Raw genomic sequence first — 115,343 nt, forward strand, 5'->3', positions numbered from 1 at the left:
TCCGGCTCATATGTGTTATAAAGCACTTACACCAAACTTATTAGCGGCTTATCTGTGCTTAGAACATTTAAACATTCATTACTACCTTTAATCAAATACTCGCTTAACGTCGTATCTTTTGACAAGAAACCGTCACGATCACTTTCTTGCGCTAACCAACCAGAGTCATGTATTTGTAAAAGCCAATTACTAGTTATTTGATTGCTTGCCCAAAACTCTAATAAATCACCTTCATCGAGACACCTAAAACCAATTGGCTGATGAAAACATACTTCAATCCGCAAATTAGAGTCAGCCACAACTACTACTTTAAAATAGTCTAAATCGTAATTGACTGATTCAATATAGGTTTGATTACCACTATAACTTGTGAACTCAATAATTGAGGCTTTCATCAAAACTTCCGTGCTTTATAACGCCTAATTAACAGGCAAAAAATAGTTGGCTAAAATAAGTGAACGTAGTGAACAAAAAGCCAACTGTTTTTTGTCCTTGTTTAATTACTTGTTAGCACGTTCTATTTTAAATGTTCCCTCAGCAAAAGTATTACTTAACGATAAGCGATTCGATATTGCTTGGACTTTGTATTTATACTCGAAATCTTTATTTAACAATGAACTAGCGTCTACCCACGGGAAGCTAATATAATAATAACCATCCTTCGACTTTTCGGCAGCCATAGGGAGTGAATGAAATACACCCAAGGGATCTTTACTAACTGCTATAAAATAAAAGCCATACGACGAAAATATAGCTTTATTGTACTTACTATCTTCATGGTCAAGCTTAAAAGTAATAATGCCAGCATCACCGCACGGACTACTTTCGGTACCTCTAGATACATTAACTAGTTTTATTTTTAAATTATCAAGGTCTGCAAAATAATTTTTTTGTGGATTAGGCCAAAAAGTCTCACCTAAAGTTGTTGGTTCACAAGCTTTAGAACCTGCACTGAAAACAATCAAAAGAAATAATAATACAAGTTTCAAATTTACCACCTTGAGTGCTAACGCCCCACTAAGAGGCAAAAAATAGTTGGTTAAAATAAGCGACGCAGGAGCAAAACCAACTGTTTTTTGTCCTACTTGAGTGGCTTGTTAGGTGAAGTTTATTTGTAACCACAAACCTTCAAAACAACTACTGAAATTCAATATACCATTCGCCACTTTATAAACACAACTGCTAGATTTTGAGCCACAGCACCCAACAATTAAATAGCTAATTCGCGAGGGCGTTTTGTTTTAAGGTTTTGCCCGAAGACTATATTAGCGTAAGTGACGTAGTCTTTGGCGAAACACTCTGAATACACGTTTATAAAAGAAAACTCAAAAGTGGAATTGGCAAATGCTTTAAACAATAAAAATAAAAGTGGCGATTCCACCTAACAGCTTAATAGACCGATTTATTCCGTGTTTAAACACGGACTTTTTCCGTCTATCATGATTTATAATAAATCTAGAATACCTTTATTAGCTAATAACATCAAAGGCTTTGACCACTTCTTTGTTTTTTACCTTGCGCGAAAGACGGATTTTTTCCGTCTATCAAAGACATATTTATAAAAACAACTACACTGTATATATAAACAGCTGAATTTAATGGGTCTTTATTATGTATAAATCAGTTTTCTTAAATAATATTTATGAAGTTATGCTGACTCGTAGGTACGCAAAACGAACTATTGAAGCATATATATATTGGATCAAGAGGTATATAATTTATAATGATAAACAGCATCCATCAGACATGGGAAACCGAGAAGTTGAGTTTTTCCTATCATATTTATCAAATACCGAAAACGTTGCCCCAGGAACTCAGAGCATAGCCTTAAATGCATTAGCTTTTTTATATAAAGAATTATTAAAAAAACCTCTATCTTTGAAACTCAATTTTAAAAAATCAGCACGTCAGCCTAAATTACCAATTGTATTAACAAAACCTGAAACGGCACTATTGCTACAATCAATCGCATCTCCTTATTGGCTAATTGCAAATTTATTATATGGTAGTGGTTTAAGATTAATGGAAGCCGTGAGATTACGTATCCAAGATATTGATCTTGATTACATGTCTGTATTAGTTTGGCAGGGAAAAGGCGGTAAAAATCGAAGAGTAACTTTAGCTGAAGAAATTGTTGGGCCCATTAAACTACAAATTGATGTTTGTAAGCAATATTTTGAATTAGATAAAAACAATCCTGATTATCAAGGTGTTTGGTTACCTTTTGCTCTCAGTAAAAAGTACCCGATGGCAGAAAAAGAGTTTGGCTGGCATTATCTTTTCCCTTCATCTCGATTAAGTACTGATCCCTATAACAATGTTATTCGTCGACATCATATTGACGAAACAGCATTACAAAAATCAGTCAAAAAAGCAGCAAAATCAGCTAATATTGATAAGAATGTCACCTGTCACACTTTACGACATTCATTTGCAACGCATTTATTACAACGAGGCGCTGATATTCGCACTGTGCAAGAGCAACTGGGGCATACAGATATCCGCACTACTCAAATTTATACCCATGTAATACAAGCGGGTGCCAATGGTGTCCGCAGCCCATTATCTGATTTATAGCAGGAGCTATTTATGGGAATAAGACCAAGAGTTCATTTTCTTGATAAGGATAACATCCTTAAAAAAATACCCTATAGTAAATTTGATCGACTATTAAATGGTGATAAAAAAATATGTTACCCTCAATTTGCTTTGCAACGAGTAAAATGCGCAGTGTCATATATAGAAATGCAAAACCGCCAACCAATCAACATTGTTCATTGTGATTATATGATAATCCCTTTCAATAATTCTGGTAACTTAGATATTAATGAATATCAGCATGGTAAAATGTTAATGTTTCAAGCTACAGGGATATTACTGAGTTTAGATAATATAGTGAAATTGCAAGACGTTAAAGCGCAAAGGGAATTCAACAATGCGTTCACTTGGCAAGCAAGTCAAGAGCAAATAAAAGCGATTGTAGATCAAATTTTTTACTCATAAAAAACAAAAAACCGAGCCTAAGCTCGGTTTTCATTAAACTAATTTGTTTTAAAACAAAACTTAGTCTTTGTAAGTATCCACTGCAGGACAAGAACAAATTAGGTTACGGTCGCCGTATACGTCATCGATACGGTTAACTGTTGGCCAGAATTTATTAGCAGCCGCTGCTGGTACTGGAAATACTGCTTCAGCGATTGAGTATGGACGCTCCCATGTATCTGTAATGTCAGCAAGTGTATGTGGTGCATTGTGTAATGGGTTGTTATCTGCTGCCCACTCACCTGAACCTACTTTAGTCACTTCGTTACGGATAGATACCATAGCTTCAATGAAACGGTCTAGTTCAACTTTAGACTCTGATTCAGTTGGCTCAATCATGAAAGTACCCGCTACTGGGAAAGACATAGTTGGCGCGTGGAAACCGTAATCCATTAAACGTTTAGCCATATCAACTTCTGTTACACCTGTTTCAGCTTTGATTGGGCGTAAATCGATAATACATTCGTGAGCAACACGTCCGTTAGCACCAGAATATAAAATTGGGTAATGTTGACCAAGTTTATGCGCTAGGTAGTTAGCGTTAGTGATTGCATATTTAGTTGAATCAGTTACGCCTTTTTTACCTAATAAAGCAACGTATAGGTAAGAGATACATAAAATACCTGCGCTACCGTAAGGTGCTGCTGAAACTGCGCCATTACCAGCTGTTTCTTCATTTACATTAATTAATGCATGATCTGGTAAGAAAGGTGCAAGGTGTGCTTTAACACCGATTGGACCCATACCTGGACCACCGCCACCGTGTGGGATAGCAAAAGTTTTATGTAAGTTAAGGTGAGAAACGTCAGCACCAATGTGACCTGGTGATGTTAAGCCAACCTGTGCATTCATGTTTGCGCCATCAAGGTAAACTTGACCGCCATTGTCATGAACGATGTTACAGATTTCTGCAATTGTTGTTTCATATACACCGTGCGTAGACGGGTAAGTGATCATGATACACGATAAGTTATCAGCCATTTCAGTTGCTTTGGCACGTAAATCGTCCATATCAACGTTACCTTGCTTATCACAATCTACTACTACTACTTTCATACCAACCATTTGCGCTGACGCTGGGTTAGTACCGTGTGCAGAAGATGGGATCAAACAAATGTTACGATGTGAATCACCGCGGCTCTCATGGTATTTATGAATCGCGATAAGACCAGCGTATTCACCTTGTGCACCTGAGTTTGGCTGCATTGAGATATTATCGTAACCTGTTAGTTCTACTAACCAGTCACCTAATTCGTCGATCATTTTTTTGTAACCAACAGCTTGGTCTACTGGTGCAAACGGGTGCATGTTTGCAAATTCAGGCCAAGATACTGGGATCATTTGCGCTGTTGCATTCAATTTCATCGTACAAGAACCTAATGAAATCATTGAATGGTTTAGTGCTAAATCTTTGTTTTCTAGCTTTTTGATGTAGCGTAACATTTCTGTTTCGCTGTGGTACGAGTTAAATACTGGGTGCGTTAAGAACTCAGAACTACGTACTAATTCAGCTGGGATAGATGTGCTACCGTTTGCAACAATTTGTGCGTCAAGTGCCGCTACGTCTAAGCCATGACCTTCACCTAATAAGATATTAAATAAAGTATTGATGTCGTCACGTGTTGTTGTTTCATCTAATGAAATTGCAACTCGACCATCTACGTCTGTACGAAGGTTAGCGTTGTTTGCTAATGCACGTGCTACTACTTCGTCTTTGTTAGACACTGCGAAAGTTAGCGTATCGAAGAAAGTATTGTTTACTGGTGCTAAACCTTTAGACGCAGTACCTGCAGCTAATATATCAGCTAAACGGTGAATACGGTTAGCAATTACTTTTAGGCCATCTGGACCGTGGTAAACTGCGTAAAATGCAGCCATATTTGCTAATAATACCTGAGCTGTACAGATATTTGAGTTCGCTTTTTCACGACGGATATGTTGCTCACGTGTTTGCATTGCCATACGAAGTGCTGCGTTACCGCGAGTATCTTTAGATACACCAATAATACGACCTGGTAATGAACGCTTATGCTTATCACTTGTAGTGAAAAAAGCAGCATGAGGACCACCGTAACCCATTGGCACACCAAAACGCTGAGTTGAACCAATTACAGCATCGGCACCCAGTTCACCTGGTGATTTTAACATTACTAAGCTCATGATATCGGCAGCTACTGCAACAACACCTTTTTTAGCTTGTAAGTCTTTAATTAAACCAGCGATATCTGTGATTTCACCTGTTGCACCTGGGTACTGTAATAAAGCACCAAATACGTCGTGATTTACAGCATCTGCAGCTGGTGCAATAACAACGTCAAAACCGAACATGTCAGCACGTTGTTTTACTAAATCGATAGTTTGTGGATATACGTCATCAGCGATGAAGAATAAGTTTGATTTTTTATTTTTAGATACGCGCTTAGCTAAAGCCATTGCTTCTGCTGCTGCTGTACCTTCATCTAATAATGATGCTGATGCTAAATCTAGACCAGTTAAATCAATACACATTTGTTGATAGTTTAATAATGACTCTAAACGACCTTGTGCGATTTCTGGTTGGTATGGCGTGTACGCTGTGTACCAGCCTGGATTTTCTAACACGTTACGTAAAATTACGTTAGGTGTTAGCGTACCAAAGTAGCCTAAACCAATATAAGTGTCGTTAACTTTGTTTAAGTTAGCAACGGCTTTTAAATCTGCTAATGCTTGTACTTCAGATTTGCTTTCTTCAATTGCAGGAAGATCAGCTAAACGAATATCCGCAGGTACGATTTCATTGATTAATGCGTCAACCGATTCAGCACCCATGTCGTTTAACATTGCTTGTGTTTGTGCTGCGTCAGGGCCGATATGGCGGCGAATAAAGTCTTGCTTTTGCTCTAACTGCTCAAGAGAGTTGGCGTTTGACATTAGTCCAGATTCCTATGATACAAATAAAATAATTCATACTAGTTAAAAAGTAATATTTAAAACTAGCTAATAAATGGTTTAATTTAAGTTTTTTAAATAAACCATTTTAAAGTTTAAATACCAATTATATTAAGGGGTTAACACTTTTCGCTTGTGTATATTAATATAATGGGTATGTGTTTTTACTGCAAAACAACAAAAACATAAAAGCCTCTATAAATAGAGGCTTTTTATCAACGATAGAGGTTAGTCTTCGTCGATTGTATTTTGGTAACCTTCAGCGTCTAGAAGATTAGCAAGCTCTGACTCGTCAGATGCTTTAACACGGAATAACCAACCGTCACCGTATGCGTCAGAGTTTACTTGCTCTGGTGCATCTTCAAGTTCTTCGTTGATTGCAACAACTTCACCTGAAATTGGTGCATAAATGTCAGAAGCCGCTTTTACAGACTCAGCTACTGCACAATCTTCACCAGCGTCAACTTCGTCACCAACATCTGGTAAATCAACAAATACCATGTCGCCAAGAAGTTCTTGTGCGTGCTCACTGATACCTACAGTGTAAGTACCGTCGCCTTCGTTACGAACCCATTCGTGAGACGTTGCATATTTTAATTCGCTAGGGATATTGCTCATTTTTATGTTCCTTAGTTCTTTATTTAGGCTATTAGCCCATAATTCATTAAATTATTGATTTGCCGTTACGTACAAAGCTAGGCTTAACTACTTTAACATCAACTAATTTTTTACGCATTTCTACTTGTGCAGTTTCGCCAACTGTTTTTGGTACACGTGCAAGTGCAACGCTAAAACCTAAAGTTGGAGAGAAAGTACCAGATGTGATAACGCCTTCGCCGCCATCAACAACTACTTTACTACCTGCGCGTAAAACGCCTTTAGCTTCTAATACTAAACCAACAAGTTTATCGACACCTTCAGCTTTTTGTTTAACAAGTGCTTCACGGCCAATGAAGTTACGATCTTCTGGTTCCCAAGCAATTGTCCAACCCATATTAGCAGCAAGTGGTGATACAGTTTCATCCATATCTAAACCGTAAAGGTTCATACCTGCTTCTAAACGTAACGTATCACGTGCGCCTAAACCAGCTGGTGCAACGCCCGCGTCTAAAAGTTTCTGCCATAAATCAGCTGCGTCATCGTTATGAACAACAATTTCGTAGCCTGCTTCACCAGTGTAACCCGTTGTAGCGATAAATAATTCGCCAGCTTGAACACCAAAGAATGGCTTCATGCCTTCAACAGCTGCAACTTGTTCTGCATTTAAGATAGTAGCAGTTTTTGCTTTAGCATTAGGACCTTGCACTGCAATCATGGCAAATTCTGGACGTTCTGCAACTTCAACAGCAAAATCTTTTGCAACTTCACCGATCCATGCTAAATCTTTAACACGTGTTGCTGAGTTTACAACTAAACGATATTCAGTTTCTGAGAAGAAATAAATAATAAGGTCATCAATTACGCCGCCGTCATGGTTAAGCATACCTGTGTATAGTGCTTTACCAGGTACAGTTAACTTAGCAACATCGTTTGCTACTAATGTACGAAGGAATGATTGTGCGTCAGCGCCTTTAACATCAACAATTGTCATATGAGATACGTCGAACATACCTGCATCTTGACGAACAGCATGATGCTCTTCAATTTGAGAGCCATAGTTGATTGGCATTTCCCAACCGTGGAAATCAACCATTTTTGCGTTTGATTCTAAATGTTTTGCGTGTAGAACTGTTTTACTTGTCATAATATTCCTGCACTTTATTTAATATCCGGGTAATAAAAACCAAACGGACTGTGGCCTCTTAACGAGGGGAATAACATGGGCCGCGATTATACATAAGATATGCATAAGGGGCACATTTATTTAACTATTTATGAAACCTAATTTTGTAAATTCTTGCTGCCAATTGGCTAATTCTGTTGGGCTTGCTAATAATTCGTAACTATTTCGTTCATTTGCATGTACAGCAGTTACAAATACTCGGCCACTTTGTGCACCAAAACGTTGTTGAGAGTCAGATAAACGTATGCCAGGTGTAAATTTAAATTGCTCAACTAACATATCAAATGCATCATCTCCGCTCACAAGCATAACCGCTAAATCGGAACGATTAATAATATCGATATCGTACATATCTTCAAAAGGCGATAACCACGCATTGAACAATGCAGGTTGTGTTGTATTTACGATAATGCGGTAAGCTGACTCTGAAAAGTAATACACATCAAGTTGTACTTCAAAATCTGTATTTTTTGGTCTTAGGGTACTTTGTATACCCATGCCTGGTGCTGTTAATTTAACAACATCAGAATCTAAAATATGACGTAAGAAAGGCAAAGCTGCACTACCACCAATATCCAACACTTGTTTTTGTGGATGAAAGGTGAAGTTATTCGCATTTTCAATTTGAGTATCAGAATCTAATACGTGATTCGCAAACATCGTTGTATTTAAGATCATTACAGTGCCTTTAATGCTATTTTAGAATATTTAAAAATTATATTGCTGCTTTAATGCAACAACAAATTGTAATTTTAAATATATTGATAAATAATACTTATATTATTCGGTCGATAAATAGAAAATACTAATGAAGAATATCCCAACAGATGCTTTACGTGCATTAGTTACTGTTGTTGAAGTAGGTGGTTTTGCCAAAGCAGGTGAATTATTATGTTTATCTCAACCAGCTGTGAGTTTGCAAATAAAACGCCTTGAAGATTTACTTGGAAAAAAACTGTTTAAAAAACAAGGACAAAGACAAGTATTAAATCATCAAGGTGAGATGCTACTGCCGCTTGCTAAGCAAGTACTGCAAATGAATGATGCTATTTTACAAAAATTCAGCTCTGAATTACTAACAGGTAAAGTACGTTTAGGTATTCCAAGTGAATTTGCTGCCAGTATTTTACCTTCTATTATTGGTGAATTTGTTTCCTTATATCCCGACGTCTCTTTGGAAATAAAATCCGAATTAAGCAAACAATTGATGCATATTAGTAACCGAGAGCAATTTGATTTAGTGCTAACCTGTAACGAACAGCTAGATCATTCTGATAATCCAATCTTTATGGAAGATGAATTAGTGTGGGTGGGTGATTTAAATGTATCATCAGACGATGTTATTTCATTAGTTGTTGCCCCAGAAGGCTGTTTATATCGTAAACGTGCAATCAATGCGCTAGATAATGCAGGCATAAAATGGCGTATTGTTTATACCAATGCCGATTTAGCCGGTTTAACAGCTGCATTAAAAGGTAATTTAGGCATAACAATTTTAACCAAACAAACCGTGCCTGCAGAATTAAATCATTCAAGAAGCACTAGTGTGTTGCCTGCTTTAGGAAAAATAGGTATTAGTTTAATAAAAAGAAATCAGCACGAAGATCAAGCCGTTGATAAATTAGCAGAGTTCATTACGTTGAGATTGAAATAAAATTATATAATCACGCGCAAATTTCAATTTAATTTGCGCGGATAAATCCCCGCCTACACGCATAATTCACCGTCAAATTACAAATATATGCAATTCCAACATGGATAATCACCAATATTTTTAACTAGTCCAGCTCGTAATGGATTAGCGACTATATATCGAGCTTGTTTTATCAAATCTCGTTCATCACGAATGCAATGTTCAAAATAATCTTCTTGCCAAATATTATTAATATGATTTTTATGTTTTTTAATCTCTCTTGCGCTGCGACCTTTTAAATATTGCACCGTTTTACATAAAGGTAATTCATTTTGTAATTGAAATAACCAATGAATATGATCTGGCATTAAAACAAAACAGATGGTTTTAGACAACAGTTCTTTATCTAATTGTTCAATATTTTTTATTATGATTTGGGCGATATCAATTGAATTGAAAATTGGTTTTCGTTGATTTGATACAGTTGTGACACAGTAATAATGAAAAGGAGTTGATGTGCGATATTTTCTTAAATTTTGTGATTTATTCATAACCTATCCTTGGTTTTTATAATTAAGGATAGGTTTTATTTTTATAATATCTAATTTTTGTGCGGGTTATCGGTAATTACTGATACATTACTCTGTCCCTATAGCTTGCGCGGATGAATCCCCGCCTACAACATAACTCTAAATTCTGATTTAAACCTACGCAGATAAATCCCCGTATAATAAAGTAACATCAAGTCTAAATAAAAACACAACGTAGACGGGACTTCAGTCGCGTTTTTATTAACACGTAAATACGCTTAAACCCTGCGCGGAGAATCCCCGCCTACAGAGATTTACTTGCCCAACGCACTTTTACCAAATATTTGTTTTAATGGCCCTAGGTTATCAACTAGATTTAATCCAATACCACGGATCAGTTTTTTAACTGGGTTTTGCCCTTCAAACAACTCTTTTAGTCCTTGCATCATGGCGATATGTACTTGTGCATCTGATTTACGGGCACGTTCGTACTCTCGTAATACTTTATGAGGAGCAAATTCAGGCTTTTGAGCTCTTACACTGATAACTTCATCTTGTGAGTCCTCACTTAATAAATCTATCATCAATGCCGCATCTTTTAAGCCCAAATTCATACCTAAGCCCGCTAAAGGGTGAATGGTATGTGCTGCATCACCCATTAATACAATACGGTTATCTAACCACTTTTTACTATAACGCATGGTTAAAGGAAACGCTGCTCGCTCACTGACTATTTCGCATAATCCACATTGACCATCAAAATGTGCCATCAAGGTTTTATTAAACTCTTCATCACTTAATGCTTGTAGCTGTTTTGCATGCTCAGGTGAAGTAGACCACACTATTGAATGGGTGTTTTTTTCTGCTAATGGTAAAAAAGCTAATGGGCCATCAGGCAAAAATACTTGTCTTGCAACATTATCGTGGGGTAACTGAGTTTTAATCGTCGCTACGATTGCATGATGATCGTAATCCCAAAAAGTAATTGGCATTTTAAATGTTTGACGAATATTTGAATTAGCGCCATCACAGGCCACCAGCAATTTAGCAATGATTGGTTGACCATTTTCTAATGTTAAAAATACATCATTATCAGATTGATGTATTTCCTTATAGCGGGTATTAAACATCAAAGTCGCGCTAGCTTGATTATTTAACTGAGCAATAAGAGATTGGCGGATGACATCATTCTCTACAATATGACCTAAATGTTCAGTATCAAAATCTGCAGCTGTAAATGAAATTCTGCCAAAAGAGTCTTGATCTCTGACATCCATTTTTTGATAACTTTGAGCCCGGGTGGTTATAATATCTTGCCATACTTCTAGTTTTTCAAATAAAGCTTGGCTCGCTAAACTCAGCGCACTGACTCTTAAACCAAACTCTTCGCCCACTTCGATTTCACCTGATGCAGAATCTAATACAACGACTTCAACCCCTGATTTAGCTAAACCTAAAGCCAGAGTTAATCCAATACAACCTGCGCCGACAATGCATACTTTTGTTTGCATCATGATACTTTTTCCTCAACATTATCTGATGGTAAGCGAACTTTTACTTTACCCATAAGTTGTTTTGCTAATGGTTGTTTTAAATCTGAGCATAAATCCATAATAACAAGCCCGATACTGCGAGTAAGTGCTAGCATACGAGACGGATTTGAAAATAAACGCACTAAACCGTCAGTTAACATTAATACCTTATCTAAATCTTTTTTGCGCTCTAACTCAAATGCACGTAGTACTTCAAAACAGCCTATATCTTGATTATTTTTATGAGCTTGCTCTATTTTAGTAACCAAAGTTTGTATATCACGTAAGCCTAAATTAAAGCCCTGTCCAGCTATTGGATGCACCAAATGTGCAGCGTTGCCTATTACAGCAACACGATGCTGCACTATGCGTTCTGCACGTCCTAATGCTAATGAATAACATGCTCTCATACCCACTTGGCTAAACCTACCAGCACTAAAACCAAAAGCTGTTTGCAATTGAGATATAAACTCTCTTTCAGTTAGTTCTAATGCGTTTTGCGCTTTTTCAGGACTCTGACACCAGACTAATGAATAACGATTTTGGCTCATAGGCAATAGAGCCATTGGACCAAATTGTGTAAATCGCTCAAAAGCCTGATTATTATGCCCACCAGCCACTTCAATATTAGCAATCAATGCTGATTGCTCATAAGCTTGTTTTTTAAAGTCTATATGTAATAAATCACGACTCACCGATTGCCCGCCATCAGCCACGACAACCAATGCAGATGACAATTTGATGCCAGACTTAAGCTCTATCAATGCTAAGTCTTGTGTAAAGCGATGTGCCATAACCTGATCAGGACAAAATACGGTAATATTTTCGGCCTCATCAAGCAGCTTATGTAATGCATGACCAAAAGGTTTAACTTCAGCCACATAACCTAACGCATCAAGTTGATATTCTTTTGCAGTAATTGTGGCTTTACCAAAATGGCCTTTATCAGTTACGTGAACTGTTTTAATAGCTTCACAATAACTGAAACTTTCATGAAATAAATTAAACTTTTTGAGATATTGTGCTGATTGCTCAGCAATTGCGATGCTGCGGTCATCAAAACTTGGCTGATTTTTTTGTGTGGCCTCAAAAGCTTCAACAACTGCGATATTAAGTTGCGGGCATGATTTGGCTAAACACAAAGCCTGTGTTGCGCCAACTAAACCACCGCCTACAATCACAACATCAAAATGATGTGTGTTTTTTGATAAGTATTGCACTGTTACTCCTGCCACTAAGCCATTAAACTTTCGATTTCGGCGATAGTTTTAGGTAAAGACTGGGTTAAATTTTCATGACCATCATGGGTTATCAAAATATTGTCTTCAATACGCACACCTATGCCTTTGAATTGCGCTGGTGCTTTAGCGTCTTGCGCAACATAAATGCCAGGCTCAACGGTTAATACCATGCCTGGCTCAAAAACACGTTCTTTTTCGTCTTGTTTATAATCGCCAACATCATGCACATCTAATCCTAACCAGTGCCCTAAACCATGCATATAAAATGCTTTATAAGCTTCATTTTTAATAAGCTCATCAAGCTCACCTTCAAGTAAACCTAAATCTATCATGCCCTGAGTCAGCACTTCAGTTGCAGCAACAGATGCTTGTTTTAAGGTAAAGCCAGGCTTGTAAAATGACATAGCAGCAATTTGTGCGTCTAATACCAGTTGATAAAGCTGTTTTTGTGGCGCACTAAACTTACCATTTACTGGGAAAGTACGTGTAATATCGGCTGCATAGCCTTCAAGTTCACAACCTGAATCAATTAAAACTAAATCGCCATCAACTAATGTGCCTGAATTTTCTGTGTAATGTAAAATATTGGCATTATCACCAGAACCAACAATCGTACCGTATGCCGGATAGCGTGCACCATTCATTGCGTAGTGGTGATGAAGTTCTGCTTCTAATTGAAATTCAAACGCACCTGATTTTGAAAATTGCATTGCTCTTATATGTGCTTGCACACTTATCACAGCAGCTTTACGCATTAATTCAACTTCGTTTTCTGATTTAAATAAACGCATTTCGTGTACTAAATTACGTATATCTTTAATCACTGCAGGGGCTTTATAACCTTTTTTAGGACCCCCTCTTAAGGTATTAAGCAACTGCCAAATTTTTTCATCAAATTCAGTATAGGTACCTTGTCCGTAATAAAGCGTTGAGTGACCATTCACTAAAGTCAGTAACGTATCTTTTAGCTCAGATAATGGGAATGTTTGATCGAATAAAAAATCTGATTGCGCACGCTCAGGACCTACGCGTCTGCCACACCAAATTTCAGCGATTTTATCTTTATTACGACAAAATAATGTTGATTGATTTTTGGCACTTGGAGATAACACTAAAACAGCTTCAGGCTCTAAAAAACCAGTTAAATATAAAAAATCACTGTCTTGACGAAATGGGAATTCAGTATCTCTGCTACGTGTTAATTCAACGCCAGCAGGAATAATAGCGATTGAATTGGCATCCATTTTTTGTAATAAGTTATCTCGACGATTTTTAAATTCTGTTATGTTCATTGTTATTCCAAAAGTCTAGTGTGCTACAGGCAAAAATTTCCCAAAATAAAAAGACCACTAAGTGGTCTTAATAAAGAGTCTAAGCAGTAATATTAATGCAATGTTTTACTTTGAGGTGCCGCACTTTGTTGTTTTTTACCCAATTCTGCAAAACATAATAATGTTGAGATGCGCGCATATTCTATGATTTCGTATAAAGCTTGTGCATCATCTTCAGTTTCATCAAAGTGTGTATCTAATTTACTGATCTCAGTAAAGTCAGTGATCACTTCTTTTACATCTGGTGATAATTTACCGTAATTTTTTTGTTTTAAACCAAAACCTAATAAAAAACCAGATACCCAAGCAACTAACGCATTAGCTTGATCCGCTTGAGATTCATCTTCATGTGGTAAATATAATTCAAAAGACAAGTCATCTTTATCTAAGTTTGATGTTACTAATTTATAAAAGTCGGCAAAAAACGATTTTAAATTACTATTAAAGCTCTGCCCTTCGTTAAATACATCGCTTAATATTTGTAAGTATTCATCGCTTTGAATATCTAAACCACATGCTAATAAACCGCTAATTACGCCATGTACTTCTGACGGCATAATATGAATTTCATTTTGCTCTAATACTTGTTGGGCTTCTTGATAATCTTGAATTTGACTCATGACGGATTTTAAACCTGAATTTGTGCTCTGAATATGTATTAATGCTACCACTGGGCAAAGTGCAAAACCACTAAATTGCAGTAGCTTGAATAAATAAACAACCATTTGTTTATATTAGTAGCATTCAGATCAATTTTTTGAAAAAAAATGTAGAGGTTTGCTGCGACTCATATATACTTAACTTGTTCCCTGTGGTGTAGGTGTACGAGTTACGTCCCTGAGCCGATAAACTTTTTACCAGGAATTCAGTTAACCTTCTATTGAGCAAGCTTGGCATGTACCGAGAAGCCTACGGAAGGCATCTGAGCTCCGACCTGAGCCATTGGGTTCAGGACCAATACTTGAAACCGCGTCTTGGGGAACACCTTATTTTTACTGCCATTTAATCTCAATCTAATCGACTAAATTAATTCCTAAAGCATCTAATAATCTAACCGCTTCGTGTCTGCTGAAACTCGCTTTCTCAACTTTATTTCGATTAATATTAATATCGTAATTAATCGCCCCTGAAAATTTAGCTTTTGTTAAATTAGTATTTGAAAATAAGCTGTTACTTAAATCAGTATCTTTGAAATTTGCTTTAGTAAAGTCTGCTTCTCGAAAATCAACATCATGTGCTCTACATGCTTTTATTACTATCTCCGCTTGATTCAAACCATAAAATGAACTTGAGTTGATCATGCACTGATTAAACTTTAATGATGTTCCAAGTGCTAAATCACGCCAATATGCTTTAGTCCAATCAACACCCAGCATTTTACACTCATTAAAAACCACATCTGAGAACTTACTATTATTTACTGATAATGAATTGAGGTTACATTTATCGAAGTTGCAATCAATAAATTCACAGCTTTTAAAAATCGCACCACTAAAATCACACGATACAAACTCACAGGAATCAAAAACGTTACCTGTTAATAATAATTCACTACAAGATTCATTATTAAAATTTTGATTGTATAACTCTTTTTCTTTTAAGAATAATTGAGACATTTATTTTTCTTTTTGATTAAAAATAACATTATGGGGACATTGTATTTAGTTAAATTTAAATTGCACTGATTTTAAGTTTTTTTTATAACAAATCTAAAACTAAAAAAGCCTAGCTAAAAGCTAGGCTTGGGGTGTCTATAATCCAGGGAAGAACTAAGACTAGAAATTGTTAAACATAAACTTAGAAAGTTTGAGTGAAACCAACAGTGAATACACGTTCACGAATATCATAAAGTGAAGGTACTGGGCTACGTGGATCACTTTCTGCTCTAGGCGGAGTTTCTTCTAATAGGTTTAAAATACCTAAAGAAACTTTACTGTTCCAAGGTGTGTAATATGTGTATGAAAGGTTATGACTTAAATAGCTATCTAATGTATCAGTAACCTCAACACTTGTAACACCATCTACAACAGTCTCAGCTGTATCTTCCATTGCAGAAAGGTAAGTTGATGATAAAGCAACATTATGTGAATCTAATGTCCAACCTAATTGCAGAGTTACACGATCTTCAGGTCTAAATAATGCACCTAACTCTTCTTGACCTAATACAATATCTCCATTTTCATCAATGAAACTTGTTTTAAATTTCATCATATGAGTCCAGTTTAAATCTACACTGAAGTCACCTGAAGAAGTTTCAATATTACCGCGAATAGTTACATCAGTACCTGCTGTTTCACGTGTACCTGAATTTGTTCTTGGACTAATGATTTCATCTATATTATTCGCACCACCTTGATAAGAAATTGATACTCCAGGTAGTTGACTTGAAATGTCTGCATCAGGACCTTCTGTTTCCCAAAGGTTAATTTGCATTATTTGAATCAATTCTTCATCAATTGTTGAAACGCGTTGATCAACATCTAATGTCCAATAATCAACTGTTGTTGACCAACCATCAGCAAATTCCCATACAAAACCTATATTTGTATTTTCCGATTCTTCTGGTTGTAAATCTTCATTACCGCCTGAAGTACCCCAATAGCTATCTTTGTAATCACAATCTTCGATTGAAATACCTTCTTGATAACAAGCAATATAGTTAGTTTCGTCTTCTAAGTGACCGCGAGATTTTAAACCATATAAATCTGTTAATAGTGGTGCTTGGAAACCTGTACCTATAGATGCTCTTAATAATAACGTATCTACTGGACGGTAACTCATTTTTAATGCAGGGTTAAATGTACTACCAAAATCACTAAAGTTATCGTAACGTGCAGCTAAGTTAACCTCTAAATCATCTATTACAGGGATAACAAGTTCAAAGAATGCAGACTCAACGGTACGAGAACCTTCACCACCGCTACCGCCATTACCACCGCCAACATTATCGGCTTCAGCTTGTGCATCTATGTATGAATAATAAGTATCACGAGTATGAGATGCACCTACATAGCTTGACATAGTACCTGCTGGTAGTTCCATAACATCAAATGAAATACCACCAGTGATACCTAACTGTTCTGTGAAACGACGTTTATCAAAGTTAGCACGAACTGATCCAGGTGGTACTGAATCTGGGTCACGCGGATCCCAACCAGACCAATTACCATCAGCATCTTCAGAACCGATAGCCGCTGTTAATGCTGGTGTACTTGTGTAGTTTGTTCCCCAAGTAAATGCATCATAACGCGCATAACTTGTATTTAAATCCCAAACTGCATCACCTATGCTGCCTTCTAAACCAATTACAAAATCGAATGTGCTATCACTATGCTCAGCTGTACGATCGCCTAATGTATTCATTCGGTAACCAAACCAGCCACCCTCATCAATAGCAGTTAAAGTAAGATCAGTACCATCTTCTGTTGTGATTGAACGCTCAGGTAATGCCTGATCCGTAGGGAACCAAGCTGGAACACCAGCAGAGATATCTAATGTAATTGAATTCATCCATAAACCACGTGCATATAACTGAATATCATCCGTTAATTCATATGTCAGATTTGCCATTAATGAGTCACGACGATAATCAGGAGTAAGCTGAGCTGAATCAGTATAATCATAACCACATACAACACTGTCAGTACCGAAAGGCCCCATTATTGTGCCAGACCCTTGACCTGTATTGTATACATCACAGTTATTTTGCGTGTTTAGCGCTTGACTAGCCCAACCATTGCTCGCTTGCTCTACTGTACGGCCTGTACCACTGACACCGTGCCAGTTACCTCTATCGCTTGGATCTAGACCTTCTTCTTGTAATTGTGCTTTTGCATAATCAAAATCAGACATAAAGATCGCATCTTTTTCATAATGCTCCCAAGAAAATACCATGCTACCTTTATCACTAGAAAGACCACCAGTAAAAGTAAAGTTTTGCGAGTCTGCGCCTTTTACCGTATCAGGGAATTCACTTTTAGCACCAAATTCAATGCCATCAAATTCTTTTTTAAGCACAATATTAATTACACCTGCTACCGCATCAGAACCATAAACTGATGAAGCACCATCTGTTAATACATCAATACGCTCAATTGCCGCATTTGGGATCAAGTTTAAGTTAGATGTACCACCAGCGATTGGTGATTTAGACATTCTTACGCCATCAATTAGTATCAGGGTTTGACGAGGATCAGCACCTTTAAGTGCCATAGTTGCTGTTGCAGCCCAACCATTATTAGATTCGCCACCAAAAGATCCAAACGGATTAAGTGATGAATTACGTAGTACATCAGCTACAGTTGAATAACCAGTGCTTTCCATTGTTGCAGCTGAAAAAGATACGATTGGAGATGCGCTTTCTAACTGAGTACGCTTAATACGCGAACCCGTTATCGAAATACGCTCTACTTCTTCAACTGACTCCTCAACTGCAGCTGTTGAAGTAGCAGAAAAAGAAAGCAGGGAACCCATGCTTAATGCTACTAATGATCTTTTATATTTGTCTAATCCTGAACGATTCATGTTAACTCTCTTGTTTTATTTATTGCACTTTCTCGCTTAAAAGATAGCGCAGTTATTTCCCGGGAGTATTTATACAACAATATATTGTATACTTTCTACAAAAATTAACATTAAGTTACAACCTGTGAACGTTTTAGTTTCAAAAAGCAGTAATTTAAATTGGTAATTAACTGAAATAAAACAAAAAATAAACATTGTATACTTTATATAATCTAAAATTATAAGCTATAATTATAAGTAATTAAAAGTAGGTACAAGCTAAAATCATTGACTTAATGGGATATTAATAGGTTTAGGTTATTATAAATAAAACATAAAAAAGCCAGGGTAACTTTAAATTAACCTGGCTTTATTGTGATTTATAAATTGTATTAAGAGGTTGTTAATTCACCATGTGAATGAAATGCATTTTTTACTTTTTCTACCAACATATAATTAACAGGTATTAAAATTAAAGTGATAAAAGTCGCAAATAAAATACCAAAACCAAGTGATACAGCCATAGGTATTAAAAATTGCGCTTGGGTCGACTCTTCAAATAATAGCGGCATTAAACCAATAAATGTTGTTAAGCTAGTTAGCATCACAGGTCTAAACCTTGCTGCACCGGCTGTCATAACTGCTTCCATTAATTTATCTGCATGTTCGCCCATTTGCCCACGCTTTTTATTGATAAAATCAACTAACACTAAAGAGTCATTCACTACCACGCCAACCAGTGCCAACATGCCCAGTAAACTCATTATGGTTAGCTCCATGCCCATAATCCAATGGCCCATCACAGCACCTATCATGCCAAATGGGATCACACTCATTACTATTAATGGCTGTAAATATGATTTAAATGGGATAGCTAATAAACCGTAAATAATAAAGAATACAAATAATAAAGCCCAGCCTAATGAGCCAAATGACTCCCTTTGCTCTTTAGCTTCACCTTCCAATGAATGGTTAACACCTGGGTATTGTATTATTAACTCATCTAAATACTCTTTAAGATCAGCTTGTAATATCGTCATATTGGTATTTGTTTTCTCAACATCAGCGGTTACATTCACGGTTCTATATCTATCAATACGATTAATAGATGCAGGGCTTTGACCAGGAATTAAGGTTGCTATATGCGATAAAGGCACATTACCACCGCTAGCCGTCGTGATCAGGATATTTTCTAAATCTGATACTGATGCTCGCTCATTTAATGGTAAACGTACCATTACACGCACATCATCTCTACCGCGTTGAATGCGCTGTACTTCAGCACCAAAAAATGCACTTCTAACTTGGCGAGATACTTCTACTCGCGTAAACCCTAACGCACGACCTTGATCTGTTAATTCAATTTGAAGCTCTTCTTTACCATTAGATAAGCTATCTGCAATCTCAAAAACCGTAGGATAAGTTGCTAATCGGGTTTTAACTTTATCAGCTACTTCCTTCAGTGTTTCTAATGACGTTGCTGTTAACTGCACATCAATTGGATCTGAAGAGCGACCAAGCTCAGCTCTAAATGTCAGGCTTTCAGCCCCTGGTACTGTGCCAATTAATTTGCGCCACTCCCTTACAAGCTCCTTAGAGGTGATTGTGGATTCTCTTTGCTCTGGCGGAATAATTTCGAAACGGACTCCTCCTGAGTGAGATACCCCACCTCTACCCCCAGTTGTCGCTAATATATTTAAAATTATGCTTTGACCTGTTTCGGAGTCTCTATATTTTTCTTGTAAGTCATGGGCTTTATCAGCCATTTTAATCACAAATTTATTTGTCACCTCAAAAGGTGTACCTGTAGGCAATGTTAAATTAACTCTTACAGTTTCACTTGGAATACGCGGGAAGAAAATAAACTTAGTCCAACCACTTGTGATTAAAGTGACTATGATAATAAATACACCAACAAATAAACTTAATGTGGCTAACTTATGCTTTAAAGCTGTAATTAATAATGGTTGGTAATATTTTAAAATTGCACGTTCAAAACCATCAGCAAATTTATGTTGAAAACGCTCAAATCTACCTGGTTCAGATTTTTCGTGACGTAATTTAATATTTTTTAAATGCGAAGGAAGAACAAATTTAGATTCAATCAATGAGAAAATTAATACAGGTATAACAACAACCGGAATTTGTGCAAATAAGGCACCTCTATTACCTTCAATAAATGCTAATGGTAAAAAAGCGGCAACCGTTGTTAAAATACCAAATGTCACTGGCGTGGCAACTTCTTGTGTGCCTTTGATGGCGGCGTATTCGCCTGACTCTGCTTTTTCTAAATGGGTGTAAATATTCTCACCTGTAACAATGGCATCATCTACCACTATACCGAGCACCAAAATAAAACCAAATAGACTCATAATATTAAGTGTTATGCCAAAAAATGGCATTGCGATAAATGCGCCCATAAATGAAACTGGAATACCCACACATACCCAAATCGCAATTGCAGGTCGTAAAAATAAGGTCAAAAGAATTAAGACTAAAAAGCCACCTTGTAACGCACTGGTTGTTAAAGTAGAAATACGATTTTTTACTATTTGAGAATCATCATCCCAATAACTCAGCTCGTAACCTAAAGGTAGATTTTCTTGGCGTTGATCAATATAGCTTTTTACTTTTTGGGCAACATCTATGGCACTTTGCTGGCCAATACGATAAACATCAATGAAAGCGGCTTGATTACCATTAAAACGTGTTCTTACCGGTGTTTCTTCAAAATCATCTCTAATTATTGCAATATCATTTAAAGTTAAAATAGAACCATCGGTATGTGTTTTTATTGCTATAGCGGCATATTCATCTTTACGGTAAGCTTGCCCTTTTGAGCGAATAAGTACATCTCCTCCTTGGGTTTTTATATTTCCCGCAGAAATATCAGCGCTTGAATTAGAAATGGCAGAAGAAACTTGACTAATACTCAAGCCATATTGATTTAACTTATCTTGAGATATCTCAATTGCCACTTCATAGTCTCTCACTCCACTGAGTTCTAATTGTGTAATACCTGGAATTCGTAATAAATCATCACGTACTTGCTCTGCAAATTCTCTAATTTCTTTTTCACCATACTGGCCAGAAACAGTTACTGACAGTACTTCACGTTTTCTCTCTGCTAAGGCTACAACAGGCTTTTCTGCATCAACAGGAAATGTATTAATCGCATCAATTCGACTTTTTATATCAGCCAACATCTCTCTTGGATCATAACCAGATTCAACTTCGATTGTTACCGAGGCAGAGCCTTCTGAAGAACGACTTGAGATTTTTTCTATGCCTTCTAGATCTTGTACTGCTTCTTCGATACGAATGGCGATTCCTTGCTCTACATCTTCCGGCGTGGAACCTCGCAGTGATACTTTTACACTAATTTTATCTGTTTCAATAGATGGAAATACTTCTAAGGGTATTTGTGTAATTAAGCTAAATAATCCAGTAAATATAATCGTGATCATTAGCAGGTTTGCTGCTACATGATTTCGGGCGAACCAAGCTATCATGATTCACCTCTTTTATCTTTACGTGCTAATTGTCTTTGTTTGTGTCCTGCGACTCTTACTGGTGTTCCTGAACTCACTTGCCCTAAAGGTGTGATCACAAGATTATCTTTAAAGTTTAAGCCTGATGATATAATCGCATCTTGGCTATTTTGCCAGCTGATAGTGATATCTTTACGTTTAAGTACCCCTTGTTCAACAATATAAACATAGCTGCCTTGATAAATCGCACTGTTAGGAATAACAATGGCATTTTTAACTTCTTTACCTTGGATGCTCGCTGTTAAGTATTGCCCAATTTTAATCGGTGATTTTTGATTATGGCTGACATCAAAAGGGTTTTTAATGTGCGCAACAATATAAAGCTGTTGTGAATCGGTATCTATGGCACTTTCAGTTCTCACAACCGTACCTTGCCATGTTTGCAAACCTACAAGCTCTGAAGTAAGAGACACTGATGTGCCATCTATTTTTTTATTACTATTACGAAATTCCTCAGGAAAAACCATTAGCCCAAGATCTTTATTTTTAATAGGCAAACGAATTTCTACAACATCCGTTGCATAAATATCAGCTAACTGAGTATTAGCAGATACAACCTGACCTAAATCCACGTACTTCTTTAATATGCGGCCAGCGTAAGGCGCGACAATTTGACTTCTTTCTAATGCTAAATCTGTTTTTTCTAATTGTGCTTGGGCTGATAACACTTGTGCTTTTGCAGCTTCAAGTTGTGGCTGCCTTAAAACTAAAGCAGAAGGTTTATTACCATTACCTAATCTTTTCCAATCAACTAATGCTTGCTCTACTCTAGCTTGCTCTTCCAATAGTGCTTGTTTTGCTGACATTAAACTTGCTTGCGCTATTTTTTGCTCAGCTAAATAATCTCGATCATCTAAAGTGACTAATGCATCCCCTTTTTCAAAAAAGCCACCTTCTCTAAACTGATCTTGTACTTGTTTGATTTGCCCCGATACTTGAGACACTAATACACTTTGAATTTGTGGTTTTACTGTACCAAAACTTTCAATCATAACGGGATATGTTTGCGGTTTTAACCTTTGAACCTCAACTGTCATTTGAGGTGCTTGTGATGCTTTTCCTCTTTGACTACTTGGAGGATTACTTTTAATAAAAGCAACCGAAATAGCCGTTAGGGTTAAAATAGTAACTGGGATAAGTATTTTTTGTATTTTATTCATAAATTATTTAGCCATTTCATTTTGTTCTACAGTGGAAAAGTCACCACCTAACGCAATATGCAATTGAATTCGATTTCTGATTAATTGATTTTTTATTTGTATCACTGTGCTTTGCGCATCAAAAGAGCGACTTTGAGCATCAAGAACTGTAGTGTAATCAACTAAACCACTTTGGTAGTTTTCAAATGATAGCCTTTGTGCCGCAATGGCATTTTCTTGTGCCGCTAACATCATTTGATACCTTTGTTTTAGGCTACTTTCTTGAGTGACTGCGTTCTCAACATCTAAAAAAGCATGATGTAAAGTTTCTAAATAACCTTGCTCTTTTTGCTTGAGTAATAAACGCGCTTTTTCTTCATTTGCTTCTAGCTTGCCAGCATTAAATAGTGGCATGGCTAAATTACCTAACAATGACCAGCCTAGTGCTGATGCAGAAACAACATCAGATAAATCTGAACCACTGTTACCTATTGATGCTGTTAGATTGATTGCAGGAAACCTTTGCTTATGCGCATATGCTAATGATGCGTCAGTTGCTAAAAGTTGATACCAAGAGGCTATCAGCTGAGGTTTACGTGTAATAAGCTCTGATGGTAAGCCTGTTGGAATATCTGAGTTTAATAAAGGCAAACTTGCATCAATAGCTAATGCTCCTTTTGGATAATCTCCTAAAAGTAATTCAAGAGAACGAATAGCCTCTATTTTTGTTGCTTTTTGTTCAGCAGTACGTGAAAGCTCACTATTGACTTCGTTACGCGATAAATACACATCTAATGCGCTATTTAGCCCTTGTTGATAACCTGATTCGATGATGTCCAAGTTCTGCTGAGTATTATCAGCGCGTTGTTGATATAACAGAGTTAATTGATTAGATTCAATCACTTTAAACCAAGCTATCACCACATCTGCAACTAATTGTTGCCTAGCTTGCTCATAATTAGCTTGTTCAGATAAATAGTCTAAATTTGCTTGCTTATTTAAATCAGATAACTTGCCCCATAAATCAATTTCATACTTAATATTCAAATCAACAGAAGCACTATTTGTATAATCACTTGGTGATGTATTTTTTCTACGACTACTTGAAACAGCTAAATCTAAAGATGGCCAAAGAGCGCTACCAGAAATAATAAGCTCTTGCTTTTTCATTTGAAGTGAATAGGCCTGTTGTTTTAAGGCGAAATTATTACTTAAAGCGACTGAAACTAATGTTTGGATTTGCTCATTGCTAATTTGACTCAACCATCCACTATTAACATCTTGTACTTGGGTATTATTTTGCCAAGTTTGCGGGACATTTGATTGACGTAATGACTCATCAAGTTCATAGGTTGTGGTGTTACACGCACTTAATAAAATACAACTTAGAAATACACTTAATGGTTTAAGGCGCTGCCTCATATACTAAAACCTATTTAAATTTTTCAACACTTTATTGTAAACCTAGTCAATAAAATATCTAAAGCAACTTTACATAAGCTTACATTGATGCGGATCAACTGAAAAAAATGCAATTTTTGTATGATCTAATTACATTAATTAAAAGTAATTACATTATTTATGAAAGCTATTTTTATTTTATCCATTGTAATATTAATCACAGGCTGTAATGGACACCCGGCTGCTGGAGAATGGTCATCAAACACAAAATCTGAGTTCACTAAAATCATTATAAATTTTGATGGCAAAGCTGAGATTTATGAAAAATCACAAAAAGTGGCTAAATATCATTGTTTTTGGGCAGCTTATGATGAAAACGGTATTAATTTAGATTGCGGGACTAAAAGTGAAAAGCAAAAAGAGTTTACTTTTGAAATGACATCAAGCTCAGCAGAATTAAAAGTAGGTCAAACCCTTGTCTCTACTTTTATTAAAGTGGCAATATGAAAAAAAACACTCAAATGGATAGCTTACTATTAAATTCAATAGAGCAAGCGGGTATGGCTGTTTGTATTAAGGATGAAAATAAAACAGTATTAAAACAAAATAACACATGTATTAGCTTATGTGGTCAACTTGAAAACAAGGTTTGCAATGATCATTGCATGGCAATTTATAATACCGATGATAGCCAACAATGGAATCAATGGGGTAACCGCTCATACCCAAACAGCTATTTACATGACGACTATTTTGATGTCACTTTACTTTGTAGCGATCAACACATCACAACAATTTTACAACCTCTAAAACAAAAACATGCCGAAGCAATAACCTACTATAGCACTATGGGTTTAAGTAAACGTGAAATACAAGTGATTTCAAAAGCCATAGCCAACTTAAGTAATGAAGAAATATGTAATCAATTAAATATTTCAAAGCCAACGCTACGCAGCCACTTAAACAACATCTATCGAAAAGTAGATGAAGCAGGCGGGAGTTTAAAGTATATACCATCAAAACGAAGTCACCGTTAAACCAAATCCCTTAAAATAGAAAAATGTTACGCCTCTAAATTTCAGACAAAAAAAAAGCCCTTAAGGGAAGGACTTTTTCGGAGCAAATGTTGTAGCAACAACATATTAAACTTTTAACTTAATTTAACTTTAAGCCATTTGTAGCGTGAGCCTTTCGCTTTTATCAAATCAGCTTATAAACATATAATAGCTAAAAATCAGCACATTAAAAATCATCCCCTAGGGTTGAAATTAGAGGTTATTTGATTTTTTAAAAATAGGTAATACTTGAGAATAAAGCTTTTCTGATTCAATTGTAAATCCCTGACTACCATTATTTTTTAATTCTTTAACTAAAGCGTCTGATGAAATCCAGGTATACATATAAAAAGGAGTGTGATCGTTATTAGACCTCATTGCTTTCAATAATTTTAACCCAGCCAGAGAATTATTATTTCGCCCCATATCAGAGATAACAACTTGATAGTTATAAAGTGATAGCAGCTTTAAGGCTTCTGCCGTTGAGGTAGTGGTATATACTCCGATATTATTGCTTTCAAAAATTTTTTTTCATTAATATTATTTTCAGGATGATCATCAACCCATAAAATACGCCCTTGTGCCTGTTTAGGTTCGCTGTAAAGAATCTGATTTACTTGTTCTGATTGCTCATCGACACCCCGAAGCTGGATCATCGTTAAATGTATAATCGAGAAACATAATACAGCAACAAAAAAATAAATTGGATACTGCCATTTTTTTGCTAACTTAACTTCTTTATTGATGGTATTTGAAAACTCAACAGTTTCATTTTTAAGTCTATTGAGTTGTTTTGATAATGAATCATCTAATTTATAGCCTTTACCATGAACAGTTTCAATTAACGGACCTTTATAACCTGCTAATGCAAATATATTTCGGGTTTGAGTAATAAGCTCAGACAAACACCAACTCGTAATTTCTTTATTCTCATAAATGACTTGGATCAACAAATGCTTAGAGCAAACATCTGGGGAGGATTCAATTAATAGTTTAAAAAGCAAAAAAGTACTTTCATCAATTTGAACTAAATTGTTATTGATTTTTAATTGAGTGTTTTCGAAGTCTATCGAAAAACCCTTAAAGCAATATTCCAAAAATATTAAATATATCCCTATTCCATCCAGCGAAAGAATATGGCAAGTATCAATCAAAAAAAATGAAAATTTTCTTTTAGGGATATTTATTAAGTAAACATTCTAATTAAGAAAAATAAAGAATTGTTAATTGATAATAAAAAGGTGAGTTAGAAACTAAAAGACCAAGCATATGCTTGGTTTTTTATTATTCATAAAGAATAAATGGTGCCTCGACGCGGAATCGAACCACGGACACGAGGATTTTCAATCCTCTGCTCTACCGACTGAGCTATCGAGGCACATTAACTGTGCTTGCCTAAAGGCAATAATAAATTGTTCAGACTAACCGTATCGAACGGATAACCTGTATGAGTTACTGATTACAGTTTCTCATTTTGATCTTTACTAATAAATGGTGCCGACTAACCGAGTCGAACGGTTGACCTACTGATTACAAGTCAGTTGCTCTACCAGCTGAGCTAAGTCGGCACACTAAAATCGTACTAAATTCGTTTAATGTTTAAATAAAACGAAAAAATGGTGCCTCGACGCGGAATCGAACCACGGACACGAGGATTTTCAATCCTCTGCTCTACCGACTGAGCTATCGAGGCACATTAACTGTGCTAGCTAAACATAAGAGTTATATTTAACTTTTTAAAGAATGGTGCCGACTAACCGAGTCGAACGGTTGACCTACTGATTACAAGTCAGTTGCTCTACCAGCTGAGCTAAGTCGGCACACTAAAAATGTCTAACGTTTAAATAAAACGAAAAAATAAATGGTGCCTCGACGCGGAATCGAACCACGGACACGAGGATTTTCAATCCTCTGCTCTACCGACTGAGCTATCGAGGCACATTAAACTGTGCTAATTAAACGTAATAATACATTTAACTTTAATATAAATGGTGCCGACTAACCGAGTCGAACGGTTGACCTACTGATTACAAGTCAGTTGCTCTACCAGCTGAGCTAAGTCGGCACACTAAAACTGTCTAACGTTTAAATAAAACGAAAAAATAAATGGTGCCTCGACGCGGAATCGAACCACGGACACGAGGATTTTCAATCCTCTGCTCTACCGACTGAGCTATCGAGGCAAAAACTATAAAGTTTTCACTTTTTGAGTTTTCGTAAAATACCAAAACTCTAAATAAATGGTGCCGACTAACCGAGTCGAACGGTTGACCTACTGATTACAAGTCAGTTGCTCTACCAGCTGAGCTAAGTCGGCACACTAAATCACAACTACTTTTTACTAAAAGTATAAAAATGGTGCCTCGACGCGGAATCGAACCACGGACACGAGGATTTTCAATCCTCTGCTCTACCGACTGAGCTATCGAGGCAGTACCTGACAAACTTTGCAGCCGTCTTGGTGTGCGGCGTATTAAACTGGTTTTAGGTGTTTAAGTCAACTTTTTTTTTACTCTATTTTTTGTTTGCATAGTTTTCAATCAAGGTTCTGATTTTAAGCTCAATAAGACATCAATTTGATAAAAAATCATACAGTTTTCTTAATCTCGTTTTTAATCTAATGAAATGCTACTATTAACAATCTAATAAACAAACTTACTTTATTCATTAAAAAGGAATGCCTCCGATATGAATGCAGATACATTTTCAGCAAAAAAAATGATGCATCTTATATATTTTATTCTTTTATTTCTTTTTGTTCTTTCTTCTACATATACAACATATTTAATTCCTAAAGAAAATAATCATTTTTCTGAAGTTCATTTAAAAGGTATTGCCAATAAAATCGATAACCCACTTGCTGATGCGCTCACTCGCTTTGGTTATAACACTGCTATTCAAATTTTATTTTCAGCTAACGCGATTAATCCTAAGCTTGATTTCTATTTATACAAAAAAACAAAAACAGATTCTCTTCAGTTAATTAGTAAAACTTCTGAAGTTAATGTTGAAGGTATTTTAAAAAATCAGACAATTGAAAAAAATCATCAGATGTATTTACATCACATTATAAAGAAAAATGACGCTGTCATAGGTAGCTTGGTTATAGTGCAAAAGGTGAATAAAAAAATAGATAGTACGCTTTTTTATATCATGCTTGCTGCGAGTATTTTATTTGCTTTTATTCTATTATTTATATTTCCTAAATATTTAAGTAAAAAAATAAAAAACAGTACGCAGCAACTTGAAAATGAAATTAGTTTAATCACTCAAAAGCAAGACTTTAAACTTTCAGTATCTACAAATATTGGTTTAGGTTTAAAACAAATTTCAATTTTAATTAATCAGCTACTTAATAAAGTACGTACTCAAGAAGAGTCTCATGCTCAAATTGAACTTGATTTACAAGCTTTACATTCAAACCTTGAAATTCAAGTTGCATCACGAACTGAGGAGTTAGAAAAGGCCATTAAGTCAGCTGAGCTTTCAAATGAATCTAAATCAACTTTTTTAGCGACTATGAGCCACGAGATCCGTACACCTATGAATGGTGTAATAGGAACCATTGATTTATTACGTCATACCGACTTAACGGGCGCACAACATAGATTGAGCAGCATCATCCGTGATTCAGCATTTTCATTATTAGGGATCTTAGACGATATTCTTGATTTTTCTAAAATTGAAGCGGGTAAATTAAAGATAGAAAATAAAAGTTTTTCGATTATTAAAATAACTGAAGAAGTAGCCAAAGTGCTTTCATCTGTTGCTCATAAAAACAACCTAGAATTAGACCTTTATATTGACCCTAATATCCCAGACTCGGTAACAGGCGATATCGTTAGAGTGCGCCAAGTGATTTATAATTTATGCAGCAATGCCATTAAATTTACAAAATCAACCGATACACAACAAGGCTTAATTTGCATTCAAGTTTCTTTAGTCAATAAAAGCGATGATCACCATACAGTAGAGTTTAAAATTTCTGATAATGGTAAAGGCATGAATAAAATGCAACTCGCCAAAATATTCTTACCATTTAATCAAGCTGAAACAAGCATTACCCGTGAATATGGCGGCACCGGATTAGGTTTATCTATCTGTAAAAGCCTCATTGAATTGATGTACGGTGACATAAAAGTAAACAGCGACTTAGGCTTTGGTAGTGAGTTTATCGTTACCTTGCCATTTTCAATAGATGAAACCAGTGTTGTAAAAGATAAAGGCCGACTTAAAGGCAAAAAAATTGTACTTTTTAGCCAAAACAATAAACAAAGTGAATATATCAATAACTATTTGAAATTCTTAAATGCTGAAGTTATTTATTTAGATGATTTAAAAAATGAGCTACCTTGGCATAAAACAAAAAATTTAATTTGGCTGTTAGATGGTATTAACGCTATGCCAACAGTTAATCAAGCACTTAGAAGGCTAAGTGGCTCTTTAGAGGAAAACAATCAACAAGTGATTGTTTTAAGTAAACTCAGTGAAGCTAAACTTTCATTTAAAAATATATTTTACCTTAATGCTGCACCGCTATGTAAAGAGAGCTTTTTTAATTCATTATTTATTGCCGCTGGATTGCATCAAGCAAAAAATATCAAAATGGCAAAATCTCTCAATCAATACCCTTCTATAGAGCAGGCACGAAAAAACAACCAACTCATTTTATTGGTTGAAGATAATATGATGAACCAACAGGTGATATGCGACCAGCTACATTTACTTGGCTATGGCGTTGAAATTGCCTCTGATGGTGAAGAAGGCTTGAAAATGTGGCAATCTGGTAATTACTCTTTGGTATTGACTGATTTACACATGCCAAAAATGTCAGGTTACGATTTAGCTAAAAAAATTAGAGAGCTTGGGCCAAGTAGAACCGATATGAAAAAAGAGAGCATTATTATTGCAATTACAGCAAATGCACTCAAAGGCGAGCGAGATAAATGTTTATCTCAAGGTATGAATGATTACATAACTAAACCTGTCGAACTTAATTTATTAGAAACAACATTAAATAAATGGCTGCCTATAACGCCTGCAAAAACAATATCTCCAACATTAAATGAGCAAGCTTTAGCTGATTATATTGGACCAGATACAACTCAACATGCTTATTTTTTAAATATGTTTCTAGAACACGGCTCAAAGCTAATGACTGATTTAAAGCTTGCTATCACACTTGAAGATCAGGAGAGCATCATGGACAACGCACACCAATTAAGATCTACAGCTAAAAGTATCGGTGCCTATATTCTATCTGAAACAGCTGAAAAATTAGAAGATATTGTAGATAATAAATCATGTGATGCCCATACAATAGAGCATATATTTGATCAACTTGAGCAACACTATTTTGAAGTTAAAGAGTTTATAAATCAAAGGTTAAACTAATTGAAATTCAGTTTTAATATTAGAAAAGGTGAACTGAGTTCACCTTTTCTAATATTTAATACTTGTCTTAATCAATCACTAAAACACTCTAAATGAGAATCCTCTACCGCCTCTACCCTTGCGACGAGAACGCATTCTACCGTGTAACTCTTTACGCTTTGATTCTAACCACTCTTCACGTGTAATCGTATCAGGATCTTTACGAACTTCTTCACGAGAGCGATATTCACAAAATTCCACAAAGGCTTCCATATCATCTTTTAGTTCAGCAACAACTAACTCAATCATAATTGCGTCATCTAAAAAGCCTAATACGGGAATATGGTCAGGAATTAAATCTTCTGGCTCACTAAAGTAAGCAAGTGCACTAATTACATCTTTGCGTTCTTCAGCTGGAATTTTCCATTCTGTATCTTCGATCATTGCAACTAATGTTTCTAGCTGCTTTAATCTAGATGACACAAACTCCGGTACATCTGTTTTTATTTCACTCGATAAAGCACGAACATTATTTAAGATATCTTTTTCATCTAAATTACCTACCCCAGACTGAGCTTTACGCATAACATCGCGAAAATATTCTAAATCACTGTCTTGAAGGTTAAATGTAATGTCTACAGACATAAATACAACTCCTTAAAATCCATCTTTATTATTTCTAAGTAAATAAACTAAGCAGTATAAAAACACCATTTTAGTTTTGTTTTATTAAAGCTTTTTTAACATGAGTAATCAATCATTAATTTTTTAGTGATAAACTATTATGATTAATTTAGAGTAGTAAAGAAATAATAGCTGAAAATATGAAACATCTGCTAACTGTTTTAAGCTTTTATAACACAAATATATTTGTATACTTGTATAGAAACTAAACTTTAACCGCGGAGTGTCTTTTTGAAAATAGTATTTTTATTGTTTACGCTTATCTTTATTACTAACGCCTCTGCAGGTGAGCTAATTGATAAAACAATTTCAGTTAAATCATTGGAACATCTATTAATAAATAATCTAAGAGGTGACGTTGAAGTTATAGGTTGGAATAAAGAAGAGATCAAAATTCAAGGTGAATTAGATGACTCTGCGTTAGGGCTAAAAATTAAAGATAAAGGCCATAAGCTTTATATCAAAGTAAAAATGAAAGGCGACTCACATTTAGGTGATGGTAGTGATTTAAAAATATTTATGCCTAGTAAAACATCTGTGTGGTTTAAAGGTGTAGATACCTCTTTTTCATTTAACAATTTAAAATCGGGGATTGAAGGTCGCACTATAAACGGCGATTTAATTATCCAAGAAGCACAACAAAAGGTGAATGTTTCAACGGTAAGTGGTGATATCAGCATTAAAGACTCAAATGGTGTGTTAAGTATTGAGTCTGTTACCGGCACAGTTAATTTCTCAGGCGAATACTCTAAAGCCTATGCTAAGTCAATGTCTGGTGAGATTTTCGCAAAGATTGATAATATAGAAATATTAAAAACCGAGAATGTATCTGGAAAAACATTTATTGAAGGAAAGCTACAAGAAGATGCTTATATTAAATTAACCAGTGTTAGTGGGGATATCAAATACAAAACCGTAGGTGAACTCAATGCCGCTTGTAAGCTCGAAAGTCAGTTTGGTGGTAAAATAAAAAATAAAATTACAAAAGATTTACCTGAAAAATCAATGATGCAACAACAAAAGCTTAATTTTGTGTCTGGTGATGGCTCAGGAAAGTTAATAATCAATACAGTCACAGGCTCTGTAGCAATAGAAGAATAGTCGTTAATAATATTTATGGAAAGTCATTATTATAAAGGGAGAATAAGTGAAAAGTTTCTCTGAACAGCTTAAACAAAGACAAGTATTTAAAGTTGCAACTATATATGCAGTATCAGCTTGGCCATTGATCCAAATAGCCGATTTAAGCATGCCTGCTTTAGGCCTGCCTGATTCATTTATGACCCTTTTACTTGGCATATTTATTTTAGGTTTCCCTGTTAGCTTAGTATTCGCTTGGTTATTTAACTTTACTGACCATGGCATTGTTTGGGCATATAAAGATAGCCAAGAAGAAAGCAGTCCAAAAACAAATATACAAACAACAATGGCTGTTGTTGGCTCATTATTAATTGTTTTTATCATTACTGTAAGCTCACAACTTTACTTTGAAAAAGATTTAGATGATGTTGAGTTTAGCCCTCAAACTTTATCGAGTATAGATAACACCACTACCCCATTAATAACGAAAGAAACCATTGCTATCTTGCCTTTTATTGCATTTAGCAATGATCCTAATGACGAATACTTTGCAGATGGCATGGTTGAAGAGTTATTAAATCTATTAGCAAAAATCCCCAAATTACAAGTGACAGCACGTACATCTTCATTTGCATATAAGGGCGTATCTAACAAAACGATTACTGAAATAGGTAAAGAGTTAGGTGTTGATACTATTTTAGAAGGCAGTATTAGAAAAAGTGATACAACCAACCAAATCCGCGTTACCGCACAACTTATAAAGGTTGCTACGGGTGAGCATCTTTGGTCTCAAACCTATGATCGTGAATATAAGAATATTTTTCAGATACAAGATGAAATAGCCACTTCTGTTGTTGATAAGATGACTCAAACTTTGCTTGGTACAAAAAAACAAACTCAGTTCCTTGCGGAAACAACTAATGTTGAAGCTATGATTGCAAATGGTAAAGGTCAAAGTGAACTTAGTCATAGAACGGCAGTATCTATTACAAAAGCACTCGAGCATTTTACTTTAGCAACGACACTAGATGATAAGTACGCTAGAGCCTTTGTTGGCATTGCTGACGCAAATCTACTACTTGCTTTATATGGGAATTTATCTAGAGAAACTGCAAACGAAAATGCAGAAATAGCAATAAATAAGGCTTTAGCAATTAATAACCAACTAGGCGCGGCATATGCTTCTCAAGGCTTATTACTTTCAAGAATAGACGAGAAAAAAGCTGAGGAATCATTTAAAAAAGCACTTGAACTTAATGAAAACTATGCCATGGCGCATATGTGGTATGGATCATTACTAAAATGGCAGGGTAAAAAGCAGTCTGCACATCAGCACTTTGAAAAGTCCTTAGAGCTAGATCCTAAATCATCAGTGTCAGCTTTTAACGTTGCATGGGGGTTTTATGAAGCAGGTGAAGAAAATAAAGCGATGAGTTTATTTTCACAAATCATTGCTAATGATCCCTATTACCCAGGCGCATATAACTTAGTGGGTCATATTCTATCTGATAGAGGACGTTTAGATGAATCAATAAAGATGTTCAGCCGCGCACTAGAAGTTGACCCTAACAATAAAGAAGCACTAAAAGGCCTTATCACAGCTTCAATTGATATTGGCAGCTTAAACTCGACGAATAAATGGTTAAAATACGCAAAAGCGAACACCAATATACTTAACCAAGGTGATATCGATTTTTTAACTGTAAGATTATTGGCAAGTCAAGGGAAAAAGAAAGAAGCGCTAGCATTATTAGGTAATGTAAAATTAAGCCACAAAAAAATGGGTAAAGGTGAATATCTCAAAGGTGAAAAAGCATATTATGAACAAGATTATGTATCTACAATTAAAGCACTTACAGTGCTTCATCAACAAGATAATAAAACCGATTTTTATAGTAGGGATAATGGCCAAGGAGTTGCACATTTAGCCTATGCTTATAAATCAATTGGCGATGAAAGCAAAGCAAATGAAGTAATCTCAGAGTTTGAGTCTTTTTTACAAAACGATATTACTAAAAAAACTAATAATCCTTCATATTTTTATAATATGGCATTACTAAAAGCACTACAGAATAAAACAAATGAATCATTTTATTACCTTCAAGGGGCGATTGATGTTGGCTGGGTGACGGTATGGCGTGCTGAACTTGAACCTATCTTGTCTCAATTGCAGCTAGACTCTCAGTTTTCTCTTATGATGGGTGGCGTAAGAGCAAGATTAGCCACTATGCGCTCTAAGATGGCTGTAGAAGATGAGTTCTCTGCTATTGAATTTGATGAATTTTAGCTATAAAAAATAAACCCCATATCAAGAGGGGTTTATTTTAAGATTACTTTGGTCACACCGTTACTTTTTTTCTTGCGGTTTATAACCTTCAATTTCAACTTCTTTGTTTTCAAATAAAAAGCCTGTCATTTGCTCTTCTAAAAACAAACGGTGTTCATTGTCCATCATATTTAAGTGCTTTTCATTAATTAGCATAGTTTGTTTATGTTGCCACTGCTGCCAAGCTTCTTTTGAAATATTGTTAAAAATCTTTTCCCCAAGTTCACCAGGGTAAAGTTGAAAAGAAAGACCTTCAGCATCTTTTTGTAATTTTTGACAAAATACGGTACGTGACATTGTATAAACTCTCTTGGAAGTTCGAAATATATTACTATTTTAATGTTTCAACTAAAATAATTCTATTAATTTTTTAGTTGGTGCAGCTAAACCTACTTCAGATTTAGATTTTAAATCATACCAAATTATTTGATTATCATTTATCACATCAGGGTGAGCGTTAAGCTCAATCACAACTGGGTTAATGGTTAACTTAAAGTGCGTAAATATATGTACAAATGAATCTAAGTATTTTGCTTCATATTTTATACCTTGCTGAGCAAGATAAGTTTGCAACATGCTTTCATCATCAAATTGCAAAAAAGCATGTAACCCCCCCCAAATGCCTTCACTTGGTCTTTTTTCTAATAAAAGCTGATCTTTTACTTTAAGAATAAGCATATGGCAATGACGTTTAGGTACTACTTTTTTCGGTCTTGGGTTTGGATATTGTTTTACTACATCGTTTTTAAGCGCTAAACATTTGCTATTCAATGGACAAGGTTCACAATCAAACTTTGCACGAGAACACAGGCTTGAGCCTAAATCCATCATAGCTTGATTAAATTCTGTCACATTATTTTTTGGTGTTAGCTTTTCGCTATATTGCCATAACCTTTGTTCAACCGCTTTATTGCCATACCAGCCATCTAACATAAAAAAACGTGCCAATACGCGTTTTACGTTACCATCTAAAATGGCATGATGTTGTTGCAATGATAATGATAAAATTGCCCCTGCAGTAGATTTTCCAATACCAGGTAAAGCGATAACCTCATCTATATCTGTTGGAAACTGCCCTTTATATTGCTCATGAATTATTTTTGCCGATTTTTGCAAGTTCCTTGCTCTAGCGTAATATCCCAATCCAGTCCATAAATGCAGTACTTCATCTTCTGTTGCATTTGCTAATGATGCAACATCTGGAAACCTTGCCATAAAGCGTTCAAAGTAAGGTATTACTGTGATCACTTGTGTTTGTTGTAGCATGATCTCAGAAACCCACACTTTATAAGGCGATTTATTGATCTGCCAAGGTAATGTTTTTCTACCGTGTAAAGCATACCAATCTACAACTTGAGACGAAAACCACTTACTTTTTGTCGATGTTAATTCCAACTTAACCAAACCCCATGCAAAAATATGCCCGTCAGTCTATAACTCATAATAAAAAGGTCAAGAGATTACTTGTGCCAAGAGGTGCTAACAGGGATAATACGCCACCGAATTTAGGCAGAAGATATGGTTGGTACCAAAAATGAGTGAAAAAGATCAAACTCGATTAGAGCAAGCAAAAGAAAGTGGCAAATATATAAGAACTATTCGTAGTTTTGTAAAACGCGAAGGCCGTTTAACTAATGGTCAAGCAAACGCCCTAGAAAAAAGCTGGCCAACCATGGGACTAATGCATGAAGATGGATCATTAGATTTCAAAGCTACTTTTGGCAATGATAACGACGTTGTATTAGAAATTGGTTTTGGTATGGGTAAGTCATTAGTAGAAATGGCCGCCAACGCACCACAAACGAACTTTATCGGTATAGAAGTACACCGCCCAGGTGTAGGAGCATGTTTATTAGATGCTGATGTTGCACAAGTGACAAACTTACGCGTATATGAACATGATGCAATTGAAGTATTAGCTGACTGTATTGCTGATAATTCATTATCTAGAGTACAACTTTTCTTCCCTGATCCTTGGCATAAAAAGCGTCATCATAAACGCCGTATTGTTCAAGCTGAATTTGTTGAAAATTTACGTAAAAAATTAAAGATCGGCGGTGTATTCCATATGGCTACCGACTGGGAAAATTACGCAGAACATATGCTTGAAGTAATGAATTTATCGGATAAATTCAAAAACCAGTCTCAAAATAATGATTACATGCCTCGCCCAGACTTTAGACCTTTAACCAAGTTTGAAAAACGTGGTCATCGCTTAGGTCACGGTGTCTGGGACCTTATGTTTGAGAAAGTGGAGTAATTTATAATGAGTCAGCTAACTAATCCAAGTAAATTATTATTACGCAATGAGCACTCACTTGAAGCTGACTCTATTTTAGTTATTAACTTTACCCAAGACGGTTTATTACAGCAGTTAAAGGCTTTAAATATATGTAAAACACTCACTGCTTTTACAAGTAATTTTGCAACTAAAGCCGCAGAACAGCATACTAGTAATTGTAATATCCAACTTGGTATAGAGTTACCTAAGGTTGATAAAAACAATAAGCCTTTTGATTTAATCATTTATTATTACCCAAAAGCAAAAGCTGAAGCTTTAATGATGCTAGATAATATTCGTGCTGTTTCATCAAATGAAACCCGTTTATTAGTCGTTGGAGAAAATAAAGGCGGCGTAAAGTCATCAGAAAAACAACTAAAATCACTGTGTCAATTTTCAAAAAAAATTGATTCAGCAAGACATTGTCTTTTATATCAATTCAATGGATTAGAGCACAAAATGGATTTTGATATTAATCAATACCAAAAGACTTTTGAGCTTACAATTAAAGATAAAATCATTACAGTAATCAGCTTACCAGGGGTATTTAACCATGGTGAAATGGATTTGGGCACTAAACTCCTATTAGAAACCATGCAAGTGCCAAAATCAGGACATGTACTCGACTTTGGTTGTGGCGCAGGCATTATTAGTGCCTATTTAGGTAGTTTAAACGATAACCTCACGTTTACGTGTTTGGATGTCAGTGCATTAGCAACAAAAGCAACCGAATTAACACTGGCTGCTAATAATGTTAAAGGTAAGTGCTTATTAAGTGATGGATTAAGCCAGATTTCGGGCAAGTACAATCATATCGTGAGTAATCCGCCATTTCATACCGGCCTGTCTACTGATTATGACATAAGTGAGCAGTTTATAACGAGCTCAAAGCAGCACTTATCATCAAAAGGCAGTTTAACAATTGTTGCAAATAGCTTTTTAAAGTATCAACCGTTTCTTGAGCAAAGCTACAATCAATTTGAAACTCTTGCTAAATCCAATAAATTTACAGTTTATCAGTGCATAAATAAATAAAATCACTTCAAATTAGTTTTTTTATTGCCTATTACTAAGTTAGATCTTAACATCAAAGGAGATGTTTTTATTTAAAGACCTAACTTAGTTAAATATGCCAGCATACGGCCAAATTATTAGTATCAAAAAAGCTTTGATCAGAACTGTAATGCTTATTACAGCTTTCTGTCTGATCTTGTCTGTTTCTGTTTCCACTTACTTAGATATCGAAAAACAACGCACTCTCACTGTCGATAAATTAACCACCTATGCCGATGTGATCGCTTTCAATGCCCAAATCAGCTTACTTTTTGATGATGAAGACACTGAAGAAAATAGATTAAAAGCATTTCGAGCTGTTAAAGAAATCAGAAATATTCATATTTATAAAATTGATGATTTTAGTAATGAAACTGAATTTTTCACCAGCTACAATGCACCTAACACCCCTCCTATTCCGGCAAGGTTAGATAGACTTAAAGCACCTTATACTTCTGAATTGGCGGGTAATTATATAGATGTAATTAGGCCGATAATGTTCGAAGAAATCATTCAAGGTTATGTCTATATCAGAGGCGACCTATCCTCTTTGAATGCCTATATAAAAGATAAATTAATTATAGATATATCAGTCGCTTTTTTTGTGTTAATTGTTGTCTTTATACTTAGCTTCAGGATCCAACGTCGATTAGCCAAACCCATAGAAGGGCTAAGCGCATTAGTACAAGATGTTTCAAAAAATAAAAATTATGCGGTTAGAGCACCGCATGTAAATATATTTGAACTCAATCAACTAAGTCACAGTTTAAATGTACTATTTTCTCGTACTCAAGCCCAACTTGAACGTCAGAAAAAAGATGAACAAGAGATAAGATTACTAAACCAAAACTTAGAAGAAAAAGTAAATCACAGAACAATTGCCTTAAAGGAAGCAAATCAGGAGTTATTAAATACGCTAGAAAGGATGCACCAATACCAAAATCAAATTGTTGAAAATGAAAAAATGGCCTCATTAGGTCAAATGGTTGCGGGTGTTGCCCATGAAGTAAATACACCAATAGGTTTAGGTGTAACGGGCTCGACCTTGCTAAAAGATAAACTGTCTGACATAAAATCTGCTTTTGATAATAAAACATTGACATCAAAACAGCTCTCTCGATTTATAAATGACGGTATAGAGAATTTAGAGCTGGTTTATCGCAGCTTAAACCGTGCAGCTGAGCTTATATCTAGCTTCAAACAAGTTGCTGTTAATCAAGATACTGAAAGCAATTTAATGCTTAATATGAATGATTTGATTAATGAAGTGTTACTTGCAATGAAATCAGAAATTGCTTTAACACAGCATCATGTCGTTGTTGAATGCCCTGAGTCACTCAAAATACACTCAAAAGCCGGTCCACTTCATCAAATTTTGCAAAATCTAATTGAAAACTCCCTGATCCATGCCTTTGAAGAAATGACCTCTGGAGAAATTTTAATAAAAGTTGCGATTGATGAAGGCCAATGCCAAATAAATTATACTGATAATGGTAAAGGTGTATCTGGCAATATAAGAAATAGAATATTTGACCCCTTTGTCACTACAAAAAGAGGCGAAGGCGGTAGTGGTTTAGGTATGCATTTAGTATATAACCTAGTAACCCAAGCACTCAAAGGCAGGATCACGCTAAATAATACGGGTTCAACAGGCGTTAACTTTATCATTACTTTCCCAGTAAATGGGGATCTATAATGGTTAAATTTCATCATTTTATTTCTAAAAACATATTATTTACTGCACTATTTCTGAGCCTGATTTTCACCCATAATGATGCTTTTTCTGAAGAACTCACAAAAGTACGATCTGCTTTTATATTTAAACTGTCTAAATTTTTGACTTTCCCAGCACCAAACTCAAATGAAATGAATTTTTGTTTTTTTAATAATAAACAAGGACCTGGGAATTTTCTACATAACAAGAAAGGGTTGAAATCTCAGAAAAAACCAATTTCAATCATTTTTTTCGATGATATTAATAAAATCACGGAACTTAATCAAAAATGCAATATCATATACATGAGTGAAAATATACAAAGTAAAATTGATAAACATTGGATTAACAAAATAAGCCCTAAAGTTGTGGTGATTGGTGAAACACTTGAGTTTTTAGATTTAGGTGGATTAGTTGCCTTGATACAAGAAAGGAACAAAGTAAGAATATTTATCAACAAAGCTAAGTTATCCCAAAGCCAAGTTAAAATAGAGTCTCGATTACTTGCTTTAGTAAAATTTCACCCTCAATAGCGCGTATGTGTATAAAAGGATTTAATCACCTTATTACGAGTTTTACTTGTTAACAAACCGATAAGCACCTATAATCGCTAGATATTCGCACGATTAACATTTTTATTATTAATTGTAAACTAAACATTTCCAAAAGGTTACAAATGATGCAAACACCAGTCATTCTAATCGTAGAAGACGAAGATGTCACACGACTAAATCTCGTTAGTTTATTCCAAGCTGAGGGATATAAAGTTGTCGAAGCCATTAATGGTGAAGATATGCACGATAAGCTATCAGCAAATGACGATGTCAACTTAGTAGTAATGGACATCAATTTACCGGGTAAAAACGGCCTAATTTTAGCCCGCGAACTGAGACAACAAAAAAATGTTGGTCTTATTTTCTTAACTGGCCGTGACAATGATGTTGACCGTATTTTAGGATTAGAAATTGGCGCAGATGATTATATAACTAAACCATTCAATCCTCGTGAATTAACAATTCGCGCGCGTAATTTATTAACTCGTACGTCAAGTTCGGACGATGAAAGTGAATTAAGCACAGATGGCGTAGTAACGTTTAATGGTTGGGAACTTGATGAAAACAGCCGCTGCTTAACTTCTCCTGCAGGAGACTCTAAACGTCTTCCTAAAGGTGAATATCGTGCATTACGTTTAATGCTAGATTCACCAGGTCGTATTTTTAGCCGTGAGCAACTTATTAAGCAAATGACTGGCCGAGAGCTTCGCGCTAACGACAGAACGGTAGATGTTACAATACGTCGTATTCGTAAACACTTTGAAAGTGATGATACAACACAAGAGCTGATCAGCACAATTCACGGTGAAGGTTACCGCTTTATTGGTAAATTAGATAAATAGAACAATGTAGTTTATCTATTTTAAAAAAGCCCGCAGTTTTTAAACTGCGGGCTTTTTTATTGACTTAAATTTAAATACTTAACTATTTAAAAGCACGCGTTAAATATTTTTCTAACTGTTCTAAGCTCAAGGTAATACTTTGAGGTAATTCATCAAGCCAGGACTGCCTTTGTTGCGCTGTTGCAGTATGTGTATTGTTTTCCATCTCTTTTGCTAAAAGTTGAACTGACTTTAAACCAACCGACCCTGCTGCACCTTTTAATTTATGCGCGACCGATTGATATTCATCTAAATCATTTTCGCCTAAAGCATCTTGCATTTCAGTAATATATAAAGGACCTAATTTTTCAAGTAATCGACTACTTTTAATAAAAGGATCTACTCCCATTGATTCAACAAAATCATTGATTGTTTCTAGATCTAAAAGCTTAGTCTGTGCTATCAATTCAGGACTATCGCGATGAACTGACATAATCTTAGGTTCAGGATTTTTAGGCTCTTGTGTTGCCGTTGAGTGTGGAAAAAGCTCAGCTAACATGCGATCTAAACGCCCAGTATTAATTGGTTTAGCTAATGCGCCCTGTATATTAATCTCAGCTAAGTCTTCTTCAGCACGTCGTACATTTGCGGTTAAAGCAACAATTGGTAATTTATCAAAATAGCTGTCTTCTCTAATAATGCGTGCGACTTCATCACCATTTATATCTGGTAATTGCATATCAAGTAATACTAAGTCTAAGTCATCCTCAGTTTCAACAAATGAGAGTGCATCTTCACCTGTTTCAGCCCATATCACCTCATGCCCTCTTTGCTCTAATAAGTTTGTAGCTATTTCAGCATTTAATGGTACATCTTCTACTAATAAAATATTAAGTCCACGACCATCATATAGTCGTTGCTCAGGCTCTGGCGCCATAGTTAATGCAAGTGGTATCTCCATAGTAAAGCAACTACCACGCCCTTGCTCACTTTCAACTGATAGTTTACCATCCATTGCTTCAACTAAGGCTTTAGTTACAGCTAAACCTATGCCTGAGCCCAATGCGTTACTGCCATTAACATCTGGTACTTTATAATACATATCAAATATTCGATTCATTTCTTGAGGCGCAATACCAATACCACTGTCAGCTACTTCAATCATTAACCAAGGACTGCCCTTTCGGTACTCTCGAATAGAGGTGAAGCTTACACCACCAGCATCAGTAAATTTCACAGCATTATTAATTAAATTCCATAAGACTTGGCGTAGGCGTGTGGGATCAAGTTGTGCAAATACATCTAATTCGCCCTGTTGCTCCACTTTAAACTCAAGTTCTTTTTGTTGCGATATCACTCCGCCAAAATTAATAACATCATTTAAAAAGTCAGATAAGTTAATGCTTTCACACGCAATATCTAACTGTTCACGATCAATTTTATCTAAGTCGATAATATCATTAAATATATTACCTAGCGTTTCAGCACTTGAAAATACCGTATTACACCAACTTTTTTGCTCATCACTTAAGTCTGTATCAAGTAACATGCGAGTTAAACCAACAATGCCATTAAGCGGAGTTCTAAGCTCATGGCTTAATGTGGCAATAAACTTGCCTTTATCTTTATATGCAGTTTCTAATTCTTGTTCGGCTTCTTTACGGCTTGTTATATCACGACCAAAACCTAATAAACCTATGTACTCATTTTTATCATTGAAAAATGGGACTTTGCGCATTTCAAACCAATGAGTTTCACCCTTAATGTCATACTTAACATCTAAAGTAACCGCGATATGTTTTTGTTGTACTTCTTTATCTGTTTTTAATACAGATGGTAAATGAGAACCGGTATAAATTTCACTCGCATGCTTACCAATCAAGTTATCTCCAGATAAGCCTACAACTTGTTCAAACATACGATTACAACCTGCGAAACAACCACTTTCATCTCGGTAATAAAATAAATCTGGCGAGGAATCTACGATAGATCTCAGTAACACACCTTGCTTAGCGAGCTCTTGTTGTGTTTTTTTACGTTCAGCAATTTCCCTTCTAAGTTCATCAATAGCACGACGTTTAGCTTGAAATGCCATTTTACGTTCATCAATTTCGCTATTTAAACGTTGAATATTGTCTTTTAAGGTCTGATTTAATAGTTTTTCTTGTTGAGTTGCGTTTTCTAAGAAGTCATAGGAGGCATTCAAATGTGCAATCAAATTTATCGTGACATAAACTAAAACAGGTGAAAATAAAGCGGTCAAAATAATATTTTGTAATAGATCAAACCAAGCAATAGAGCCTGTAGCAACATAATAATAAGTACAAGATAAGATAAGCGCGATAAACAATAGTAAAGTATACAAGATGGCACTTGCTTTACTATTACCCCATCGAATAACAAAAGAGGATAAAATACGTACCCAAGGGGTAAAAGACGATTCAATCATATAAGTAAAAGGGGCTCTAAATTAAAAACCCCTCTATTGTAATCAACTCATCATCATTTGTACTTAATAATTATACTAATTAAGTATTTTTATTTGACTTGAGATGCTTGCAAAAGAACAAGTATTTAGATTTTTACTGTCTAAAGAAACTATTCCCTTACGAGCAGTACTTGAAGCATCACGTTTAAGTAATAAACTATAATCAACACCTTGAATAGCGCCTGTACCTTTTGCTTGCATAGCACCAGTATTACATAACATATTATTAAGCTTATAGAAGTTATAGCGTGCAAAAGGTTGTGATGATGTCACTGTTGGCGTTTGAGCATTTGTGGTGTTTGTAAACTTCCAACTTGCAAAATCAACAGAGAGTGCTCCATTTCTAAGTGTTATAGAGTCTTGATGAGTTAAATAGTAACTTGTAAACTCTTCCATTTCTATACTCGATGCTTGCAACTTTATTTGCCTGCCCTCTTTTTGCGTATCAAAAATCCAGAAGCCACCTTTACCTAAAACATCAAATTTAACTGTTTCACCATTTTCATTCTTACTGCGAGATATTGCGACACTCGTCCCTTTATCCAAGCCAAAAGCAAAACGGTTATCTGTCTCTATTGCCGTTTTTATCAATCGTGGCTGGCGTGCTAGTGAACTAGTTTGAGTATCAAATACACCCCATGGGAACATATTAAAGACAGTAGAATTCAGATAACCCAAGTTTTTTTCAGACTCTAGGGCAATACAATCTAATCCTAAGTTACATGCTTCATTACCTGAACTCATCACTGTTGAAGGCGTTAACATGACCTGTAAACCATCACCTGAGAATATCGTCGACTTATTACTTAAACCATGAATACTACTACCTTCAAATCCGAGTATTATTTGCTTTTGTATTAGCATTTCTTCAACTTTTTTTAATAACTCAGATTTTCCACCTGTTGGTAAGTAAAAACTATGAAATGCTAAAAGCGGACTACCATCAGCAATAAAAAGTGCATCAGACTTTTTTAAAGTGTCAATAAATGCATCTTTCTTTTTACATTGAGATACCTGCTGTTTAAATAAGTCTGGATATAAAACTTTTCGGCGATAACTTGCCAGTTTCTTTATTTGAAACTCTTCTAAGCTATCACACGATGTTAAATCATATTGCTTAGCCACTAATGCGGTTTGCATAGCAGAGTCAATTGCGAGCCAGTCAGCTTCAAACCCTAACTGCTCAAAAAGATTCTGAAAATAATCTACATTTTTATAAGGGTCTCTATCATTACCAGTAATAAAGGCAATTCTAGGCTTTCTCTTTTTCCCTGAGACTGCTGATGCTGCTTTATAAAAAGCTTTATAAGCTAAAATTGCTGATTGATTATTAGTTGATTTTATATCTACAGCTGTATTTAAGCGCTTACCTGACTTGGTTGATTGCTTTTGCTCTAATAAATCAAATAAATTTTGTTTTTCAAATTCAAATAAATTTGACCAAACATCTCTACCTTTGAGGTCTTCATTTAAGTAGCTAAAATTTTGTCGGCGTAACATGCGAACAAATAGTCTTTCACTAAGCTGTTTATCATCTAATTGTGGTTTTAATACTTTAAATAATGCAATTGTTTGCTGTTTTAATTCTGGTTGGTCAGTCCAAGGGACTTCATTTAAGCGCTCAAGAGCCTGCTCGGTTATGGTATAAATAGCCGGTTGTTTTGCGTTTTCACTGAATCCATCTGCCTTTTTATCTTTGGAGCAGTGCTGTAAATTTTCGCTAGAACAAAAAGATAAGTTTTGTCCAAATAAAAATAAATCTGGCGTTGCAGCGCTAGCAACGTTCAGATTTGCCAACAAAAACAAACCACCTAAAACACTTATTTTAGTTTTGAACAAGTTCATACTGATACCGTTTTTATTATTATTAAAATCAATTTTCATTAAGTATTAAAATGAAGCAACATCTCCATTCTATTAACCTTAAAAGCGCATTCTATCAATATCTCTAGCAATTTCATATATGGATTATTGACAATAAAAAATATCAAGCGCAATTATTTCTCATCATACTAAAAAGAATAATTTTGGCATATATCATGCTTATTAAGTTTATATATTCACTGATTTTTATTATCAGTGTCAAATTATTGATGTTGGAGTGTATTTATGGAGTTTGTTTTATTGTCGATCTTGGTTTTAGTTGTTATTGCTTCTATGGTCACAACTAAACTCACTGATAGTGGAAACCCTTACCCTTTTACTAAAAAAGAGACTTTATATACCCATATAGAAAAAGGCTTTTTGAGTTTATTAGAGCGTGCTATTGGCAACGAATACAAAATTGTTAGCCGTGTAAAGTTAATTGACGTGATTGATTTTAAATCTGACACGACTTCAAAATCAAAACGTGTCGCATTAACTAAAGCACAAAATAAACAATTAGATTATGTATTACTTGATAAAGAAACCATGAATATTGTTGCTGCGATCGATTTAGTGAATAACAACAATAAACAAGGACATAAAGCACAAAAAGATTGGTTTGTTAATGGTGCTTTAGAATCAGCAGGCATTCCTCATATCAGAATGAAAGTAAAAGCAGGATATAAACCATTAGAAGTACGACAAGCAATTATGTTTAAACTTGGTAAGTCAGCACCAAAAAAACCTATGGTAAAGGCACGTACTTCGAGCAAACCAGCGGTTTTATCTGCATCCCAAGTTAAAACGCAATCTACAGGGCTTGTTCAAGCTTAGCTATTTTTGTAACAACTGAGTATAATATATAAAAATATTATTTAGAGTTAAGTAAATGAAAATTGGCATTATTGGCGCAATGGAACCGGAAGTAGCAATTTTAAAAGATGCTATGGAACAAACTGCTGTAACACAAAAAGCAGGCTTTACTTTTTATGAGGGTAAACTTGCAGATCAAGACATCATATTAGTGCAATCAGGCATAGGTAAAGTAGCATCGTGTATTGCGACAACTTTATTGATTGAATCTTTTTCGCCTGATTGTGTCATTAATACCGGCTCGGCCGGTGGGTTTGAACCAAGTTTAAATGTAGGCGATGTCGTTATAGCTTCAGAAGTACGTCATCATGATGTTGATGTTACAGCTTTTGGTTATGAAATGGGCCAAGTACCAAATATGCCTGCAGGTTTTAAAGCACACTCAGCTTTAATCAGTGCAGCTAAAGATGCAATTGCACAAATGCAAGGTATTAAAACGATGACAGGCTTAGTATGTACTGGTGATTCATTTATGTGTGATCCAGCACGTATTGAAGTTACTCGCTCACAATTCCCTGATATGCTTGCAGTTGAAATGGAAGGCGCAGCAATTGCACAGACATGTTATCAACTAAATACACCATTTGTAGTTATTCGTTCTTTATCTGATATCGCAGGCAAAGAATCTCCAGAATCATTTGAAAGCTACCTAGTTAAAGCTTCAGAAAATTCATCAAAAATGGTGACTGCGCTATTAGAAAAACTTCAAACGGTTTCTCTATAAGTGATTGACGTATTAGAACAAATATTTTTGACAGATTCTGCAAGTTCGCATGAACTGCTAGAGATTTTTGTTTTATTACTTGCTCTTACAGCTGAGCGTTGGCTAACTTTACCGCGCTCATACCACCCCGCTACATTATTATTTGTTATTTTTTCAAATTTACAAAAACGTGTTTATAAACAAAACGACGCTAAGAACTACCAAATTTTATCTGGCTCTTTAGCTGCGATCTTACCCTTAATGGTCATTTTAGCCTTATGTTATGGGCTATTAATATTTGCATCTTACCCTGAATTATTATCTGGCTTAATTTTATATTTGTGTTTGGAAAGTCAAAAATTAGAACAATCAATTAATAGGTTGCCGCTTCTATTAAGGCAAAAACAAAAATCTGCTGCAAGAGATTTACTCAGAGTGTGGCTTAGACGAGAAACTAAAAACTTATCAGAGCCTGGGTTGATCAAAGCTGCAATTGAAGCCTTAACCTTACGAAGCACCAGACTTTACTTTGCAGTCTTATTTTTTTATTTGATTGGCGGTCCTATTGCTGCTTTAGGCTATAGAATTTTAACCATAATGCATGCCAGTTGGAGTAAGCAATATCTACCAAACAGCCCTTTTATTCAGCCAATTCGCAATCTCACATATATTTTAGAATGGTTACCTATTCGTATCGTGGCTATTTGCATTGCTTTAAGTAAAGAAACAAAAATGAGCTTTCATTATATAAACCATTACGGCAATCATTTTTATCATAAAAATACGGGCTGGCTATTAAGCTGTATGAGTGCAGCATTAAAAATACAACTTGGCGGACCAGCATTCTATTGTGGAACTCACTTTGCAAAAATACGTGTAGGACAGTACCCTGTACCTACATTACCTAGTATTAAACATGCCATAACACTTATAAACCGCGTAAAAGTATTGTGGTTTTGTTTTATTATTTTATCTAAAGTGAGTATTTACCTTGCGTTTAACCTCTAAATTTACCGCTATTATCTTATTACTTGTGAGTTTTAATAATTACGCTTCAGCACAAACAAATAAACGAATTGCGACCCTAGCACCTCATTTGACCGAATGGGCTTATAGCTTAGGTTTAGGTGAAAATATTGTAGCTGTTAGTGCTTATAGCGACTTCCCTGAACAAGCAAAAAAACATCCCGTTGTATCTGATGTTAATGGTATCAATTTAGAAAAGTTAATCGAGCTAGAGCCTGACCTTGTATTATTATGGCAAAATAGCCATGTGTTAGGTCAAGTTGAAAAGCTAGAAGCTTTGGGGATTGAAGTTTTCATTTCAACGCCTAAAACACTTGAAAGTCTCGCAACTGAAATGCTACGTTTAGGTGAACTTACAAATACACAAAATAAAGCAAAACAAGTAACAGATGCGTACCTTTCGGATTTAGCAGATTTAAGAGCCAGATTTAAAGATATACCAAGGAAAAAAGCATTTTTTCAAATTTGGCATTCCCCTTTGATCACCGCAAATGGCGACAGCTGGATCCAAAACCTGATGGATGTTTGCCAATTTGATAATCCATTCGCTGAACATGAAGTACCCTACCCTACGGTAAATAAAGAACAAGTTTTAATGCATAACCCTGATATTATTATTATTTCTGAAAAATCAGATAATAGCGTGCAATTAACAACTTGGGATCCGTTACCAATGATCACCGCAGTTAAAAATAAGAAAGTATTTAATATCAACCCAGATCATTTGCATAGGTTTACTAGAAGGGTATTAATTGGCGTTGAAGAGTTATGTAAATTAAGTCAATAAAAAATTTTATTTAGAATCGCACTGTAGCTTTTTACATTTAATTTGATGAAGTGAGACTATTAATGTTGAATAACATGACTAGTCCCACTTTTTTATAATTTACTACATGGTCAATTTACTGCCACGCAGTAGCTACAATGTAAATGCGCAGCAGATATTTTAAGCAATTGTAATTTTGGCAAATTTACGTTTACCTACTTGATAAATTTCTTGTGACCCTTTATCAAATGTTTGCTTAGTATCAGATATTTTTTCTTTACCATTTAGCTTAACAGCACCTTGCTTGATCATTCTCATCGCTTCAGAAGTACTGGCAACCAAACCTGCTTCTTTTAATAAGTTAGCGATGCCAATTTCTTCACCATCTATTGTGATAGTTAGCTCAGGAATTTCATCTGGTAATGCTTTCTTTTGAAAACGCTGAATGAAATCTTGATGTGCAGCTTCTGCATCTTCTTGCGAATGAAAACGTGCAATCATTTCTTTAGCAAAATCAATTTTGATATCTCTTGGGTTTGTACCCGCAGCTATCTTAGCTTTTAAGCCTTCGATTTCACCTAAAGATAGGCTACTTAATAATTCGTAATAGCGCCACATTAGCTCATCAGAGATAGACATGATTTTACCAAACATTTCTGTTGGCTTATCAGTAATACCGATGTAATTACCTAAAGATTTAGACATTTTTTGAACGCCATCAAGACCTTCGAGTAACGGCATCATTAATACAGTTTGTGGCTTTTGACCTTCATCTTTTTGAAGTTCACGACCCATTAATAAGTTAAAGCGTTGATCTGTTCCACCTAGCTCAACATCCGCTTCTAATGCTACAGAATCCCATCCTTGAACTAAAGGATATAAAAACTCATGGATAGCAATCGATTGGTTATTTGCGTAACGCTTTTTAAAATCATCACGCTCGAGCATACGTGCAACTGTTTGACGTGCTGCTAATTTGATCATGCCAGCTGCACCTAACTCTTCCATCCAAGTAGAGTTAAAAGCAACGGTTGTTTTAGCTGGATCTAAGATTTTAAAGATTTGCTCTTTATATGTTTCAGCATTAGCTAATACATCTTCACGTGTTAATGGCTTACGAGTTACATTTTTACCCGTCGGGTCGCCAATCAAACCTGTGAAGTCACCAATTAAAAAGATAACTTCATGACCTAAATCTTGAAATGTCTTCATTTTATTGATTAAAACAGTGTGGCCTAAATGCAAATCAGGTGCAGTTGGATCAAAACCCGCTTTTATTTTTAATTTTTTTCCCGACTTTAATCTTTCAAGTAAGTCATCTTCAATTAATATTTCTTCAGCACCACGTTTTATTTCAGCAAACGCAGCTTGTAAATCACTCATCAAATACTCCAAATAATATTTTAGCTTTTAGGCTTATAACGCTATGCCTCGATTCTAGCTTATTATTCTCCTAGTTTATACGGCTATACCTCGCTATATTTACACAAAATTCTGGTATCTGAACAAAAATCATTATATGCTGAAATATTGTTATACAATATCATTTAGGTAGATACAAAAAAATGATGGTAAAAGCGGTACAAAAAATACCGAAAAAACACAAGTTAGTCATATTAGGTTTGTCTACTTTAATGTTAGGACTTACGCTGATCCCAGCAGAACAAGCAACAGCTTCTAAAGACAATGATGCTAAAATTTTAGAAATTGGTAAGCGTTATAATTTAGATCTTGAAGTTGTTAAGAACACACCTAAAATACAAGAAAAACTTGAAGAATCTGCCAAAACAGAAATTGAACAGACGAATACAACCAAAGTTCAAGTAATACCTGAGGTTGATACGTCTATTAACTTTAAAGATTTTAAAGTTAAAAAAGGCGATAATTTAGCGATTATTTTTAAACGTGCAGGCTTTTCAGCTAAAACATTACATAAACTAATAAATTCAGATAAAAACACAAAAAAACTAACACAAATACATCCAGGCGATACGCTCAGTTTTGCTAAAAATCCAGCTGGTGAATTATCACATTTGAAATATATCTTAAATAGAACTGACACTTTATTAATCAGTCTTAATATTCAAGATAAATACCAATCACAAATACAATCAAAAACGATTGAAAAACGCACTAAATCGTCATCAGGTCTTATTACTTCTAATTTTTGGAATGCAGGTGTTGATGCGGGTTTAAATGACAAACAAATCATGAACTTTGCTGATATTTTTGGTTGGGATATTGATTTTGCAAACGATATTCGTAAAGACGATCAATTTACTCTGATTTATGAAACCCTACATATTGAAGGTGAATATATAGGTACAGGTCAAGTACTTGCAGCAGAGTTTATTAATCAAGGTGAAAAGTACAGCGCAATTTTACACACTGATGGCAATTTTTATACTGCACAAGGTCGCAGTATGAAAAAGGCATTTTTACGTGCCCCAGTGAACTTCAAGTATATTAGCTCAAGCTTTAACCCTCGCAGAAAACACCCTGTAACAGGCAGAGTTAAAGCTCATAGAGGCATAGATTATGCTGCAAAAACAGGAACCCCAGTTGTTTCTGCTGGTAATGGTAAAGTAATAAAAGCGGGATACAGTAGATTTAATGGTAATTATGTATTTGTTCAACATGGCACAAAATACGTCACTAAATACCTGCATTTACATAAGCGCAAGGTTAAAAAAGGCCAAAAAGTAAAACAAGGTCAATTAATTGGTACCGTAGGCGCTACAGGGCAAGTAACAGGTGCTCACTTACATTATGAATTTTTAGTAAATGGTGTTCATCGTAACCCTAGAACCGTTAAGTTACCTAAATCGCAATCATTACCTAAATCTCAATTAGCTAAATTTAAGCCAATTGCAGATGACTACCTAGCAAAACTCAGTCGTAATCGAGAATTGCAACTTTCTATGATAGATAAATAGGTATTGATAAAATCAGGGCATCCCCTTTTGCCCTGAGTGTAAATATTAATTTAAAATTTAGTCCAAAACTCCCAACCACCTCCTATAATTAAATTAATATCAGGAGGTGGTGATGAAAATACTTAGTCAGCTTTTAATCTCTTTATTTATTATACTCACGCTTATTACTTGCAGCTTTAATCCCTATGAAGATCAGCAGGTATTATCAATTGCGCCATCGGTAGAAGCGCCATTGCTCAAAGTAACAAGTCATATAAGAAATAGCCCTAGACCGAATGATCCGACAAAATTTCCAATTGAATTAGGAGAAGTGGGTCCCACCCTGCCATTATTTTCTGGTAATTTAAATTACCCTTTTTCATGCCATACCCAAGCATCAGGTTTGGGTCAGCCTTTGGTTGATAACCAAGAGTTACTTGGTATGCCTATTTTTGAACTTGATTCAAACGGTGCAAAAACACATAAAGTGCTCGGTTTTAGTAAGGATTGTTCAATACCAAGCCAATTAAGATTTTTTAAAGTCAGCAATGGTAATAAAATAAGCCAAATACACGACGCTAAAGACATAAGAGCTGATGATTTATTACTACGCATAGAGCAAGGCACAATTAATAGATATATCTATGCGATTGTGATGCCGATTAAAATAAATGAAATGCCCGATAGATTATTAAACTCTTTATGGAATAAAAAGTTGATATATCAATTTGCAGGGGGTGTGGGCATAGGTTTTAGACAAGGAAAACTAAACCCTAAAAAACTGATCAGCAGGCGCATATCACAACTTAAAAAAGGCTATGCTGTTATTTCAAGCACAGCTAATAAAACCAGCTTTAGCTATAATATGCTGCAAGCCGAAGATACCGCTAGAAGAGTAAAAAAACAGTTTATTTCGTTATATGGTGAACCTTTATATACAGTAGGTATCGGAGGTTCAGGGGGCGGGTTAGCACAATATCTTTTAGCACAGAATAGCAAAGGGTTAATAGATGGTGCCCTGCCCTTATATTCATACCCTGATATGATCAGTCAAACTTTATATGCCTTGGATTGTGATTTATTAAATAGCTATTACACCTTTAAAAGCTCATTAGAAGAGTGGGATGTTGCAGATAAAAAACGCTCCATAGAAGGTTTTAATAATGCAAAAATCGAACATAAATCTTGGTTTTTTTATCCATTCAATCAATTGGCCAACGCTAAAAAGATATATATCCCAGAAAATTACAGTGAATGTATTCATGGCTATTTTGGCTTAAGTTCTTTAATTAATAACCCAGATCAGGGGTTTATAAAAAATATTTTCTCTCCTGAGGTTAAGCGTCAAGCGCATTGGAGTTATTGGCAAGATTTAATCAATATACTAGGAAAAGATGAACAAGGCTTTGCTAATTCGGCTTGGGATAATCAAGGCGTACAATACGGGTTATCGTCTTTACAAAAAAATATCATTTCGCCCAAAGAGTTCATTCATTTAAATTACAATATTGGCGGCTGGAAACCGCAACGGAAAATGAAACAAGAGCAGTTAGTATATTTGCCCTTTACCAAAATTCCTATTTGGATGACCCAGTGGAGTAGACACAACATTTATAAAGCAAAAAAAGGCCCTGCTAAACGCACAAAAGCATCAAGTAAAGCCATTGAAAATGCTTATCGCTATGGACAAGTTTTTATTGGCTTTAACGATATTCCTACAATAGACATCCATCATTATTTAGAGCCTCAATTAGATATGCATCATATCTCGACTTCATTTGCCACTAGAGTGCGTATTTCACAGCAAACTAAAAATCTAAAAAATCATAAAATATGGATTGCTCACCCTGATCATACGCCATTAGAGGAAGCATTTTTAGCCATGGATGAATGGTTACTTAAGGGCGATTCAACGCAACTACAAAACCAAACGAGCGATCGCTGTTATGACAAAGATGGCAACGTAATCGCTCAGGGTATTAAGGTATGGGATGGTGATTGGAATAATAAGCCTCATGGAAAATGCACTTCAACTTACCCTATTTATACGAACAGCCGAATTCAAGCAGGCGGCCCTTGGCAAGGCAGTATCTTTAAATGTAAAACCATGTCAGTTGAGCAAGCAATAAAGTTAGGGCTTTATGGTGTTCAAGATATGACTCAATATATAGATCAGCTAAAAGAAATTTATCCTGATGGTGTATGCGATTATCGTTTTGATGATATCGCTAAACCGCGAGATATGGCTTTAAATCAAACTATATATGATCTGAGTAACGATTAATATCACCAATAAAGGCCAAATAAATTTTTGGTAACGACTCATTTGCTCATTTGACATTCTAGGCGAAAACTTTTCTAGCAATGGAACAAGTATGATAAGTGCAACAAATAAGCTTAATAAAATAATTAATACGGGAGGCATGTTTGATCCTTTGCTTTTTAAGATAGGTTTATATTATCACTTATCTTAAAAATAAAAAAACGCGCGATATTATAAAATATCGCGCGGTAAAGGTCGGGAGGTTGAGCCCTAAAACTTTAATTTATAAAACGAGTCTGTATAAATCACTCTTTCTGAAATTAACCTACCATTGCAAGCAAGATACCTGCTGCTACTGCACTGCCTAATACACCAGCTACATTTGGACCCATAGCATGCATTAATAAGAAGTTATGCGGATTACTCTCAAGCCCAACTTTATTAACAACACGAGCAGCCATTGGTACTGCTGATACACCTGCAGCACCAACAAGTGGATTAACTGGCGTTTTAGAATAACGATTCATCACTTTAGCCATTAATACCCCAGATGCAGTGCCTATTGAAAATGCAACGGCACCTAAAGCTAATATACCTAAAGTTTCAATCGTCAAGAACGACTCCGCAGCCAACTTAGAGCCTACACCTAAGCCTAAAAATATCGTTGTAATATTAATCAGCTCATTTTGTGCAGTTGAACTTAAACGGTCTACAACGCCACACTCTCTCATTAAATTACCTAAACAGAACATGCCCACTAATGGTGCTGCTGCTGGTAAAAACATAATGATTAAAACTAATACCAATAGCGGAAAAGTTATTTTCTCCACTTTTGATACATGGCGTAATTGCGGCATTGCAATCTTACGATCTTCTTCGTTAGTTAATGCACGCATAATAGGTGGCTGAATTAATGGTACTAATGCCATATATGAATATGCAGCAACTGCGATTGCACCTAATAGTTCAGGAGCCAATTTAGAAGCTAAAAAGATTGCTGTCGGACCATCTGCACCACCAATAATAGCGATTGCTGCAGCATCTTGTAATGTAAATTCAAACCCAGGAATATAATTAAGTGCAATAGCCCCAAATAAAGTAGCAAAAATACCAAACTGTGCAGCAGCCCCTAACAATAACATTTTAGGATTTGCAATTAATGCACTAAAGTCAGTTAACGCGCCTACTCCCATAAATATGATTAATGGAAATACACCTGAATCAATACCAATCTTATAGACGTAATAAAGCATACCGCCTACTTCAGACATACCAGCAAGTGGTATATTTGTTAGTATTGCACCAAAACCAATAGGGATTAATAGTAGAGGTTCAAAATTTTTCATTATTGCTAAAAACAATAATAAACACCCTACCGCTATCATTATTAACTGTGTAAATCCTATATTGGCAACCCCAGTAGACTGCCATAGATTAAGTAATCCTTCCATAACAGCTCCTAAGCGATTGACAACAAGGCATCGCCAACTGAAACAGCGTCACCTTCAGAAATATATACTTCGCCAACAGTGCCCGCTTTAGTTGCTCTTATTTCAGTTTCCATTTTCATAGCTTCTAAAATAATAACAACTTCACCTTCTTCTACTTGATGACCCGCTTTCACTTGTACTTTAAATATGTTGCCAGATAATGGCGCGGTTAAATCTTCAGCATCACTTGCAGCGGCAGGAGCTGCGGCAACAGTTTGTTTTGATGAAGCAACAACGTCTTTAAGCTCACCATTAGGTGCGACCACAACATCATAAACTTTGCCTTCAACTTGCACGCTATAACGCTCGGTTTTACCTGACGCAGGTGCTGGTGCTTGCTCTAATACCGCAGGTGCACTTTCCAATGAAGGTGCGGGTTCAAAAGCGTCTGGATTACTTTTATTTTTAAGGAATTTCAAACCAATTTGAGGGAATAATGCATAAGTTAAAACATCATCAATTTGCTCATCTGCAAGTGAGATATTATCTTCTTTAGCAGCAGCTAATAAAGCAGTTTCAAGTTCTGATAACTCAGGTTTTAATAAATCTGCTGGGCGACAAGTAATGACTTCTGCACCATCTAGTACTTTATCTTGCAGTGCTTTATTTACTGGTGCTGGTGTTGAACCATATTCACCTTTAAGTACACCAGCAGTTTCTTTACTAATTGATTTGTATCGTTCTTGCGTTAATACATTTAAAACTGCTTGTGTACCAACAATTTGTGAAGTTGGCGTAACAAGAGGTATGTAACCTAAGTCTTCACGTACTTTTGGGATCTCTAGTAATACTTCATCAAATTTATCTGCTGCACCTTGTTCTTTTAACTGACTTTCCATGTTAGTTAACATGCCACCAGGTACTTGAGCTAATAAAATTCGACCATCAACCCCTTTTAAGCTACCTTCGAACTGAGCATATTTCTTTCTCACATCTCTAAAGTAAGATGCAATTTCTTCTAATAATGGTAGATCTAAACCTGTATCTCTTTCCGTGCCTTCAACAATCGCAACCATAGTTTCAGTCGCACTATGTCCATAAGTCATACTCATAGATGAAATTGCGGTATCAAGCATATCGATACCCGCATCGATTGCTTTTTGGTATGTTGCAGTACTTAAACCCGTAGTGGCATGACATTGCATCGCTATTGGCACATCTACTGTCTTTTTCAAGCCAAGAATTAACTCTTCAGCTTCATATGGTCTTAATAGTCCGGCCATATCTTTGATACAAATTGAATGACACCCTAAATCTTCAAGCTGTTTAGCTTGGGTTAGCCATGTATCTAAATTGTGAACTGGGCTTTGTGTATATGAAATTGTACCTTGTGCGTGAGCACCTACTTTTACAGCTGATTTAATTGCAGTTTCAAGATTTCTAACATCATTCATCGCATCAAAAATACGGAAAACATCAACACCATTTGTATGAGCGCGTTCAACAAACTTTTCAACAACATCATCAGCATAATGACGGTAGCCTAATAAGTTTTGACCACGCAATAACATTTGCTGCTTAGTATTAGGCATTGCTTTTTTTAATGCCCTAATACGCTCCCAAGGATCTTCACCTAGGTATCTAATACATGCATCAAATGTTGCACCACCCCAAGATTCCATTGACCAATAACCCACTTTATCAAGTTTTTCGGCAATCGGGAGCATATCTTCTAAACGAAGTCGAGTTGCTAAAATTGACTGATGTGCATCTCTTAATACTAACTCGGTAAGTTTTAATTTAGACATAGAATAACCCCTTATGATTTCTTGTGACCATGTTGTTGTCTGTACTGATGAATTGCCCCTGTGATTGCAGCTAAGTGAGCAGCAGGTACAGTTGACGATTTAGTCGTGATTGTATTTTGTGTTTTGGTTTTATTATTTGTTACTGGATCTTCAGCATATTTAGCTAATACAGACGACATTAATTTAACGACTGAAATCAACAACAGTAAAAAAACAAAAACAACTACCATGCCGGTAAGCATTAAATTGGCAGCCTCTAATAACAAAGATGTTATATCCATCTTCTTTTCCTCATTCCCAACAATAAATCTTAACTTAAATCAGTTTAAAACTGTGAATTAATTAACACCCCTGAAACTCAAAAACCTGAATCGAGGTCAAATAATTAAGCTTTAATTCACATTATTTATACAAACATGATAATTACCACGCAAATATTGTCAATTGGTAAAACCAATTAATTTTTCAATAACAGTAAAGCACAATATTTTTACATTGATATATACTAAAAATATTATGTCTTATAAATCATAAGATTAAATTATAATAATTATTAATTTGAATGATGTGACGTTTACGTTAACGTCAATCTTAAAAGTATTTTTTTGCTAATATATTGACAAAACTAGTTAATTTTTTAGCTGGCATTAAAATTGGTAAAGATTCAGGTTGAAAAACACACATTTAAAAATTAACATTTTTGTCAAGAAATGAGGTTTTAATTCTTTTAGTGCGTTATTTTATTTCTTAGAAATGCCAACAAATAGCATAAATAGTTAATATGCAAAATTTTCATGTCGGTAAAATATGACTTATAACTGACTAAAATTGGCTTTAATGGCTTTTATTTGTTCAAAAAAATAATGGCATGATTAAGTTTAAAACTAATAAAACAAGGGGAGCAGCTTAATGATATTTATTATTTATAGTTTGAAGGGTTTTAATTCTCTCTAGCTTGTTATTTTTACTTATTATCAGGCTGATTTAACAAAATAATAAGTGAAACAGCTAGAGAGCTTATAAATGTCTGTGGTTTTAAAACGAGTTTATTCAGAAATGTCCTTCAATCGTTCCCATACAGCAACAACATGTGCCTTATCTTCATCAGATAACTCACCGCCTCGATAGGCTTTTACTAAAGACTTTTCAATATTATTATTAAGCTCTTCAATTGTAAGCGCTAACTCTTCTAGCTGTGCATAACCAACAGCAAGATCGAAGTGCCCTTGAATATAGCTGCCAGCAAATAACTCATCATCAGAGGCTGTTTCAACTAAATGTTCAAAAAATGTTTGCGCCTGATCTACATATTCTTTTAATGTCATTTTTGTTCCTATTGATACCAATTCCAATAAATACATGACCAATTTAAATTTGATCACTAACTTATTAAAGTTGCTATAATTTCTAATTACCAACCGCATACATAACATGATCATTAAACCCAGTGATCACTTTAATATATCCACTTAGTGCTTCATCTAATTCATTGTCGCCTGTATCACTTATCAGAGGACGGCCGTTAAGAGCTTGTAATTTAGTTTTTGTTGCCACTAAAATAATATTATCTCTACCAATTAACCTAATTACTTCTGGGCTTAATTGCTGATTACCTCGACCAAATATATGACCTTGACCACCAATCAAAGTGATCACTAACTTGGTTTTTAATCCTTGCTCTATTTGTTCTTTAATTACTTTTACAAGTTGATTAGCTGTAACATCGGATGCAATTAGTTCATGATCTTCAATAATGTCCACACCAAGTAGCGTGTTATCTAAACCTATTTCTTGCATTACTGCTGCAACTGTAGAGCCTGAACCTATTATATATTTCTCATCATCTTCCATTTGAGAAGCAACATAAGCAGCAATATCATCTAATACAAGTTCGTCGGTTTCCTTACCGCCACTTTTAACGCTTTGTATATATCTCAGCTCAGAAGGTACTTGCATTTCACCATACCTTTTTGCTTTTACACTACCTTGTCTAAATGCAACTTCATCAATATCCATTACATCTGCATCTTGAACTGTAACTAGCTCTCCTGTTACCAATAATTCAACGACACGCCCTGCTGCTTTTGGTGTAATTGCATAAACACCAGAGTGAATTTTACACCCTGCCGGAATACCTAATACAACACAAGTATCTTCCACTGCATGGCATATATTACGAGCAGTGCCATCTCCACCCGCAAACAGGATAAGATCAACACCTTTATCTCTTAAAGTTTGTGCCGCTTTTTCGGTATCCTCAGCAGTAGATTCCTCTTTAGATTGATAAACAACTTGCGTAACAAAACCAAGTTCACTCGCTACCTTCTCACCCATTAATCCAGTAACCGTATAAATTTCCATTTTTGATTGGTAGGGAAGTAAAACTTCAAGTGCAGCGCGTGTTCTTTGGTTTGACTTTGCCACAGCACCTAATTCAAATGCTTGTTGGCTCATATTATCACTGCCTTTAAGCGCAACACTACCGCCCAAACCAGCGACAGGGTTGACTATTAAACCTAACTTAAATTTTTTCATTGTATTTACCAGTTAAATCTTTGTTCTGTTAGTGGCCAAGGAGTTTGATAAAAGTCACTAAATGCTTTTAATAACGCTTGTGTTCTTTGGCAAAACCCGTTTTCGATATATGTTAAAACTTGTTGATGCACTTTCTGTTGAAAGCTCACTCTGCAAGGTTGTTCGCCATTTAAATTATCTGCAGATACATTAAACTTAAACCCTGCAGCCATACATAATGCCCACTCAATTGCCTGTGGTTTTATTTCTACTTTTTCAAATTCAGCCTGTTCGATTTCAGTGCGGCCATCAGGACAGTACCAATACCCATAATCCTCGATCAATCTGCGTTGTTCACCTGCAATTAACCAATGCGCTATTTCATGCAGCCCACTGGCGTAATAGCCATGAGCAAAAATAATTCGGTGAAAATTGTTTTCTTTATCTGCAGGAAGATAGATAGGCTCATCATCACCTCGAATAAGTCGAGTTTGATAATTTTGATAGAATGTATTATCAAAAATAGAAATTAAGTCGGATATTTGGTGCATAAAATATTACTTGGTTTAAACCTAAAAACGAGTGTTCATTTTACAAAATAGTAAAAACAAAAAACACTACTTATATCAATATGAGTAGTGTTTTTTATGTGTTATTTATAGCATTTTTAACTAAAGCTGCCCGGAATTGGACCATGCTCTAAATTAATATGTGGATTTTGCCCACGTTGTCGTAATAAGTGATCCATCAAAGTAATTGCGAGCATCGCTTCTACAATTGGGATTGCACGTATACCAACACAAGGATCATGACGACCTTTAGTGATCATATCTACTGACTCATTATCTGTATTTAAGCTTTGGCCTGGTATAGTAATACTTGAAGTCGGCTTTAATGCGATTGATGCGATAATATCTTGCCCAGTCGAAATGCCAGCAAGTACGCCGCCGGCATGATTTGATTTAAAACCTTCAGGGGTTAACTCATCTCTATGCTCTGAACCTTTTTGTTCTACAACATCAAAACCATCACCCATCTCAACGCCTTTTACCGCGTTAATGCTCATTAATGAATGAGCAATTTCAGCATCTAAACGGTCAAAAACAGGCTCACCTAATCCAACAGGTACATTAGAGGCAACTACTTTTACTTTAGCACCAATTGAATCACCTTGCTTTTTAAGCGCTCGCATATATTCATCTAGTGCTTCAAGTTTAGTTTCATCAGGAAAGAAAAACGGATTTGTTTCAACTAAATCCCAATCAAATTGCTCTGCTTTTATTGGTCCTAACTGACTTAAACATGCTTTTATTTCAATGCCATGGCACTGTTTTAAATATTTTTTAGCAATACCACCTGCAGCAACACGGATCGCTGTTTCTCTGGCTGATGAACGACCACCGCCACGATAATCTCGAATACCGTATTTATGCCAATAAGTATAATCACCATGGCCAGGACGAAATACGTCTTTAATTTTGCCATAGTCTTGCGATCGTTGATCGCCATTTTTAATTAATAAACCAATACTTGTACCAGTGGTTTTACCTTCAAAAACACCTGACAAAATTTGAACTTTATCTTCTTCGCGTCGTTGTGTGGTATAACGACTTTGTCCTGGTTTTCTTCGGTCTAAATCAACTTGTAAATCTTCTTCAGTGATTTCTAATCCTGCTGGACAACCATCTACAACACCACCTAAAGCAATACCATGGCTTTCACCAAACGTACTTACTTTAAATAGTTGTCCAATACTATTACCTGCCATTGATTTTCCTCATTCCCATAAAAATTATCAATATTCGATTAAATGTGACTGTTAATCACACGCCTTTTAAATATGTGCAACCAATTCTTCTTTGGTTAATACAAATACACCTATACCACCATTTTCAAATTCTAACCACGTAAATGGCATATTTGGATAGATAGCTTCCATGTGTACCATAGAATTACCTACTTCGACAAATAATAATCCATTATCAGTCAAGTGTTCAGCAGCTTCAGCTAAAATAGTGCGCGTAACATCTAAGCCATCATCGCCTGATGCTAACCCTAATTCTGGCTCATGATGGAATTCATCAGGCAAATCAGCCATATCTTCGGCATCAACATAAGGTGGGTTTGCAATGATTAAGTCATATTTTTGACCTGGTACACCACTAAATACATCTGACTGTATTGGGAAAACGCGATCTGACTCCATATGCTCATGAATATTAAAATCAGCCACTTCTAGCGCTTCATAAGAAATATCAACCGCGTCAACTTGCGCACTCGGAAATGCTTTAGCCAGTGCAATTGCGATACAACCTGAGCCTGTACACATATCTAAGATACGATTTGTTGGCTTACCATCTTCTAACCAAGTAGAAAAACGATTATTAATAAGCTCTGCAAATGGTGATCTTGGTACTAATACACGCTCATCCACATAAAATGGTAGGCTTGCAAACCATGCTTGATTTGTTAAATAAGGCACGGGTGTTCGATGATTAATTCTGGCTTCTATCAGTGCTGCTAATTGTTGTTTTTCACTGGTGATCAATTTTGAGCTTATAACATCTCGAGGCATATCTATAGGTAAGTGAAGCGAAGGTAAAATTAAACTAACAGCCTCATCCCATGCATTATCAGTACCGTGACCAAAAAACAATCCTGCTTGAGAAAACTGACTTGCACTGAAACGCAACCAGTCATTTATCGTTTCAAGTTCATTAATTGCTTCATTGAGTATTTCAGGCGTTATTTGTGCTTCATTCATTGTATTTCAACTGACCGATATTATATTCCCCCATTATACCCAAGCAAGGATAAGATGCGAGTTTCAGTTGGAATTAACTCCCAGTGAAAAGCGCAATTTGAGCTGCTTTGCTATATATCCGAATATAAATAATATTGTCTTGATATTATTTTTGAGATTTTAGCTATTTTTAATTAAACTTGTGCCATGAAAAAAGAATTGCAACAAATCAAAAAAAGCATAGTGAAAGATATGCAACAAAAAGCGGATGCAGAAGCCAAAAAGCGCGCCGAATCATCTGAGCCTAACGCCCTGCCAGAGGATGATGCAGATTTATTTAAAGATATGTTTGGTGGCACAAAAAAATTACAACAAGATAAAGTTGTTTTTAAGCGAAATACCCTACAAAAAAAACATGAAATTGAAGAAGAAGCAAAGAAAAAACGCTTAGCTGAGTTTTATTTTTCCGATGAATACGTGCCTAACTTAGAAAATAATGGCACTATTAGCTATGTTCAGCCAGGTCAAGATACGTATTTAGCAAAACAGTTAAGGCGAGGTGATTTTTACCCAGAACTCGTACTTGATTTACATGGTTTAAATAAAGAACAAGCCAAAGAAGAGCTCATCGCTTTAATCGCTGAATGTAAAAAACAACATTATCGCTGTGCTTGTATTGTTCACGGTATTGGTGAATATATATTAAAGCAAAAGGTGCCGCATTACTTAGTACAACATCCTGATATACTGGCGATGCATCAAGCACCGTTAGAATTTGGCGGTAAAGGTGCTTTATTAGTTGTGATAAACCAACCTACAAATCCTAAGTTTTAAGTTTTAAGTAATGAGATGAAGCGATTAATCTATTACGCTTTATCTCATTTAAAGTCTATTTGGTGACTTTAAACCCACTAATTCACCTTGGCCTTTATCCTCATCATATTCAATACAAGCAATCGCTGCCGTATCAAATATAGGCATTTTACCAGGACAAAGTTCGCCAACTAAGTAACTAACCAAAGGCATATGGGCAACCACTAACCAATTTTGATTATCTGGATTCAATGCAATTAAAGCCTGTAAAAAGTCACAAGTATGAGCAGGGCTTGCTTCAGGAATGAAATCTGTGGATGTTTGCTCGAATTTTATATTGTTTTGCCCTTGCTTCATCAATTGATATGTTTGTTGCGCTCTGACATAGGGACTAACTAAAACGGCATCAACAGAAGCTGTTCTTTCAAGCCACTTACTCATGGCTTCGACTTCACTGATACCAGAGTTTGTTAAGGTTCGGCTCGCATCATCGGCACACATAGGCGATGCTTGACCATGTCGCATAATAAAGATCTTTTTCATTTAGGATACATTCGCTACTAATAAAAATTAAAGTGAAAAGAATAGCCAGGCTTGGTTAATTTCAGCTATATTACTAATACACCTAGTAAAAAACTTGTGCTTTTAATGTTCAGGCAAAAAGAATAACCACCTGAAGCTGTCAGCAAAAAGCTCCTAAATACCCGACATTTACATTAAGGGTATGTAAATTCTGATTTGGAGCCATCTTTTGAAACAAACCATAAAAATTAGTAATAATGATAGCAGAACTTATCACAGTCTTACACTAAACAATGGTCTTAAAGTTTTACTTACCCAAGATCTAGATAGCGATAAATCCGCCGCGGCACTGACTGTGAACGCAGGACATTTTGACGACCCTGAAGAAAGGCAAGGATTAGCACATTTTTTAGAACATATGCTATTTTTGGGCACCGATTTATATCCAGAACCAGGCGCATTTTCTAAATATACCAGTCAACATGGTGGTAGTTGTAATGCTTGGACTGGCACCGAACACTCTAGCTATTTTTTTGATATAGATTGCCAATACTTTAGCGATGCCCTCAAACAGTTTAGCCGGTTTTTTATCAACCCATTATTAAGCACAACCGCTACAAATAAAGAAAGAAACGCAATAGATGCAGAGTTTAAGTTAAAACTTAAAGATGACAGCAGAAGGATTTATCAAGCTCATAAAGAAACCGTTAATTTAAAGCACCCTTTCTCTAAATTTTCTGTAGGCAGTTCAAATACATTAGCCGATAAAGATCAATGTATCAGCGAAGAAATCAAAGCTTTTTTCAATGAACATTACATCGCAAAAAGAATGACATTAGTTTTATGCTCTGGACATCCCATTGATACGCAAATAGCCCTAGTTGAAGAGTTATTCGATAAATTAAATAATATAAATATAAAAAAAGTGCCTATATCAGAGCCTTTATATCAAACTGAGCATTTACAAAAGTTAATTTATATTGAGCCACATAAACATATGCAAAAACTTATCGTCAGTTTTGCTATGCCGAATATTGATACCTTTTATAAACATAAAACGGTCAGTTTTATGGCGCATATTTTAGGTTATGAAGGCAAAGGCTCATTATACGATATTTTAAAAGAAAAAGGCTGGCTCAACAGTTTAACAGCCGGCGGTGGTATAAATGGCAGTAACTTCAAAGACTTCAATTTGAGCATTTCATTAACCGATGAAGGAATTGATCATTATCAGGATATCGTAGAGACAATATTTGCTTTTTTACCCTTATTAAAACACCAGTTAGATACCTTGATACCTTTATATAATGATAAAAAATCACTTTTACAAATTGCTTTTGAAAACCAAGAAAAATCTAAAGTCATCGATTTTGTTCATGGTCTAAGTATTAATATGCATCACTATCCAACTGAGGATTATGTGCAAGGTGACTACTTAATGGACGGTTTCAATGAATACCAATGGCTAAAAGTACTTAACTGGCTTAAACCAAATAATATGCGCATTGTATTAATTCATCCTGATGTGAAAACAAATAAAAAAGCAGCTTGGTACCAGACACCATATAAATGCGAATCAATTGATAAACAATGGATTGAAACTCTTAAAGGCATCAATACGCCTGTTGATGAAATGCAATTACCGAAACCAAATCCTTATTTAACCAATCAAATCCATTTACTGCCTTTAGAAGCTAAAAGCCAAGCTCCTGAAAAATTAATATGTCAGCCAGGTATAGAGTTTTGGTATCAGCAAGAGCAAGAGTTTAGGCTTATAAAAGGTCACTTTTATATGGCGTTAGACTCATATTTTGCAGTACAAAGTGTAACAAATATGGCGTTAACAAGATTATTTAGTGATTTATTTATGGATCATGTTGCTCAAGACTTTTATCCAGCAGAATTAGCAGGTTTAAGTTATCAGTTATCTATTCACCAAGGCGGTTTAACTTTACATACATCCGGTATTTCAACCAATCAGTTAAGCCTAGTTGAAGGACTACTATCTAAGTTATTTAATAGTGATTTTAAGCAACAGCGCTTTGAAGAATATCAAAAGCAACTTTGCCGACATTGGAACGCAGGTAATCATAATAAACCTGTGAGTCAATTATTCAGTTTTTTAAGTGCTAAATTATTACCTTGGAATCCAACACCTGAATCTTTAGCCGATGCATTAAAGCAAGTCACTTTTGAAGAGTTTACAGCTTTCACTAAACACCTATTTAAAGAAATTCATGTTCAAGCTTTATTACATGGTAATTGGCAAAAGCAAGATGCCTTTAAGTTTAACTCTGTCATTGAAAAACACCTCAATAAACAAAAGCCGATAGATGATTTAAATCGCCCTACTACTATTTTAGATAAACCTATACTCAAAACTTTTGCTTTAGCCCATGAAGACCATGCTATGGTCATTTATTACCAAGCGCTTTCAAATAGTGTTGATGAAAAAGTAAAAATGATGTGTTTGAATCACTTAATATCACAAGATTTCTTCCAAGAACTCAGAACACAAAAACAGCTGGGGTATCTTGTTGGAACAGGTTATGCGCCTCTCAATAGCAGAGCGGGAATAGCTTTTTACATTCAATCTCCAGAGGTTGATGCTAACGAATTAATTAAACATACTCATAGTTTTACAAACCAATACGTAGAAACGATTCGAAGCATGTCTGATGATAACTGGATTAAAAGCAAGCAAGGTTTATTAACGCAAGTACAAGAAAAAGATAAAAATTTAAGACTCAGATCTTTACGTTATTGGTTGTGCTTAGAGAATCAAGATTTTAAATTTACAATGCAAAACAGATTGGTTAAATCATTAAAATCTCTTTCAAAAGAAGATATGTACCAATACGCATTAGAGACCTTTAGTAAAGATAGAGCGCGAATAGAGTACAGTTCAAAAAGCTAAAAATGCTAGAAGCCTTTGACACTAGGCTTTCATTACATTAGTGTGAGAGGTCAAAATAAAAATAACGAGGTAAAAGTTGCATCTTATGCAAACTATAAATAAATATACCTTAAAATTTAGTGTTTTTTTTGTGCTATTTTATTCTTCAGCGGCTTTTTGTTTAGAAGTAAGTGTTGTTGAATCAATTGCGGCTATCCCTATTATTTTCATGGCTATATCCCTCCCTATTGCGTTATTTGGCATATACAAACTAAGACGTTCAAAAAAAGAATTAAAACACTCTGAAGAGCGCCTAAAAAGTAGCTTAGTTGGTAGTGGTGATACTTTGTGGGATTGGAATATTTCGACCGGTGAAATGAACCGAATGAATGACGGTCAGTTTATAGAGCAAGATGAAAACGTAACAACACCACCTAATAGAAAACATATTCATCCAAAAGATTTACCTAAAGTTGATTTATTACTTAAACAACACTTTTCAGGACACACCTCTTTTTTTGAAGCCAGCTACCGAACTAAAGATAATTTAGGAAACTGGCGCTGGGTATTAGATAGAGGCAAAGTAATTGAACATACAGCTAATTTAAAACCAAAAAGAATGACTGGTACGGTTAAAGATATTAGTCGTATTAAATCAACTGAAGAGCATTTAAATTTATTTGCTAAATGTATTGAAAATTTATCAGACCCTATCGCTATTTATGATAAATCATTTAATTTTGTAGAAGTAAATCCAAGTTATTTAAAAGCTTTTGGCGGCCAAAAAGCACAATATATTGGCAAACGTTTCGCTTTACATGGCTATAAAGATACTTATATAGAAAAGCTCAAAAAAGTATTAGCTGAAAAAGGCCATTGGCAACAAGAGCTAAAATTACCAAACCAAAAGAATAAGCTTATTCCAATTGATATGTCTATTGATGTCGTTAAAAATAAAACAGGTAAAATTTCTCATTTTATTGTTTTATATAGTGATATTAGTGAACGAAAACAAGCTGAATCAGAACTACAAAAACTATCGAACAGAGATAGATTAACAGGTTTACCGAATCGAACCGCATTTTTTAGTAATCTCAAAAAGTTAGTAGATCTACGTACACATCATGCGTTACTGGTATTTGATTTAGACAATTTCAAAAAAATAAATGATTCTTTAGGTCATCAACTTGGTGATATGTTGTTATGCCGCTTAGCAAATAGACTCAGTAAAATAACCAGACAACAAGATAGTATTTATAGATTAGGTGGCGATGAATTTGGTTTAGTCATGACCAATACAAATGATATTCATACTATTACCCGTACTGCTAAAGAGTTTTTAGCCGAAATAATTAAACCATTTCATATGTCTGGCCATGAGCTTGTAATTACATCAAGCACCGGTGTTGTTTTATTTCCTGAAGATGGTAATAGCCCTGAAATATTATTAAAAAATGCAGATACCGCTATGTATCATGCTAAAGAGCAAGGTAATCGCTATTTATTTTTCAATGATACAATGAACAAACAAGCAGTGAAACGCCTGCAAATTGAAAACTTAATGCGCTACGGTTTAAAAGAAGATCAATTTTGTGTGTTTTATCAGCCAAAAATGAACCTGAAAACGGGTGAGTTAATGGGAATGGAAGCTTTAGTGCGCTTTATCACGCCTAAAAAAGGCCTTATTAGCCCAGTTCAATTTATTCCAATCGCTGAAGAAACGGGTCAAATCATTGAAATTGGTGAAGTCGTTTTAGAAAAAGCCTGCAGAGATGTTAAGCAGTGGCTTGATAAAGGACTCTTTAATGGCAGAGTAGCAGTTAACTTATCTGCTAAGCAGTTCTCATTACCTGATTTAACCCAGCGTATTGACCGTATTTTACAAAAACACAATTTACCTTCATATTTCTTAGAGTTAGAGATCACCGAAGGTACGGTAATGGACGATCCAAAAGATGCTATCAACATAATGAAGTCACTCAGTGCCCGAGGTATACATTTAGCGATGGATGACTTTGGTACTGGCTATTCATCTTTGGCACTCTTAAAAGAGTTCCCGCTTAATACATTAAAAATTGATAAAGCTTTTATAGATGATATCGGCTCAAAACGAGGGCGAAATATGGTTGATTCTATTGTTACAATTGCCCATAACTTAGATTTAGATGTTGTAGCAGAAGGTGTAGAGTATTCAGATCAAATAGATATTCTTAATGAACTGAATTGTGAGATATTACAAGGTTATCATTATTCAAAACCTTTATCTGCAGAACAATTTGAAGCTTTTTTATTAAAACAGAATGGCAACCCCCAATCTCGATTGAGTTTAGTTAGCTCATAATTAAAGTACAAGCGCTCATAGATAAAACATTTAACAATGTGATTATTCTAATGGGCTTTTTTGTAGTAAAATCCTCTTATAGCAATTCTATTAAGTTAGTGATCTAATATAAATTAGGATAAATATTCAAGAGCATAGGTTTTTTGTTCCAAACTAAACCTAAGTACCTATATCCATGTAGGCAAGACGCTTGATTGAGCAATAGCTGGCTATTGGGATTGAAAGCACAGGTTTATAGTTCCAGACTAAATCTTAGTACCTGCATCCATGTAGGCAACGCAGCTATTGTATATTTAGACCATTTAGATTGCTCACATATTTATTGGAATTGGCATTATATTCTACCGTCTCATTAAAAGGCTCAAAATGAACCCTATAATTCAAATTTTAAATGAATCAAATATAAGTAAAGAAAAAACGCAAGAGCTTTTCCAAGCCTTAACAGAAAACCCTATGATGGCAATGGCTTTGATCCAAACTATGGGCATAGCGCCAGAGAAGCTTCAGCAAATTATGGGTTTAGTGATGACAAATCCAAACCTTATTAAAGAAGCAGTTGAAGAGCTAGGTCTTGATTTTTCTAAAGTTGAAGCCGCAAAAGAAAAGTTAAAAGAAGGTTTAAATAAATAACCTCAGCTTAATATATATTTACTAGCAAATATAAAGTTAGTATTTAAGCTTTAAAAACTAAAAAAGGCGACCTAAGTCGCCTTTTTGCTATCTGAAATTTAAACTAATTATTCAGACTTGTCAGTTTCAGGTAAAGCGACAGCAACAGCTAATTCAACTAATGAATCAGGGTTTGCTTTACTTGGTGCATTTGTTAATAAACAAGATGCTTGTGTTGTTTTAGGGAAAGCAATCACGTCACGGATATTATCAGTACCGCATAACAACATTGCTAAACGGTCTAAACCAAATGCTAAACCAGCATGAGGTGGCGTACCGTATTTTAATGCATCAAGTAAGAAACCAAATTTGTCTTCTTGCTCTTGTGCTTCAATACCTAAAATACGGAAAGCTACAGCTTGCATATCAGTGTTATGGATACGAACCGAACCACCACCAACTTCATAACCATTTAATACCATATCGTATGCATCTGAGATTGCAGAAGCAGGATTTGCTTCTAATTCTTCAGCTGTCATATCTTTAGGTGCCGTAAATGGATGGTGAACTGCGTGAAGTGTACCTTCATCATCTTCTTCAAACATTGGGAAATCAACAACCCAAAGTGGTGCCCATTTATTTAAATCTGTTAATTCAAGGTCTAAACCAATCTTAAGACGTAACGCGCCCATAGCTTCGTTTACAACATTTGTTTTATCAGCACCAAATAGGATGATATCGCCAGTTTGTGCATTTGTGCGCTCAAGTAATGCGTTGATCACATCTTCATTTAAGAACTTTGCAACTGGAGATTGAATGCCTTCAACACCTGCATCACGATCTTTAATTTTCATCCATGCTAAACCTTTAGCACCGTAGATACCGATGAATTTAGTGTATTCATCTAATTGCTTACGAGATAACTGTGCACCACCTGGTACGCTTAAAACTGCAACACGGCCTTTTTCATCATTAGCAGGACCTGAGAATACTTTAAACTCAACATCTTTCATTAAATCAGCTACGTCGATTAGCTCTAATGGATTACGTAAATCAGGCTTATCAGAACCGTAACGAGTCATCGCCTCGTAATAAGGCATTACCGGGAAAGCACCTAAATCAACATTAAGTAATGACTGCCACATTTCAGTGATCAGTTTTTCTGTCATAGCACGAACTTGATCTGAGCTCATGAATGACGTTTCGATATCTATTTGCGTAAATTCAGGCTGACGATCAGCACGTAAATCTTCATCACGGAAACATTTTACAATTTGATAATAACGATCAAAACCAGACATCATTAACATTTGTTTAAATAACTGAGGTGACTGAGGTAAAGCGTAAAAAGAACCTTTGTGAACACGACTTGGAACTAAGTAATCACGGGCACCTTCAGGTGTTGCTTTAGTTAGTACAGGTGTTTCAATATCTAAGAATTCATTACTGTCTAAGAAATTACGAACAAAGCTGCTAGCTTTTGCACGTAATTTAATACGATCGCTCATTTCGATACGACGTAAATCTAAATATCTGTATTTTAGACGCATTTCTTCAGAGTTTTTCTGATTAAAATCTAATGGTAATGGCTCAGAACGGTTAATGATCTCCAGGCTTTTACCTAAAATCTCAACTTCACCCGTTGCCATATCTTTGTTGATTTGACTTTCAGGACGAGCACGTACAATACCCGTTAACTTCACACAAAATTCATTACGTAAATTCGTTGCATTATCCATTAAACCAGCAACATCAGGATCAAAAACTACTTGTACAATACCTTCTCTGTCTCTTAAGTCTACAAAGATTAAGCCGCCTAAATCACGACGTTTATTGATCCAGCCACATAGTTCAACAGTTTGATCTACATGAGTATTGTTTAATTGTCCGCAGTATATCGAGCGCATAGTTTTCCTATCAGTCAAATGACCTGATGAGTTGTTATAAATAATTGCTGCTGATTATACCCAAATAACACATAAATGCGAGCATCTACGCAAGAGTTAAAGGGGAGTATTTATTAGGTTTAAGTCATTTTATTTAATCAAGTATTTTAAATTTAAAAAAGTGATTTCGGATCCATCCTATAAAAAACTGAATTAAAGTTTCAATCAATATAATTCATAATTTAACAAAATCAGATATAATTCCTTTTTTGAGGAATTAGCATGTCTGCAAACAAGTACTTTTTACATTATCCAGAAAATATTCAGAACCAAGTAATGCAACTTATTAACAATAATAAAGTTAAAACCTATTTATTGAATAAATACCCCACCCCCCACAATATCAATTCTGATAAAGCGCTTTATCAATATGCGAATGATTTAAAACAACAATACTTACGTAATACGCCTCAAATCAGCAAAGCCTTATATGAGAAGCAAAAAGACTTAATTCAAAATGCACTTGGCACTCATACATTTGTCAGCAGAAATCACGGCGGCAAGCTAAAAAGTAAACATGAAATAAGGATCGCACAAAGCCTAAAATCTGCACCTGATGAAATGCTAAAAATGCTGGTAGTACATGAACTGGCTCATTTTAAAGAAAAAGATCATAACAAAGCTTTTTATAAATTATGCGAGCATATGCAACCACAATACCATCAAGTTGAGCTCGATATGCGTTTATTCTTAGTTTTAATTGATCAGGGAGAGTGCCTTTTTTAGTTTTTGATGATGTTTTTTTAAACATGTTTGCTTTATTTAAAACTTAATATTAATCTGAACACTTAACTAATAGATTAATTTTTTATAGGTCCAGATATGAGCCAAGCATTAATCATTGCCGAAACAATTAATAATAATATAAGGCATATTCAGTTTAACCGTCCTAAATACAAAAATGCACTTACTGAGCAAATGTATCAAGATTTAACGCAGTTTTTACTTGATGCTGAACAAGACAGTAATATCCACGTCATTATGATCACAGGTGATGAAAATGATTTTTGTGCCGGTAACGACTTAAACGATTTTATAAATAACCCCCCTACCAATACTCAAGCAAGCGCGTTTATATTTTTACTTACTTTAAATCGACTTTCAAAACCGTTAATCGCTGGCGTATCAGGTTCTGCTATCGGTATTGGCACAACCATGCTACTACATTGTGATTACGTTATTGCAGCCAAAGAATCAGTATTTAAAATGCCATTTGTCAGTTTAGGTTGTACGCCTGAAGGTGGCTCAAGTTTAATCTTGCCCATGTTAATTGGCCAAAGAAAAAGTGCACAACTATTGATGCTTGGCGAAAACTTTAATGAAAACCAAGCGCAAGATTTCGATATAATCAATCAAGTATGTAATACAGGAGAATGTTTACAAAGCACGCTTGATATAGCTAAAAAAATGGCACGTCAGCCACCAGCATCAATACAAGCCGCGAAACAAATTATGAAGGCAAATATTGTAAATCAAATCGAACAAACAATTTTAGGTGAGGGGGAGTTATTTATTCAAAGGTTGCAATCTCCCGAAGCAAAAGAAGCCATAACCGCTTGTATCGAAAAACGACAACCTAATTTTAATTGAGCTATGCCAGTGGTTGAGACTCTAATGTTTTAACCACTTCCTCTTGGGCTAACATTAAACGTATCTGGCTATTCGCATCACTTCTTACTTCTGATTTATGCCAACGTTTCCAGCACTCTATGTTTTGCCAATCTGTTATAATTGTGCGCTTATTTTTATTATTTATATCTACATAAGAAGTACCAGAAATAAATCCTTTAGCACCCATCACAGCTGTCAGTGTATTTTTCAATTGCGCATCATAAGTTGATTCCATATCATCTGCGATAATGCGTTCAATAATTACTTTGATCATAATATTTCTCCAAACAATAGCTTTGTATACCTATATTATACCAATTGTATTAAGTAAGTACCCACTCAGAGCTTTTGGGGGTTTTCAATTCTAGGCATGTTATCGCAGTAATGGCTATTCCCTTAAAAGATAACATAACAACGAAGTGTAAATCCCCAGAGGCTCCTGTAAGCCGGGTTTGAAAACGATTTATACTGCGTTAAATAATTTTGAAATAGAATAACTATGACTTCAATTATTTGCCTTGTCTAAAGCGCTTTTAACTCCCGCTGAATGGAAAATTAATTAGTACAATTGGTATTGTTTAACTTATTTAATAAAATATAGCCAGAGTATTTTAAGTTAATGTAAGTAAATAATACTTATTGATTAGTATAATAAATATATATTTGAATATGGCGTTAGGCAGAACTAGATAATTTTAGATGAATAGAGTTAATATTAATAAGAATTAATGGTTCACTTACTACAAAAAGTAAGTAATAAGTGAACTTTATTTAAGTTAAGCTTTAAAGTCCTAATTCAGCCATGAAGTCGTCATCAATATCATCGACAGCAGGTGCTTCATCTTTTACTTTAGCAGCAGCTTTATTATTTTTAGCTTCACGCTCTATCACTTCATCAGGATCGATTGCTTCAGCGATATCAAAATCATGTAATTTAATAAATTCTGTTTTATCCATAGCAAGTTCAAGATAAAATATATTTTGATTTTTAGTTGTAAAAGTAACTCGTCTTGCTTGAGGTCTATCCATCGCAGTATCTACAGAAATTTGAACTAACTTATTGATAGCCATCATTTTAGGTTGATTTTGCGTAATGGAAGTATGCAATTGCTCTCTGACTTTACCTGTGAAATCACCTACGATCTGGTTCATTAATTCGCCCATGACATTTGAAACATCATCTGACATATGGCTACTGGCAATTTCAGACTCTGGCATACCCATATTACGCATATAGTCTTGGTAAATTTCCATTGCAGCTTGTGCAGTGAAATTTGATACTACAATGCCGTTAAAACCACCATCAAACAATACAAAACACCCAATATCTGGTCGTAAACATGTTCTGGTTATTTTTTGCACCATAGCAGAGTAACTTATTTTATTACCACTGGCTGTAGATAAAACCTCTGTAAATGACTGACATAAGGTTACGAGAATATCATCAGTTGTGATTGTTTTATTCTTTTTCATTTATCCTCTCTAGAACATGATTTTACTCAACTATTAGAAGTGTAACCTACTTTTAGTGAAATTGAATGCTAGGACCATAAATATTCCAAAGTGATAAATCTCACTTTAACGCTGACTAATCAAAACAAAATGCGTAAAATAGCGTTATTAATATTAAGTGAGTTGAAAAAGTGACAATTAAAGACAACATATATGCTGATAAACAAGCAGTAGAAGATTTTAGTTTTGATGCAAAAGTGGTCGAAGTATTCCCTGATATGATCCAACGCTCAGTTCCTGGCTATACAACAATAGTCAGTACTATGGGCAAACTTGCTGGTCAGTATGCACAAAACAACTCTAATATTTATGATTTAGGTTGCTCTTTAGGCGCTGTCACTTTAACTATGCGCCGCAATATCAACAAAGATAACTGCCAAATAATTGCATTAGATAACTCACAACCTATGGTTGAACGTTGTAAATTACATTTAGAGGGTTTTCGCTCTGATATCCCTGTTGAGGTTAAATTAGGTGATATCACCCAGTGTGAAATAAAAGATGCGTCGGTTGTTGTACTAAACTTCACGTTGCAATTTATACCTAAAGAGCAACGCCTTGCTTTACTTGAACAAATATACAAAGGCCTTAAGCCGGGCGGCATATTATTATTAAGTGAAAAAATCCGTGGCGAAAATGAGCAAACCAACGAATTGCTCATAGATCTACACCACGACTTTAAACGTGCAAATGGTTATTCTGAGCTTGAAATTAGCCAAAAACGCACTGCAATTGAAAATGTAATGCAGCCCGATACTTTAAGTAGCCATTTAACCCGATTACAAAACATCGGTTTCTCTCAAACACAAGTCTGGTATCAGTGTTTCAATTTTTGCTCTTTAATAGCAATTAAATAGTTTAGGATAAGTTTAAACATGAACAATAAATTTAAAGAGTTTTACGCCCAAATTGCGCAAACAGAGCTGAGTCCTTGGCTAGAAACGCTACCTACTCAGCTACGAGAGTGGCAATATGAGGCTGCACATGGTGACTTACCAAAATGGGAAAAAGTTTTAAAAAACTTACCTAAAACTAATACCAAACATATTAATATCACCGATAAAGTTGAATTTGGCACTGCAGATGAGTTATCAATTGGTCATGATAAAAAAATTACGCACTTATTAAAACGCATGATGCCTTGGCGTAAAGGGCCTTATCATATTCATGGCATTCATATTGATACTGAATGGCGAAGTGATTGGAAGTGGGACCGTTTATTACAGCATATCTCTCCTCTTGAAGGTAAAACTGTGCTTGATATTGGTTGTGGCAGTGGTTATCACTTATGGCGAATGCGTGGTGAAGGCGCTAACTTAGTTGTTGGTATCGACCCAACTGATTTATTTTTATGTCAGTTCCATGCTATCAAACACTTTAATCCAGATCCTAAAGTTCATTTGATCCCTGTAGGTGTAGAGGCATTACCTGAATTAAAAGCCTTTGATACTGTGTTTTCTATGGGTGTTTTATATCACCGCCGTTCACCAATTGACTTTTTAGCACAGCTAAAAGCCCAATTAAAACCTGGCGGCGAGTTAATATTAGAAACCTTAGTAATTGAAGGTGACGAACAAGCTGTATTAATGCCGACAGATCGTTATGCAAAAATGCGTAACGTTTGGTATATACCAAGTTGTGAAGCGTTAAAGTTATGGATGACACGTGTCGGATTTAAAGATATCAAAGTAGTAAACGAAGATACGACCTCTTTAGGTGAACAAAGAGCTACCGATTGGATGGAAACAGAGTCCTTAGAAGACTTTTTAGATCCTAACGATAGATCAAAAACAGTTGAAGGCTACCCTGCTCCACTTAGAGCGATATTTATTGCTAAAGTATAGTGAAACAGTGCAGCTACTGTAGACGGGACTTTAGTCGCGTAAATTATTTCACCCTAAATTAAGATTGGGTTCATCAAAATAACTTTGCAGCAGCTTAACAAACTTAGCAACATGAACACCATCCATTAGGGCATGATGCACTTCTATCGACAGTGGCATCATGCCACTGCTTTTATCATATTCACCATAGACCAATTTAGGAATTCCTAACTCATTTGGTAAGTGTGTTGCGTGTTTAAATGAAGTAAAATTCAGCCAAGGTAATACCGAAATATGTAAAGTATTTAATTGACCTTCATTATTATTAAAGTCATTTGAGATAAAATCAGCTCGTTTAGCCTTATCTGCAGCTAATTTTGCTTTGCTATCAAACTGATTAAAGTTGTTGTCATAATCAATATAACTAAATCTAAAAGACTCATCTTCACATAATTGCACAACACTGGCATTGACTGGTTTAACTGCCAATGCATCATCATTCTTTATACGCAAACACATAGGTTGATAATTATTAGCCGCTTTAAGTGTTAAAAATAAATAGCTGTGAAAAAAGGAAAGTCTATTATTTTTTGCAAATACAAATAAGTCTTTCACATTCAAATTTACTGTAATATTAAAATAAGGATCAGAAAAACCTTTAAAAAACTCAAAATGTTGTGCTCGTGGCCAAGTTTTTAAATCAATTTTTGTCACATTATTCATATTCATTCCAAAAACAAAATCCCCGTAATTTACGAGGATTTTAAAGTATTACATCATTTTACATGAAATTAAGCATGTTTTATAAACCGTTTTTTATGATTTCTTGCGCTAATTCATCTGCAATTAAGTGAGTCGATTTTTGCTCAATTTTAGAGCGGTCAAATATTTCACATAACGTATTATAAATACCTTCAACATGTTTAGTTGAAGCAGCTTCATTATAACCGCCTTCATGTGTTTCATACCAAACATTAATAATACCGCCCGCATTAATCACATAATCAGGGGCATATAATACGCCTTTTTCACGTAATATTTCACCGTGGCGGCATTCCGCAAGTTGATTGTTTGCACAACCCGCTATGATTTTAGCTTTAATGCGAGGAATGGTTTCATCATTAACTGTTGCACCTAATGCACATGGCGCATACACATCAACATCTAAGTCGTAAATTTCATCAATACCGACAGCCTTTGCATTAAAATCATTAACCACGCGATCGATAGAAGCTTGATTTATATCTGTTACAAATAATTCGGCGCCTACTGAATGTAAATGTTTACATAAACCATAAGCGACAGCGCCTAATCCTTGAACAGCAACTTTAACACCGCTTAAATCCTCATGGCCATTTAAATGTTTAAAAGCCGCTTTAATACCTAAAAATGTACCTAAAGCTGTAAAAGGTGATGGATTACCACTTTTTCCTTCAAGGCCTAATACATAATTAGTTTCTTTATTCATAATAGCAACATCACCAGTAGTGATGTTTACATCTTCTGCGGAATAATAACTACCACTTAAGCGTTCAAGTTGACGACCAAATGCTCTAAAAAGCGCTTCTGATTTTATTTTTTTTGCATCGCCAATAATAACCGATTTACCGCCACCAAATGGTAATCTTGCAACTGCATTTTTATAAGTCATCCCTTTTGATAAACGCAGTACGTCATAAACAGCATCTTCATCGCTAGCATAGTCCCATAAGCGACAACCACCAACAGCAGGACCGAGTTTAGTATTATGTACTGCGATAATGGCTTTTAAGCCTGACTCTTTGTCAGAACAAAAAACCACTTGTTCATGGTTATCAAATTCAACTTGATTAAATACAGTCACTTTTATTCTCCGAAGTTAAGTGCGCCCCTAAACCCATATTAAGTTTAGTATCAACTAGGTGCTTTTACTGATTTATTGCGATTGAGAGGACTCTATCATTTACTTTACTCGCTTGCTACTTTTTAGGATAACAAGCTAGTTTAGAAATAAAAACCTCTAATAAACCCAATAAAAAAGTATTTTTATACATATATAATGCGATACTGCTTATTAATATGGATTTATTATTCAATTTTGTTGGTTGTTAATTTAAAATTGCTTGAAGAGTTTTATCATTAAAAATTTATGTCAATTCTGCGTTACACAATTTAAATAACTTCAGTATAAAAATTAAAATTGTTGCATTTTAATATTCTAAATATTTATAGCTTAGATAAATAAATTCCAGAGTCTTCTGTTTAAATTTAATTACACAAACAACTAAAAATTGACATAAAACCATAGCCTAGTAGTTAATCCATTTTAAATTAACAAGTTAAAACAAAATCCAACTGTATAAAAATAGGTACAATAAGATATAAATAAAAAATAAAAAACTTATACCTCTAAATATATAAAAAAAACAAATTACCCAAATTTGACACAAGTACAAAAAGGCTATTTATTAGTTAACACCAATTTAACATTTAACTTGGTTCCTATGCATATTCAGAATAATGAAATGCAATTTTAAAATAATACAGAGATCTTAGAGAAATGAATAATAAAACTAAAATAAGTTTAGCTACAGGGTTTGCCTTATCTCTCATAACATCAGGCATTCAAGCGAGTACAAGCGCTCAATTAGAATCAACAGATAGCACTCAACGATTTATTGTGCACCTAAATGACAGCGCTATCTTTAAGGCACAATCTACAGCTCAGTCTGCCCATAAGGTACAAGCTGCAAAACTTTCATTAATGCAAACAACTGCCAATAATGTAAATGCAAAACTAGTTCATACGCTGTCAGATATTAATGCGATTGCAGTTGAGTTAAATGCACAGCAAAAAGCAGCTTTACTTAAAGATGATAATGTTAGCTTGGTTGAAGTCGATCCTAAACGTTACATTTCTTCTGAATCTACACCGTATGGTATTTCTATGGTGCAAGCGCAACAGCTTTCTGATGCTCAAAGTAATCAAATAAAAGTATGTATTATGGATACTGGTTACACATTAAATCATCCAGATCTGCCAAATTCAGGTGTGACAGGCGATGATGGTTATGGCTCAAATGATACTGGTAATTGGTATAACGATGGCAATGGCCATGGTACTCATGTGGCAGGTACGATTGCAGCGATTGGCGGTAACAACAAAGGCGTAGTTGGTGTTAATCCTTCTGGTCAATTAGGCTTACATATCGTAAAAGTATTTAACGATTCTGGACGTTGGGCATATGGTTCTGATTTAATTGCAGCTATTGGCCAATGTGAGGCAGCTGGTGCAAATATTACTAGCATGAGCTTAGGTGGTGGTGGCTCATCTACTGCTGAAAAACAAGCATTTGATAATAGCTATAACCGTGGCATGTTACATATTGCCGCCGCAGGTAATGATGGCAATTCAAGTATGTCGTATCCGGCATCTTATGATTCTGTTGTATCTGTAGCAGCTGTAGACAGCTCTGGTACCAAAGCTTCTTTCTCTCAATATAACTCTCAAGTTGAAATTGCTGCACCTGGTGTAGGTGTAAACTCGACTTGGAATAATAACGCCTATAAATCAATAAGCGGAACTTCAATGGCGACACCACATGTTTCTGGTGTAGCTGCGCTTGTTTGGTCAAATAATTTAAACTGTTCAAATAAACAAATTAGAAATGGCTTAAATGCGACAGCACAAGATAAAGGTGCTTCTGGTCGAGATACATCTTATGGTCATGGTATTGTAAAAGCAAAAGATGCCAGTGATTATTTAAACAACTGTGGCACAGTAACGCCAGATGAAAAACCTGTTGCTAACTTTAGTCATTCAGTCAGTGGTAAATCAGTTAGTTTTAATGATAACTCTACAGATGATAAAGGTATAAACAGTTACGCGTGGAACTTTGGTGATGGCTCAAGTTCGAACTCGAAAAACCCAACGCATACCTATTCTGCGGACGGCGACTACACTGTAACACTCACTGTGACAGATACAATCAATCAAACAGGCAGTAAAACAAGTAAAGTTACTATCGGTACTGTAAGTGAAACTTGTGACGGCTATACAGCTTGGAGTCCTACAACTAACTATCAAATAGATGATTTAGCATCTTATAATAACCGTAAATACAAAGCGACTTGGTGGTCAACAGGGGCTAAACCTACTGTTTACACAAATGTTTGGCAAGATCAAGGTGAATGTACAACTGGCGGACCAGGTGAAAACCAAGCACCTAAAGCAAGTTTTAGTGTATCTACTTCACAGCTAACAGCAAACTTTACTGACAGTTCAAGTGATGATAAAGGCGTAACTGCTTATTCTTGGAATTTTGGCGATGGTAATACTTCTTCTAGTAAAAACCCAAGCCATACATATGCATCATCAGGTGCTTATCAAGTATCATTAACAGTTTCAGATGCAGGCAACAAATCAGATACTTATACAAAATCAGTAAATGTATCTGAAGTGACTCAAGGGTGTTCTGGTATTGTGACTTGGTCTGCAAGTACAGCTTACCAATCAGGCACAACCGTTGCCTACAATGGTAATAAATACAAAAACAACTGGTGGAGCCAAGATGAAAATCCAGAGCAAAATTCAGGTCAATGGCAAGTATGGAGTAACTTAGGTTCTTGCCAATAGTTTTTATTAGTTAAAATTTAAATTTCCCTTAAAGCACGATTTTATCGTGCTTTTTTATTTTTAAAAAAAAAGTGAAGACAAATATAGAGCAAAAACACTACAATAAAAATATTATAAAAACTCTAATTTAGAGACAAACCAACAATAAGAATAACAATATGCTGCTATTTCTAACTTTTATAACACTCTTTGGCTTATGTCATATCATTGCTGATCATTATCATAAAACCCACTTTTGCTATATTTTAAAACCACTCACTACATTAACCATATTGAGCTTAGCGCTATATTTAACGGAGTTTGAGCTTCAGTACTATGCATTGTTAATTATTTTTGGATTATTATTTTCTTTAATTGGCGATATATTTTTAATGCTCAAATCCGATAAATTTATGCAAGGTTTAGTGAGCTTTTTGATAGCGCATATTTTTTATATTGTGGCTTTTTTAGACTCTGCAAAAATTGACTTAAATTTGTATGCCATTATTCCAATTACATTAATAGGTATAGGATATTTAACGGTTTTATTACCAAAAACAGGTAATTTAAAAATTCCGGTATTAATTTATGCGTTAGTGCTACAAGCTATGGTGATCACTGCTGATATGTTTTATCAAACAGCATTAACAACTAATAGCTTAATGGTATTAATAGGCGCTATTTGGTTTATGTTGTCAGATTCTATTTTAGCATTCGCACGTTTTGTAAAAACATTTAAATTTGCACAACCCGCTGTACTGAGTACCTATTATATAGCGCAAACTTTCATAGTGCTTTCACTAAAATAAATGATTCATTCTGACTAAGTTAAATATACACGCTACTTTATAGTAGCGTGAGATACTGGCAAGTTTTTTATATCTCGATTTTTATTCTTATTCATTACAAAGCTAAATTTATAATGCCCTTTAAAACCAAGTTCTACTGTCCAAATAAACCCTGATAAAACCAACCAAAGTGTAATAATAGAAAATAAGATAATTTGCCAATTATTAAAACTACCCTCACCTGCATAATCCATAAAGTGCAACATGAAAAAGAAGTCAGCAAAACGTTTATCATCATCACTATGTTTTATTAATCGGCCAGAGCTGGCATTAACATACACACTGGTATTCACGTTATCTTTAAAGTTAATCTGCCAAACTGTATTTTTTTCTTTTGGAATATCTTCTATAGGTGGTTTTTGCAAGGTAACAGACTGTATTGTACCTGGGCCATTATAAGACGTCTTAGCTATTTTAGATGCCATTTCCTGATCAACAATCACTTCTTTACCTGTAAAGGTATTTACTAATGACTGTTTATTATAAAAATGGTGATACAAGCCCGTTTGGTGGGTTAATAGATAATAAGGCTTATCTAATACCGAGACTATTGTTAAGCTTTGTGAGTTTTCAAATTCAGCTAAAATTCTTTTAGGATCAATAAATGGAGTATTATTCATATTTGAATAAACCACGGGTGCTAGTTTTAATTGCTCTCTATATTGATTTCCTCTGACTTTATCATGATCCATTATATTAAAATAAAAACCACTGACTAACCAAAGCATTAGCTGAATACCAACAAATAAAGACGTCCATTTATGTATTAATTTAATAAATCGCATTTGAACGCTTCCGTTTATTTTTGATAACGCGATAATACGTCAACACAAATCCTGTTAGTGCGGCGAACAAGCCTAATATTGAAAACCAAAGAAGTAATAAGTTATCTGGTTCTCCATCTTGATAATCTGCAATATGAAACCTAAACATCCAATCAAACAATCGCCAAAATTCATGACGTTTAGTAACTACTTTCCCTGAATAAGCATTGATATAAAGTGATGGGCTAGCAAATGCCTCAAAATTAATACGATAAGCTGGCAAATGCCGTTTGCTTAACTCAAAAGGGGCGTGGTCTGTAAGCAATTCAATTTCTGATATAACATCATCAGCCGAATAATAATGCTTGGCAATCTTAGCTGCCATCACTTCATTTATAGGTGACAATACCTCACCCGAACTAGCATTTAGCATCATATCTATATGCCCATTTTTAAATCTATATACAGGTAAATCAATTAATACAGCGAGCTCGATATTTTGTGCATTAGGATACTTTTTTATCACGTCTGTCAGGCTGATATTAATTTTATTAACATCTATAGGAGTTTGATGCTGAGTTACTAGGCTATCCCCATGTATATAATCAATATCAAATATAACCATATATGCACCGGTAACAGACCAAACCACAAATTGAATGCCTAAAAAAAGCATTAACCATTTATGTAATTTACGGTTTATTTTAAACAAGGTCATATTATGTTGTTAAATCCTTTTTCATTTACTACAAAGTATTTTTATATTCTTTCTATGATATTTCGTTTCATTAAGATCACAAAACCATCACTAACTGCGACAACAATCGTATCGTCATCCTCTTTGATTATTGTACCGTTTAGGTACTCATGTGTGATTTGACCTAGCTCAATGTTATTAACTAATAAGGTTTCATTATTAAGTCGCGCTACAACACCAAACCGGCCACAGGCTGCTGATAGCCCTTTTATCTGCTTTGTAGTCATATTCCAATTGATAACGCGATCATTTATTTCTATCTTGGGCCAAGTACTGCCAGTACCTTGTTTTTTAGCTTGGTGATATAAATTTTCAAAATCACTTAATACTTCATTTAACAATTGCGGGATGGTTAAATGAAGTTTAATCATTAAAGTTTCAAAGCTTTCATCCTGTGCTAATGAAAGTGATTTTTGATAAATAATGTCACCAGAATCAAATTCATTCGTTAATTTATGAAATGTCACACCTGCATGTTGCGCTTGTGAATTAATAATCCAACTCACAGGTGTCGTACCTCGTCCATGTGGTAACATACTCGGATGCACGTTCATAGTAAATACATCCGATAAGTTTTCAGGAACAGGGATCAACCAAGCATATTCTATTGAAAACAAACAATCGATCCCTTGTTGCAATAAACTTTCAATCGTTTTGACATCAGGTTTAGTTGTCGTCACGGGAATATTATTATCCGATGCGTATTGGCGGATCAGCACATTAAATGGCTGCTCTGAGTTTATAAAAATATGGCCAATCGAATGTCCATTATTTTTAAATGTTTCTAAACAGCCTATATGCCAATCATTGCCAAAATACGCAATATTCATTTTGTTCCCTTAACTAAATTTTCATCAATTATTATTTATCGAATTTTTACGCCATACAAAATATATGGCCGGTAATACAAGTAATGTTAAAAGCATCGCACTTAACATGCCACCCACCATAGGAGCTGCTATTCGACTCATCACTTCTGAGCCTGTTCCTGTACCATATAAAATAGGTAATAAACCTATAATGATAGACAAAGATGTCATCATAACAGGTCTAACTCGCATACCTGCGCCTTCTAAAATAACGTGTTTTAACTTTTCAATATCGACCGATAGACCTTTGTTTTGGCAATCATCTAAAAGCTTTTGATATGCTTGGTTTAAATAAACTAGCATAATTACACCTATTTCAACGGCGACACCTGCTAGGGCAATAAATCCAACCCCAACTGCAACTGAAAAGTTAAAACCTTGAAGATACATTAGCCAAATACTACCTACCATCGCCAATGGTAAAGTGCCCATAATAATGCCTACTTCAACAAAATTACGGAAATTAATATACAACAATAACACTATGATAAATAAGGTCAAAGGAACAACATATTGCAATTTTTCTTTTGCTCTTAACATATATTCATATTGCCCTGACCAAGAAATTGAATACCCAGCTGGCAATTTTAGCTTATCAGATACAACTTGTTGCGCATTTTCAACATAGCTTCCGATATCAACACCTTCAATATCGATAAAAGCCCAGCCATTTAACCGTGCATTTTCACTCTTAATTGCAGGCGGACCATCTTCAACAAATATATTAGCAACATCACTTAATGAAATTCTTTGCCCTGTTGGCGTAACAATAGGTAGTAACCTCAACTTTTCAGGAGAGTTTCTATAATCTTGTGGATACCTCAAATTTATCGGGTAACGCTCTAAACCTTCAACGGTTTTAGATACATTCATACCACCAATTGCAGTTGATACTACTTGTTGAATATCGCTGATATTTAAACCATATCGCGCCGCTTTTTCACGTTGAATATCCACTTTAATATATCGACCACCAGCAACCCGCTCAGCATAAACTGAAGCTGTTCCAGGTACTTCTTTCAAAATTGACTCTACTTGCTTGCCGATTTGCTGGATTTTAGCTAAATCAGGACCTGCGATCTTGATGCCAACAGGGGTTTTTATACCTGTAGCGAGCATATCAATTCGTGTTTTTATTGGCATAACCCAAGCATTTGTTAATCCGGGCAGCTTAACTAACGCATCTAACTGCGCTTTAAGTTTATCTGTGGTCATACCCGCTCGCCATTCGCTTTGAGGTTTTAACTGAATAAAGGTTTCTATCATAGTCAAAGGAGCGGGATCGGTTGCTGTTTCTGCACGCCCTACTTTACCAAATACATTTTTCACTTCTGGTACGGTATAAATTAGCTTATCCGTTTGTTGTAATAATTGCCTTGCTTGACCAATAGATATACCTGGATAAGTCGTTGGCATATACATGATATCGCCTTCATCTAATGGCGGTATAAACTCACTGCCTATTTTATTCACGGGATATAAGCCGATACCTAATACCACCAGAGCCATAAATAAGGTCATTTTTGGATAGTTAAGCACCGCTTTTAAAGCAGGTAAATAAATACTGGTTAAAACACGATTTACTGGGTTTTTATGCTCAGGTAAAACTTTACCTCGTATAAAGTAACCCATTAAAACAGGCACTAATGTAATGGCTAAAGCAGCAGATGCTGCCATGGCATAAGTTTTAGTAAAAGCTAAAGGTGAAAACATACGACCTTCTTGCGCTTCTAAAGTAAATACTGGTACAAAGCTCACTGTAATGATCAATAAACTAAAAAATAATGCGGGGCCAACTTCACATGCTGAATCAGCTACTATCTTCCAACGATTTTCTTTGGTTAATGGTGTACGTTCCATATGTTTATGCATATTTTCGATCATCACTATCGCACCATCAATCATGGCGCCTATCGCAATCGCAATACCACCTAAAGACATGATATTGGCGTTTAACCCTTGCATATTCATCACGATAAATGCTGCGAATATGCCTACGGGTAAGCTAAAAATTGCGACTAAAGATGAACGCACATGAAATAAAAACACAATACATACAAGTGCAACAACACCAAACTCTTCGAGTAATTTAAAGGTTAAATTTTCAACCGCTCGCTCTATCAGCGCACTTCGGTCGTAAACGGTTACAACTTCAACACCTTCAGGTAGGCCTTTTTTAAGTTGCTCTAACTTAACTTTCACACCATTTATAACTTCTTGAGCGTTTTCTCCATAGCGCATTACAATTATGCCACCTACGGTTTCACCTTCACCGTTAAGTTCAGCAATCCCACGGCGCATTTGTGGACCTATGCCCACATCTGCAACATCTTTTAACAGTAATGGCGTACCATTTTTATTTACACCTAGTGGAATATTACCTAAGTCAGCTTCATTTTTAATATATCCAGTAGCACGCACCATATATTCAGCTTCAGCCATTTCAACAACTGACGCACCAATTTCTTGATTACCTTGCTTTATTGCAGTTTGTATTAAAGATAAAGGAATACCAAAAGCCCGTAATTTATCTGGGTCTACTTTTACTTGATATTGTTTAACCATACCGCCTAAAGCCGCGACTTCTGATACGCCAGCAACGGTTTGCAATTCATATTTTAAAAACCAATCTTGCAAACTACGTAACTGGCTAATATCATTTTTACCCGTTTTATCTACCAAGGCATATAAATATACCCAACCCACACCAGTGGCATCAGGGCCTAACTGCGGTCGGGCATTGTCAGGTAAATTAGGTGATACTTGAGAAAGATATTCAAGTACACGTGAACGCGCCCAATAAAGGTCTGTATCTTCATCAAAAATCACATACACATAAGAGTCGCCAAAAAATGAATACCCTCTTACAGTTTGTGCCCCTGGTACTGATAACATAGCTGTTGTTAAAGGGTAAGTTACTTGGTCTTCTACAACTTGAGGTGCTTGACCTGGATAAGTTGTTTTAATAATTACCTGCACATCTGATAAATCAGGCAAGGCATCAACAGGCGTATTTTTTACAGAATATAAACCTGCAAGCACTATGATGGCTGCAGCTAATAAAACAAAAAAACGGTTATAGACGGACCATTTAATAATTGAAGTTATCATATGCTATCCCCCTAATGATTACTGTGTTCAGCTGAACTAGGTGCAACAGCTTGTTCATTTATCATTTTATGCTCAGAGACTACCAACTCAGTAATAATAAATTCACCGTTATTAATCTCAAAAGTAAAATCAACTGACATACCTGAAGTTAACTTAGACATGTCAATATCGTCTGCGATCATGAAATCTAGAGTTGCAGCTGGGCGATCCCACTTTTCAATCGGACCTCGGCTAATATTCAACATTTTATGCTTTGCCATTACTGTATTGATCACACCTGAAACACTTGCAGTGCTATTAGCGTTTTCATTTTGCTGCTCGGGAATGTGAATAGCGGTAATTTCAAAGCTGCCAGTTTCATCTTTGGTTATTTCAATATGTAAAACCATATCAACTTCTAAACTTGAAAAATCAACTTTAGGCGATACCATAAAATCCATTGTCATTTGTGGCCAATCCCAGTCACTAATTGGTTGATGGTCAACATTTATCATATTATGGTTTGCCATCAAGCTATTTATACTTGCTTCAACCCAAACAGAGCTTGGTTGTTCATCATGATACATACGTTTAAAATCTGAGTTTTTACTTGATTCTGAATCCAGTAAAAACTGTGCAGAAGTGACTATGTCATCTCCTTCAATTAAGCCAGATATAATCTCTACAGATTTATCATCAAAACGACCCACTTTAACAGCAACTGATTTAAATTGACCTTCACCTAGTTCCAACACAACACGATCTTGACTACCTGTTCTTATCAATGCTTCAATTGGAATTAATAATGCTTCACTGCCTTTTGCATGAATAATGACCTGTGCAAACATATTTGGTTTAAGCATTAAATCTTTATTGTCAAATCGTAGCCTGACTTTTACTGTACGTGTTTTTTCATCTAATGTTGGATAGATATAATCAACCTTGCCAACCCATTCACGACCAGGTAGGTAATCTAATGTCATAGTAACCGAAGTGCCTTTTTTCACTTGATTTGCTTGCCTTTCAAATACCTCAGCCTCAACCCACACTTCATTCAATGCACCGATTGACATAATTTTCGTACCAGGTTTAACAAAAAAGCCTTCTCTAATTTTTAAGTTTTCAACAACACCAGATTGCGGTGCATAAAAGGTAATGGTTTGCGCCACTTTTCTTGTTTTTTTGATATTTTCTATTGCTGATTTTGGTAATTGTAATGCCGTTAACCTATCTTCTGCTGCCCTTACTAGACGCTTATTTTTACGACCTAGCGCCAACAAAAGTTCTTCTTGCGCGTTTACAAGCTCAGGTGAATATAAAGAATAAAGAGGTTCACCTTTAGTAACTGGATCACCTAAAGCTTTGATGAATAAGTTTTCAACCCAACCTTCAACTCTAGGGTGAATATGTACTAATTGGTCTTCATCATATTTCACATAGCCAACAGTTTTAATCTCTAAATGTAATTCACTCACTTTTGCCTTGCCGGTTCTAACACCTAAGTTATTTACCACATCAGAAGAAATTTTAATGGTCCCCGGTCCAGAATCGGAATTTGATGCACCGTCAGCGTAAACAGGTACTAAATCCATGCCCATTGGCGATAGACCTGGTTTATCTCTTCTGTAATTAGCATCCATAGGTGCAACCCAGTACAAAGGTTTATTTTCAACATTTTGCGTTTCATTAATAGTCGATGGTGTTTGTAATTGTGATGTAATGACAAAAGAAATGATGCCACCAAATATTGCAGCTAAACTAAGTTTGATTATTGGATTCATTATTTCTCTCCTAATGTAATTGGCGTCTTTTTGTAACTGACTAAATTATTATTTTTCTTAAAACGCAACATCTGTTCAGCTTGACTAACAAATAAATAATTTAACTCCAATTGCACTTTTTGTATTTGCGTTTCTATCGTTAAACTCTCAATTTTTGCATTAAGTTGTGCAATACGAGCCCGAACAACTTCTGAAAAGTCACCATCGTCATTGGTGTATGCTGTTAATGAAGCTTCTGCTTGATCTTGTATTTGTGGTAGTAACTTAGTGTTATATAAAGACTGTCTTTCTTCTAATCTTAATAAGCGGCCTTTACCACTAGAATATGCACCCATAAGCTGCCTAAGTAATAATAAGCGCTCCGTTTTAACCGATTCAGTTTGTGATATAGCTGCACTGACTTGTTGATCTTGACGATTATCAGTAAATAGTGGCAAATCAAATGTCACACCCATGGAAAATAAATCAGCGCGATTATTTCCCATAGGATCATCATCTCGATAGGCATAACTGGCATTAACACCCCATTGCGGTTCATAACTTTGTTTTGCTAACGCTATGCCTTGTGTACTGGCATTTATTTTTTTATCAATCGCCATTATGCTTGGATGTTGATAAAAGTTTTCGACCAATTTATCTGGTGTAAGCCAGTTCTTTGATTTAATAATATCTTCTTTTAATAAAGCTACTGTTGGTAAAGAATCCCCTAAATTTAAATCATGAAAATTAACTGATTGTGTCGTATTTAAGTTTTTGGCTGCGAGCCATTGTGAAAGCTGACCTTGATAACGGTTTTTCTGTTGTGATAACTGATTTAACCTATCATCTAACATTGTTAGTTCTAGTTGCGCTCTGATCACATCTTGTTGACGTGTTTTACCTTGCGCTGATGAATAGCTAGCTTGCGCGACATCAGTTAATTGCTCAAATAAAGCACGATCAGCTTGTATTAACCTTATGCTTTGTTGCACTCTAAAAGTATCTAACCATAATTGCCCAACAGTCACTGCCACTTTAGCTTTTCGGTTTTCTCTTTGAAATGGGTATTGCTGAGAGCTTAATTTTAATTGCGCTTGTTTAAGAGATAAACTATCTCCACGAGGTAGCATTTGTGCAACTGCCACTTTAAATTGTGTCATGCCTTCTTGGGATAAGTTAAAGTTATCCGTGGGTAAGTTTGCCATAGACAGTGATACTTTTGGATCTGCATATGTACCAGCTGCAATGCTTAAAGAATTCACTGCATCTTGTTGATGTTGGTTACCAGATAACCAAGGATCATTTTCTTGCGCTTTTAAAATACTTGCTTTTAAAGTGAGTAATGATTCACTACCTTCCGAAGATGCCAATAAATTAAAATGAGTTAATAGAATAAAAGCAATTAAATATTTAATTTTTGCACTGTAAATAGTCTGATTCATTAATATTGCTCCATTTGTGTTAGAACTTCAGCATAAGTAGTATAAGTACCATCTTTGTTAAGCAATAAAACCTTATAAGGTGAGAATCTATCACCCATCTCCATACCTGGGCTACCGGCAGGCATAGCAGGTACAGCTAACCCAATTGCGTTTTTAGGTCTATTTGCCAAAAATGTTTGTATATATTTTGCTGGAATATGCCCCTCAAAAACAAAACCATCTGTAGATACTGCTGTATGACATGAGTGAAATCTAGGCGCTATGCCTTTATCTAATTTAAATTGCGTCAGGTTTTCGTCATTAACCGCTTGTGTATGGAAGTTATTTTTATCTAAATGCATGATCCAATCATTACAACAGCCACATGATTCCCTTTTATATACAGTTATATGTGTTTTACTGTGACTTATTTGTGTCGTTATATTTGTTTGTTTGTCATTACCACAACCAATAACTGCAGCTAAAGAGAGTAATAAAAATAATGATTTATACATAATGCCTTCAAAGACCAAAGTTTGGTCATAGTTTTGAGCTACTTTTCAAGATGAAAAAGACTCACTAAATACAATTAAAGTGTTTCTAAGATAAATTTAGAAAATTAAGACGGATCTATTTTGTAATTAGCTATTAAGCGGAGGGCGATATAAAGATGAAGGATATTGGCTATATAAAAAGTAGCTAGATTGATTGATTTTTTGTGATACAAAATCAAGATGAGAAAATGCATAAATTGATGTAACAGCCATAGAAACACAGCCATTCATTGAACATAAATGATCATTATCATCACAGCAATTCATTTTAGACATAGATTCCATTGAATGGTCCATATCTGACATCATATTCATTGGTAAAGTTAAATGTTCTGATTTTTGAAATTGACACGAGTCCATAGCATCTGCCATTGATTGACCAATAAAGGACATCAATAGAAATAACACTATAAAAATATGACTTTTTTTATTCAAAATTTAAATCACCGATACACATTCTTTTATTAGGATACAGAACATACAAAAAAGTGCCATAAAAATTATCACTCTTACCCATTTATCAAGTACACTTGTTTAAATAACGGTCAATAACTAACTTATAAAATGAAAAAATTTATTTTTTGTTTTGATGGTACATGCAACGAACCTAGCGATAGCATGGATTACGCAGTCGATTTAAGCATTAGCAATATCTTAAAGTTACACGCCTATTTTGGCGGCAGTTTAACTAACTCACCTCACAACGATGAATATGGCCAGCATAGCTTTTACTACTCTGGCGTTGGCACTTATGGTAATTGGCTGCAAAAAACGTTTAACTCTCTTTTTGCACCTGCATTCTCTGATATAAAATCAATAATCACTAAAGCTAAACGTGATGTAGAGAAACATTACCAAGAAGGTGATGAAATATTTGTTTTTGGTTTTAGTCGAGGTGCCGCCATAGCACGCATCTTTGCTAGCCAAATAACGCATAAGGTCAAATTTTTAGGCGTATTTGATACCGTAGCCTCTATTGGTTCACCTGATCTCAGTATGGAGACACGCCCCGCCAGTGATGTTGTTTTTGAAAATGGCACTTTGGCGGGTAACATTGAAAAAGCGGTGCATATAGTTGCATTAGATGAAAAACGTGTCGCTTTTCAGCCTGTATTGTTTAATCGTGATCCCAGAGTATTAGAGGTATGGTTTGCTGGTGTACATTCAGATATTGGCGGTGGTTATTGGTATGATGGTTTATCGGATATCAGCTTAGAATTTATGTGTTTACATGCCAGACAGCAAGGTTTAAATATCCTGAATCTTGAAGAAATTGATTTTAACCGGCTTAAACAAAGCGATAGTTTTTTATGTGTGGATGATTTAGAAATTCAACCTATTCCTGAGGGCATAATGCATCAGCAGCAGCGTACTCAAATTATTGCTGACAGAACGTTATCTCCTAGATTAGTTTGCGTAAACCACCAAGACACAACTTGTGATAACCATCATGCAAAAATTCATCATAGTGTTGCTTTAAGGTTTAAAAAAGTAACTAACTATAGACCACACTCTTTAAGAAACACCAATTATCAAATCATGGCTGATAATGGCCGTCTTTCAAAAGTTAAATGTGGTATTACAGGGTTAAGAGGCGTGTAAAAAATAAAAGCCTACTGTAAACAGTAGGCTTTATAATAATCGCTATAGCCGTCATTAAATGACTTTAATAAAATGCAAAGCAGTTTTATTATTTAACTTGCCACTGAATTGTTTCTCCAGCGCGAATTGGCACTACTATATCGCTACCTAATGGGTAAGACTCAGGCACTTCCCACTCTTCTTTAACTAAAGTAATCGTATCTGTATTTCGTGGTAAATTATAAAAATCAGGGCCATTTAAGCTCGCAAAACCTTCTAACTTATCAATCGCACCAGCAGCATCAAATGCTTCTGCATATAATTCAACTGCTGCATGTGCAGTGTAAGAACCCGCACAACCACAAGACGCTTCTTTTTTGTCTTTTAAATGAGGTGCAGAATCAGTACCTAAAAAGAATTTTTTGCTTCCACTTGTTGCCGCTTTATTTAAAGCGTCTTGATGAATATTACGCTTTAAAATTGGTAAACAATAAAAATGAGGACGAATGCCACCCGCTAACATGTGATTACGGTTATATAATAAGTGATGTGCTGTGATTGTTGCCGCTACATTATCAGATGCAGCTTCTACAAACTCAACAGAATCTTTGGTTGTGATGTGTTCAAGTACTATTTTTAGCTCTGGGAAGTCAGCAACCACAGGCGCTAAAACGCTCTCTAGAAATAGTTTTTCACGGTCAAAAATATCAATAGCAGAATCTGTAACTTCACCATGAATTAACAATAACATACCCACTTCTTGCATCGCTTTGAATACTGGGTACATATTTTTAACGCTAGTCACACCTGAATCTGAATTAGTTGTTGCGCCAGCTGGGTATAATTTAGCTGCAACAATATGACCTGTTGCCTTTGCTTTTTTAATTTCTTCAGGTGTTGTTTTATCCGTAAGATAAAGCACCATCAAAGGTTTAAAGTTCCCTTGAGGCTTTTCTGCCATAATGCGCTCACGGTAGCTTAATGCTGATTCAGTACACGTTGCTGGCGGTACTAAATTAGGCATGATAATCGCGCGGCCCATATAACGACTCACATCGCGCACTGTGTCTTTTAATTGATCGCCATCACGTAAATGAATGTGCCAATCATCGGGACGAACTATAGTGATACTTGTCATTGCTCTATCTTCTATAAATAAATTTATATGATCATATGGAGTCTAGGTATGCCTGTAAAGTAACAAATCAAATTAACAACAAATTTATTGTATACAATATTCGTTACTGTTAATCTCAGCATTAGATTAAAAAAAATAAAGACCACTATGATAAAATATAAACTATCTATTTTAAGCAGCGCATTATGTTTATCAGTGCTAAGTGCCTGTAACAGCACTCCAGAGAATACTGAAATATTACCTGCTGATATTAAAGTGATGCAAATACTTGATGCTAAAGACAACTGGAGCTTTGAGTTAACAACATCTGAGCACTTAAATAAAGTAACTGAACGCATCATTTATTTAAGTGAAAATAAATTTAATAATTCAGAGCTTGATTCACTTTTATATTTCCTGCGTGGTTTTAGTTATTATGGAGATACTAAGCACATAACCGACTCAAGTTGGTTACAACTAGAACAAGCCTTAACGACCTTAAATAAATCAGGTTTATTAAACCTAAACCATAATAGTAACGCACGATTAGTTGAGCATTACGCTGTAGCCCTTTATCGTTTTTATAACCAAGATATTTTGAGTGCTAAAGTAGGACCTCATTTAAATACTTTATCGCAACTTGTACAGTTACCTATTGATATTGAAGACTCGCCTTCTCAGTATGCTAAATGGGAAGTGATCAGAGCTATGGCCTTTTTAACCTATGAAGCTAAAAACAATAAAGTACTTGCTGGTGCAATTTTAGCAAACCAAAACTGGCTACCGAGTTTAAAAGCTTTAACCAAACAAAGCGGTTGGCAAGCTGAACATGCACTTTGGGCACTGGCTTATCAACATAAAATATTACATGAAGATGCTAAAAAGCAATTAGATATCCATGTATGGCAACTAGTTGATAATATGGAACTTGAGTTGAATAAAAAGCAATTTTTATTTTCACAAAGGTATTTAGTGAATAGCTTTAGAGGGTTATCACAATGCAACAGTGATTTTAAAGGTAAATGTTCATTCCCTACAATTGATGAAGCACTGCCTATCAATCACCAATGCTCTGATAGTTTATTTATTCGCGCCAACGACATGAATAAGTCACAACTTGAAACAAGCTGCAATAAGTTAACATCACAAGAAAGCCAATTTCATTCTTTATTAAATACAAAAAAACAACCAGCAGCAAATGATCATAATCAATCATTACGTGTGGTGATTTTTGATAATTACAGCCAATATAATCAATACGGTCAAATGGTATTTGATATCCATACGGATAATGGTGGTATGTATATCGAAGGCACTCCGAGCGACCCAGATAATCAAGCAACATTTTATTCTTATGAGGTATTTTGGCAACGTCCTGATTTTAAAGTATGGAACTTAAATCATGAATATGTACATTACCTTGATGGTCGTTTTAGCAAATATGGTAGTTTTGGTCATTTTCCTTCACATTTGGTCTGGTGGAGCGAAGGCTTGGCTGAATTGGTTTCAAGACAAGAAGTTAACCCTAAAGCCTACCAAGAAGCAAAAGAAACTGCTAAAGAAGAATGGCCTACTTTAGAAGAGATATTTGCGACTACCTATACTGATGGGAGTAAACGCGTATATAAATGGTCATATTTAGCAATTAACTATTTAAGCCAAGTTGATCTTCAAGGTGTTCAGCTATTATCTCAACATTTAAAAAATGATTTTTTTGATGGTTATAAAGCACAATTAGATAGCCTTGCTCAAAAACATCAAGCTGGTTTTGTTGCATTTTTAGATAAACAGCTAAAAAATGGTGCTAACAAAGACTTTCAAGTTAAAAAAGATAAAAGCCCTAAAAAGTTATATAGATATTTATATCGCGATTATTTAATGCCAAAGTCTTTAAAGCTAACTCAAAAACATAATCATATTCTTTAAAGCTATACATTAGTATGTATGCAAAAGTGTAAAGGCTAAGCACATGCCTTTACACTTCTATAACAAATGATAAGGTATTTTCATTTGAATATTCTTCCAATGATGATCATAATAAAACTTTACCCTTAATGATGTTTGATATGCCTAAAGTTAATGATGCAAATAACAATACTAAACCATCTGACTTATTAGATCCTTTAGAACAAAAATCCCACCAACTAAGCATCATTAATCAATTCTCGCTCTCTTTAATTCAAATTAATAACCTTGAAAAACTGTTCAGCTATGTCGTAAATGAAGTTGTTAGTAAACTTGGGTTTCCTGATTGTGTTATCTATTTAGCTGATCATGAAAAACAAGAGTTAAAACAAGTAGCTGCGATGGGTAAAACGAATGATGATGGTCAATATTACATTAAACAAAATAAAATTCCCTTTTCTTTAGGCAATACAGGTCATGTTGCAGTTTCAGGGCAACCACAAATGATCAATGATTTATCTCTTAGTGATAGATATTTACCGGATATTACACCCGCAAAGTCAGAGATTTGCGTACCTTTGATCGACAATAATAATGTGGTTGGTGTGATTGACTGCGAGCACCCACAAAAAAATTATTTTAATGAAAGTCATTTAGAAATTTTAACAACTGTGGCTTTAATGTTAAGTACAAAAATAAATCAATGCCAAACATTAATCGACTTAAATAAAACCGTTGTTCAGCTCAATGAAGCACAAAAGCTTGAGCAAGGACTGCTAAAAATAGCCAATCTAACTTACGAAGCCTGTAATATGGCTGAGTTTTACGAGAATCTTCATGAAATAATTAATTCCTTGCTTAATGCTAAAAATTTATTTATCGGATTATTTAATAAAAAAACAAAACAATTAGAGTTACCTTATATTCTAGAAGCTGGAATACGTAGTTCAGATATAAGAGTATTCTCTGCGGAACAAACCAATAACACAGCTTCTGCCTATATGCTAAAAACGAAGACCTCTTTGTTGCTAAGTAAAGCGGATTTTAAATCTCATGTTGCAAAAAAACACTTTCAATTAGTTGGTGACTCCCCTCATTCATGGTTAGGCGTGCCATTTGAAATAAATGAACAATTTAATGGTCTTATCGTGACCCAAAGCTATGATGATAACATTGCTTATAGCCATCACGATCAAGATATTTTGACATACATAAGCAGGCAAGTCAGTTTAGCGATAGATAAAGAACTTACACATAAAGCGCTTACTCATAAAGCCATGCATGATCAATTAACAGGCCTTGCAAATAGATCATTATTGATTGATCGCTTAGAGCAAGGAATAAACCGCTTAGACAGGCAACCCGATTTAAAATTCCATGCTTTATTATATTTAGACTTTGATAGATTCAAAATTATAAATGACACTTTAGGCCACCAAGTAGGTGATCATTTTCTAATTACAATTTGTAAAAAAATTAATGAAAACATCCGCCAAGCTGATACATTCGCTCGTTTAGGCGGGGATGAATTTGCTATTTTAATGGAAGATTTAGACAACGAATCACAAGTTACTAACTTAGTATCACGGATCAAATCATCTTTAGCTGAGCCTCTCATAGTTGATGGTCATATTCTAAAGGCCTCCACGAGTATTGGAATTTCATATGCCATAAATTCAACAGACTTAGCATATCAAGTATTGCAATGTGCCGATACCGCCATGTATGAAGCAAAGTCATTAGGTCGAGGGCAAGCTCAGGTATTTAATGAATCAATGCGCAATAAAATGAAAGGCGCTGCCATTTTAGAAAGTGACATACAAAATGGTATTGAAAATAATGAGTTTGAACTCTTTTACCAACCTATATTTGAGGTTGCGACTAATTTAGTAACAGGATTTGAAGCATTAGTTCGTTGGCACCACCCAACTAAAGGCTTTGTTTTACCAAACGATTTTATTAAGGCTGCTGAAGATAGTGGTCAAATATTACAACTTGATTTGTATTTACTTGACCAAGCAGCCAAACAAATATCAATTTGGCAAACACAAACTAAAAACGACTTTACAATTACTGTAAATGTATCATCAAGACACTTTTCTAGCTTAGATTTTGTCACCTTTATAAGAAAGCTATATGAAACATATCAGTTAAAAACTGGCTCTTTATGTATTGAAATTACCGAGTCAGGTTTAATTGAAAATCTATCATTAGCAACGCAAATCATTGAAGGGTTAAAATCTTTAGGCTTAAAACTGTACTTAGACGATTTTGGTACAGGCTATTCTGCATTAGGATATTTACATCAATTGCCAATTCAAGTATTAAAGATTGATAAAAGTTTTATCGATAATCTAAAAAATGGCCATAAAAACCCACTTGTAGACGCTATATTAACTTTAGCAGAGTCACTTAATTTAGAGGTTGTTGCTGAGGGAATTGAAACACAAGAACAGCTAGATATATTAAAACTTACCAGTTGTAATTACGGTCAAGGCTATTTAAAAGCAAAACCTTTGCATGCTAAGGATGCAGCTAAATTATTTGGTAAACAAATTTAATTTAAACAAAAAAACAACTTCACTACTCTCTTTGCACCATTCACTTCTAAATTAGTTTAATTCAACTCAAACACAACTTTCTGTTGAATTAAATTCAGCATATTGGAGATGAAAAAATAAAAAACAGAAACCAAAAATGAATTAAATTACTACCAATCAGGATTTAGAACAAAAAAAGTACAATTCGTATAGATAAATTATAAGTTATAGCCATCTAGATGTTGAAAGAGTATTAAATACGCTATAAGATGTTTGAGTTCGTATTAAATACAACCAACAAGATGAGAAAAATTAAAGATGATTGATGTAAAGCATTTAAAAACACTTTCAACACTCAAAGAAACAGGTTCTTTGGTTAATACTGCTCGCGAATTATTTTTAACTCAATCTGCATTATCTCACCAAATTAAAGACCTAGAAAATAAGCTTGATTGCCAACTATTTGAGCGTAAAACTCATCCAGTTCGATTTACACCTCAAGGCATGCTATTGATTGAGCTTGCTCAAGAAGTATTACCTAAGGTAGAAGCAACAAAATGTCGAATAAAAGAAAGTTTAAACCAGCCTATTTCTCAGCTTAGGCTCAGTGTTGAATGCCACGCTTGTTTTCATTGGCTTTTACCTACAATAAAAGAATTTAATAACTTTTGGCCTGATATAAAAATTGATTATGAAAGAGGCTTTAGTTATGACGCGATACCTGAATTATTAAATGATGAGCTTGATTTAGTTTTAACGTCTGACATGCGCGAACCTGAGCACCTAGAATATGCGCATATGTTTGATTTCAAATTAAAATTAATTGTATCACCGGATCATGAGCTTGCTAAAAAAGCCTATGTGACGGCGCTTGATTTAAAAGACGAGACTATCATCTCATATCCTATCCCACGTCAACGCCAAGATATATTTAAATATTTCATACAAAATGCCCGCTATGACGGCAATTTAAAAACGGTTGATCAAGGATTATTAATTTTTCAATTAGTAAGTGCTGGAATGGGAGTTGCGGCATTACCAGATTGGTTAGTCACGCCTTACGAGAGCCAAGGTTTAATAAAATCAATACCTTTAGGTGCCTTAGGATTAACACGTCCTATGTACCTGGCGATGAAAAAAAATATGAAAGATAATCCTGTTTACAGACACTTTATAAATACTTGTAAACAAACAACCAGATAAAATCTCACCTTGTAAAAAGACACAAGGCGATATTTTATTAAGCCAGGTTAGCTAGGGGAAATAATTACCCACCTGTAAAAATAACAAATTAAGAAACTTGGTTTCAAGTTTCTTAATTAATGCCTAGATATTTATGTACTTGCACTGATAAGCGCCAATTTTTAGCGATACATACATCTACAGCCAACCGTGTTGCTTTTGCTTTTTGGCTAATAGGCTGTAAGTACACTAATGCTGGTTGAATACCCATTTCCTCTAATAAATCTTCGAGTTCTTCAACATGTTTCATCATCGCAATTGGGTGTTTAATTTCATTTGCTCTAAGCATTGCTGATTTTAAAACGGGATAACCACCGCGCATATTGATCTTAGGTGATACTGTCACCCAAGTTTTTTCTGGTACTTTAATCTCAAAAGTGCCGCTTGTTTCTAATTGCGTTGAAAAGCCATTATCGTGTAACAATTCGCACATCGGGTTCAAATCAAACATACATGGCTCACCTCCGGTGATCACAATATGTTTCGCCTGATAACCTTTATCTTTAATTAAAGAAATAATTTTCTCAGCAGAGCTATCAGCCCACAGTTCTGAATCTGCTTTTTTCTCTACTGTTTTTTGTAAATCAACTTTATAAACATCAGATGCTTCCCAAGTCTGCTTGGTATCACACCAAGAACAACCTACAGGGCATCCCTGTAAGCGGATAAAAATAGAAGGTGTACCAGTAAAACTAGCTTCACCTTGGATAGTTTCGAATATTTCATTGATTTTGTACAAAAGGGTTTTCGCTCTCGATATAAACTAAAATTGTCATTATCAAAGCGTAGGTGTAGAATATTGCGCCCTGACAAAACATCTATTATACGAGAGTCTGAGAAATATGTCGCAAAAAGTTGTTGTTATTTATTCCGGTGGAATGGATTCATATACCGTATTGAACAAAGCCTTAAGAGATGGCTATGAAGTTTATGCATTATCATTCGATTACGGACAACGACATGTTAAGGAACTTGATGTGGCAGCAATAGCCTGTAAAGGCTTGGATGTTCATCATAAAATCGTTGATATTTCAGCTATAAATCAAATAATTGGAGGCTCTTCTTTAACTGATGATATTGAAGTTCCTGAAGGTCATTACGAAGCTGAAAATATGAAAAGTACCATAGTGCCTAACCGTAATATGATCTTACTGTCATTAGCTGTTGGTTATGCTGTGTCACTAAAAGCATGTAAAGTTTATTATGGCGCACATTCTGGTGATCATGCTATTTACCCTGATTGTCGCCCAGAGTTTGTTAAAAAGATGGATGATGTATGTCGTATCGCTAACTATGATGAAGTTGAGATTGTTAGTCCATACCTTAAAAATAGCAAAATTGATATTTTAACTGATGGTCTAAAAATGAATTTAGATTACAGCCAAACTTGGACTTGTTATAACGGTCGTGAAAAGGCGTGTGGTAAATGTGGTGCATGCCAAGAAAGATTGGAAGCGTTTAAACTTAATAATGTCATTGATCCAATAGAATACGAAGTATAATAAATATTAAAATCTCACTTGATTTAGATCATAACTATCAGTATATGATCTAAACTCTTCACCATTTCAATTATTTATCATTAGAAATGCAGCAATTTTATGCTAAGTTTAAATTACTCTTGCATAGTTATTGGTTTAAATGTTTAGCATCCAAATCTCTCATTTAAAATTTTTACTATTCCCAACCATCATGATAATTGTACTTACTTATCTAAGAATTGAGCATGGAGTGCTTCTATTTCATACTTTAGCTGAATTATTCTCAGTATTTGTTGGAATTTTAATGCTGGTTATCGTATTGAATACACAGCACTTTATTAAAAATGATTTTTTAGTTTATTTAGGCATCGGTTATTTTGCTATTGCGATTTTAGACTCTTTCCATGCTTTTACGATAAAAGGTATGCCATTCTTTAACATAAGCACTGCAACAATAACAATTCACTTTTGGATTTATACCAGAGTATTAGAGGGGCTATTATTATTATCGAGCGCTATTTTTTTAACTAAAAAGTTAAATATAAAATATATGCTGTTTATGACTAGTTTTATAACAGTCATCACAACTTGGCTAGCTTTTAATTTAGATAAACCTGAATTTATCAATTCTAATGGATTAACACCATTAAAAATATATTCTGAGTATTTTATTATTACGCTACTCGTTATTACAATTGCACTTTATTACGCAAAACGAAATTTAATAACCAAAAAAGTAATTACTTATTTATATTCATCTTTAATACTGACAATTATAGCTGAAGCCTGTTTTACTTTTTACACAGATTTTACAGGTACAGCTTTTGTTATTGGACATATATTTAAATTTTTATCATTTTGGATGGTTTATCAAGCGATTGTACAAACAACTTTAAAAGAACCTTTCACTTTATTAACTAAAACTTCAAATAGCTATGATGCAATCCCTCACCCCACTATTCTAATTGACAGTAATGGTGATATATCCCAATTAAATCAATCAGCAGTGAAAGTAATCAATACAGCTTTAATTGATGCAATCCATCAACCAGTTCATACATTATTTCATCCAGGAAATTTATCAAAACATAACTGCTCTATTTGTAATTCCATAAAAAAACATGAAATAATTTTTAGCGAAGAGTTTTATTATCCACAATTTAATAAATGGTACTTAATTACATTAACGCCTATTGATTTAAATGATAAAACAAGCTCTTTGGTACAAACATTAACTGATATATCTCAAAGAAAGCACCAAGAAAATGAGCTAATAAAACATAAAGAAAATTTAGAGCAATCAGTCAAGGATAGAACCATTGAATTAGAAAACTCTATAAATACTTTAACTAAAACACAGAAACAGTTAATAGAATCAGAGAAAATGGCTTCTCTGGGTGGCTTAGTAGCAGGTATTGCACATGAAATAAATACACCTATAGGCATCGGTGTTACTGCATCATCCCATTTAGCCTCAGATACTGAAAAAGTAAAGGTTTTGTTCCAAGATAAAACTTTAACAAGTAAAAATTTAGAGACTTACTTAGATAGTGCTGTGATCAGTTCAGGATTGATACTATCAAACTTAGCACGTGCAGATGAATTAATTCATAGCTTTAAACAAGTAGCTGTAGATCAAACCTCAGAAGAAATTAGAGAGTTCAAGATAAGAAAATATCTAGAAGAGATTTTAAAAAGCCTACAACACAAACTAAAACAATCCCGTATAAGCGTATCTATCGATTGCTTGGATACGTTAATTATAAAATCATCCCCAAGCAGCATATCTCATATAATAACAAATTTAGTTATGAATGCGATTATTCATGGTTTTGAAACTTTAGACAGTGGGCATATCTCAATTCATATCTCGGAAGAAAAGCACATGTTAATATTAAAATTTCAAGATTCAGGTTGTGGAATTGAAAGCAAAAATTTACCAAAGTTATTTGAACCATTTTTTACCACTAAGAGAGGCCAAGGAGGCAGTGGATTGGGGTTAAATATTGTTTATAACTTAGTAACACAATCTTTAAAAGGTACTATTACCTGCGAGAGTGAGCTAGGAAGTGGTACTACATTTATCATTATTTTTCCTTGTAAAATAATTAATCACTAATCGCACCTTTAATTCATACCACTGGCATTTATGATTATTATAAATTACTTTGTTTCTTAAGATATACTGTTTGACTCATCTCTCATTTTTTATTTGATTATACACCCCATAAAAATGAAAAAAACCTCATTTATAAATCACAAATACAAATGTACCCAAATAAAAAACAATATTATTTTATGAAAGTTTCAAATAAAGGTAAATTCACACTAAATTCTCAGAGAAATACATACAAAAAACCTTTAGACTATAGCTAGTGGAAAATAATTTCTTATTTGGTAGTAAAGTCATTGAGTAAACATCATCTTATAAAAATAAAAGACTGGGTTTTTGATCCTAGCACTAAATCATTACGCAAGGATGATGGTACTGATGAGACTGTAACGCTTGAAAATAAGCAGTGCTTACTATTACAGTTTTTAATAGAAAATCACTCTCAAGTAGTTAATCGAGATCAACTTATTGAAACTGTTTGGTTTGGCAGAATAGTTGAAGAACTCACAATCAATGCTGTTGTCTCTAGGTTAAGAAAGGTACTTGGTGGTGAAAAAAATGACTATATTAAAACACACCCAAAAATTGGTTATTCATTAGTATCTGAAATTAAGTTTATAGAAAAGGAAATTGTAGAGCCTGAAACAATAAAGATATCAGTACCGGAATCCTCACCTAGTGACTTAACTCATAAGATGCGTTATTCCAAAAACGCAATAACTGCCTTTATTGCAATTGGGTTTATCATAATTTTAGTTTTATTTATTATTTTTCAAAAGAAAGGAATTGATAGTACACCGCCCACCAATATCAATATATCTAATTCAGTAACACCACTGCCTTTAACATATCAAGAAGGTTGGGAGTTAAGTGCAGACCTTTCACCTGATAAAAAATTATTAGCATTTGTTCACAAAACCAATGCTGATTCAAACATGCAAGTCATGATTAAAAATATTAATACAAATAAAACAATTTCTATCGATGATAATTACACTACATCTCCTAAATGGTCTAAAGATGGTAAAACCCTTTTCTACCAAAATTTTATTAAAGAGAAATGTCTCATTAAAAGCGTTGCTATTGATAAGGATTTGAACTTAAACAAAACTAACAAAATTACTAGCTGTGGTAATATTTTAAGCATGAGCCCTTTAGCTATTGATAAAAATTGGCTCTATTTTTCATATAAACTTAATGATACTGAACCTTATATTATTAAAAGGTTTAATTTCAAAACAAAACAAGAAGAAACTCTGACTGCACCTCCTATCAAACACTATGGTGACTATAGTTTAAGTTTAGATAATAGTGGTCATAAATTAGCATTTATAAGATCAATTACCAATACCAAGCATGAATTAATGTACCTAAACCTACTAAGTGGTGAAGTGAAGTTTTTAACCCGATTTAGCCATGTACCCTATCAAATAGACTGGAACCCAGCAGCTGATTCAATTATATTTGTTAATGAAAACTATATTTTAAGTTCTATAAATATAGATTCCCTCAAAGTAACATCTTTGTATCAATCAAATGAACAAATTATAGGTCCTAAAATCATCTCAGATAATGAGCTATTACTGATTATCGGTGACTTTTATACATCAGATATAAAACAATTAAACTTAACAACTAGTGATACTCTTGCCTCAAATTTAATATCATCAAGTTTTAATGACTTTGCAGCCGCACAAGCTGAAGGCAACGAAGGTATAACTGCATTTGTATCAAATAGAACAGGTAAAAATCAACTTTGGATTTCTGATACAAATGAAATTTATCAACTGACTAATTTTAAAGAGGCTCATTTATTATCTAATTTAAAATTGTCTTTTGATGCATCTCAATTGCTATTTACAAAAAATCACCAGCTTTTTTCAATAGATATTAAGTCGAAAACAATTAGTGAAATAACTAAAAAGAATGAATATATTAAAAGCCCTATTTGGCTATGCTCAAGCAAAGATTCAATTTTAACCATATTCCATAGCAAGGGTGAATCAAATCTATACTTAATCAACAGTAAAAATGGGACTAAGGAAAAACTACAAGCTTCTATTAATTCAGTTAAATCTGATTGTAAGAATAATCAATATTATGTCAGTAAACTTGGTGTAGATGGTATTTATAAATTAACAGACGATTGGCAGATAGAGCTAGACTCTTACCGTATTTTAAACACAAATTTTGCTGATTATTATGAGTGGGAAGTTTATGAAAATAATCTTTATTACACTAAGCACAATAGGTTTTATAAGTTAAATTTAATGACAAAAAAACAAACGGAACTATTAAAAGGTGAATTTTCTGTTGGTCGATTTAGCTTATCTAATAATCGGTTACTCTATATCAAAAGAAATTTAAATAATACATATGTTGCCAAGATGAAAATAAAAACAGACTTATAAATTAAAAAAACAATATTTCCCCAATGTAATTTTTTTAATTTAAATCATTATCTTAAGAAATTAAAGATTAATAACAATTGTAAGTTGGGTATTTATTATGAAAAGTAAACTAAAAAAAATCACTGTTGTAATGACTGTAATTGCATGTATTCCTCTATTAGCTCAAGCTGCACCATTAATAGATTCAAAAAATATAGATAAGCAAATAGATAATAAAAATACAGGCACTGTAACTATTATGAATTGCTCACCTTACCCTTTATGCGCAAAAGAAGTTACAGAGGAACAAACGAAAAAAACACAAGGAAAAACAAAAAAGAAAACAAAATAACCAATGTTTATGTTATTTAATTATTTCAGGAGAAACCATGAAAATATGTACTAAAAATCATCATCATTGGTCTCTCCTTGATTCTTTACCCCATGATAAAAATGGTGCAGGTAAGTATAAATGTGCTGGCTGTGCTTATGAGAAAGGCTTTAAAGCAGGAAAAAATAAAGAAGAATCTCTTAATATCGATTTAGATAAGCTACATGAGAGCCAATCTGGGACTATGCAATATAAAAGCCCCCATGCAGCATTCGCCCAAGGGTATGTAGATGGTATAAATAACTCCTAATACCGTAACTTCACTAACTCTTCAATTTTCACACTAACCTATATCCAATAAAAATATTATCTCACCCTATCTGACCTTAATATGATTAGAATCATTTACTATCGAGTTATTTTTGCTTTAGAATAATGTTAAATGCTTGATATATAGATAAAGGTAATCAAATGACAGGTACAAACATTCAGCTAATTTCACTGATAAATACACATGGTGAATATACTTATGTTAATTCTGATTACTGCCAAAATTTAGGTTACTCTCAAGATGAATTGCTTGGTAAAAACAGTAGAGATCTCGATTCACCTGATATGCCCGCTTCAGTTAAAGATGAAGTAAAAACCACTTTAGAAAAAGGATTTTCATGGCAAGGCATACTATGTAAGACAACTAAAGACGGTTCTAAGTGTTGGATTAATACTTTTATTACGCCACAATTTGAAAATGGTAAAATAATTGGTCATCAAGCGATAAGTACAATTGCAACCGTTCAAATGATAAAACGGGCAAATAAAGTTTATGATAATTTAAATGGCAAATCTCTCACTTTTGAATTTACTCGCTCACATCGTTTTACTTTATTGGTTATTCTAAGCTTAATTTCTCAAGTTTTTATTTTTACTTACCTTGATTTTACTGCATCACTCATTGCGGCTATTTCAGCGATAACACCTATCATTGTTTTTTGGCAAGATATTATTCCGATGGCAAGAAAAGCACAAAAAATGCAATCTACTTTTGATAGCGTTAGCCGCCAAGTATATTTTGGTAAAGGAACAGCCAGTGTATTTGATTTTAATATGAGCCTATTGAAAACAAAAATAAAAGCAATTTTAGAGCGAACACTAGATGCAACTAAGCCGATATCAGATATTATAAATAAGGTACATCAAGGTACTGAACAGACCCGAACTAATCTCGTTACCCAGCAACAAGAACTAACAGAGGTTAGTTCTGCTATGGCACAAATGATTACCTCAACACAAGAAATTGCGCAAAATAGCATTTCAACTTCAGATGAAATAAGTGCGACTTACAATTTGTGTGAACAAGCACAAAGTGGCATTAATACAACAACTATTGAAATAAAACAATTAGCCGATGAAGTTGAACAAGCTTCTTCAGCTGCAGATAAATTAAATAATGAAGCGCAAAATGTTGGTAAATTAATGACTGATATTCAATCAATTGCAGATCAAACTAATCTCCTTGCCTTGAATGCAGCTATTGAAGCAGCAAGAGCTGGAGAGCATGGCCGTGGATTTGCTGTGGTAGCTGATGAAGTAAGGAGCTTATCTTCTCGTACTCAAGAAACAGCCGTACATGTCCATACAAGTTTATCGGAAATGCTTGCTACAATTAACGACTGGCTTGTGATGATGAAAAAAAATAAAGATAATGCAGATAACTGTGTAGAGCAAGCTGAAAACTCAGATCAAGCAATTGCAGTTATTCATCAAAAGATGCAACAATTATCAGGATTATCAATGCAAATTGCAACGGCAGCTGAAGAGCAAAGTTCTGTTTCAAATGAAATAAATAATCATGTTATTGAAATAAAACAAACATCGGAGCTAAATTGGCAGCAAACTGAAGATGTTGCAACTCAAATGGATCAATTACAGCAAGACATTGAGACTATTAGTAATTTAGCCAACACATTTATTCCACAAAAAAGATAAGGCGTAACCTATGACAGGCACAACTATGATAGTTTTGATCGTTTTTATCTCTGTTGGCTTTGGTGTTATGTACGATATGTATAAAAAACACTTAGAGTTCAAAGAAAAAACTTTTAATTTAAGCCAGGAAAATGATAATAAAAATGAGACTTTAGAACAAAAAGTCACAATTTTAGAAAATAGAATACAAGTACTCGAAAAAATTGTGACTGATGAAGGTTATTCAGTTCAAAAAGATATTAATAACTTATAAAGCTTATGAAATATTAACTTTCAAATTTATATATCAAAGCCTTTAAGCTGCGGTCGCCATCTAATTCAACAAAATTAGGTGCCGGATCAAGACGCTGCTTAAATATAAACTTTTCACCTGCGTGCTCTGATATTAAGTTTTTAAAAGCCTGTAAGCTTAATTCAGGACTGTTTGCACATAACAATAACTGTGCGCCATCAGTTAATATTTCAGGTAAGCGTCTTAATATTTTTTGATAGTCTTTTGTCAGAACAAAACTGCCTTTTTGAAAGCTTGGCGGATCTACAATAACTAAATCAAATGGACCTAATTTCTTTAACTTTCCAAATGATTTTAAAATATCATGGGGATAAAAACTCACATTTCGAGTAAATCCATTGAGTTCATGATTTATTTTACCTGTCCGTAATACTCCTTTATTCATATCCATATTAATGACTTGTTTAGCACCACCGGCCATAGCAGCTAAAGAGAAACCACACGTATAAGAAAATAGGTTAAGTACTTTAGTATCTGCAGCTTGTGCTTTAGTCCAAGCCCTTCCTACTTTCATATCTGGAAAAATGCCAGTATTTTGACTGCCTGTTAATTCAACTTGATATTTTAGTCCTAGCTCTTGTATTTCAAAGCTTTTAGGGTCTTCTCCCTGAATAACTTGAGTATGTGTATCTCTACCAGCCCTTTGCTGATATACCAGACCTTTAATATTTTTGTTATTAGATGCCTCAACATGTTCCCATATAAGCTCAGTTAACAATTCAAGTTCTTTAGATTCAATATCTGTATATGAAATTAAAAATAAATAAGGAGAATAAAAGTCTAAATTTAAATGACTTAATCCTTCATAGGCATGACCTCTTCCGTGAAAAATACGACACAGTTCTTTATTATTAACTAAAGATGCATTTTCAACTTCTTTTGCATCTAAGCTTTCAATATTAGCATTAAGTGAGTTACTTAATGCCTGTAATAACGGGTAAAACGGACTCGATGATTGAGAGTTGATTAAATCAGGCATTTATTAAATTATCATGTAGTTGTTGAATTTCATCACGCACCTTAGCAGCTTGTTCAAATTCAAGCTCTCGGGCATGGGTTAACATTTTTGCTTCTAAACGCTTTATTTCAGCACCAATTTGATGCGCATCCATCACTGGCTTTTTAACTGTTCTTGTAGGAATTAAGTGAGATGTATCCACTTGTGTCTCTGCTTTTTCTCCCAAATCCATCATATCAGTGATTTTTTTATTTAAGCCCGTAGGTGTTATACCATGCTCAACATTATAAGCGTTCTGAATTTCACGACGTTTATTTGTTTTATCAATCGCCTTTTCCATTGAGCCGGTAATACGATCGGCATATAAGATAGCTCTGCCTTTTACATTTCTAGCTGCACGGCCAATGGTTTGTATCAGCGAGCGCTCAGAGCGTAAAAAACCCTCTTTATCTGCATCTAATATAGCAACTAATGAAACTTCAGGCATATCTAGACCTTCACGAAGTAAGTTAATACCCACTAGCACATCAAAAACACCCGCTCTAAGATCTCTAATAATTTCCACACGCTCAACAGTATCAATATCTGAATGCAAGTATCTCACCTTTACATCATGATCCGATAAATAATCAGTTAAGTCTTCAGCCATACGTTTCGTTAGCGTTGTGACCAGCACACGCTCTTTTAACTTAGCTTTTTTATATATTTCTGAAAGTAAATCATCAACTTGCGTTGCAACCGGCCTGATTTCAATAATAGGGTCTAATAAGCCTGTTGGTCGAATAACTTGCACTGCAACTTCACCTGTTGAATGCTCTATTTCATAATTCCCAGGGGTTGCTGATACATAAATACGTTGTGGCGCAATCGCTTCAAATTCTTCAAACCGCATTGGACGATTATCCATAGCAGAAGGCAACCTAAAACCGTACTCAACTAAATTCTCTTTACGGCTTCTATCACCTTTATACATAGCGCCAATTTGAGAAACCGTAACATGAGATTCATCTATGATCATCAAAGCGTTATCAGGCAAATAATCTAATAATGTTGGAGGCGGATCGCCAGGATTACGCCCAGATAAGTATCGGCTATAGTTTTCAATGCCAGAGCAATATCCCAGCTCGGTCATCATTTCAAGATCATATTGTGTTCTTTGAGCAACTCTCTGCTCTTCAACAAGGTGATTTTTTTCTAATAAGTATTCTCGGCGTTGTTTTAATTCTATTTTTATTTCTTCTGTTGCAGCCAGTATTTTTTCTCTTGGTGTTACATAATGGCTTTTGGGATAAATAGTTGCCCTAACTATATATTTGTCAACTGCACCAGTTAAAGGATCGAAAATGCTTAATCTATCAATTTCATCATCAAACATTTCAACTCTAACTGCATATTTATCAGATTCAGCAGGAAATATATCTATAACCTCACCTCGAACTCTATAAGTACCTCGGCTAAAGTCGATGTCATTTCGCGTATACTGCAACTCAGCTAAGCGACGTAACATATCCCTTTGATCTATAGTGTCACCTTGTTTGAGTAATAACATCATTTTCATATATGAATCAGGATCACCTAAACCATATATTGCAGAAACAGAAGCTATAATAATGACATCTTTTCGTTCTAAAAGTGCTTTAGTAGCCGATAATCGCATTTGCTCTATATGCTCGTTGATTGACGCATCTTTTTCAATAAAGGTATCACTGGCAACAACATAAGCTTCAGGCTGATAATAATCATAATAAGAAACAAAATATTCAACCGCATTATCTGGAAAGTACTCTTTCATCTCCCCATACAACTGCGCTGCTAAGGTTTTATTATGCGCCATGATGATAGTTGGTCTATTGGTATTAGCGATGACATTTGCCATAGTAAAGGTTTTACCTGTACCGGTTGCTCCTTCTAATGTTTGATGCGCAAGCCCAGCCTCTAAACCATCACATAATTGTGCTATTGCCTGAGGTTGGTCGCCATTTGGTGAATAATGGGATTTTAAATTGAATGTTAAACTCATGCTTCGCAAACCTTTATTTGTTCATTACTTTCTATTGATTGTAATGTTTGACAAAACCAACGATATGAAATGATAGCAGTGAATACATTACCTATTAAAGCACCTATAAATAAACCATGAATTCCCCAGTATAGGCTGCCTAAATAAGCTAATGGCACATAAAAAACAAATAGTCTTATCACACTCATAAATAAAGCATTCATAGGTTTATGCAATGCATTAAAAGAAGAATTAGAGAGTATTATCACTCCTTGTAGACCATAACCTAAAGGTAAAATCCAGATAAATAATTTTATTACCGAAACAACCCCTTCTGAAGAAGCAAATATATTTGCAATTACCCCCGAAAATACAATTAAGAGTAAATATAAAGCAAACTGCCATATTAAAATGAATTTGAGCGTCGTTTTATAAGCCATTGCAACGCGATTAAATTTTCCAGCACCAAAGTTTTGGCTTATAAAAGGGGGTAAGGTCATAGACAAAGCAAGTACAACTATACTAGAAATTGATTCTATCCTGCTTCCAACACCAAAAGCTGCAACTGCTTCGGCACCATGGCTTGCAACAATTGCAGTCATAATCCCCATTGCAATAGGCGTAAGCATATTAGCACCTGCTGCCGGTAATCCTATTTTCAACATTTTTTTTGTTGCCAGAATAAAGGTTTGATTTTTAGAATTGAGACTGAGTAAATTCTTCTTTATTATTAAAAGGTATAAAATAAGAAATACCCCTACAGCCCAAGCAATAACACTGGCGATGGCAGCTCCTTTTATTCCCATCGCAGGAATAGGTCCTAAACCAAATATAAAAATAGGATCTAAAATTGCGTTAATTAAACCTGCGCTTCCCATTATAATACTGGGTGTTTTTGTATCACCGCTGGCTCTCAATACGGCATTACCTATCATAGGTGTAATTAAAAATATGCTACCGATGAACCAAACATGCATATAGTCATAAATAAACGGCATCAAGTCTTGTTTTGCACCTAACAAAGAGAAAATAGGATCAATATAGATATAGCCGATAAATGCAAGAACCGATACAAATAGCGCAGATACAATCAAAGCCACAGCACCATCAAAACGTGCTTCTTCTAAATTACCCGCGCCTAATGCCTTGGCTATTATAGCCGAAGTACCAATACTCAAACCTATTGCCAGGCTTATAACTGTAAAGGTTACGGGGAAAGTAAAACTGATCGCAGCTAAAGGATCTGTACCGAGTAAACTAACAAAAAATGTATCGACAAGATTAAATAACATTAAGGTAACCATGCCAAATATCATAGGTATGGTCATATCTCGTATTGTTTTAGGGATTGGCGCACTTAGTAGGTCAGGTGATTTTGTTTTATTGCTCATAATCATTCACATCTTAATTTTTGATATTACTTTTGATTTAAATAACACCTGTTAAGGGTCGGCTATTCTAAAACATGGTAAAAACCTTGGCAACTTAGAAAGCAAGTTAATTGTTTGAATATGAGTTATACAGAAATTAGCTTATTTAAAATCATATAAAGACAAAAAACGTTAACAATAGCGATAAAAGAGAACAACAAAACACAATCATTTACAAGTTAGTAACAACAAACCTTTCAAAAGCTTCTTTTTTACACAAGTGAAAATAGTCAATTAACAAAGCAGTAATATTTTCATTATTTTAAATTGAAAACATTTGACAATCCTAACCAACTGTTTTAACTGTTAAATATTTATTTTTAAAAACCTATTGATATTGCTACACACCTCAAATACAAAGGCCTCAAACGCTTTCTTAAAGATCCATAAACATAGTTATCCACAGATTCTGTGGGTAACTAACGTCACCCCCTATTTATTCAGGGGTATTTAAACAAAATAATGAATTTCTATCTAAAACATTTCTTATAAATAAATTTTTTAGCATTACTTATGAATTATATGGGCGATCTAAAATAGATAATGTAATTAATAACTGAGCTTGCTACTGTTCTTTGAAAATAACGATTAATGTAAATAGCAAGATTTCCTACGAATATGCTTATTTCTTTATTTTTCAGATAAAGTGACACTATAAATTTATATTTTGTAGCTAATCGCCATAAATATTACCTAGCTTTACTCATAATCTGATAGTTCTACAACTAACTTATTATCCACGGTGGAATAAATTTGGACGCTATACATACAGAAATGCTATTTTTTAGTCTTATTGAATATAAAAGCAGCGAACAAACCATTTATTTTAAATAATAAAGTTTTATTAGTTGACACTTTGCACCCCTGCCATTAATATTTCGCCCCGTTGAGAAGCAAGCCATTCCCCCTTAGCTCAGTTGGTTAGAGCGACGGACTGTTAATCCGCAGGTCCCCCGTTCGAGTCGGGGAGGGGGAGCCAACTTTTCAACATATCATAAGTAGTTCCCCCTTAGCTCAGTTGGTTAGAGCGACGGACTGTTAATCCGCAGGTCCCCCGTTCGAGTCGGGGAGGGGGAGCCAATTATGATAATATCAAGTAGTAGTTCCCCCTTAGCTCAGTTGGTTAGAGCGACGGACTGTTAATCCGCAGGTCCCCCGTTCGAGTCGGGGAGGGGGAGCCAATTACTGATAATATTTTTAGTTCCCCCTTAGCTCAGTTGGTTAGAGCGACGGACTGTTAATCCGCAGGTCCCCCGTTCGAGTCGGGGAGGGGGAGCCAAAAAATAACTTAAAACACTCCAGACACTAAAAAATCACCACTCAGACAAATCAAAATATTTACATTTCATATCTTTATACTCTACTATATAACAATAAATCTTTTCTCGATTTAAACTCTAAATAAAACGGATATTAGATACACCATGGTTGAGTTAAAAAAATTCATATCAATTCAAGTGCTACTTTGGATAATTGTAACCTGTTCAGGAATTTATACGGTGATAAATACCTTTCAAAGTTACAGCGCACAAACACAATTAACAACTCAACGTGCAATTAGCTTGTACATCCGAGAAAACCCGCTTGTTGAAGAACCAAAAGTTTATGGCAACAACATAAAAAAAATATTTAATTTGGATTCATTAAAAATTCAAAAAGATAAAAGTGAGGTTATTTACAACCAAAATGAAAACTTATCTTATTTGCCTTTTACAATAAAAGAAATACATGCCCTCTCCCCTTTTATTAGAACACAATTTGCAGTAGATGCTGATCAAGGTTTAAACCTTGAATTTACAGTGAAAATGCAATTAGCTGCTACTGTTGCACAAAATACGCTATTTACCTTAATGGCATTTACTTTAATATTAGTTATCACACCGTTTCTCACTCTAAAATCAACATTAAAAAAAGCATCTGACAATGTCACTGAAGCCATGTCTAAAATGGTTGATCAATTTGTAAAAACTGATGAGCAAAATAAACAGTTAGATAGCAGTATCGCCGACGGTGCTGTTTCTTCTATTTTCCCAAGTATCGTACGTTTAAATTCATTTTTAAGAAAAAAACAAAAAGAAGTTGAAGAATCAGCATTAGAGATAAAATTTCAAGCATATAAAGATTCAGTAACGGATCTTGGTAACCGTAATATGTTTGTTGAATATTATGGGGCTAATATAGAGGATACAGATAAACCTAGTTTTGGTATTTTAGCCTTAGTACGTTCAAGCGAATTACAATTGATTAACCAAACCAGAGGTTATCAAAAAGGTGATGAATATATAAAAGAAGTATCAA

The 115,343-nt window shown here is 34.9% G+C and carries 92 protein-coding genes, 13 tRNA genes and 1 other RNA gene (1 of these 106 running past the window's edge); 46 read left to right on the plus strand and 60 right to left on the minus strand.

Features of this window, described 5'->3' with window-relative positions; translation table 11 throughout:
• Nucleotides 1-26: 26 nt before the first annotated feature.
• Nucleotides 27-395, minus strand: a complete 369-nt coding sequence (locus KO527_RS20950; protein WP_216042206.1) for a hypothetical protein — start codon at nt 393-395, stop codon at nt 27-29.
• A gap of 105 nt (nt 396-500) precedes the next feature.
• Complete coding sequence (locus KO527_RS20955) at nt 501-989, minus strand: hypothetical protein (RefSeq protein ID WP_216042207.1); 489 nt, start codon at nt 987-989, stop codon at nt 501-503.
• A 622-nt stretch (nt 990-1,611) separates the two neighbouring features.
• On the opposite strand from KO527_RS20955, the gene KO527_RS20960 reads away from it, so the two are divergent.
• Nucleotides 1,612-2,577: an integron integrase gene (locus KO527_RS20960; RefSeq protein ID WP_216042208.1), complete on the plus strand. Its 966-nt coding sequence runs from the start codon at nt 1,612-1,614 to the stop codon at nt 2,575-2,577.
• A gap of 12 nt (nt 2,578-2,589) precedes the next feature.
• Nucleotides 2,590-3,003 carry a hypothetical protein gene (locus tag KO527_RS20965; protein WP_216042209.1) on the plus strand — a complete coding sequence of 138 codons (414 nt, stop codon included), beginning with the start codon at nt 2,590-2,592 and terminating at the stop codon, nt 3,001-3,003.
• 60 nt (nt 3,004-3,063) lie between these two features.
• Here KO527_RS20965 and gcvP read toward each other — a convergent pair whose 3' ends face one another.
• From gcvP to KO527_RS20985, 4 genes are all read right to left on the minus strand, one after another.
• Nucleotides 3,064-5,952 (minus strand): aminomethyl-transferring glycine dehydrogenase, encoded by a 2,889-nt coding sequence (gene gcvP / locus KO527_RS20970; RefSeq protein WP_216042210.1) that lies wholly within the window; start codon nt 5,950-5,952, stop codon nt 3,064-3,066.
• 246 nt (nt 5,953-6,198) lie between these two features.
• Nucleotides 6,199-6,588, minus strand: coding sequence for a glycine cleavage system protein GcvH (gcvH, locus tag KO527_RS20975; protein ID WP_216042211.1), 390 nt, complete (start codon nt 6,586-6,588; stop codon nt 6,199-6,201).
• Nucleotides 6,589-6,634: 46 nt separating this feature from the next.
• The gene (gene gcvT, locus KO527_RS20980; RefSeq protein ID WP_042153055.1) at nt 6,635-7,714 is read right to left on the minus strand and encodes a glycine cleavage system aminomethyltransferase GcvT; all 1,080 of its coding nucleotides are present in this window, start codon (nt 7,712-7,714) and stop codon (nt 6,635-6,637) included.
• A 120-nt stretch (nt 7,715-7,834) separates the two neighbouring features.
• Nucleotides 7,835-8,431, minus strand: a complete 597-nt coding sequence (locus KO527_RS20985) for a hypothetical protein (RefSeq protein WP_216042212.1) — start codon at nt 8,429-8,431, stop codon at nt 7,835-7,837.
• A gap of 130 nt (nt 8,432-8,561) precedes the next feature.
• Here KO527_RS20985 and KO527_RS20990 point away from each other — a divergent pair, with 130 nt between their 5' ends.
• A complete protein-coding gene (locus tag KO527_RS20990) occupies nt 8,562-9,407 on the plus strand; it encodes a LysR substrate-binding domain-containing protein (protein WP_216042213.1) in 846 nt (281 codons plus the stop codon).
• 77 nt (nt 9,408-9,484) lie between these two features.
• Here KO527_RS20990 and KO527_RS20995 read toward each other — a convergent pair whose 3' ends face one another.
• The 5 genes from KO527_RS20995 to KO527_RS21015 all read right to left on the minus strand — a co-directional run bounded on the left by KO527_RS20995 (nt 9,485) and on the right by KO527_RS21015 (nt 14,640).
• Nucleotides 9,485-9,937, minus strand: coding sequence for a transposase (locus KO527_RS20995; RefSeq protein ID WP_216042214.1), 453 nt, complete (start codon nt 9,935-9,937; stop codon nt 9,485-9,487).
• Between the two features lie 293 nt (nt 9,938-10,230).
• A complete protein-coding gene (locus KO527_RS21000; protein ID WP_216042215.1) occupies nt 10,231-11,430 on the minus strand; it encodes an FAD-dependent monooxygenase in 1,200 nt (399 codons plus the stop codon).
• Nucleotides 11,427-12,668, minus strand: a complete 1,242-nt coding sequence (gene ubiH / locus KO527_RS21005; protein ID WP_216042216.1) for a 2-octaprenyl-6-methoxyphenyl hydroxylase — start codon at nt 12,666-12,668, stop codon at nt 11,427-11,429. Before ubiH ends, KO527_RS21000 begins: the two co-directional genes overlap by 4 nt.
• Before the next feature lie 14 nt (nt 12,669-12,682).
• Nucleotides 12,683-13,981 carry a Xaa-Pro aminopeptidase gene (gene pepP / locus KO527_RS21010; protein WP_216042217.1) on the minus strand — a complete coding sequence of 433 codons (1,299 nt, stop codon included), beginning with the start codon at nt 13,979-13,981 and terminating at the stop codon, nt 12,683-12,685.
• A 92-nt stretch (nt 13,982-14,073) separates the two neighbouring features.
• Nucleotides 14,074-14,640: a UPF0149 family protein gene (locus tag KO527_RS21015; protein WP_216042218.1), complete on the minus strand. Its 567-nt coding sequence runs from the start codon at nt 14,638-14,640 to the stop codon at nt 14,074-14,076.
• 183 nt (nt 14,641-14,823) lie between these two features.
• Here KO527_RS21015 and ssrS point away from each other — a divergent pair.
• Nucleotides 14,824-15,005: non-coding RNA, 6S RNA (ssrS, locus tag KO527_RS21020), on the plus strand.
• A gap of 28 nt (nt 15,006-15,033) precedes the next feature.
• On the opposite strand, the gene KO527_RS21025 is transcribed toward ssrS, so the two are convergent.
• The 5 genes from KO527_RS21025 to KO527_RS21045 form a co-directional block, all read right to left on the minus strand.
• Nucleotides 15,034-15,636: a pentapeptide repeat-containing protein gene (locus KO527_RS21025; RefSeq protein ID WP_216042219.1), complete on the minus strand. Its 603-nt coding sequence runs from the start codon at nt 15,634-15,636 to the stop codon at nt 15,034-15,036.
• 181 nt (nt 15,637-15,817) lie between these two features.
• The gene (locus tag KO527_RS21030; RefSeq protein WP_216042220.1) at nt 15,818-18,544 is read right to left on the minus strand and encodes a TonB-dependent receptor; all 2,727 of its coding nucleotides are present in this window, start codon (nt 18,542-18,544) and stop codon (nt 15,818-15,820) included.
• A 371-nt stretch (nt 18,545-18,915) separates the two neighbouring features.
• Nucleotides 18,916-22,035 (minus strand): efflux RND transporter permease subunit, encoded by a 3,120-nt coding sequence (locus tag KO527_RS21035; protein ID WP_216042221.1) that lies wholly within the window; start codon nt 22,033-22,035, stop codon nt 18,916-18,918.
• Nucleotides 22,032-23,234, minus strand: coding sequence for an efflux RND transporter periplasmic adaptor subunit (locus tag KO527_RS21040; RefSeq protein ID WP_216042222.1), 1,203 nt, complete (start codon nt 23,232-23,234; stop codon nt 22,032-22,034). The genes KO527_RS21035 and KO527_RS21040 overlap by 4 nt, the downstream gene beginning before the upstream one ends.
• Nucleotides 23,235-23,237: 3 nt before the next feature.
• Nucleotides 23,238-24,635, minus strand: coding sequence for an efflux transporter outer membrane subunit (locus tag KO527_RS21045; RefSeq protein WP_216042223.1), 1,398 nt, complete (start codon nt 24,633-24,635; stop codon nt 23,238-23,240).
• 159 nt (nt 24,636-24,794) lie between these two features.
• Here KO527_RS21045 and KO527_RS21050 point away from each other — a divergent pair, with 159 nt between their 5' ends.
• On the plus strand, nt 24,795-25,121 hold the full coding sequence (locus KO527_RS21050) for a hypothetical protein (protein WP_216042224.1): 327 nt from the start codon (nt 24,795-24,797) through the stop codon (nt 25,119-25,121).
• A complete protein-coding gene (locus KO527_RS21055) occupies nt 25,118-25,651 on the plus strand; it encodes a helix-turn-helix transcriptional regulator (RefSeq protein WP_216042225.1) in 534 nt (177 codons plus the stop codon). The genes KO527_RS21050 and KO527_RS21055 overlap by 4 nt, the downstream gene beginning before the upstream one ends.
• Before the next feature lie 231 nt (nt 25,652-25,882).
• Here the strand turns inward: KO527_RS21055 and KO527_RS26475 are convergent, their stop codons facing one another.
• The 11 genes from KO527_RS26475 to KO527_RS21110 form a co-directional block, all read right to left on the minus strand.
• A complete protein-coding gene (locus KO527_RS26475; protein ID WP_354668647.1) occupies nt 25,883-26,194 on the minus strand; it encodes a hypothetical protein in 312 nt (103 codons plus the stop codon).
• Nucleotides 26,137-26,823, minus strand: coding sequence for a winged helix-turn-helix domain-containing protein (locus tag KO527_RS21065; RefSeq protein WP_354668646.1), 687 nt, complete (start codon nt 26,821-26,823; stop codon nt 26,137-26,139). Before KO527_RS21065 ends, KO527_RS26475 begins: the two co-directional genes overlap by 58 nt.
• A gap of 148 nt (nt 26,824-26,971) precedes the next feature.
• Nucleotides 26,972-27,047 (minus strand) — tRNA-Phe (locus tag KO527_RS21070).
• A gap of 114 nt (nt 27,048-27,161) precedes the next feature.
• Nucleotides 27,162-27,237, minus strand: a tRNA-Thr gene (locus tag KO527_RS21075).
• A 49-nt stretch (nt 27,238-27,286) separates the two neighbouring features.
• Nucleotides 27,287-27,362: transfer RNA gene (locus KO527_RS21080), tRNA-Phe, on the minus strand.
• Nucleotides 27,363-27,413: 51 nt separating this feature from the next.
• Nucleotides 27,414-27,489: transfer RNA gene (locus KO527_RS21085), tRNA-Thr, on the minus strand.
• A 42-nt stretch (nt 27,490-27,531) separates the two neighbouring features.
• Nucleotides 27,532-27,607, minus strand: a tRNA-Phe gene (locus tag KO527_RS21090).
• A 51-nt stretch (nt 27,608-27,658) separates the two neighbouring features.
• Nucleotides 27,659-27,734, minus strand: a tRNA-Thr gene (locus KO527_RS21095).
• Nucleotides 27,735-27,776: 42 nt separating this feature from the next.
• Nucleotides 27,777-27,852: transfer RNA gene (locus KO527_RS21100), tRNA-Phe, on the minus strand.
• Between the two features lie 58 nt (nt 27,853-27,910).
• A tRNA-Thr gene (locus KO527_RS21105) sits at nt 27,911-27,986 on the minus strand.
• Between the two features lie 39 nt (nt 27,987-28,025).
• A tRNA-Phe gene (locus tag KO527_RS21110) sits at nt 28,026-28,101 on the minus strand.
• A 256-nt stretch (nt 28,102-28,357) separates the two neighbouring features.
• Here KO527_RS21110 and KO527_RS21115 point away from each other — a divergent pair.
• Nucleotides 28,358-31,063, plus strand: coding sequence for a hybrid sensor histidine kinase/response regulator (locus tag KO527_RS21115; RefSeq protein ID WP_216042228.1), 2,706 nt, complete (start codon nt 28,358-28,360; stop codon nt 31,061-31,063).
• A gap of 78 nt (nt 31,064-31,141) precedes the next feature.
• On the opposite strand, the gene KO527_RS21120 is transcribed toward KO527_RS21115, so the two are convergent.
• On the minus strand, nt 31,142-31,687 hold the full coding sequence (locus KO527_RS21120; RefSeq protein WP_216042229.1) for a YkvA family protein: 546 nt from the start codon (nt 31,685-31,687) through the stop codon (nt 31,142-31,144).
• 270 nt (nt 31,688-31,957) lie between these two features.
• Between KO527_RS21120 and KO527_RS21125 the strand changes: the two genes are divergently transcribed.
• Together KO527_RS21125 and KO527_RS26480 are read left to right on the plus strand one after the other, a co-directional pair.
• Nucleotides 31,958-32,827 carry a DUF4097 family beta strand repeat-containing protein gene (locus KO527_RS21125; protein WP_216042230.1) on the plus strand — a complete coding sequence of 290 codons (870 nt, stop codon included), beginning with the start codon at nt 31,958-31,960 and terminating at the stop codon, nt 32,825-32,827.
• 46 nt (nt 32,828-32,873) lie between these two features.
• A complete protein-coding gene (locus KO527_RS26480; RefSeq protein WP_216042231.1) occupies nt 32,874-35,093 on the plus strand; it encodes a tetratricopeptide repeat protein in 2,220 nt (739 codons plus the stop codon).
• Nucleotides 35,094-35,153: 60 nt separating this feature from the next.
• Here KO527_RS26480 and KO527_RS21135 read toward each other — a convergent pair whose 3' ends face one another.
• A complete protein-coding gene (locus KO527_RS21135) occupies nt 35,154-35,429 on the minus strand; it encodes an oxidative damage protection protein (protein WP_216042232.1) in 276 nt (91 codons plus the stop codon).
• Between the two features lie 51 nt (nt 35,430-35,480).
• Nucleotides 35,481-36,527: an A/G-specific adenine glycosylase gene (gene mutY, locus KO527_RS21140; protein WP_216042233.1), complete on the minus strand. Its 1,047-nt coding sequence runs from the start codon at nt 36,525-36,527 to the stop codon at nt 35,481-35,483.
• A 139-nt stretch (nt 36,528-36,666) separates the two neighbouring features.
• Here mutY and trmB point away from each other — a divergent pair, with 139 nt between their 5' ends.
• The 5 genes from trmB to arcA all read left to right on the plus strand — a co-directional run bounded on the left by trmB (nt 36,667) and on the right by arcA (nt 41,576).
• A complete protein-coding gene (gene trmB / locus KO527_RS21145; RefSeq protein ID WP_216042234.1) occupies nt 36,667-37,392 on the plus strand; it encodes a tRNA (guanosine(46)-N7)-methyltransferase TrmB in 726 nt (241 codons plus the stop codon).
• Between the two features lie 6 nt (nt 37,393-37,398).
• Entirely contained in the window at nt 37,399-38,448 is a 1,050-nt protein-coding gene (gene rsmC / locus KO527_RS21150; RefSeq protein ID WP_216042235.1) for a 16S rRNA (guanine(1207)-N(2))-methyltransferase RsmC, read from the plus strand.
• 94 nt (nt 38,449-38,542) lie between these two features.
• Nucleotides 38,543-40,162 (plus strand): ATP-binding protein, encoded by a 1,620-nt coding sequence (locus KO527_RS21155; RefSeq protein ID WP_216042236.1) that lies wholly within the window; start codon nt 38,543-38,545, stop codon nt 40,160-40,162.
• Complete coding sequence (locus KO527_RS21160) at nt 40,162-40,713, plus strand: YfiR family protein (RefSeq protein ID WP_216042237.1); 552 nt, start codon at nt 40,162-40,164, stop codon at nt 40,711-40,713. The genes KO527_RS21155 and KO527_RS21160 overlap by 1 nt, the downstream gene beginning before the upstream one ends.
• Nucleotides 40,714-40,859: 146 nt before the next feature.
• Entirely contained in the window at nt 40,860-41,576 is a 717-nt protein-coding gene (gene arcA, locus KO527_RS21165) for a two-component system response regulator ArcA (protein ID WP_216042302.1), read from the plus strand.
• 82 nt (nt 41,577-41,658) lie between these two features.
• Here arcA and arcB read toward each other — a convergent pair whose 3' ends face one another.
• Both arcB and KO527_RS21175 read right to left on the minus strand, forming a co-directional pair.
• On the minus strand, nt 41,659-44,004 hold the full coding sequence (gene arcB, locus KO527_RS21170) for an aerobic respiration two-component sensor histidine kinase ArcB (protein WP_216042238.1): 2,346 nt from the start codon (nt 44,002-44,004) through the stop codon (nt 41,659-41,661).
• A 75-nt stretch (nt 44,005-44,079) separates the two neighbouring features.
• Nucleotides 44,080-45,888, minus strand: coding sequence for a hypothetical protein (locus KO527_RS21175; protein WP_216042239.1), 1,809 nt, complete (start codon nt 45,886-45,888; stop codon nt 44,080-44,082).
• A 264-nt stretch (nt 45,889-46,152) separates the two neighbouring features.
• On the opposite strand from KO527_RS21175, the gene KO527_RS21180 reads away from it, so the two are divergent.
• The 4 genes from KO527_RS21180 to KO527_RS21195 are packed head-to-tail and all read left to right on the plus strand — an operon-like array spanning nt 46,153 to nt 49,298.
• Nucleotides 46,153-46,743, plus strand: coding sequence for a DUF2726 domain-containing protein (locus KO527_RS21180; protein WP_216042240.1), 591 nt, complete (start codon nt 46,153-46,155; stop codon nt 46,741-46,743).
• Nucleotides 46,744-46,798: 55 nt separating this feature from the next.
• Nucleotides 46,799-47,506 (plus strand): 5'-methylthioadenosine/S-adenosylhomocysteine nucleosidase, encoded by a 708-nt coding sequence (gene mtnN, locus KO527_RS21185; protein WP_216042241.1) that lies wholly within the window; start codon nt 46,799-46,801, stop codon nt 47,504-47,506.
• Nucleotides 47,507-48,493, plus strand: a complete 987-nt coding sequence (gene ampE / locus KO527_RS21190) for a regulatory signaling modulator protein AmpE (protein WP_216042242.1) — start codon at nt 47,507-47,509, stop codon at nt 48,491-48,493.
• The gene (locus tag KO527_RS21195; RefSeq protein WP_216042243.1) at nt 48,477-49,298 is read left to right on the plus strand and encodes a cobalamin-binding protein; all 822 of its coding nucleotides are present in this window, start codon (nt 48,477-48,479) and stop codon (nt 49,296-49,298) included. Before ampE ends, KO527_RS21195 begins: the two co-directional genes overlap by 17 nt.
• A gap of 159 nt (nt 49,299-49,457) precedes the next feature.
• Here the strand turns inward: KO527_RS21195 and tyrS are convergent, their stop codons facing one another.
• Nucleotides 49,458-50,660 carry a tyrosine--tRNA ligase gene (tyrS, locus tag KO527_RS21200; RefSeq protein ID WP_216042244.1) on the minus strand — a complete coding sequence of 401 codons (1,203 nt, stop codon included), beginning with the start codon at nt 50,658-50,660 and terminating at the stop codon, nt 49,458-49,460.
• Nucleotides 50,661-50,845: 185 nt separating this feature from the next.
• On the opposite strand from tyrS, the gene KO527_RS21205 reads away from it, so the two are divergent.
• Both KO527_RS21205 and KO527_RS21210 read left to right on the plus strand, forming a co-directional pair.
• Nucleotides 50,846-52,213 carry a peptidoglycan DD-metalloendopeptidase family protein gene (locus KO527_RS21205; RefSeq protein WP_216042303.1) on the plus strand — a complete coding sequence of 456 codons (1,368 nt, stop codon included), beginning with the start codon at nt 50,846-50,848 and terminating at the stop codon, nt 52,211-52,213.
• A gap of 112 nt (nt 52,214-52,325) precedes the next feature.
• Complete coding sequence (locus tag KO527_RS21210) at nt 52,326-54,476, plus strand: DUF6351 family protein (protein WP_216042245.1); 2,151 nt, start codon at nt 52,326-52,328, stop codon at nt 54,474-54,476.
• 299 nt (nt 54,477-54,775) lie between these two features.
• Here KO527_RS21210 and KO527_RS21215 read toward each other — a convergent pair whose 3' ends face one another.
• The 8 genes from KO527_RS21215 to prmB form a co-directional block, all read right to left on the minus strand.
• On the minus strand, nt 54,776-55,906 hold the full coding sequence (locus KO527_RS21215; protein WP_216042246.1) for a sodium ion-translocating decarboxylase subunit beta: 1,131 nt from the start codon (nt 55,904-55,906) through the stop codon (nt 54,776-54,778).
• A gap of 8 nt (nt 55,907-55,914) precedes the next feature.
• On the minus strand, nt 55,915-57,693 hold the full coding sequence (gene oadA, locus KO527_RS21220; RefSeq protein WP_216042247.1) for a sodium-extruding oxaloacetate decarboxylase subunit alpha: 1,779 nt from the start codon (nt 57,691-57,693) through the stop codon (nt 55,915-55,917).
• Between the two features lie 11 nt (nt 57,694-57,704).
• Nucleotides 57,705-57,974, minus strand: coding sequence for an OadG family transporter subunit (locus tag KO527_RS21225; RefSeq protein ID WP_216042248.1), 270 nt, complete (start codon nt 57,972-57,974; stop codon nt 57,705-57,707).
• Between the two features lie 765 nt (nt 57,975-58,739).
• A complete protein-coding gene (locus KO527_RS21230; protein ID WP_216042249.1) occupies nt 58,740-59,018 on the minus strand; it encodes a YfcL family protein in 279 nt (92 codons plus the stop codon).
• An 82-nt stretch (nt 59,019-59,100) separates the two neighbouring features.
• Nucleotides 59,101-60,228 (minus strand): ATP-NAD kinase family protein, encoded by a 1,128-nt coding sequence (locus KO527_RS21235; protein WP_216042250.1) that lies wholly within the window; start codon nt 60,226-60,228, stop codon nt 59,101-59,103.
• A gap of 5 nt (nt 60,229-60,233) precedes the next feature.
• Nucleotides 60,234-60,758: an elongation factor P hydroxylase gene (locus KO527_RS21240; RefSeq protein WP_216042251.1), complete on the minus strand. Its 525-nt coding sequence runs from the start codon at nt 60,756-60,758 to the stop codon at nt 60,234-60,236.
• Nucleotides 60,759-60,874: 116 nt separating this feature from the next.
• Complete coding sequence (gene aroC / locus KO527_RS21245; RefSeq protein ID WP_216042252.1) at nt 60,875-61,975, minus strand: chorismate synthase; 1,101 nt, start codon at nt 61,973-61,975, stop codon at nt 60,875-60,877.
• A gap of 66 nt (nt 61,976-62,041) precedes the next feature.
• The gene (gene prmB, locus KO527_RS21250) at nt 62,042-62,971 is read right to left on the minus strand and encodes a 50S ribosomal protein L3 N(5)-glutamine methyltransferase (RefSeq protein WP_216042253.1); all 930 of its coding nucleotides are present in this window, start codon (nt 62,969-62,971) and stop codon (nt 62,042-62,044) included.
• Nucleotides 62,972-63,202: 231 nt separating this feature from the next.
• On the opposite strand from prmB, the gene smrB reads away from it, so the two are divergent.
• Nucleotides 63,203-63,784 (plus strand): endonuclease SmrB, encoded by a 582-nt coding sequence (gene smrB, locus KO527_RS21255; protein WP_216042304.1) that lies wholly within the window; start codon nt 63,203-63,205, stop codon nt 63,782-63,784.
• A 48-nt stretch (nt 63,785-63,832) separates the two neighbouring features.
• Here smrB and sixA read toward each other — a convergent pair whose 3' ends face one another.
• Nucleotides 63,833-64,306 carry a phosphohistidine phosphatase SixA gene (gene sixA / locus KO527_RS21260; protein ID WP_216042254.1) on the minus strand — a complete coding sequence of 158 codons (474 nt, stop codon included), beginning with the start codon at nt 64,304-64,306 and terminating at the stop codon, nt 63,833-63,835.
• A 220-nt stretch (nt 64,307-64,526) separates the two neighbouring features.
• Between sixA and KO527_RS21265 the strand changes: the two genes are divergently transcribed.
• The 3 genes from KO527_RS21265 (at nt 64,527) to KO527_RS21275 (ending at nt 70,152) form a co-directional block, all read left to right on the plus strand.
• Nucleotides 64,527-67,202 (plus strand): insulinase family protein, encoded by a 2,676-nt coding sequence (locus tag KO527_RS21265; RefSeq protein WP_216042305.1) that lies wholly within the window; start codon nt 64,527-64,529, stop codon nt 67,200-67,202.
• A 208-nt stretch (nt 67,203-67,410) separates the two neighbouring features.
• Nucleotides 67,411-69,522: an EAL domain-containing protein gene (locus KO527_RS21270; protein ID WP_252733961.1), complete on the plus strand. Its 2,112-nt coding sequence runs from the start codon at nt 67,411-67,413 to the stop codon at nt 69,520-69,522.
• 366 nt (nt 69,523-69,888) lie between these two features.
• Nucleotides 69,889-70,152, plus strand: a complete 264-nt coding sequence (locus tag KO527_RS21275; protein WP_216042256.1) for a DUF2999 family protein — start codon at nt 69,889-69,891, stop codon at nt 70,150-70,152.
• Nucleotides 70,153-70,259: 107 nt separating this feature from the next.
• On the opposite strand, the gene aspS is transcribed toward KO527_RS21275, so the two are convergent.
• A complete protein-coding gene (gene aspS, locus KO527_RS21280; protein ID WP_216042257.1) occupies nt 70,260-72,038 on the minus strand; it encodes an aspartate--tRNA ligase in 1,779 nt (592 codons plus the stop codon).
• A 261-nt stretch (nt 72,039-72,299) separates the two neighbouring features.
• Between aspS and KO527_RS21285 the strand changes: the two genes are divergently transcribed.
• Both KO527_RS21285 and KO527_RS21290 read left to right on the plus strand, forming a co-directional pair.
• Entirely contained in the window at nt 72,300-72,803 is a 504-nt protein-coding gene (locus tag KO527_RS21285; RefSeq protein ID WP_216042258.1) for a YgjP-like metallopeptidase domain-containing protein, read from the plus strand.
• 96 nt (nt 72,804-72,899) lie between these two features.
• Nucleotides 72,900-73,667, plus strand: a complete 768-nt coding sequence (locus tag KO527_RS21290; protein WP_216042259.1) for an enoyl-CoA hydratase-related protein — start codon at nt 72,900-72,902, stop codon at nt 73,665-73,667.
• Nucleotide 73,668: 1 nt separating this feature from the next.
• Here the strand turns inward: KO527_RS21290 and KO527_RS21295 are convergent, their stop codons facing one another.
• Together KO527_RS21295 and KO527_RS21300 are read right to left on the minus strand one after the other, a co-directional pair.
• Entirely contained in the window at nt 73,669-73,962 is a 294-nt protein-coding gene (locus KO527_RS21295; protein ID WP_216042260.1) for an antibiotic biosynthesis monooxygenase, read from the minus strand.
• A 509-nt stretch (nt 73,963-74,471) separates the two neighbouring features.
• Nucleotides 74,472-75,161, minus strand: coding sequence for a DUF3334 family protein (locus KO527_RS21300; RefSeq protein ID WP_042149837.1), 690 nt, complete (start codon nt 75,159-75,161; stop codon nt 74,472-74,474).
• A gap of 170 nt (nt 75,162-75,331) precedes the next feature.
• Between KO527_RS21300 and cmoA the strand changes: the two genes are divergently transcribed.
• Nucleotides 75,332-76,057: a carboxy-S-adenosyl-L-methionine synthase CmoA gene (cmoA, locus tag KO527_RS21305; RefSeq protein ID WP_216042261.1), complete on the plus strand. Its 726-nt coding sequence runs from the start codon at nt 75,332-75,334 to the stop codon at nt 76,055-76,057.
• Between the two features lie 18 nt (nt 76,058-76,075).
• Nucleotides 76,076-77,044, plus strand: coding sequence for a tRNA 5-methoxyuridine(34)/uridine 5-oxyacetic acid(34) synthase CmoB (gene cmoB, locus KO527_RS21310; protein ID WP_216042262.1), 969 nt, complete (start codon nt 76,076-76,078; stop codon nt 77,042-77,044).
• Nucleotides 77,045-77,092: 48 nt separating this feature from the next.
• Here the strand turns inward: cmoB and KO527_RS21315 are convergent, their stop codons facing one another.
• On the minus strand, nt 77,093-77,746 hold the full coding sequence (locus KO527_RS21315; protein ID WP_252733952.1) for a CatA-like O-acetyltransferase: 654 nt from the start codon (nt 77,744-77,746) through the stop codon (nt 77,093-77,095).
• 79 nt (nt 77,747-77,825) lie between these two features.
• On the minus strand, nt 77,826-78,866 hold the full coding sequence (locus KO527_RS21320) for a Glu/Leu/Phe/Val dehydrogenase (RefSeq protein ID WP_216042263.1): 1,041 nt from the start codon (nt 78,864-78,866) through the stop codon (nt 77,826-77,828).
• Between the two features lie 696 nt (nt 78,867-79,562).
• Here KO527_RS21320 and KO527_RS21325 point away from each other — a divergent pair.
• Nucleotides 79,563-81,638, plus strand: coding sequence for a S8 family serine peptidase (locus KO527_RS21325; RefSeq protein WP_216042264.1), 2,076 nt, complete (start codon nt 79,563-79,565; stop codon nt 81,636-81,638).
• Nucleotides 81,639-81,796: 158 nt separating this feature from the next.
• Entirely contained in the window at nt 81,797-82,426 is a 630-nt protein-coding gene (locus tag KO527_RS21330; protein ID WP_216042265.1) for a lysoplasmalogenase, read from the plus strand.
• 32 nt (nt 82,427-82,458) lie between these two features.
• Here KO527_RS21330 and KO527_RS21335 read toward each other — a convergent pair whose 3' ends face one another.
• From KO527_RS21335 to KO527_RS21370, 8 genes are all read right to left on the minus strand, one after another.
• Nucleotides 82,459-83,250 (minus strand): PepSY domain-containing protein, encoded by a 792-nt coding sequence (locus tag KO527_RS21335; protein ID WP_216042266.1) that lies wholly within the window; start codon nt 83,248-83,250, stop codon nt 82,459-82,461.
• Nucleotides 83,237-83,947 carry a PepSY domain-containing protein gene (locus KO527_RS21340; RefSeq protein ID WP_216042267.1) on the minus strand — a complete coding sequence of 237 codons (711 nt, stop codon included), beginning with the start codon at nt 83,945-83,947 and terminating at the stop codon, nt 83,237-83,239. Before KO527_RS21340 ends, KO527_RS21335 begins: the two co-directional genes overlap by 14 nt.
• Before the next feature lie 41 nt (nt 83,948-83,988).
• Nucleotides 83,989-84,816 (minus strand): formyltransferase family protein, encoded by an 828-nt coding sequence (locus KO527_RS21345; protein WP_216042268.1) that lies wholly within the window; start codon nt 84,814-84,816, stop codon nt 83,989-83,991.
• A gap of 24 nt (nt 84,817-84,840) precedes the next feature.
• Complete coding sequence (locus KO527_RS21350) at nt 84,841-87,966, minus strand: efflux RND transporter permease subunit (RefSeq protein WP_216042269.1); 3,126 nt, start codon at nt 87,964-87,966, stop codon at nt 84,841-84,843.
• A gap of 11 nt (nt 87,967-87,977) precedes the next feature.
• Nucleotides 87,978-89,726 (minus strand): efflux RND transporter periplasmic adaptor subunit, encoded by a 1,749-nt coding sequence (locus KO527_RS21355; protein ID WP_216042270.1) that lies wholly within the window; start codon nt 89,724-89,726, stop codon nt 87,978-87,980.
• Nucleotides 89,726-91,147: a TolC family protein gene (locus tag KO527_RS21360; RefSeq protein WP_216042271.1), complete on the minus strand. Its 1,422-nt coding sequence runs from the start codon at nt 91,145-91,147 to the stop codon at nt 89,726-89,728. Before KO527_RS21360 ends, KO527_RS21355 begins: the two co-directional genes overlap by 1 nt.
• A complete protein-coding gene (locus tag KO527_RS21365; protein WP_216042272.1) occupies nt 91,147-91,641 on the minus strand; it encodes a DUF411 domain-containing protein in 495 nt (164 codons plus the stop codon). Before KO527_RS21365 ends, KO527_RS21360 begins: the two co-directional genes overlap by 1 nt.
• Before the next feature lie 126 nt (nt 91,642-91,767).
• Nucleotides 91,768-92,052 carry a hypothetical protein gene (locus tag KO527_RS21370; RefSeq protein WP_216042273.1) on the minus strand — a complete coding sequence of 95 codons (285 nt, stop codon included), beginning with the start codon at nt 92,050-92,052 and terminating at the stop codon, nt 91,768-91,770.
• Nucleotides 92,053-92,244: 192 nt separating this feature from the next.
• Between KO527_RS21370 and KO527_RS26330 the strand changes: the two genes are divergently transcribed.
• Complete coding sequence (locus tag KO527_RS26330; RefSeq protein ID WP_216042274.1) at nt 92,245-93,282, plus strand: DUF2235 domain-containing protein; 1,038 nt, start codon at nt 92,245-92,247, stop codon at nt 93,280-93,282.
• 88 nt (nt 93,283-93,370) lie between these two features.
• On the opposite strand, the gene pyrC is transcribed toward KO527_RS26330, so the two are convergent.
• A complete protein-coding gene (gene pyrC, locus KO527_RS21380; protein ID WP_216042275.1) occupies nt 93,371-94,399 on the minus strand; it encodes a dihydroorotase in 1,029 nt (342 codons plus the stop codon).
• A gap of 147 nt (nt 94,400-94,546) precedes the next feature.
• Here pyrC and KO527_RS21385 point away from each other — a divergent pair, with 147 nt between their 5' ends.
• From KO527_RS21385 to KO527_RS21395, 3 genes are all read left to right on the plus strand, one after another.
• The gene (locus KO527_RS21385; RefSeq protein ID WP_216042276.1) at nt 94,547-96,304 is read left to right on the plus strand and encodes a collagenase; all 1,758 of its coding nucleotides are present in this window, start codon (nt 94,547-94,549) and stop codon (nt 96,302-96,304) included.
• A gap of 140 nt (nt 96,305-96,444) precedes the next feature.
• Complete coding sequence (locus KO527_RS21390; RefSeq protein WP_216042277.1) at nt 96,445-98,844, plus strand: EAL domain-containing protein; 2,400 nt, start codon at nt 96,445-96,447, stop codon at nt 98,842-98,844.
• A 297-nt stretch (nt 98,845-99,141) separates the two neighbouring features.
• On the plus strand, nt 99,142-100,026 hold the full coding sequence (locus KO527_RS21395) for a LysR substrate-binding domain-containing protein (RefSeq protein WP_216042278.1): 885 nt from the start codon (nt 99,142-99,144) through the stop codon (nt 100,024-100,026).
• Nucleotides 100,027-100,138: 112 nt separating this feature from the next.
• Here the strand turns inward: KO527_RS21395 and queE are convergent, their stop codons facing one another.
• Nucleotides 100,139-100,804, minus strand: coding sequence for a 7-carboxy-7-deazaguanine synthase QueE (gene queE / locus KO527_RS21400; protein WP_042149913.1), 666 nt, complete (start codon nt 100,802-100,804; stop codon nt 100,139-100,141).
• Between the two features lie 103 nt (nt 100,805-100,907).
• On the opposite strand from queE, the gene queC reads away from it, so the two are divergent.
• From queC to KO527_RS21435, 7 genes are all read left to right on the plus strand, one after another.
• Complete coding sequence (gene queC, locus KO527_RS21405; RefSeq protein ID WP_216042279.1) at nt 100,908-101,567, plus strand: 7-cyano-7-deazaguanine synthase QueC; 660 nt, start codon at nt 100,908-100,910, stop codon at nt 101,565-101,567.
• A gap of 229 nt (nt 101,568-101,796) precedes the next feature.
• A complete protein-coding gene (locus KO527_RS21410; RefSeq protein ID WP_216042280.1) occupies nt 101,797-103,665 on the plus strand; it encodes an MASE3 domain-containing protein in 1,869 nt (622 codons plus the stop codon).
• A gap of 290 nt (nt 103,666-103,955) precedes the next feature.
• Nucleotides 103,956-106,070: a winged helix-turn-helix domain-containing protein gene (locus tag KO527_RS21415; protein WP_216042281.1), complete on the plus strand. Its 2,115-nt coding sequence runs from the start codon at nt 103,956-103,958 to the stop codon at nt 106,068-106,070.
• Nucleotides 106,071-106,167: 97 nt separating this feature from the next.
• Nucleotides 106,168-106,401, plus strand: a complete 234-nt coding sequence (locus KO527_RS21420; protein WP_216042282.1) for a hypothetical protein — start codon at nt 106,168-106,170, stop codon at nt 106,399-106,401.
• A 37-nt stretch (nt 106,402-106,438) separates the two neighbouring features.
• A complete protein-coding gene (locus tag KO527_RS21425; protein WP_216042283.1) occupies nt 106,439-106,690 on the plus strand; it encodes a hypothetical protein in 252 nt (83 codons plus the stop codon).
• Between the two features lie 161 nt (nt 106,691-106,851).
• Nucleotides 106,852-108,366: a methyl-accepting chemotaxis protein gene (locus KO527_RS21430; protein WP_216042284.1), complete on the plus strand. Its 1,515-nt coding sequence runs from the start codon at nt 106,852-106,854 to the stop codon at nt 108,364-108,366.
• 10 nt (nt 108,367-108,376) lie between these two features.
• On the plus strand, nt 108,377-108,619 hold the full coding sequence (locus KO527_RS21435; RefSeq protein ID WP_216042285.1) for a hypothetical protein: 243 nt from the start codon (nt 108,377-108,379) through the stop codon (nt 108,617-108,619).
• 13 nt (nt 108,620-108,632) lie between these two features.
• Here KO527_RS21435 and KO527_RS21440 read toward each other — a convergent pair whose 3' ends face one another.
• The 3 genes from KO527_RS21440 to KO527_RS21450 are packed head-to-tail and all read right to left on the minus strand — an operon-like array spanning nt 108,633 to nt 113,006.
• Complete coding sequence (locus KO527_RS21440) at nt 108,633-109,637, minus strand: class I SAM-dependent methyltransferase (protein ID WP_216042286.1); 1,005 nt, start codon at nt 109,635-109,637, stop codon at nt 108,633-108,635.
• On the minus strand, nt 109,630-111,636 hold the full coding sequence (uvrB, locus tag KO527_RS21445) for an excinuclease ABC subunit UvrB (protein ID WP_216042287.1): 2,007 nt from the start codon (nt 111,634-111,636) through the stop codon (nt 109,630-109,632). The genes KO527_RS21440 and uvrB overlap by 8 nt, the downstream gene beginning before the upstream one ends.
• Nucleotides 111,633-113,006, minus strand: coding sequence for an MATE family efflux transporter (locus KO527_RS21450; RefSeq protein ID WP_216042288.1), 1,374 nt, complete (start codon nt 113,004-113,006; stop codon nt 111,633-111,635). Before KO527_RS21450 ends, uvrB begins: the two co-directional genes overlap by 4 nt.
• A gap of 941 nt (nt 113,007-113,947) precedes the next feature.
• Here KO527_RS21450 and KO527_RS21455 point away from each other — a divergent pair.
• From KO527_RS21455 to KO527_RS21475, 5 genes are all read left to right on the plus strand, one after another.
• Nucleotides 113,948-114,024, plus strand: a tRNA-Asn gene (locus tag KO527_RS21455).
• 24 nt (nt 114,025-114,048) lie between these two features.
• Nucleotides 114,049-114,125, plus strand: a tRNA-Asn gene (locus KO527_RS21460).
• A gap of 24 nt (nt 114,126-114,149) precedes the next feature.
• Nucleotides 114,150-114,226: transfer RNA gene (locus KO527_RS21465), tRNA-Asn, on the plus strand.
• A gap of 21 nt (nt 114,227-114,247) precedes the next feature.
• A tRNA-Asn gene (locus KO527_RS21470) sits at nt 114,248-114,324 on the plus strand.
• A gap of 145 nt (nt 114,325-114,469) precedes the next feature.
• Nucleotides 114,470-115,343, plus strand: partial view of a GGDEF domain-containing protein gene (locus KO527_RS21475; RefSeq protein ID WP_216042289.1) — the beginning only. Its footprint extends 1,058 nt past the window's final position; 874 of the gene's 1,932 nt are visible here — the first part of the coding sequence; its start codon is at nt 114,470-114,472; its stop codon lies beyond the right edge, outside the window.

Origin of the sequence: Pseudoalteromonas sp. C2R02 (assembly GCF_018860845.1) — a bacterium.
Taxonomy (GTDB): Bacteria; Pseudomonadota; Gammaproteobacteria; order Enterobacterales; family Alteromonadaceae; genus Pseudoalteromonas.

Coding starts and splice junctions, on each gene's coding strand:
- KO527_RS21050 (WP_216042224.1), top strand. CDS start 24,795: ATGAAAGCTATTTTTATTTTATCCATTGTAATATTAATCACAGGCTGT.
- KO527_RS21285 (WP_216042258.1), top strand. CDS start 72,300: ATGTCTGCAAACAAGTACTTTTTACATTATCCAGAAAATATTCAGAAC.
- KO527_RS21180 (WP_216042240.1), top strand. CDS start 46,153: ATGGAGTTTGTTTTATTGTCGATCTTGGTTTTAGTTGTTATTGCTTCT.
- KO527_RS21420 (WP_216042282.1), top strand. CDS start 106,168: ATGAAAAGTAAACTAAAAAAAATCACTGTTGTAATGACTGTAATTGCA.
- gcvT (WP_042153055.1), bottom strand. CDS start 7,714: ATGACAAGTAAAACAGTTCTACACGCAAAACATTTAGAATCAAACGCA.
- KO527_RS21340 (WP_216042267.1), bottom strand. CDS start 83,947: ATGACCTTGTTTAAAATAAACCGTAAATTACATAAATGGTTAATGCTT.
- smrB (WP_216042304.1), top strand. CDS start 63,203: ATGCAACAAAAAGCGGATGCAGAAGCCAAAAAGCGCGCCGAATCATCT.
- KO527_RS21270 (WP_252733961.1), top strand. CDS start 67,411: ATGGCTATATCCCTCCCTATTGCGTTATTTGGCATATACAAACTAAGA.
- KO527_RS21055 (WP_216042225.1), top strand. CDS start 25,118: ATGAAAAAAAACACTCAAATGGATAGCTTACTATTAAATTCAATAGAG.
- rsmC (WP_216042235.1), top strand. CDS start 37,399: ATGAGTCAGCTAACTAATCCAAGTAAATTATTATTACGCAATGAGCAC.
- oadA (WP_216042247.1), bottom strand. CDS start 57,693: ATGTCTAAATTAAAACTTACCGAGTTAGTATTAAGAGATGCACATCAG.
- KO527_RS26330 (WP_216042274.1), top strand. CDS start 92,245: ATGAAAAAATTTATTTTTTGTTTTGATGGTACATGCAACGAACCTAGC.
- KO527_RS21435 (WP_216042285.1), top strand. CDS start 108,377: ATGACAGGCACAACTATGATAGTTTTGATCGTTTTTATCTCTGTTGGC.
- KO527_RS21300 (WP_042149837.1), bottom strand. CDS start 75,161: ATGAAAAAGAATAAAACAATCACAACTGATGATATTCTCGTAACCTTA.
- KO527_RS21295 (WP_216042260.1), bottom strand. CDS start 73,962: ATGATCAAAGTAATTATTGAACGCATTATCGCAGATGATATGGAATCA.
- KO527_RS20950 (WP_216042206.1), bottom strand. CDS start 395: ATGAAAGCCTCAATTATTGAGTTCACAAGTTATAGTGGTAATCAAACC.
- KO527_RS21370 (WP_216042273.1), bottom strand. CDS start 92,052: ATGGCAGATGCTATGGACTCGTGTCAATTTCAAAAATCAGAACATTTA.
- KO527_RS21135 (WP_216042232.1), bottom strand. CDS start 35,429: ATGTCACGTACCGTATTTTGTCAAAAATTACAAAAAGATGCTGAAGGT.
- KO527_RS21425 (WP_216042283.1), top strand. CDS start 106,439: ATGAAAATATGTACTAAAAATCATCATCATTGGTCTCTCCTTGATTCT.
- KO527_RS21035 (WP_216042221.1), bottom strand. CDS start 22,035: ATGATAGCTTGGTTCGCCCGAAATCATGTAGCAGCAAACCTGCTAATG.
- KO527_RS21315 (WP_252733952.1), bottom strand. CDS start 77,746: ATGAATAATGTGACAAAAATTGATTTAAAAACTTGGCCACGAGCACAA.
- KO527_RS21030 (WP_216042220.1), bottom strand. CDS start 18,544: ATGAATCGTTCAGGATTAGACAAATATAAAAGATCATTAGTAGCATTA.
- KO527_RS21430 (WP_216042284.1), top strand. CDS start 106,852: ATGACAGGTACAAACATTCAGCTAATTTCACTGATAAATACACATGGT.
- prmB (WP_216042253.1), bottom strand. CDS start 62,971: ATGAATGAAGCACAAATAACGCCTGAAATACTCAATGAAGCAATTAAT.
- mtnN (WP_216042241.1), top strand. CDS start 46,799: ATGAAAATTGGCATTATTGGCGCAATGGAACCGGAAGTAGCAATTTTA.
- arcB (WP_216042238.1), bottom strand. CDS start 44,004: ATGATTGAATCGTCTTTTACCCCTTGGGTACGTATTTTATCCTCTTTT.
- KO527_RS21345 (WP_216042268.1), bottom strand. CDS start 84,816: ATGAATATTGCGTATTTTGGCAATGATTGGCATATAGGCTGTTTAGAA.
- KO527_RS21115 (WP_216042228.1), top strand. CDS start 28,358: ATGAATGCAGATACATTTTCAGCAAAAAAAATGATGCATCTTATATAT.
- pyrC (WP_216042275.1), bottom strand. CDS start 94,399: ATGACAAGTATCACTATAGTTCGTCCCGATGATTGGCACATTCATTTA.
- trmB (WP_216042234.1), top strand. CDS start 36,667: ATGAGTGAAAAAGATCAAACTCGATTAGAGCAAGCAAAAGAAAGTGGC.
- KO527_RS21390 (WP_216042277.1), top strand. CDS start 96,445: ATGCCTAAAGTTAATGATGCAAATAACAATACTAAACCATCTGACTTA.
- KO527_RS21040 (WP_216042222.1), bottom strand. CDS start 23,234: ATGAATAAAATACAAAAAATACTTATCCCAGTTACTATTTTAACCCTA.
- cmoB (WP_216042262.1), top strand. CDS start 76,076: ATGAACAATAAATTTAAAGAGTTTTACGCCCAAATTGCGCAAACAGAG.
- KO527_RS20965 (WP_216042209.1), top strand. CDS start 2,590: ATGGGAATAAGACCAAGAGTTCATTTTCTTGATAAGGATAACATCCTT.
- gcvP (WP_216042210.1), bottom strand. CDS start 5,952: ATGTCAAACGCCAACTCTCTTGAGCAGTTAGAGCAAAAGCAAGACTTT.
- KO527_RS21450 (WP_216042288.1), bottom strand. CDS start 113,006: ATGAGCAATAAAACAAAATCACCTGACCTACTAAGTGCGCCAATCCCT.
- KO527_RS21225 (WP_216042248.1), bottom strand. CDS start 57,974: ATGGATATAACATCTTTGTTATTAGAGGCTGCCAATTTAATGCTTACC.
- KO527_RS20990 (WP_216042213.1), top strand. CDS start 8,562: ATGAAGAATATCCCAACAGATGCTTTACGTGCATTAGTTACTGTTGTT.
- arcA (WP_216042302.1), top strand. CDS start 40,860: ATGCAAACACCAGTCATTCTAATCGTAGAAGACGAAGATGTCACACGA.
- KO527_RS21175 (WP_216042239.1), bottom strand. CDS start 45,888: ATGAACTTGTTCAAAACTAAAATAAGTGTTTTAGGTGGTTTGTTTTTG.
- KO527_RS21440 (WP_216042286.1), bottom strand. CDS start 109,637: ATGCCTGATTTAATCAACTCTCAATCATCGAGTCCGTTTTACCCGTTA.
- KO527_RS21330 (WP_216042265.1), top strand. CDS start 81,797: ATGCTGCTATTTCTAACTTTTATAACACTCTTTGGCTTATGTCATATC.
- KO527_RS21365 (WP_216042272.1), bottom strand. CDS start 91,641: ATGTATAAATCATTATTTTTATTACTCTCTTTAGCTGCAGTTATTGGT.
- KO527_RS20985 (WP_216042212.1), bottom strand. CDS start 8,431: ATGATCTTAAATACAACGATGTTTGCGAATCACGTATTAGATTCTGAT.
- KO527_RS21235 (WP_216042250.1), bottom strand. CDS start 60,228: ATGAAAAAATTTAAGTTAGGTTTAATAGTCAACCCTGTCGCTGGTTTG.
- KO527_RS21215 (WP_216042246.1), bottom strand. CDS start 55,906: ATGGAAGGATTACTTAATCTATGGCAGTCTACTGGGGTTGCCAATATA.
- KO527_RS21230 (WP_216042249.1), bottom strand. CDS start 59,018: ATGACATTAAAAGAATATGTAGATCAGGCGCAAACATTTTTTGAACAT.
- KO527_RS21000 (WP_216042215.1), bottom strand. CDS start 11,430: ATGATGCAAACAAAAGTATGCATTGTCGGCGCAGGTTGTATTGGATTA.
- tyrS (WP_216042244.1), bottom strand. CDS start 50,660: ATGAGTGATTTACAAGCTGCGTTTGCTGAAATAAAACGTGGTGCTGAA.
- queC (WP_216042279.1), top strand. CDS start 100,908: ATGTCGCAAAAAGTTGTTGTTATTTATTCCGGTGGAATGGATTCATAT.
- KO527_RS21160 (WP_216042237.1), top strand. CDS start 40,162: ATGGTTAAATTTCATCATTTTATTTCTAAAAACATATTATTTACTGCA.
- KO527_RS21290 (WP_216042259.1), top strand. CDS start 72,900: ATGAGCCAAGCATTAATCATTGCCGAAACAATTAATAATAATATAAGG.
- aroC (WP_216042252.1), bottom strand. CDS start 61,975: ATGGCAGGTAATAGTATTGGACAACTATTTAAAGTAAGTACGTTTGGT.
- KO527_RS21335 (WP_216042266.1), bottom strand. CDS start 83,250: ATGCGATTTATTAAATTAATACATAAATGGACGTCTTTATTTGTTGGT.
- KO527_RS20960 (WP_216042208.1), top strand. CDS start 1,612: ATGTATAAATCAGTTTTCTTAAATAATATTTATGAAGTTATGCTGACT.
- uvrB (WP_216042287.1), bottom strand. CDS start 111,636: ATGAGTTTAACATTCAATTTAAAATCCCATTATTCACCAAATGGCGAC.
- KO527_RS21210 (WP_216042245.1), top strand. CDS start 52,326: ATGAAAATACTTAGTCAGCTTTTAATCTCTTTATTTATTATACTCACG.
- KO527_RS21045 (WP_216042223.1), bottom strand. CDS start 24,635: ATGAGGCAGCGCCTTAAACCATTAAGTGTATTTCTAAGTTGTATTTTA.
- gcvH (WP_216042211.1), bottom strand. CDS start 6,588: ATGAGCAATATCCCTAGCGAATTAAAATATGCAACGTCTCACGAATGG.
- sixA (WP_216042254.1), bottom strand. CDS start 64,306: ATGAAAAAGATCTTTATTATGCGACATGGTCAAGCATCGCCTATGTGT.
- KO527_RS21155 (WP_216042236.1), top strand. CDS start 38,543: ATGCCAGCATACGGCCAAATTATTAGTATCAAAAAAGCTTTGATCAGA.
- KO527_RS21015 (WP_216042218.1), bottom strand. CDS start 14,640: ATGAGTCAAATTCAAGATTATCAAGAAGCCCAACAAGTATTAGAGCAA.
- pepP (WP_216042217.1), bottom strand. CDS start 13,981: ATGAACATAACAGAATTTAAAAATCGTCGAGATAACTTATTACAAAAA.
- KO527_RS21025 (WP_216042219.1), bottom strand. CDS start 15,636: ATGTCTCAATTATTCTTAAAAGAAAAAGAGTTATACAATCAAAATTTT.
- KO527_RS21205 (WP_216042303.1), top strand. CDS start 50,846: ATGGTAAAAGCGGTACAAAAAATACCGAAAAAACACAAGTTAGTCATA.
- KO527_RS21240 (WP_216042251.1), bottom strand. CDS start 60,758: ATGCACCAAATATCCGACTTAATTTCTATTTTTGATAATACATTCTAT.
- KO527_RS21275 (WP_216042256.1), top strand. CDS start 69,889: ATGAACCCTATAATTCAAATTTTAAATGAATCAAATATAAGTAAAGAA.
- KO527_RS21350 (WP_216042269.1), bottom strand. CDS start 87,966: ATGATAACTTCAATTATTAAATGGTCCGTCTATAACCGTTTTTTTGTT.
- KO527_RS21360 (WP_216042271.1), bottom strand. CDS start 91,147: ATGAATCAGACTATTTACAGTGCAAAAATTAAATATTTAATTGCTTTT.
- KO527_RS21120 (WP_216042229.1), bottom strand. CDS start 31,687: ATGTCTGTAGACATTACATTTAACCTTCAAGACAGTGATTTAGAATAT.
- KO527_RS21395 (WP_216042278.1), top strand. CDS start 99,142: ATGATTGATGTAAAGCATTTAAAAACACTTTCAACACTCAAAGAAACA.
- KO527_RS21385 (WP_216042276.1), top strand. CDS start 94,547: ATGATAAAATATAAACTATCTATTTTAAGCAGCGCATTATGTTTATCA.
- KO527_RS21355 (WP_216042270.1), bottom strand. CDS start 89,726: ATGAATCCAATAATCAAACTTAGTTTAGCTGCAATATTTGGTGGCATC.
- KO527_RS21325 (WP_216042264.1), top strand. CDS start 79,563: ATGAATAATAAAACTAAAATAAGTTTAGCTACAGGGTTTGCCTTATCT.
- KO527_RS20995 (WP_216042214.1), bottom strand. CDS start 9,937: ATGAATAAATCACAAAATTTAAGAAAATATCGCACATCAACTCCTTTT.
- aspS (WP_216042257.1), bottom strand. CDS start 72,038: ATGCGCTCGATATACTGCGGACAATTAAACAATACTCATGTAGATCAA.